The sequence below is a fragment of the Klebsiella sp. CN_Kp066 genome (assembly GCF_040065135.1).
Taxonomy (GTDB): Bacteria; Pseudomonadota; Gammaproteobacteria; order Enterobacterales; family Enterobacteriaceae; genus Klebsiella; species Klebsiella oxytoca.
Genome location: NZ_JBEAIU010000060.1, coordinates 1 through 88,496, shown reverse-complemented (window position 1 = coordinate 88,496; position 88,496 = coordinate 1). Strand labels below are relative to the sequence as shown.

At 53.9% G+C, this 88,496-nt stretch carries 90 protein-coding genes and 2 tRNA genes; 39 read left to right on the top strand and 53 right to left on the bottom strand.

The genetic code is table 11. The features are described 5' to 3' along the window. Positions 1–132: 132 nt before the first annotated feature. Both ABLV75_RS26725 and ABLV75_RS26720 read right to left on the bottom strand, forming a co-directional pair. Positions 133–1,173, bottom strand: coding sequence for a permease (locus ABLV75_RS26725; RefSeq protein WP_004106051.1), 1,041 nt, complete (start codon positions 1,171–1,173; stop codon positions 133–135). 69 nt (positions 1,174–1,242) lie between these two features. After that, the gene (locus tag ABLV75_RS26720) at positions 1,243–1,893 is read right to left on the bottom strand and encodes an NAD(P)H-binding protein (RefSeq protein ID WP_004106052.1); all 651 of its coding nucleotides are present in this window, start codon (positions 1,891–1,893) and stop codon (positions 1,243–1,245) included. A 128-nt stretch (positions 1,894–2,021) separates the two neighbouring features. On the opposite strand from ABLV75_RS26720, the gene ABLV75_RS26715 reads away from it, so the two are divergent. Continuing rightward, a complete protein-coding gene (locus ABLV75_RS26715; RefSeq protein WP_004106053.1) occupies positions 2,022–2,540 on the top strand; it encodes a type 1 glutamine amidotransferase domain-containing protein in 519 nt (172 codons plus the stop codon). Here the strand turns inward: ABLV75_RS26715 and ABLV75_RS26710 are convergent. Then, positions 2,520–2,963: a YhbP family protein gene (locus ABLV75_RS26710; protein ID WP_004106054.1), complete on the bottom strand. Its 444-nt coding sequence runs from the start codon at positions 2,961–2,963 to the stop codon at positions 2,520–2,522. The two genes, ABLV75_RS26715 and ABLV75_RS26710, sit on opposite strands and share 21 nt — an antisense overlap. A 55-nt stretch (positions 2,964–3,018) precedes the next feature. Here ABLV75_RS26710 and ABLV75_RS26705 point away from each other — a divergent pair, with 55 nt between their 5' ends. Continuing rightward, the gene (locus tag ABLV75_RS26705; RefSeq protein WP_004106055.1) at positions 3,019–3,303 is read left to right on the top strand and encodes a GIY-YIG nuclease family protein; all 285 of its coding nucleotides are present in this window, start codon (positions 3,019–3,021) and stop codon (positions 3,301–3,303) included. Here the strand turns inward: ABLV75_RS26705 and ABLV75_RS26700 are convergent. Further along, positions 3,290–3,793, bottom strand: coding sequence for an N-acetyltransferase (locus tag ABLV75_RS26700; protein ID WP_004106056.1), 504 nt, complete (start codon positions 3,791–3,793; stop codon positions 3,290–3,292). The genes ABLV75_RS26705 and ABLV75_RS26700 overlap by 14 nt on opposite strands. Further along, complete coding sequence (locus tag ABLV75_RS26695; protein ID WP_004106057.1) at positions 3,787–4,311, bottom strand: SCP2 domain-containing protein; 525 nt, start codon at positions 4,309–4,311, stop codon at positions 3,787–3,789. The genes ABLV75_RS26700 and ABLV75_RS26695 overlap by 7 nt, the downstream gene beginning before the upstream one ends. Before the next feature lie 221 nt (positions 4,312–4,532). On the opposite strand from ABLV75_RS26695, the gene ABLV75_RS26690 reads away from it, so the two are divergent. The 3 genes from ABLV75_RS26690 to ABLV75_RS26680 all read left to right on the top strand — a co-directional run bounded on the left by ABLV75_RS26690 (position 4,533) and on the right by ABLV75_RS26680 (position 7,566). After that, positions 4,533–5,528, top strand: a complete 996-nt coding sequence (locus tag ABLV75_RS26690) for a peptidase U32 family protein (protein ID WP_004106058.1) — start codon at positions 4,533–4,535, stop codon at positions 5,526–5,528. Positions 5,529–5,536: 8 nt separating this feature from the next. Beyond that, on the top strand, positions 5,537–6,415 hold the full coding sequence (locus tag ABLV75_RS26685) for a U32 family peptidase (RefSeq protein ID WP_004106060.1): 879 nt from the start codon (positions 5,537–5,539) through the stop codon (positions 6,413–6,415). Positions 6,416–6,558: 143 nt separating this feature from the next. Next, positions 6,559–7,566 (top strand): LLM class flavin-dependent oxidoreductase, encoded by a 1,008-nt coding sequence (locus ABLV75_RS26680; RefSeq protein WP_004106061.1) that lies wholly within the window; start codon positions 6,559–6,561, stop codon positions 7,564–7,566. A gap of 42 nt (positions 7,567–7,608) precedes the next feature. On the opposite strand, the gene ABLV75_RS26675 is transcribed toward ABLV75_RS26680, so the two are convergent. Beyond that, entirely contained in the window at positions 7,609–8,259 is a 651-nt protein-coding gene (locus tag ABLV75_RS26675) for a murein L,D-transpeptidase family protein (RefSeq protein WP_224226779.1), read from the bottom strand. A 279-nt stretch (positions 8,260–8,538) separates the two neighbouring features. Here ABLV75_RS26675 and ABLV75_RS26670 point away from each other — a divergent pair, with 279 nt between their 5' ends. The 13 genes from ABLV75_RS26670 (at position 8,539) to ABLV75_RS26610 (ending at position 19,584) form a co-directional block, all read left to right on the top strand. Continuing rightward, the gene (locus tag ABLV75_RS26670) at positions 8,539–9,093 is read left to right on the top strand and encodes a hypothetical protein (protein WP_004106065.1); all 555 of its coding nucleotides are present in this window, start codon (positions 8,539–8,541) and stop codon (positions 9,091–9,093) included. A gap of 455 nt (positions 9,094–9,548) precedes the next feature. Continuing rightward, positions 9,549–10,439, top strand: a complete 891-nt coding sequence (citG, locus tag ABLV75_RS26665; RefSeq protein WP_004106066.1) for a triphosphoribosyl-dephospho-CoA synthase CitG — start codon at positions 9,549–9,551, stop codon at positions 10,437–10,439. A 154-nt stretch (positions 10,440–10,593) separates the two neighbouring features. After that, entirely contained in the window at positions 10,594–11,802 is a 1,209-nt protein-coding gene (madB, locus tag ABLV75_RS26660) for a Na+-transporting malonate decarboxylase, carboxybiotin decarboxylase subunit (protein WP_004106070.1), read from the top strand. A gap of 12 nt (positions 11,803–11,814) precedes the next feature. Then, on the top strand, positions 11,815–13,482 hold the full coding sequence (mdcA, locus tag ABLV75_RS26655) for a malonate decarboxylase subunit alpha (RefSeq protein ID WP_004106073.1): 1,668 nt from the start codon (positions 11,815–11,817) through the stop codon (positions 13,480–13,482). Positions 13,483–13,493: 11 nt separating this feature from the next. Next, the gene (gene mdcC, locus ABLV75_RS26650) at positions 13,494–13,826 is read left to right on the top strand and encodes a malonate decarboxylase acyl carrier protein (RefSeq protein ID WP_004106075.1); all 333 of its coding nucleotides are present in this window, start codon (positions 13,494–13,496) and stop codon (positions 13,824–13,826) included. Then, positions 13,819–14,748, top strand: a complete 930-nt coding sequence (locus ABLV75_RS26645) for a biotin-independent malonate decarboxylase subunit beta (protein ID WP_004106077.1) — start codon at positions 13,819–13,821, stop codon at positions 14,746–14,748. The genes mdcC and ABLV75_RS26645 overlap by 8 nt, the downstream gene beginning before the upstream one ends. Then, the gene (gene mdcE / locus ABLV75_RS26640) at positions 14,745–15,629 is read left to right on the top strand and encodes a biotin-independent malonate decarboxylase subunit gamma (RefSeq protein ID WP_004106078.1); all 885 of its coding nucleotides are present in this window, start codon (positions 14,745–14,747) and stop codon (positions 15,627–15,629) included. Before ABLV75_RS26645 ends, mdcE begins: the two co-directional genes overlap by 4 nt. A gap of 18 nt (positions 15,630–15,647) precedes the next feature. Then, the gene (locus tag ABLV75_RS26635) at positions 15,648–16,751 is read left to right on the top strand and encodes a hypothetical protein (RefSeq protein ID WP_004106079.1); all 1,104 of its coding nucleotides are present in this window, start codon (positions 15,648–15,650) and stop codon (positions 16,749–16,751) included. Continuing rightward, entirely contained in the window at positions 16,748–17,434 is a 687-nt protein-coding gene (mdcG, locus tag ABLV75_RS26630) for a malonate decarboxylase holo-[acyl-carrier-protein] synthase (RefSeq protein ID WP_004106080.1), read from the top strand. Before ABLV75_RS26635 ends, mdcG begins: the two co-directional genes overlap by 4 nt. A 22-nt stretch (positions 17,435–17,456) precedes the next feature. Further along, positions 17,457–17,675 carry an acetyl-CoA carboxylase biotin carboxyl carrier protein subunit gene (locus tag ABLV75_RS26625; protein ID WP_004106081.1) on the top strand — a complete coding sequence of 73 codons (219 nt, stop codon included), beginning with the start codon at positions 17,457–17,459 and terminating at the stop codon, positions 17,673–17,675. A gap of 268 nt (positions 17,676–17,943) precedes the next feature. Beyond that, positions 17,944–18,339 (top strand): malonate transporter subunit MadL, encoded by a 396-nt coding sequence (madL, locus tag ABLV75_RS26620; RefSeq protein WP_004106082.1) that lies wholly within the window; start codon positions 17,944–17,946, stop codon positions 18,337–18,339. Beyond that, positions 18,339–19,109, top strand: a complete 771-nt coding sequence (gene madM / locus ABLV75_RS26615) for a malonate transporter subunit MadM (RefSeq protein ID WP_004106083.1) — start codon at positions 18,339–18,341, stop codon at positions 19,107–19,109. Before madL ends, madM begins: the two co-directional genes overlap by 1 nt. A 43-nt stretch (positions 19,110–19,152) precedes the next feature. After that, a complete protein-coding gene (locus ABLV75_RS26610; protein ID WP_004106084.1) occupies positions 19,153–19,584 on the top strand; it encodes a HutP family protein in 432 nt (143 codons plus the stop codon). Here the strand turns inward: ABLV75_RS26610 and ABLV75_RS26605 are convergent. The 13 genes from ABLV75_RS26605 to ABLV75_RS26545 form a co-directional block, all read right to left on the bottom strand. Next, positions 19,547–20,488: a LysR family transcriptional regulator gene (locus tag ABLV75_RS26605; protein WP_004106085.1), complete on the bottom strand. Its 942-nt coding sequence runs from the start codon at positions 20,486–20,488 to the stop codon at positions 19,547–19,549. The genes ABLV75_RS26610 and ABLV75_RS26605 overlap by 38 nt on opposite strands. 98 nt (positions 20,489–20,586) lie before the next feature. After that, positions 20,587–21,831 carry a tryptophan permease gene (gene mtr, locus ABLV75_RS26600; protein WP_348855219.1) on the bottom strand — a complete coding sequence of 415 codons (1,245 nt, stop codon included), beginning with the start codon at positions 21,829–21,831 and terminating at the stop codon, positions 20,587–20,589. A 144-nt stretch (positions 21,832–21,975) separates the two neighbouring features. Then, entirely contained in the window at positions 21,976–23,928 is a 1,953-nt protein-coding gene (locus ABLV75_RS26595) for a DEAD/DEAH family ATP-dependent RNA helicase (protein ID WP_004106087.1), read from the bottom strand. After that, positions 23,921–24,001, bottom strand: coding sequence for a protein YrbN (gene yrbN / locus ABLV75_RS26590; RefSeq protein ID WP_085903200.1), 81 nt, complete (start codon positions 23,999–24,001; stop codon positions 23,921–23,923). Before yrbN ends, ABLV75_RS26595 begins: the two co-directional genes overlap by 8 nt. A 100-nt stretch (positions 24,002–24,101) precedes the next feature. Next, the gene (gene nlpI / locus ABLV75_RS26585) at positions 24,102–24,986 is read right to left on the bottom strand and encodes a lipoprotein NlpI (RefSeq protein WP_004106088.1); all 885 of its coding nucleotides are present in this window, start codon (positions 24,984–24,986) and stop codon (positions 24,102–24,104) included. 107 nt (positions 24,987–25,093) lie between these two features. Then, a complete protein-coding gene (pnp, locus tag ABLV75_RS26580) occupies positions 25,094–27,232 on the bottom strand; it encodes a polyribonucleotide nucleotidyltransferase (RefSeq protein ID WP_004106089.1) in 2,139 nt (712 codons plus the stop codon). Positions 27,233–27,473: 241 nt separating this feature from the next. Further along, positions 27,474–27,743, bottom strand: a complete 270-nt coding sequence (rpsO, locus tag ABLV75_RS26575; protein ID WP_004106090.1) for a 30S ribosomal protein S15 — start codon at positions 27,741–27,743, stop codon at positions 27,474–27,476. Positions 27,744–27,890: 147 nt separating this feature from the next. Continuing rightward, positions 27,891–28,835 carry a tRNA pseudouridine(55) synthase TruB gene (gene truB, locus ABLV75_RS26570; protein ID WP_004106091.1) on the bottom strand — a complete coding sequence of 315 codons (945 nt, stop codon included), beginning with the start codon at positions 28,833–28,835 and terminating at the stop codon, positions 27,891–27,893. Beyond that, positions 28,835–29,236 carry a 30S ribosome-binding factor RbfA gene (gene rbfA / locus ABLV75_RS26565; protein ID WP_004106092.1) on the bottom strand — a complete coding sequence of 134 codons (402 nt, stop codon included), beginning with the start codon at positions 29,234–29,236 and terminating at the stop codon, positions 28,835–28,837. The genes truB and rbfA overlap by 1 nt, the downstream gene beginning before the upstream one ends. Positions 29,237–29,327: 91 nt before the next feature. Then, positions 29,328–32,018: a translation initiation factor IF-2 gene (gene infB / locus ABLV75_RS26560; protein ID WP_004106093.1), complete on the bottom strand. Its 2,691-nt coding sequence runs from the start codon at positions 32,016–32,018 to the stop codon at positions 29,328–29,330. Positions 32,019–32,042: 24 nt separating this feature from the next. Next, positions 32,043–33,530 (bottom strand): transcription termination factor NusA, encoded by a 1,488-nt coding sequence (gene nusA, locus ABLV75_RS26555; protein ID WP_004106094.1) that lies wholly within the window; start codon positions 33,528–33,530, stop codon positions 32,043–32,045. Positions 33,531–33,557: 27 nt separating this feature from the next. After that, entirely contained in the window at positions 33,558–34,010 is a 453-nt protein-coding gene (gene rimP, locus ABLV75_RS26550) for a ribosome maturation factor RimP (protein ID WP_004125659.1), read from the bottom strand. Positions 34,011–34,216: 206 nt separating this feature from the next. After that, a tRNA-Met gene (locus ABLV75_RS26545) sits at positions 34,217–34,293 on the bottom strand. 307 nt (positions 34,294–34,600) lie between these two features. On the opposite strand from ABLV75_RS26545, the gene argG reads away from it, so the two are divergent. After that, on the top strand, positions 34,601–35,944 hold the full coding sequence (gene argG / locus ABLV75_RS26540; RefSeq protein WP_004106101.1) for an argininosuccinate synthase: 1,344 nt from the start codon (positions 34,601–34,603) through the stop codon (positions 35,942–35,944). Positions 35,945–36,097: 153 nt separating this feature from the next. On the opposite strand, the gene ABLV75_RS26535 is transcribed toward argG, so the two are convergent. From ABLV75_RS26535 to rlmE, 6 genes are all read right to left on the bottom strand, one after another. Further along, positions 36,098–36,184 (bottom strand) — tRNA-Leu (locus ABLV75_RS26535). A gap of 14 nt (positions 36,185–36,198) precedes the next feature. After that, positions 36,199–36,528, bottom strand: coding sequence for a preprotein translocase subunit SecG (secG, locus tag ABLV75_RS26530; RefSeq protein ID WP_004106103.1), 330 nt, complete (start codon positions 36,526–36,528; stop codon positions 36,199–36,201). Positions 36,529–36,757: 229 nt separating this feature from the next. Then, the gene (glmM, locus tag ABLV75_RS26525; RefSeq protein WP_004106105.1) at positions 36,758–38,095 is read right to left on the bottom strand and encodes a phosphoglucosamine mutase; all 1,338 of its coding nucleotides are present in this window, start codon (positions 38,093–38,095) and stop codon (positions 36,758–36,760) included. Further along, the gene (gene folP / locus ABLV75_RS26520; RefSeq protein ID WP_004106106.1) at positions 38,088–38,936 is read right to left on the bottom strand and encodes a dihydropteroate synthase; all 849 of its coding nucleotides are present in this window, start codon (positions 38,934–38,936) and stop codon (positions 38,088–38,090) included. Before folP ends, glmM begins: the two co-directional genes overlap by 8 nt. 96 nt (positions 38,937–39,032) lie before the next feature. Continuing rightward, complete coding sequence (gene ftsH / locus ABLV75_RS26515; RefSeq protein ID WP_004854549.1) at positions 39,033–40,967, bottom strand: ATP-dependent zinc metalloprotease FtsH; 1,935 nt, start codon at positions 40,965–40,967, stop codon at positions 39,033–39,035. A gap of 99 nt (positions 40,968–41,066) precedes the next feature. Further along, a complete protein-coding gene (gene rlmE, locus ABLV75_RS26510; protein ID WP_004106110.1) occupies positions 41,067–41,696 on the bottom strand; it encodes a 23S rRNA (uridine(2552)-2'-O)-methyltransferase RlmE in 630 nt (209 codons plus the stop codon). A 124-nt stretch (positions 41,697–41,820) separates the two neighbouring features. Here rlmE and yhbY point away from each other — a divergent pair, with 124 nt between their 5' ends. Further along, positions 41,821–42,114, top strand: a complete 294-nt coding sequence (gene yhbY, locus ABLV75_RS26505) for a ribosome assembly RNA-binding protein YhbY (protein ID WP_004139797.1) — start codon at positions 41,821–41,823, stop codon at positions 42,112–42,114. Between the two features lie 152 nt (positions 42,115–42,266). Here yhbY and greA read toward each other — a convergent pair whose 3' ends face one another. Further along, positions 42,267–42,743, bottom strand: a complete 477-nt coding sequence (gene greA / locus ABLV75_RS26500; protein ID WP_004106115.1) for a transcription elongation factor GreA — start codon at positions 42,741–42,743, stop codon at positions 42,267–42,269. A 234-nt stretch (positions 42,744–42,977) separates the two neighbouring features. Between greA and dacB the strand changes: the two genes are divergently transcribed. Beyond that, the gene (gene dacB / locus ABLV75_RS26495) at positions 42,978–44,411 is read left to right on the top strand and encodes a serine-type D-Ala-D-Ala carboxypeptidase (protein ID WP_004106117.1); all 1,434 of its coding nucleotides are present in this window, start codon (positions 42,978–42,980) and stop codon (positions 44,409–44,411) included. A gap of 44 nt (positions 44,412–44,455) precedes the next feature. Here dacB and cgtA read toward each other — a convergent pair whose 3' ends face one another. The 4 genes from cgtA to rplU all read right to left on the bottom strand — a co-directional run bounded on the left by cgtA (position 44,456) and on the right by rplU (position 47,293). Then, complete coding sequence (cgtA, locus tag ABLV75_RS26490; RefSeq protein WP_004106119.1) at positions 44,456–45,628, bottom strand: Obg family GTPase CgtA; 1,173 nt, start codon at positions 45,626–45,628, stop codon at positions 44,456–44,458. Positions 45,629–45,643: 15 nt separating this feature from the next. Next, positions 45,644–46,609 carry a DMT family transporter gene (locus ABLV75_RS26485; protein ID WP_004106120.1) on the bottom strand — a complete coding sequence of 322 codons (966 nt, stop codon included), beginning with the start codon at positions 46,607–46,609 and terminating at the stop codon, positions 45,644–45,646. A gap of 95 nt (positions 46,610–46,704) precedes the next feature. Beyond that, positions 46,705–46,962: a 50S ribosomal protein L27 gene (rpmA, locus tag ABLV75_RS26480; protein ID WP_003861831.1), complete on the bottom strand. Its 258-nt coding sequence runs from the start codon at positions 46,960–46,962 to the stop codon at positions 46,705–46,707. Positions 46,963–46,981: 19 nt separating this feature from the next. Continuing rightward, positions 46,982–47,293: a 50S ribosomal protein L21 gene (gene rplU, locus ABLV75_RS26475; RefSeq protein ID WP_004106123.1), complete on the bottom strand. Its 312-nt coding sequence runs from the start codon at positions 47,291–47,293 to the stop codon at positions 46,982–46,984. Between the two features lie 260 nt (positions 47,294–47,553). Here rplU and ispB point away from each other — a divergent pair, with 260 nt between their 5' ends. After that, positions 47,554–48,525 (top strand): octaprenyl diphosphate synthase, encoded by a 972-nt coding sequence (ispB, locus tag ABLV75_RS26470; RefSeq protein ID WP_004106125.1) that lies wholly within the window; start codon positions 47,554–47,556, stop codon positions 48,523–48,525. Between the two features lie 196 nt (positions 48,526–48,721). Next, on the top strand, positions 48,722–48,994 hold the full coding sequence (gene sfsB / locus ABLV75_RS26465; RefSeq protein WP_004106127.1) for a DNA-binding transcriptional regulator SfsB: 273 nt from the start codon (positions 48,722–48,724) through the stop codon (positions 48,992–48,994). 56 nt (positions 48,995–49,050) lie between these two features. Here the strand turns inward: sfsB and murA are convergent, their stop codons facing one another. The 7 genes from murA to mlaF all read right to left on the bottom strand — a co-directional run bounded on the left by murA (position 49,051) and on the right by mlaF (position 53,857). Continuing rightward, entirely contained in the window at positions 49,051–50,310 is a 1,260-nt protein-coding gene (gene murA, locus ABLV75_RS26460) for a UDP-N-acetylglucosamine 1-carboxyvinyltransferase (protein ID WP_004106129.1), read from the bottom strand. A 54-nt stretch (positions 50,311–50,364) separates the two neighbouring features. Next, complete coding sequence (gene ibaG / locus ABLV75_RS26455; protein ID WP_004106141.1) at positions 50,365–50,619, bottom strand: BolA family iron metabolism protein IbaG; 255 nt, start codon at positions 50,617–50,619, stop codon at positions 50,365–50,367. A gap of 135 nt (positions 50,620–50,754) precedes the next feature. After that, the gene (gene mlaB / locus ABLV75_RS26450; RefSeq protein ID WP_004106144.1) at positions 50,755–51,045 is read right to left on the bottom strand and encodes a lipid asymmetry maintenance protein MlaB; all 291 of its coding nucleotides are present in this window, start codon (positions 51,043–51,045) and stop codon (positions 50,755–50,757) included. Beyond that, positions 51,045–51,680: a phospholipid-binding protein MlaC gene (mlaC, locus tag ABLV75_RS26445; protein ID WP_004106146.1), complete on the bottom strand. Its 636-nt coding sequence runs from the start codon at positions 51,678–51,680 to the stop codon at positions 51,045–51,047. Before mlaC ends, mlaB begins: the two co-directional genes overlap by 1 nt. Before the next feature lie 18 nt (positions 51,681–51,698). Beyond that, the gene (gene mlaD / locus ABLV75_RS26440) at positions 51,699–52,250 is read right to left on the bottom strand and encodes an outer membrane lipid asymmetry maintenance protein MlaD (protein WP_004106149.1); all 552 of its coding nucleotides are present in this window, start codon (positions 52,248–52,250) and stop codon (positions 51,699–51,701) included. 4 nt (positions 52,251–52,254) lie between these two features. Continuing rightward, positions 52,255–53,037: a lipid asymmetry maintenance ABC transporter permease subunit MlaE gene (mlaE, locus tag ABLV75_RS26435; protein ID WP_004106151.1), complete on the bottom strand. Its 783-nt coding sequence runs from the start codon at positions 53,035–53,037 to the stop codon at positions 52,255–52,257. 7 nt (positions 53,038–53,044) lie between these two features. Continuing rightward, complete coding sequence (gene mlaF / locus ABLV75_RS26430; RefSeq protein WP_004106152.1) at positions 53,045–53,857, bottom strand: phospholipid ABC transporter ATP-binding protein MlaF; 813 nt, start codon at positions 53,855–53,857, stop codon at positions 53,045–53,047. 209 nt (positions 53,858–54,066) lie between these two features. On the opposite strand from mlaF, the gene ABLV75_RS26425 reads away from it, so the two are divergent. From ABLV75_RS26425 to npr, 11 genes are all read left to right on the top strand, one after another. After that, entirely contained in the window at positions 54,067–55,044 is a 978-nt protein-coding gene (locus tag ABLV75_RS26425) for a calcium/sodium antiporter (RefSeq protein ID WP_004106154.1), read from the top strand. Then, positions 55,041–56,045: an arabinose-5-phosphate isomerase KdsD gene (kdsD, locus tag ABLV75_RS26420; protein WP_004106156.1), complete on the top strand. Its 1,005-nt coding sequence runs from the start codon at positions 55,041–55,043 to the stop codon at positions 56,043–56,045. Before ABLV75_RS26425 ends, kdsD begins: the two co-directional genes overlap by 4 nt. A gap of 14 nt (positions 56,046–56,059) precedes the next feature. Beyond that, positions 56,060–56,626, top strand: a complete 567-nt coding sequence (gene kdsC / locus ABLV75_RS26415) for a 3-deoxy-manno-octulosonate-8-phosphatase KdsC (protein WP_004106158.1) — start codon at positions 56,060–56,062, stop codon at positions 56,624–56,626. Then, a complete protein-coding gene (gene lptC, locus ABLV75_RS26410; RefSeq protein ID WP_004106160.1) occupies positions 56,623–57,198 on the top strand; it encodes an LPS export ABC transporter periplasmic protein LptC in 576 nt (191 codons plus the stop codon). Before kdsC ends, lptC begins: the two co-directional genes overlap by 4 nt. After that, the gene (lptA, locus tag ABLV75_RS26405) at positions 57,167–57,712 is read left to right on the top strand and encodes a lipopolysaccharide ABC transporter substrate-binding protein LptA (protein ID WP_004106163.1); all 546 of its coding nucleotides are present in this window, start codon (positions 57,167–57,169) and stop codon (positions 57,710–57,712) included. Before lptC ends, lptA begins: the two co-directional genes overlap by 32 nt. A gap of 6 nt (positions 57,713–57,718) precedes the next feature. Further along, on the top strand, positions 57,719–58,444 hold the full coding sequence (gene lptB, locus ABLV75_RS26400; RefSeq protein ID WP_004106165.1) for an LPS export ABC transporter ATP-binding protein: 726 nt from the start codon (positions 57,719–57,721) through the stop codon (positions 58,442–58,444). 47 nt (positions 58,445–58,491) lie between these two features. After that, the gene (gene rpoN / locus ABLV75_RS26395) at positions 58,492–59,925 is read left to right on the top strand and encodes an RNA polymerase factor sigma-54 (protein WP_004106166.1); all 1,434 of its coding nucleotides are present in this window, start codon (positions 58,492–58,494) and stop codon (positions 59,923–59,925) included. 22 nt (positions 59,926–59,947) lie between these two features. Further along, complete coding sequence (hpf, locus tag ABLV75_RS26390) at positions 59,948–60,235, top strand: ribosome hibernation promoting factor (RefSeq protein ID WP_004106167.1); 288 nt, start codon at positions 59,948–59,950, stop codon at positions 60,233–60,235. A 66-nt stretch (positions 60,236–60,301) separates the two neighbouring features. After that, positions 60,302–60,790 carry a PTS IIA-like nitrogen regulatory protein PtsN gene (gene ptsN, locus ABLV75_RS26385; protein ID WP_004106168.1) on the top strand — a complete coding sequence of 163 codons (489 nt, stop codon included), beginning with the start codon at positions 60,302–60,304 and terminating at the stop codon, positions 60,788–60,790. Between the two features lie 45 nt (positions 60,791–60,835). Further along, on the top strand, positions 60,836–61,690 hold the full coding sequence (gene rapZ / locus ABLV75_RS26380) for an RNase adapter RapZ (RefSeq protein ID WP_004106169.1): 855 nt from the start codon (positions 60,836–60,838) through the stop codon (positions 61,688–61,690). Next, positions 61,687–61,959 (top strand): PTS phosphocarrier protein NPr, encoded by a 273-nt coding sequence (gene npr / locus ABLV75_RS26375; protein ID WP_004106170.1) that lies wholly within the window; start codon positions 61,687–61,689, stop codon positions 61,957–61,959. The genes rapZ and npr overlap by 4 nt, the downstream gene beginning before the upstream one ends. 50 nt (positions 61,960–62,009) lie before the next feature. Here npr and mtgA read toward each other — a convergent pair whose 3' ends face one another. From mtgA to ABLV75_RS26350, 5 genes are all read right to left on the bottom strand, one after another. Continuing rightward, positions 62,010–62,738: a monofunctional biosynthetic peptidoglycan transglycosylase gene (gene mtgA / locus ABLV75_RS26370; RefSeq protein WP_004106171.1), complete on the bottom strand. Its 729-nt coding sequence runs from the start codon at positions 62,736–62,738 to the stop codon at positions 62,010–62,012. Next, the gene (gene elbB, locus ABLV75_RS26365) at positions 62,735–63,388 is read right to left on the bottom strand and encodes an isoprenoid biosynthesis glyoxalase ElbB (RefSeq protein WP_004106173.1); all 654 of its coding nucleotides are present in this window, start codon (positions 63,386–63,388) and stop codon (positions 62,735–62,737) included. The genes mtgA and elbB overlap by 4 nt, the downstream gene beginning before the upstream one ends. 234 nt (positions 63,389–63,622) lie before the next feature. Beyond that, positions 63,623–65,962, bottom strand: coding sequence for an aerobic respiration two-component sensor histidine kinase ArcB (gene arcB / locus ABLV75_RS26360; protein WP_004106175.1), 2,340 nt, complete (start codon positions 65,960–65,962; stop codon positions 63,623–63,625). Between the two features lie 149 nt (positions 65,963–66,111). Beyond that, positions 66,112–67,176: a mannonate dehydratase gene (gene uxuA / locus ABLV75_RS26355; protein WP_004106177.1), complete on the bottom strand. Its 1,065-nt coding sequence runs from the start codon at positions 67,174–67,176 to the stop codon at positions 66,112–66,114. Between the two features lie 158 nt (positions 67,177–67,334). Beyond that, positions 67,335–68,258, bottom strand: a complete 924-nt coding sequence (locus ABLV75_RS26350) for a TIGR01212 family radical SAM protein (protein WP_017145348.1) — start codon at positions 68,256–68,258, stop codon at positions 67,335–67,337. A 673-nt stretch (positions 68,259–68,931) separates the two neighbouring features. Here ABLV75_RS26350 and gltB point away from each other — a divergent pair. Next, positions 68,932–73,392, top strand: coding sequence for a glutamate synthase large subunit (gene gltB / locus ABLV75_RS26345; RefSeq protein WP_004106181.1), 4,461 nt, complete (start codon positions 68,932–68,934; stop codon positions 73,390–73,392). Between the two features lie 9 nt (positions 73,393–73,401). Beyond that, complete coding sequence (gene gltD / locus ABLV75_RS26340) at positions 73,402–74,820, top strand: glutamate synthase subunit GltD (protein WP_004106184.1); 1,419 nt, start codon at positions 73,402–73,404, stop codon at positions 74,818–74,820. Positions 74,821–74,862: 42 nt separating this feature from the next. Here the strand turns inward: gltD and ABLV75_RS26335 are convergent, their stop codons facing one another. The 10 genes from ABLV75_RS26335 to zapE form a co-directional block, all read right to left on the bottom strand. Then, positions 74,863–75,558: a DUF1120 domain-containing protein gene (locus ABLV75_RS26335; protein WP_004106186.1), complete on the bottom strand. Its 696-nt coding sequence runs from the start codon at positions 75,556–75,558 to the stop codon at positions 74,863–74,865. Then, positions 75,555–76,085, bottom strand: coding sequence for a hypothetical protein (locus ABLV75_RS26330; RefSeq protein WP_004106188.1), 531 nt, complete (start codon positions 76,083–76,085; stop codon positions 75,555–75,557). The genes ABLV75_RS26335 and ABLV75_RS26330 overlap by 4 nt, the downstream gene beginning before the upstream one ends. After that, complete coding sequence (locus ABLV75_RS26325) at positions 76,082–78,460, bottom strand: fimbrial biogenesis usher protein (protein ID WP_004106190.1); 2,379 nt, start codon at positions 78,458–78,460, stop codon at positions 76,082–76,084. The genes ABLV75_RS26330 and ABLV75_RS26325 overlap by 4 nt, the downstream gene beginning before the upstream one ends. Positions 78,461–78,481: 21 nt before the next feature. Beyond that, a complete protein-coding gene (locus ABLV75_RS26320) occupies positions 78,482–79,159 on the bottom strand; it encodes a fimbria/pilus chaperone family protein (protein ID WP_004106192.1) in 678 nt (225 codons plus the stop codon). A gap of 102 nt (positions 79,160–79,261) precedes the next feature. Continuing rightward, complete coding sequence (locus ABLV75_RS26315) at positions 79,262–79,978, bottom strand: DUF1120 domain-containing protein (protein WP_004106194.1); 717 nt, start codon at positions 79,976–79,978, stop codon at positions 79,262–79,264. 658 nt (positions 79,979–80,636) lie between these two features. Further along, the gene (sspB, locus tag ABLV75_RS26310; RefSeq protein ID WP_024274762.1) at positions 80,637–81,125 is read right to left on the bottom strand and encodes a ClpXP protease specificity-enhancing factor; all 489 of its coding nucleotides are present in this window, start codon (positions 81,123–81,125) and stop codon (positions 80,637–80,639) included. Between the two features lie 3 nt (positions 81,126–81,128). Next, positions 81,129–81,767 (bottom strand): stringent starvation protein SspA, encoded by a 639-nt coding sequence (gene sspA / locus ABLV75_RS26305; RefSeq protein WP_004106197.1) that lies wholly within the window; start codon positions 81,765–81,767, stop codon positions 81,129–81,131. A 311-nt stretch (positions 81,768–82,078) separates the two neighbouring features. Further along, a complete protein-coding gene (gene rpsI, locus ABLV75_RS26300; RefSeq protein ID WP_000829815.1) occupies positions 82,079–82,471 on the bottom strand; it encodes a 30S ribosomal protein S9 in 393 nt (130 codons plus the stop codon). 15 nt (positions 82,472–82,486) lie between these two features. Then, positions 82,487–82,915: a 50S ribosomal protein L13 gene (gene rplM / locus ABLV75_RS26295; protein WP_004106200.1), complete on the bottom strand. Its 429-nt coding sequence runs from the start codon at positions 82,913–82,915 to the stop codon at positions 82,487–82,489. 219 nt (positions 82,916–83,134) lie between these two features. Next, on the bottom strand, positions 83,135–84,268 hold the full coding sequence (gene zapE, locus ABLV75_RS26290; RefSeq protein WP_004106202.1) for a cell division protein ZapE: 1,134 nt from the start codon (positions 84,266–84,268) through the stop codon (positions 83,135–83,137). 190 nt (positions 84,269–84,458) lie between these two features. Between zapE and zapG the strand changes: the two genes are divergently transcribed. The 3 genes from zapG to degS all read left to right on the top strand — a co-directional run bounded on the left by zapG (position 84,459) and on the right by degS (position 87,545). Then, entirely contained in the window at positions 84,459–84,857 is a 399-nt protein-coding gene (gene zapG / locus ABLV75_RS26285; protein ID WP_004106204.1) for a Z-ring associated protein ZapG, read from the top strand. A gap of 172 nt (positions 84,858–85,029) precedes the next feature. Next, on the top strand, positions 85,030–86,397 hold the full coding sequence (gene degQ, locus ABLV75_RS26280; RefSeq protein WP_004106206.1) for a serine endoprotease DegQ: 1,368 nt from the start codon (positions 85,030–85,032) through the stop codon (positions 86,395–86,397). A gap of 86 nt (positions 86,398–86,483) precedes the next feature. Next, the gene (degS, locus tag ABLV75_RS26275) at positions 86,484–87,545 is read left to right on the top strand and encodes an outer membrane-stress sensor serine endopeptidase DegS (protein ID WP_026056039.1); all 1,062 of its coding nucleotides are present in this window, start codon (positions 86,484–86,486) and stop codon (positions 87,543–87,545) included. A 26-nt stretch (positions 87,546–87,571) separates the two neighbouring features. Here degS and ABLV75_RS26270 read toward each other — a convergent pair whose 3' ends face one another. Beyond that, the gene (locus ABLV75_RS26270) at positions 87,572–88,273 is read right to left on the bottom strand and encodes a hypothetical protein (RefSeq protein WP_004106210.1); all 702 of its coding nucleotides are present in this window, start codon (positions 88,271–88,273) and stop codon (positions 87,572–87,574) included. Positions 88,274–88,496: the final 223 nt, after the last annotated feature.

Here is an 88,496-nt window from a genome sequence, read left to right as displayed (position 1 = left end):
CCCCGTTACACAAAATGCAGAGATGGCTTGCATAACGGGAGGTGTCCATATACGGACAGGCGCACAGCGCCGCCTCCGGGAAGGTCATCAGCAAGCCCGGACAGGCGCGCAGCGCCGCCTCCGGGAAAGTCATCAGATTAAAGCCAGCCCGCCAACCACCGCGCCGCACAGCGCCACCAGCCCGCCGGTCAGCCACAGCGCCTTCGCCGGAAACGCTTTCCGCAGCATAATCAGTGACGGTACGCTGACAGCAGGCAGCGTAATCAGCAGCGCCAGCGCGGGCGCCACGCCCATACCTGCCAGCATCATCGTCTGCACTATCGGAATCTCCGCCGCTGTCGGAATAACAAACAGGCAGCCGGCAATCGCCATAGCAATCACCCAGAACAGCGTGTTATCCACCACCCCATCGGCATGAGGGAATAACCACACCCGCGCGGCTCCCAGCACCAGCACCGCCAGAATATAAACCGGGATAGTGTTCCAGAACAGCGTCCAGAGAGCGCGCAGCCAGCGGCTAAAGAAACCGTCCTGCACGGTTGCAACCGGCTGTTCAGGCACCGAAACCGGCTGCGTCGCCGCCTCTTTTACCCATTTCTGCACCAGCGTTGCGACCACCAGCACCGTCGCCAGACCAGCCAGCAGGCGCACCAGCGCAAACTGCCAGCCCAGCACAAAGCCCATAAACACCAGCGTCGCCGGATTGAGCAGCGGATTGCCCAGCCAGAACGCCAGCGCGCCGCCCATCGAGGCCTGCTGTTTACGCATTCCTGCCGCCACCGGCGCGGCGCAGCAGGTGCACATCATGCCCGGCAGAGAGAATACGGTTCCCAGCAGCGTACCGCGAAAACGCGCCTGCCCCAGCGTGCGCAGCAGCCAGTCACGCGGGATCAGCACCTGAATCAGCGAACCCAGCAGCACGCCCAGGACCGCCGCTTTCCATACGGCCAGGAAATAGACCAGGGCGTAATCCCAGGCCGCAGCGAAAGGGTTATCGTTACTGTTAGCAAGGATAGATTTGCCGATACTGTGCGTCTCTGCGGCGGTGAAGGCTTTGCCATAGTAGGGTTGCCATTTAACGAACCACAGACCAACGATAACGACGAGAAAAAAGAGCGCGGGCTTCCACCATTGAAACGGTGATGCCACCTGAGATGAAGACTGACCAGCCATAGCATTCCCCGGGGAGTGTCATGATAAATTGAGGACATGAATACTACGCCTCCGGGGAAATTTTGGAAATCAGTAATCCCCCGAGCGTGCCGCCCTTTCGCGCAGCTGCGACGAAGAGAGAATTTGTACGCCCTCCTGCGTGGGCGATAGCGCCTCCGCGAGTAGCGCGCTCGCCACGTCCCGCGCCTCTATTGACTTCAGATTTCCCGGCAGCAGATTGAAAATCGGCGCAAAGAGCGTTTCGCCGGCGCGTTTTTTTTCGCGCTCGCCTATCAGCATTGACGGGCGGGCAATGGTCAGGCGCGGCCACTGCTGCGCAATCAGCGCCTCTTCCATCTCACCCTTTACACGATTATAGAAAAAGGGCGAATGCGCATTGGCCCCCATCGCGCTGACGACCAGCATATGCTGCGCGCCCAGCTTTTTTCCCACCAGCGCGGTATCAATGACCAGCGTATAATCGGCATGCACAAACGCCTCTTTGCTACCCGCTTCCCGGCGGGTAGTCCCCAGACAGCAGAAAACGATATCTATCGGATCGACAACCTGCGCCAGGGCGTCCGTTAGCTGCGGATCGTGGGGGTTAAAGACGCCGGAGATATCGGCCAGCGGCCGACGCGTCGGGGCGGCAACGGACTTAACGCCCGGCGCGTTGAGTAGCATTCGAAGTAAGTGACCGCCAACTAACCCGGTTGCCCCCGTTATCAGTACCTGACTCATCGAAACTCCTTTGCAGATTTTTCTATGTTGCGATCCCAGCCTCATGTTCCAGACTTAATACTCTACGAGGTAATTATCCATCATCATCAGGGAAATGCCTCATTCCACACCAAAACACTGGAGGAAGAATGAGTAAGAAGATAGCCGTTTTAATTACCGACGACTTTGAAGACTCGGAGTTCACCTCACCCGCGGACGCCTATCGTCTGGCCGGTCATGAGGTCGTGACGATTGAAAAACAGGCGGGGAAGAAGGTAAAAGGGAAAAAAGGGGAAGCTGAAGTCGTTATCGATAAAGCCATTGATGACGTCACCCCTGCCGACTTCGACGCTCTGCTGCTACCGGGCGGTTATTCACCGGACGCGCTGCGCGGAGACGAACGCTTTGTCACCTTCACCCGCGATTTTGTGAACAGCGGCAAACCGGTATTCGCCATCTGTCACGGTCCGCAGCTGTTGATTAGCGCCGATGTGATTCGCGGGCGTAAGCTGACGGCCGTGAAGCCTATCATCGTCGACGTGAAAAACGCCGGTGGCGAATTCTACGATCAGGAAGTGGTGATCGACAACGAGCAGCTGGTGACCAGCAGAACCCCGGACGACCTGCCGGCGTTTAATCGAGAAGCTTTACGTCTGCTCGGTGCCTGATTCACGCAGCCAGTGCAGCTTTTTACCAAAGCCCAGCGTGTTATCGGTGAACTTAAGCTCATCGGGGAGAATCTCCCAGACGGGCGCCGATAGCATGCGGGCAACCGGAAAACGGCTGACGTAACGCTTACGCATCGCCGCCTCTTCCTCCCCGGACAGGCGGCGAATTTGGCCTTTAAACTGGACGCCGCGGATCAAGGCGACGGTCTTCGGCTGGCCGTTTACCGTTCCGGCCACCCTGGCGCCTTTCCCGGTCATCTGGCCGTGGCGCGTTTTTTCATCGCTAAGCAAATAAAAGGCGACCTTTTCCGGGTCATAAACGTAAAAGGCATTGGCGCACCACAGCTCGTCATCGCGGGCGACGCACCAGGTCACAACATGCTGCTTTCCCAGCCAACGGCTGATAGCGGCGAGCGTATCCATCTTTACTCTCCAGTATGTTATGGTGCTCACACCTTAACATAGCGACCTCTGTACCGTGTGCTGGTTTCTCTATCTGATTCGTACCGCCGATAATCGCCTTTATACCGGGATTACTACCGATGTCTCACGCCGCTTTTGCCAGCACCAGGAAGGCAAAGGCGCGAAAGCGCTGCGTGGTAAGGGAGAGCTTCAGCTGGCTTTCAGCCAGGAAGTTGGTGAACACTCACTAGCATTACGACTGGAGTATCGTATCAAGCAGCTAACGAAGCGCCAGAAAGAGCGCCTCGTTGCCGGAGACGGTTCGTTTGAGGCGCTGCTGGAAAGCCTCAGAAGCGGTTAAAGTGGTCGCTGTATTCGACCAGCCCGCTGACGCCATCAAGGGCGTTATCGGCCAGGCGGTGAACCTGGAAAGTTTCCGCGCTATCCGGCCAACGGCAGTGCAGATTAAAACGCGCTGCGGGTTCAAAGCCCAGACGACCATAAAGCGCCGGATCGCCAAGGGTGACAACAGCGGCATAGCCAAACTCGTTCAGTGAATCGAGCCCTTCATAGACCAGCTGACGACCGATGCCCTGACCGCGGTAGCTTTCATCGACCGCCAGCGGAGCCAGTCCAACCCACTGCAGCTCTTCGCCTTCAACGGCAACCGGGCTAAAGGCCGCATAGCCCACGACCTGACCTTCGTCATCCGTCGCCACCACGCCCAGCGTGATCAGGCCATCTTCACGTAGGCTGTGCACCAGCTGCGCTTCCGCATCGCTGCCGAAGGTACGACGTAATAGCGCGTCGATTCCCGGTGCATCAATCCCAATTTCTACTCGAATCAGCATGCCTCACCTACCGATGTCTGTTCAGGTTTCTGCGGGCCTTTCAGGCCTGCTTCAACAAAGTCCGCCAGCTGCAGCAGCATAATACGCAGCGCCCTGGGCATCTGCTCCAGCTCAATGGCATCCATCAGGTTTTTTACATAAAGACCCAGCTCGGTATCGCCTTCGATAACCAGGCGACGCTGGAAGAACAACGTATCCGGATCCTGCTTGCGCGCCGCAATCATCAGCAGGTCGCTGGCGTCGGCGCTAAAGCTGACGTCCGCTTCAGCCGCCGGGCTGACCACCAGACGGCCGTTAATCACCGAGGTATACCACAGCAGGCCGATATCACGCACATGAATACTTAACCAGCGCCCCTCGAGAAAATCCAGCTCCCCATCCGCCAGCGCCTGGCGAAACTGCCAGCTTAATACCTGTTCCAGCACCTGGCGCTTGAGGGCAAAAGGCGCCAGCTTAACCGGCACGCTTATTAACGACGGGCCAAAGTGAACCAGTTGGGAACGCAGTTTATCCAACACAAGCTTTACTCCATGAATGCAATAGTTCCTCTATTGTGCCATATCAAATAAACGACATAGCGGCGTAAATCAACAAAATCACGATGTCGGGCCGCTGGTATTGATCCCGCCAATACGCTTTTAACTGCCTCAAATCAAAAATTGTCACCAGAAGGTTAACTAAAATCCCAGCTCATTAACCATCCAGCGTCCCTGACGGGCCGCGTTTTTCAGGAAAAATTATGGAGCTGCTCTGCCCAGCCGGTAACCTTCCGGCGCTTAAGGCGGCCATCGAAAACGGCGCCGATGCCGTCTATATCGGGCTGAAAGATGACACCAACGCCCGCCACTTTGCCGGCCTTAATTTCACCGAAAAGAAACTGCAGGAAGCCGTCAGCTTTGTGCACCAGCATCGTCGTAAACTGCATATTGCCATCAATACCTTCGCGCATCCTGATGGCTATGCCCGCTGGCAGCGCGCGGTAGATATGGCGGCCCAGCTGGGCGCCGACGCGCTGATCCTCGCCGATATCGCAATGCTGGAGTATGCCGCCGAGCGCTACCCGCACATCGAGCGTCACGTTTCCGTTCAGGCCTCGGCCACTAACGAAGAAGCGGTAAAATTTTATCATCGCAACTTTGACGTCGCCCGCGTGGTGCTGCCGCGCGTACTGTCGATTCACCAGGTCAAACAGCTGGCCCGCGCCACGCCGGTGCCGCTGGAGGTCTTCGCCTTCGGCAGCCTGTGCATTATGGCGGAAGGCCGCTGCTATCTTTCCTCTTATCTGACCGGCGAATCACCGAATACCGTCGGCGCCTGTTCGCCGGCACGCTTCGTGCGCTGGCAACAAACGCCGCAGGGACTGGAATCACGCCTTAACGAAGTGCTGATCGACCGCTATCGAGATGGTGAAAATGCCGGCTATCCCACCCTCTGTAAAGGGCGGTATCTGGTCGACGGCGAGCGCTACCATGCACTGGAAGAGCCCACCAGCCTGAACACCCTGGAGCTGCTGCCGGAGCTGATGGCGGCAAACATTGCCTCGGTCAAAATCGAGGGCCGCCAGCGCAGTCCGGCGTACGTCACCCAGGTGGCGAAAGTCTGGCGTCAGGCGATCGATCGCTGCAAAGCCGATCCGCAAAACTTCGTGCCGCAGTCCGCGTGGATGGAGACCCTCGGTTCGATGTCCGAAGGGACGCAAACCACCCTTGGCGCCTATCACCGTAAATGGCAGTGAGAACAGCAATGAAATATTCATTAGGGCCGGTGCTTTATTACTGGCCAAAAGAGACGCTGGAAGATTTTTACCAGCAGGCAGCCAGCTGCAGCGCGGACACGATTTATCTCGGCGAAGCGGTATGCAGCAAACGCCGCGCCACCAAAGTCGGCGACTGGATCGAGATGGCGAAAGCGCTGGCGGGAAGCGGCAAACAGGTAGTGCTTTCCACCCTCGCGCTGGTACAGGCGTCCTCGGAACTGGGCGAACTGAAGCGCTATGTCGATAACGGCGAATTTCTGATTGAAGCCAGCGATCTCGGCGTCGTTAACCTGTGCGCGGAACGTAAACTGCCGTTCGTCGCTGGCCATGCGCTCAACTGCTACAACGCCGTCACCCTGCGTCTGCTGCTTAAGCAAGGTATGGTGCGCTGGTGTATGCCGGTCGAGCTTTCCCGCGACTGGCTGGCGAACTTGCTGACCCAGTGCGACGAACTGGGCATTCGCAACCAGTTTGAGGTAGAGGTGCTGAGCTACGGCCATCTGCCGCTGGCCTACTCCGCCCGTTGCTTTACCGCCCGTTCGGAAGACCGACCCAAAGACGAGTGCGAAACCTGCTGCATTAAATATCCTAACGGGCGCGACGTGCTCTCACAGGAGAACCAGCAGGTATTCGTCCTCAACGGCATTCAGACCATGAGCGGCTACGTCTATAACCTCGGGAATGAGCTGAGCACCATGCACGGGCTGGTGGATATGGTCCGCCTGTCGCCGCTGGGCATCGAGACCTTTGCGATGCTGGACGCCTTCCGGGCAAATGAGAACGGCGCAGCGCCGCTACCGCTGACGGCGAACAGCGACTGCAACGGCTACTGGCGGCGGCTGGCCGGACTGGAACTGCAGAGCTGATTAACCGCTCACTTTGTTAATGGCTATCGCTGCTTTTTAATGCACTATTAAAGATGCAGCTTTTCTGGCAGGCGTATCGCGGATGCGCCAGGCTGGAAGAAGACCTTCAATCTGATGACTATGCTGTAGCAAAGTGAGCCTTTATGACTGACAAATCTGTTTCATTCTCGGTGCTCGACCTGGCGCCAATCCCGCAAGGATCTTCCGCAAAGGAAGCTTTCTCCCACTCTTTAGATCTGGCGCAGCTGGCGGAAAAACGCGGTTATCATCGCTACTGGCTGGCCGAGCACCATAATATGGTCGGTATTGCCAGCGCCGCGACCTCGGTGCTGATTGGCTATCTTGCCGCCCATACCACCACTCTGCATCTGGGCTCCGGCGGCGTGATGCTACCGAACCATTCGCCGCTGGTGATTGCCGAGCAGTTCGGCACGCTCAATACGCTCTACCCCGGTCGTATCGATCTCGGCCTTGGGCGCGCGCCAGGTAGCGATCAGCCGACCATGCGCGCGCTGCGTCGCCATATGAGCGGCGATGTTGATAACTTCCCGCGCGATGTCGCGGAGCTGGTGGACTGGTTCGACGCCCGCGATCCTAATCCGCACGTACGGCCGGTTCCCGGCTATGGCGAGAAGATACCTGTCTGGCTGCTCGGCTCAAGCCTTTACAGCGCTCAGCTGGCGGCGCAGCTGGGGCTGCCGTTCGCCTTTGCCTCGCACTTCGCGCCGGATATGCTCTTCCAGGCCCTGCACCTCTACCGCACCCACTTCCAGCCGTCAGAACGGTTAGAGAAGCCGTATGCGATGGTATGCATTAACATTATTGCCGCCGATAGCGACAGAGATGCGGAATTTCTGTTTACGTCCATGCAGCAGGCGTTCGTCAAACTGCGCCGGGGCGAGACCGGACAACTGCCGCCGCCGGTGCAAAATATGCATCAGCTGTGGTCCGCTTCAGAGCAGTACGGCGTTCAGCAGGCGCTGAGCATGTCGCTGGTCGGCGATAAAGCGAAAATCCGCCACGGGCTGGCATCGATTCTACGGGAGACCCAGGCTGATGAGATCATGGTTAACGGCCAAATCTTCGATCATCAGGCGCGCCTGCATTCATTTGATTTGGCGATGCAGGTGAAAGAAGAGCTGATCGGGTAGCGCTGTTCATCAGGCGGCGAATCGACTTTTGCCGCCTGAATATCAGGGTGTGACAAGGGTATAGCGCCGATTGACAACCCTAATTTCAGGAAGCCGGTGGTATTTCTCAAAATAGTCGTACGCCGGTTTTAACGAACGCCAGAACGTATATTCCGGCCACATCGCAGCTCGTTGCATATTCTGCTCCGTCATGGAAAACGGAAAGATATAAAGCGGAATGGTTTCCTGCCCGCTGTTCAGCGCCTGCGCCACCAGATTATAGATCTCATCAATGCCGGCATCAGTCATCGCGAAACACCCCGCCGAAACGCAGCTCCCATGAACCATAATAAAGCTGCCGGTATAGCCGTTAGCCCGATCATAATCGTTGGGATAACCAATGTTAAAAGCCCGATGATAGCGGCTATTGGGATTCAGTAGCGCTTTAGTGGTAGCGTAAAACCCCTCCGGACTTTTACCATCCCCTTCGGCCTTTTTCGGCCCAAACCCGCCAGACCAGGCGCAGATGGTCCAGGTGTTATAGAGTTCATAGGGCTTCCCGCTCTTACTGAACCACAATTCCAGTTTATCTTCCGCCTTCAAAATGCGTATAAACAGGCGATCGCCGGGATAAATCATCTGTTTAACCGTTGAGGCTGAATTTGTCTTTTCCTGCGGCAGGAAGATTACCGAATCACTCCTCTCCGGCAACATGTTCCAGACAAAAACCACCGCAAAAATTGCCACAGCAATAATAAAAACAATACTCTTCATTTACCGTACATCCCTGTATGACGTTTAGCCCGCGTAATATATTACATTCAGATCTCTATACTTCAATCCGGCCTGAGAGCATTGAGACAAAATATTCATCACGGGAACCATTCCACCTAACCCATTGAAAAGTAATATACCTTAAGTTTTACTTCGCCACCTCTGACGTTTTCTGATATATAAAATAGCCTGCACGGATTAAACAACAGGAATTGAATTATGAGTGAACCTTCATCATTTTTTCTTCATGTACATATCACCGAAGAAAAGCTGGAGCAATTTTTTGTCTCCCCGGTGAAAAATATTACCGACTATAGCGACTGGCTGGCTTGGTTTAATGAAGAAAAAAGAGTATGCGGCGATCCGTGCAAAATGCTCCATCAGCTGAAAGGCTGCAACTCAGGTAACAGTCGGGATAATATCTACGCAGAACATATCCATTACGATAAAGAAAAGCAGCTCCTCACTATGGACTCTATCTTCTTATCCGAAAGTTTTAGCGTCTTCCTGCCGTTAATCGTCTGCCTGCGCGGCCTGGAGAGCTATATCACGCCAGCAACACCAAATAACTTCCTGATAATCTATCCGTACTGGTGGGGAGACACATCCCAGAGCCTGTCGCCAGAAACGGATATATATCTTGAGTTCGCTGATGGCAGTAGCCAGCTGCGGTCAAAAACCTCTGCGGAAAATATCGCCATTGCCAACGCCTTCTTTGACGAACATGGTGAAACGCTGGCAGAGGAGCTCTACGACAAACAGGGATTTATTTGAATTTGAGCCGGATAGCCAAGCGGTTCTGGTGAATGAACTTAGGTTATGCCCGGTGATGACTAACGCCTTACCCGGCCAACGTAAGCGGAGCGCCCTCGGGTAATGTTCCTGATGGTCGGCCCAGATACCTGTGCCAATGTCCCCTCTATCCAGGCTTCACCGATAATTATCGCTAACGTTTCACCTCCATTTAATTATCAAAAATACTAAATATGAATAACAAAGCAGATCGCGATAATATAATACGCCCCCCCAGGGAGCGTGATCTGTGTCGCTTTTTCTTTTCGCTCAAATGACAATTTGTGACCGTACACATGATTATCGCACCCTTTTCCACTTCTGGTTACGTTGAGCGTAATTACGTTACCCCAGACGTAATTGTTCTCTAAAAATAGCAATGTTACTTTCTCTCTTGTTTTATTTTTCGTAAATGAACGCGTGAAAAGAGAGTTGCCATGAGCCAACCAACCGCCAACGCAGAAAGAATCGGTGAGTGTCTGTTAAAAGCGCTATTAATGGAGGTCTGCGCCTGGCCAAAACCGGGGCTGGTCACGCCGAATTCTCAAGGCGCGCATCGCGATATGGATATCTGGCTTTTTATTACCAGCACTTCTGCAATAGCCCCTTGTTTTAGCGCTTGCGCCCAGGCTGGAGAATATCATCAAGGGGCACTGGCTGATTTATTTCCCCAAATACGTTCAATCGGTATTCAATACGAATCCAGACTGCTGCAAGCGACTCGCCAGGTGAATACTCAGCGCGGCATTCTCTTTGCAGGTGCGATTCTGGCCGCGGCTGCGGGCTGGCTAACAGGTCGCGGACAGAAGCTTTCCTGCGAATCATTAAGCCAGTGTGTCGCCGGAATTTGCCTCGATCTCTGCCGCAAGGATTATGCCGCCCTCGCCCAGCGTGCAGCACAAACCCATGGTGAAAAGCTCTATCTACAGTTCGGTATCACCGGCGTACGCGGCGAGGCTGAACAAGGCTTTCCACTGGTCTGTCATATTGGCATTCCCGCTCTGCGTCAGGCGCTTTCGCTAGGGTTTAGCTGGCGTGAAGCGCTCATCCATACGCTGCTTGCGCTGATGGCTCGCTGCGATGATACCACGGTGCTTTCACGCGCAGGCTACAGCGCACTGGACGAAATGAAACAGCGCGCCCAGCGGCTGGTACAGTTGGGAGGCATGAGTCATCCCGCCATAGAGCACGAGCTCACTGAATTTAATACATGGTGCCTGGAAAAATGGGTCAGCCCGGGAGGGTCAGCAGATTTATTAGCGTTGACCCTGGCGATGTATTTTCTGTGCTTTCAATCGCAAGAGGATCCTAACGAGGAAGAGATATGAGTATCTATTTATACACATTACTAACATATGGCATGACGATTTTTATTTCATTTGCTGTCGTCGGAATAATTGTTGGTGTTAATAGGGTAATGAATAAACTGAATATCACCGACGACTAACACGCTCTTTTTTTGCGTCATCAGGAATATATGTTATGGATATCTTTGTTAAGCTCTTTTCGGGCATTGGCACCTTTTTTATTGAAGATCCCAAAATAGCTATTGCACGAATATTATTAATCATTCTGGGCTTTATTCTGGCGTGGATGGGTTTTCGCCGCAAACTCGAACCGCTGATTATGGTGCCGATGGGTTTAGGCATGATTGCCGTCAACGCTGGAGTGCTTTTTCTCGCCGGCGGGCAAACCGGGACGTTAATTCTGGACCCGATGATCAGCGATCCTACCGAACTGGTCAATATCATGCAGATTAACTTTCTGCAGCCAGTGTATAACTTGACTTTCAGTAACGGTCTGATTGCCTGCATCGTTTTCTTCGGCATCGGCGCGATGAGCGACATCAGCTTTATTCTGCTCCGCCCCTGGGCCAGCATCATTGTTGCGCTATTCGCCGAAGCGGGCACCTTTGCCGCGCTGCTGCTGGGGATTGAAGTATTCGGTCTCCCCGCCAACGAAGCGGCTTCTATTGCGACTATCGGCGGCGCTGACGGTCCAATGGTGCTCTTCGCTTCCTTAATTCTGGCGCCAAATTTATTTGTCCCCATTGCCATCATCGCCTATCTGTATCTGAGCCTCACCTATGCGGGATATCCGTACCTGGTGCGCCTGCTGGTACCGAAAAAATATCGCGGTATGGAAGTGGATATCGAATACCCCACCGTATCGAAAAAAGCGAAGTTCATCTTCACGATCTGCGCCTGCCTGCTACTGTGCCTGCTGCTGCCGGTCGCCGCGCCGCTGATCCTCTCCTTCTTCCTTGGCATTGCCATTAAAGAAGCGGAGATCGAACCATTCCAGAAACTGCTTGAAACCACCCTGACTTATACCGCAACGCTGTTCCTCGGCCTCCTGCTCGGTACGCTGTGCGAAGCGCAAACCATCCTTGACCCGAAAGTCGGCATCATTCTGATTCTCGGCATTGGCGCGCTGGCGATTTCGGCGGTTGGCGCCCTGCTCGGCGGCTGGTTTATCTGGCTTATCTCGAAAGGACGCTACAACCCGGCAATCGGTATCGCGGGCGTTTCCTGCCTGCCTACTACCGCCAAAATCGCGCAGAAAGAAGTCAGCCATGAAAACCCTTACGCCGTCATCCTGCCTCTGGCAATGGGCGCGGGCGTCAGCGGCCTGATTGTTTCGGCCATCGCCACCGGGGTCTTTATCTCCACGCTATTCCTGCTGAAATAAGGGAGTAAAAACATGCTTAAAGAGCACAACTGGCATCAACTTAAGGATGATACCGCGCAGCGGCTGAGCCTTCTGGCTCCGTATTTTTGTGATGGAAAGATCGTTGATGCTAAGAATACCGTCGCCGTGCTGGAGGCGATTATCCGTAGCGCCGATCGGGTGAATATTGAAGGTAATAATCAGAAGCAGGCGGATTTTCTCGCAGAATGCCTGTGTAAAGTCGATCCCGAGAAGATTTCTGGCCTGCATATGGTGCAGTCGTCCGTACCGCTCAGCACGCACCTCGATCTGTTCGAAAAAGGGATCGCTGAAAAGCTCGATTTCGCCTACGCCGGACCGCAGGATGGTCGCCTCGCGCAGCTTATCCAGCAGGGCAAGATCAAGCTCGGGGCGATTCATACCTATCTTGAGTTGTTCAGCCGCTATTTTGTCGATCTTACGCCACGAGTATCGCTGATCACCGCGTTCGAAGCGGATAAAGACGGTAACCTCTACACCGGTTTTAATACTGAAGATACGCCGGTGATCGCCGAAGCCACCCACTTCCGCCAGGGGATCGTCATTGCCCAGGTGAACAAGATCGTCGATAGGGTGCCGCGAGTCGATATTCCCGGGGACTGGGTGAATGCGGTTATCGAAGCGCCGCGTCCTTTTTACGTTGAGCCACTCTTCACTCGCGATCCGGCATTGATCACCGATACCCACGTACTGATGGCGATGATGGCGCTGAAGGGCATATATGCCGAGTACGGCGTCGAACGAATTAACCACGGCATCGGCTTCTTTACCGCCGCCATCGAACTGCTGCTGCCGACCTACGGCGAGGAGCTGGGGCTGAAGGGCAAAGCCTGTACCCATATGGTGCTAAATCCGCACCCCACCCTCATCCCGGCGATCGAGAGCGGTTGGATCCAGTCCGTTCACTGCTTTGGTGGCGAACTGGGTATGGAAAAATATGTCGCTGAACGCCCCGACATTTTTTACATCGGCCAGGATGGCACCCTGCGTTCCAACCGCGCCTTCGCCCAGGCCGCTGGTCATTATGCCCTGGATATGTTTATCGGCGGTACGCTGCAAATCGATAAGTATGGTAACAGCAGTACCGCCACCGCCAGCCGCGTTTCCGGTTTTGGCGGCGCGCCAAATATGGGTTGTGATGCCAAAGGTCGCCGCCACATCACTCACTCCTGGCTCAAGTGTGGCGAAGAGTTCAACGCCACGCAGCAGCAGCTGATTGGCGATATGCCGCGCGGCAAGCGCCTGGTCGTACAGATGCAGGAGACCTTCCGTGAAAAGCGTCAGCCGGCCTTCGTTGACAAACTTGATGCCTGGAAACTGGCGGAAAAAGCCGGTCTCGCGCTACCGCCGGTGATGGTTTACGCCGATGACGTCACCCACGTGCTCACCGAAGAAGGAATCGCCCATCTGCACCGCTGCGAAGGACTGGAACAGCGAATGGCGGCAATTCGCGCCGTCGCGGGCTACACCGATATTGGTCTTGCCGCCGATCTGGCTCAGACCCAGGCGTTACGCAAAGCCGGTATCGTTCAAACGCCGGAGGATTTAGGCATCGACAGACGGCGTGCCAACCGTCAGATGCTGGCGGCGAAGAGTATTCGCGATTTGGTCGAGTGGTCCGGCGGACTATACAACCCACCGGCTCGGTTCCGTAACTGGTAAGGGGATAGCAAATGGCTTTACATCAAATATCACATCATTTCAGCGGCAAAAGCGACCGTCCGTCTCTGCCGCAAACCGTACACTGCGGCATCGTAGGTTCCGGAGATCTGGAAGTGTTGCTGGTACCCAAAGCACTGGCAGGCGGAATCGACATCAGCATTTGTACACCGGTCACCGGATTCGATGCTATCTGGGAAATCGTCCTCACCCGTTTTCTCGATAACGGTCCGCTGGGCGATATGCAGGTTAGCATCAACGATAACAACGCCACGCCCGCCGTGGTGGCGTTAAGACTTCAGCAAGCATTACAACAGGCCATGCAGGGAGAAAACCATCATGAATGATCAGCGTTTTCTGGAGGCCAGCGCCCGCACTCGCGCCGAAGGGTTGGTGGATGAAGGCACATTTACCGAGCTGATTGGCCCAGCGGCGAAACAGATTAGTCCGCATCTGCCGGTGCTGGGCGAAGCAGTAGAGTTTGACGATGGCGTTGTCACCGGAATCGGCTTGCTCGGTCAGCATCCGGCTATCGTTATCTCTCAGGAAGGCCGCTTCATCGGCGGTTCCGTCGGTGAAGTGGGCGGCGCGAAAATGGTCGGTGCGCTGATGCTGGCCGATGAGCTGGCGGCGCAAACCCGCGACCCGGCCCATCGTCCCATCGTGCTTATCTCGTTTGAAACCGGCGGCGTACGCCTGCATGAAGCTAATGCCGGTTTGCTCGCCCATGCCGAATGCATGGATATGCTGCAAACCCTGCGCGGCCGTGTACCGGTAGTGGCGCTGATCGGCAGCAAGATCGGCTGCTTCGGCGGTATGGGTTTTGTCGCTGCGGCGACAGACCTGATCGTCATGAGCGAATCAGGCAGACTCGGGCTGACTGGCCCGGAGGTTATAGAACAGGAAATGGGCCGCAACGAGTTCGACGCCTCTGATCGGGCGCTGGTGTTCCGCACCACCGGAGGCAAGCACAAATATATCGTTGGTGACTGCAACTACCTGATTGCCGATTCGCTGGAGGCTTTCCACCAGCAGGCTTCGCTGATTGCCGATCTGAGTTGGCCAGAGATTGAAGCAATGCGTCGGATCGGCAGCGAGGCGAAAGTCCGCACGCAGATGGCGCTGACGAGGAAAATCAACGAACTCGCTCCCGCCGATGCGCGCGATGTCTGGGCGGCTGCGGGGAATTCAGCGCCGCAATCGCTGGTTGATATGGATCTGGAAACCTTCCTGAGCAATGTCCAACGCCTGTCCATGGAGGAAGCATGATGGAAAATTTACTTGGCCAGGGGCGTGCCGCTATCGACCTGATTGTCGATGAGGGCAGCTTTGTCGAAAATGCCCTGTCGGGACTCAACCTGCCCTACGACGATTACGGCCCCGGCGCTGTAGTCGGCAGCGCGAGTATCAATGGCGAAATCTGCACAGTGATAGCTAACGACGCCATGACATTCAACCCCCGCTTTCCGGTAGTCTATGCCGGCGTTATCGGCCTGGAAGAGGGCTACAAAATGGCGCTGGCAGTCTATCGTACGCTGGCGATGGACCAGGACAAACCGGCAAGTAAAAAACGTCCGCTGGTGCTGATTGTCGATACCCCAGGGAATGGGCCGGGGAAGCTGGAAGAGATCATCGGCATGAATAAAGCTACCGGAGCTTATCAGTTGGCGCTGGCCGAAGCACGTCAGGCTGGGCACCCGATTATCGCCATGGTCATTGGTCGCGCGATTAGCGGCGCATTTCTCTGCCACGGACTACAGGCCGACCATATCCTCAGTCTGACCTCGGAGTTCGGCACCATGATCCACGTGATGCCGTTAAGCAGCATCGCGCGTATTACCCACCAGGACGTAGAGCGTCTCAGCGAGCTTTCCCGCAGCAACCCGGTGTTTGCGGCAGGGCCGGAGTTCTTCTGGCAGTTGGGCGGCGTTGAAGAGCTGATCAAAACGATTCCGGCAATGAAAGAGACTATCGTTCGTCACATTGATGAAGTTCGTCGGCAAAAAGAGGCCGAAGGTTTTCAGTCTACCGGTCCACAGGGCCGCGGAATTTCCGGCGAAGCGCGCGGTGGTAGAAAAATACGCGGCGTGATTCTGGCGCAAATGCGCGCTGAATTCCAGCAGGTGGCCGCGCGATATGAGCCGGGCTGAGCCGGGGAGGAAGGTAAGATGAACAATCCCATCGCCACGCTTGAATGGCTGCTCGAAGCCCAGCCGGGTATACCCTCGCTGGTGGAGATGCCTCGCCGTACGCTGGATGACAAAGGCATTGCCGGACCAACGGCGGCCCACGTCATTGAAGAGATCCATACGCCGTTTAACCTGGCGCTGGTGACCTTCACTACCGGCAGCAGCGCTTTTCAGAATATCGTCGGTGTGACGTATAACGAACTGCCGCTGCGGACCGCCGCCGGAAAGCGGGCCTTGGCGCTCTGCAGCGTAGGGACAGGCCAGCATATGCTGGTGACCTACGCGCCGCTGGTTAACGTGTTTACCCGTCAGGCGCTGGAGGAGAGCGGGCTTCGCTGGTCGTTTTTAACCCACTCCTGCCGGGACGCCTTACTGATCGCCCTGTGCCAACAACCGCCTGACGCGGTGGTGGGAGAGTCCTCTTTTTTACGCGCCGCTCTGGAGCAGGCGCTAAAGATGGGCCTGACGGCCCGGCTACCCAAGAAGCTAACGCTGATAACCGCGGGAACTCCGCTGGATGAAGAGTTAGTTCCGTTGGCGGCTTCGCTGGGCTATACGCTACACGACATTTACGGCTGTCAGGAGTTCGGCTGGCTGGCGCTTGATGGCGTTCCGCTACGTGAAGATATTTCGCTGGTTCCCGCGCAGCAAAATGGCGACTGGCGGGAGATTGTGGTGGGAGGCTTGCCGACCGGCGACAGTTTTCCCCTCTCCGGGGGCGGCCATCTTTGCAATCCGCAGGGGGAAATCCAGACCTGGAAGCGCCAGCGCACCACGCCGGAGTACGACATGGTTGTTATGGCAACCACAGCACGGCATAGGGAGATCGTAGAGCGCGTGGCGCGGACAATTTTGCGTATTAAGGGACGAATTTGCCATGTGTCAACGCAGTTGAAAACCGATGCGAACGCAACGCATATCCGGCTCTGGCCGAAGGCAATCCCCGGCGAATGCATCACCGGACGTCCGCCTGTGGATATTATCGGTCCGCAAGCAACGGCTCAGTTTGATGCTTTGCTGCAAGCCCAGAGAGATTTACAGCAGCACGCGAAAAACGATCCGGCATGGTGTAAAGCACGATGACCTCCCTGCAGCGACATACCTTGTGTTGGCTTGAACATTCGGCGCTGGAGGCCATAGCCGTGCAGCTGGATCATGCCTTTAGCGGCCTACCCAATGTCCTGCGTCAGGAGGCGCGGAAATATCTGCTGAGCGGTTTGCTGCCGGGTATTGTGCGCCGCGGCCAGCATGGAGCGGAGCGTATTCCGCTGGGATTCTGCTTTCCACTGCGTTGGCAGGAACAGCGATTACGCCTGGCCACGGAAATAGCGTTATCAGCAATCAAACGCTACTCAACGCCAGAGCAAACAGCATCGCTTCCCGTAACCGATCGAGCTCACACCCTAAGCGCATTTAGTGCATTACGTAAGGCATGGCGCTGGCCTGGTATCCAGCTCGGCGTATGGGGCTCGGTAGCGCTGGAAATTGTCACACCGTGGCGTTGGACGGATGCGCTTTCCGATTTGGATCTGCGCTTTCTACCCACCGCGCCTGGCGAGCTAAGCGAATGCTGGACCTGCTTGTGTCATATCGAAGAACAATTTGAATTATGTATTGATGGCGAGATTCAGTTATCAGATGGATACGCAATCAATATCAAAGAATGGTTCAGCGGAAGCTCAACTCTGCTGGCTAAAGGAGAGAGTGATGTTCAATTAAGATCGCGACAGCAGGTCTCGGCAGCAATTAGAACATATCTCTGTTAAAAATATCAAAAAGGAAATTATTATGTCTGAAGTGAAATCCAAAGTTCCGGGCGTTGTCGACGAAGTTAAAGCCGCCGAAGGAGATAAAATTGAAACAGGCCAGGTTGTGATTGTACTGGAAGCAATGAAAATGAAAATGCCTGTTGCATCTCCGGAGAGTGGGTTATTAAAAAGGCTAGCGGTCAATACGGGAGATCGCGTCAACCCTGGCATGGTATTATTTGAAATCATTGCAGAGTAGAGTGAGACACTACGCATTTAATTAAAAAAAACAATGCGACATTCTTTGTGTAATTATTTCTATGTTAATGTCATATCAGTAAGTGTTTTGCTTGCTGATATGATAAATCATAGTGCCTGAGAAAAATTGTGTTTTTATGAATGTCCGCAAATAAAAACGCGCTGTGCTAAAAGCCGTTGGTTTAACTTCTTGTCATTTTCCCAAACGCGGGTGCTATCGGCCGCTTTGTGTTATTCGCTTTTAGTATGGAAAGACTAAGAGAAACATCATGATTATTTACGGATTGATGTTAATGGGATTGTGTATGTTCGCCGGGCTCATCGTTGGCGATCTTCTTGGCATGCTGCTGGGGATTACGGCTAACATCGGCGGTATCGGCTTCGCGATGCTGTTTTTAGTCATCGTGTCGCAAAAATTGGTGGATAAAGGATTGCTCTCCAGGCCCGCCGAACAGGGGGTAGGGTTTTGGAATGCAATGTATATCCCGATTGTCGTCGCCATGTCCGCAAACCAGAATGTGATCGCTGCGCTCAAAGGCGGACCGGTAGCCCTTATTGCCGGTATTGGCGCCGTCTTCATCGGCTTCCTGCTGATTAAGCCATTAAGCAAAATCGGCAATCGCGGCGTCAGGGCAAACTCCGCCATCAGCGAGGAGTGCAAATAATGGAACAGCTCATAAAGATTTTAACTGGTAACTTTACCAGTAACGGTCTGATTACTGCCTTTGTAGTCGTAGGTATCGTGTGCTGGACCGCAAGCTGGCTTTCAACACATCTGCTCCGCGGTAAAATTCATAGCTCAGCCATTGCTATCGTCGCGGGATTGCTGCTGGCATGGGTTGGTGGAGAATTGACCGGTGGTAAAAAAGGTCTGGCAGACATCAGCATTTTCAGCGGTATCGCGCTGATGGGCGGAGGAATGTTTCGCGACTTCGCCATTATCTCCACCGCCTTTGGCGTAAAGCTTGAAGAACTGAAAAAAGCAGGCATGGCCGGCGCGCTGGCACTGATTATTTCGACAGTTCTCTCTTTTTATCTCGGCGCGCTGGTCGCATGGGCCTTTGGTTATACCGATGCAATCAGTATGGCAACCATTGGCGGCGGAGCCGTCACCTTCATCGTGGGTCCGGTTACCGGCGCAGCGCTTGGCGCGAGTTCCGATGTTATCGCTCTTAGCATCGCCGCTGGCGTAATTAAATCCATCGCAGTCATGATTTTGACACCGCTGGTAGCGAAAGCAGCAGGTCTTAATTCACCTGCCGCCGCCATTGTCTATGGCGGATTAATGGGTTCTACCAGCGGTGTGGCCGCCGGACTGGCGGCAACGGACCCCAAACTTGTTCCCTATGGCGCAATGACGGCAACGTTTTATACCGGGCTTGGGTGTCTGCTGGCTCCTTCCGCGCTCTATCTCTCTCTGGCCCCCTTCTTTTAATGACTGTCGCCTGCTGCAGCGACGGCAGGCTTAAGGGATTTTTATGTATTCATTCCAGCGAATGAAACCAGGACAAATTGCGCTACTGGCCTCACTCTGTGCCCTTGAAGATGAAGAGGATTTTCGCAGGAAACTGCAGGCTGATAAACCTGAGCATAAAGTGGGCTTTGCTTTTATGACGGGAACGGCGGATGAAATAAAAAATAAGCTCCAACGCTGCGTCATCGGCTGTGCTTTTAAACATCAGATTATTACGCGTCAGGAGCCTGCCATTTTTACGTTATGCCAGGCCAGCCATCAGGCGCTGACCCATGCTTTAGCTAACAATATTAATAGCGAACGGATCAAAATCAAGATAGCCTTAGTCAGTAATCCTGGATGGCTTGCCGTCTCTATCTACGGCGAAACTGTAGTCTATCAGCGATTGAGTCATGAGATTATGGGATTTTCTCTGTCTCGCTTTTCTCCAGCATAAGCTTCCTTGCGTACATACGACACTCGGCTAACAAAGACAAAAGGCCCGGGTGATTTTCCTGACTACGAGGGAAGACCAGCGAGATTTCTTGCTCCATTCGGTAAGGTTCCTGCAGTGGCAACAGGCGAATACCGTGACTAAACAGGCCGCTCATCCTCCCCGGTATTAGGGTGTAACCCATCCCAGCATTAACCATACTCATCAATGAAAAAATATCATGGACCCGCACCGTGATTTCTGGAATAAAACCGGCAATCTGGAATGCTTCCTGAAAGCCCCGCCAGGTGGCGAAACCTTCGCTCAGAGCAATAAATTTTTTATTCTGCAAATGCCGCAAATCCACGGGGGCAGATAAACTATCGGCTTCGCTTACCGGAACCGCGAGAAAGATAGAATCAGAGAATATCGTCCATGTCTCAAATAACTGGGTATTGTAATCGTCAGGTGTCGATATCAGGACCGCATCGATTTTTTCTTCATTAAGCGCTTCTAACAATTTCTTATTAGAATTCATGATAAATTCAATTGTCAATTCCGGACAGCGTTTTTTCAATCCCTGAACAATTTGCGGGGCTGTCTTCAGAACCAGTGAATAAAGTAACCCTAAACGTAACACTTGAGAATGATACCCCGAAGCTTTGCGGGTAAGATAAACGCAGCGTTCCATTGCATTAATGACTTCACGAGCCTCTTTCTGCATAACCCAGGCGCCAGGCAAAGGATAGAGATTACGGCCATTGTGCGTAAACAAAGTGCAGCGTAAATTGTCTTCCAGTGAATGAAGTGCACGATGAACGCTAACGGATGAAATGTTCATCAACTCCGCAGTTTTTGATATATTCATCGACTCCATATAGCTAAGGAAAATCTCGAGCTTACGTAGAGTAATATCGTTATTCAGCATATAAATATTCCCTTATTCAAGACAATATTTATAGTAAGAGAACTAAAGAAAATATTTTTTGAGCCAGATCGTTAAATCTGGCTCGGCAGAAAATTCAATTATTGATAGGTGGGTAATACGTTAAAGCTTGAGAGAAAGTGCACGATAACGCTACCCACCCCAAACAGCAGCACCAAAGCGATCATCGGCTTTCCACCCCAAACGCGAAACAATGGGCTGCCAAAACGTTTACGCGATGCACGAGCCAGCAGCGCCGGTACAATTGCCGCCCAGATCGTCGCGGCCAGACCTGCATAGCCGATCGCATAGAGGAATCCGTTCGGCCACAGCAAACCTCCCGCCATCGGCGGAGCGAAGGTCAGTACCGCAGTTTTAAAACGTCCCAGCGCGGAGTCATCGAAGCCGAACAGATCCGCCAGATAATCAAACAGGCCGAGCGTTACGCCAAGGAATGAACTGGCAACGGCAAAGTTCGAAAAGATGACTAACAGCAGATCCAGGCTCCGGCTGTTCAGCACTCCGCTGAGCGCCTGGACCAGGACATCTATATTGCCCCCCTTCTGCGCGATGCCGATAAATTCAGGGCGCGGGATATTACCCATCGTCACCAGCAGCCACACCACGTACAGACCCAGCGCCAGCAGCGTACCGTAAACCAGGCATTTCACGATTGTGCGCGGATCTTTGCCGTAGTACTTCATCAGGCTCGGCACGTTGCCATGATAGCCGAAAGATGCGAGACAGAACGGCAGCGTCATCAGCAGATAGGGCATATACGAGGCATTTTGTTCAGCCACGTTAAACAGCGTGGTCGGCTGGACGTGTCCCAACAGGCTGCCAAAGGTCAGAAAGAAGGTAATGACCTTAGCTCCCAGCACAATGGCCGTCATGCGGCTCACCGCTTTGGTGCTCAACCAGACGATAAACGCCACCAGTAGCGCAAAACCAAAACCAGCCGCCCTTGCCGGTACGTTCAGCGACATTTCACTAAACGTATGGTGCAGGATCGAGCCGCTGGCGGAGATATAGGCGTAAGTCAGAATATAAAGTACAAAGGCGATCGACACGCCGTTAACCAGATTCCAGCGATTACCGAGCAGATCTTTAGTAATGGTATCGAAGCTCGAACCAATCCGATAATTCAGGTTCGCTTCGAGGATCATCAACCCGGAATGCAGCATACAAAACCAGGTAAAAACCAGCGCCGCCAGAGACCAGAAGAACCATGCGCCGGACATTACAACCGGCAGCGAAAACATGCCCGCACCAATAATTGTCCCGCCGATAATCACTACGCCGCCAAATAAGGACGGTCGGGTTGCCGTAGTGGTAAGTGTCGCCATTTGCCGAAATCTCCAGTCGAAAATACTTTTCTTGTTATCAACGTGACGCACTGTACCAGTACACGAGTACAAAGGAAATAAAAAAAGCCCCAATCGTTAAGATCGGGGCTGTATCGTTTACTTTACGTTAGCGGAAAGCGCTAATTATGCATCGCCACCGAAACGACGACGACCTGCGGAGTCGTCACGACGCTGCGCTGAAGCATCATCGCGGCGCGGCGCGCGGCCACCTTCGCGACGTTCACCGCTGAAACGACGACCTTCACCACGGCCGCCTTCGCGACGCTCACCGCCGAAACCACGACCTTCACGACGTTCACCGCCGCCGAAGCTACGGCCGCCTTCACGACGCTCACCGCCGCCACGACGTTCGCCGCTGCGCTCAGGGCGCGGCTGAGCATCGCCCAGCAGCTGCATGTTCATCGGCTTGTTCAGGATGCGGGTACGCGTAAAGTGCTGCAGCACTTCGCCCGGCATACCTTTCGGCAGTTCGATGGTGGAGTGAGAACCGAACAGCTTGATGTTACCGATGTAACGGCTGCTGATATCGCCTTCGTTCGCGATGGCGCCAACGATATGACGAACTTCAACGCCGTCATCACGGCCCACTTCAATGCGGTACAGTTCCATATCGCCAACGTCACGACGCTCACGCTTCGGACGATCTTCGCCACCGCGATCGCCGCGCGGGCCACGATCGTTACGGTCGCCACGACGTTCGAAACGATCGTCACGGTCGCGGAACTCGCGCTTAGGACGCATAGGCGCATCCGGCGGCAGGATCAGCGGACGTTCGCCCTGCGCCATTTTCAGCAGCGCTGCGGCCAGCGTTTCCACGTCCAGCTCTTCGCCTTCGGCAGACGGCTGGATTTTCGCCAGCAGCGCGCGGTACTGATCCAGATCGCTGCTTTCCAGCTGCTGCTGAACTTTCGCGGCAAATTTTTCCAGGCGACGTTTGCCCAGCAGCTCTGCGTTCGGCAGTTCAACTTCCGGAATGGTCAGCTTCATCGTACGTTCGATATTGCGCAGCAGACGACGCTCGCGGTTCTCAACGAACAGCAGCGCGCGGCCAGCGCGACCCGCACGACCGGTACGGCCGATACGGTGAACGTAAGACTCGGAATCCATCGGGATATCGTAGTTAACCACCAGGCTAATACGCTCAACGTCCAGGCCACGAGCCGCAACGTCGGTTGCAATCAGGATATCCAGACGACCGTCTTTCAGACGCTCCAGAGTCTGCTCACGCAGGGACTGGTTCATGTCGCCGTTCAGCGCAGCGCTGCTATAGCCGCTACGCTCCAGCGCTTCGGCCACTTCCAGGGTCGCGTTTTTGGTACGAACGAAGATAATCGCCGCATCAAAATCTTCCGCTTCCAGGAAACGCACCAGCGCTTCGTTTTTACGCATACCGTAAGCAGTCCAGTAGCTCTGGCTGATGTCCGGGCGAGTCGTGACGCTGGACTGGATGCGCACTTCCTGCGGCTCTTTCATAAAGCGGCGGGTAATACGACGAATCGCTTCCGGCATGGTGGCAGAGAACAGAGCGGTCTGATGACCCTCCGGGATCTGCGCCATAATGGTTTCTACGTCTTCGATGAAGCCCATGCGCAGCATTTCGTCAGCTTCATCCAGTACCAGACCGCTCAGTTTAGAGAGATCCAGCGTACCGCGTTTCAGGTGGTCCAGCAGACGACCCGGGGTACCGACAACGATTTGCGGCCCCTGACGCAGTGCGCGCAGCTGCACGTCATAACGCTGGCCGCCGTACAGGGCAACCACGTTTACGCCGCGCATATGTTTAGAGAACTCCGTCATTGCTTCAGCAACCTGAACCGCCAGTTCGCGGGTCGGCGCCAGCACCAGAATCTGCGGTGCTCTCAGCTCAGGATCAATGTTGTTCAGCAGCGGTAAAGAGAACGCTGCGGTTTTACCGCTACCCGTCTGGGCCATACCCAGAACGTCGCGGCCGCCCAGCAGATGCGGAATGCACTCAGCCTGGATCGGAGATGGTTTTTCGTAACCCAGATCGTTAAGCGCTTCAAGGATGGGAGCCTTCAGGCCCAGATCTGCAAATGTGGTTTCGAATTCAGCCATGTAGTACGTGTGCCTCAAAATTAATGGCGGCCAGTCTACATAACTCATCGTGAAAATTTACGGTAATTTTCATTGAAAAGTGTGAACCGGCTCAAAGTAGGTGTATTAACGAACAACAACGCCCTCACCCGCTAAGGTGATGGCAATCAAAAAAGGGCTGATGTGTTCGTCAGCTATTGCTGGTCCGATTCTGCCAGGTCATCTTGCTCCTGGCCCAAGAGCGATAATTCCAACAATGCGTATCGGTGCTCAACGTAGTTATGAACGTTGTTTGCGACCGCCAGTTTGAACAGTGCCGTAGCGCTGTCCTTGTCCCCCAGACTTAGGTAGTACTTACCTAAATAGAAGTTGGTTTCACTGAGATGCTCAGCGAGCGAGGTGTTATCCGTTGCGTCTGCCTTCAGACGGTCCATTAGCTCTTTTTCGCTAATGTCGCCAAGGTAGAACCCGACAATGTTCCATCCCCATTGTTCTTTGTCCGACTTGTTTAAGCGCTGTCTCAGTGCTTCAAGCGCCCGTTTCTCATCGAGCTGACGCTCGGCGAGATAAAGCCACAGGCTTCGGAAAGGATCATTGGGATCGTCTTGATAAAACGCCAGCAGATCATCTTGCGCTAACTTAGCGCGACCGCCGTAATACAGAGCGATGCCGCGATTTAAGTGCGCGTAGTTGTAAGTTGGATCAAGCTCAAGTACAGAATCAAACGCTTCATAGGCAGCATCAAAATTGCCTGCCTGCGTTAAATAAATGCCTAAGTAATTGAATACTTCAGGCATATCCGGTCGGATTGCCAGCGCTTGTGAAAAATCATTTCGCGCTAATGCCCTCAGACCGAGACTATCATACAACACTCCGCGCTCATATAAAAGCTGTGCGCGTTCGTCATCGGTTAAAGCCCGACTGGCAAGAATTTGTTCCATGCGCGCCAGAATCACTTCCTGCTGCAAAGTCGGTTGCAATGGCACCGCGAGGACTGCGTCCTTACGCCAGGCAGAGTTGCTGCATCCTGCCAGCGTGAGAGCTGTCGCCACGAAACACCAGCGCAAAAAAGGCTTCATTTCCCACTCCCGAAGACAACGATTGGATGAACGTCCAGTTCCCCGGCTGCAAACAGGGCTTCCTGCCCGCAATGCGCCCTCCGCAATGCGGAGGGCAAACGGCAACCTTACTCGCCCTGCTGTTCGGCAGCCGGAGCTTCCGGCGCAGCCGCAGGCTGAGTTTGTTCAGTTGCTTCTTTGATGCTCAGACGGACACGGCCCTGACGGTCAACTTCCAGAACCTTAACCGGCACTTCCTGACCCATCTGCAGATAGTCGGTCACTTTCTCAACGCGCTTGTCGGCGATCTGAGAGATGTGAACCAGCCCCTCTTTACCGCCGCCAATGGCAACGAATGCGCCAAAGTCAACGATGCGGGTCACTTTACCGTTATAGATACGGCCAACTTCGATCTCAGCGGTGATCTCTTCGATACGACGAATCGCGTGCTGCGCTTTGTCGCCATCGGTTGCTGCGATTTTGACGGTACCGTCATCTTCGATTTCGATAGTGGTGCCGGTTTCTTCGGTAAGCGCGCGAATAACGGAGCCGCCTTTACCGATAACGTCTTTAATTTTGTCCGGGCTGATCTTGATCGTGTGAATACGCGGTGCGAACTCAGAGATATCGCCGCGCGGCGCGTTAATCGCCTGTTCCATCACGCCCAGGATGTGCAGACGCGCACCCTTAGCCTGGTTCAGAGCAACCTGCATGATCTCTTTGGTGATACCTTCAATTTTGATATCCATCTGCAGAGCAGAGATACCTTCACGGGAACCCGCAACTTTGAAGTCCATATCGCCCAGGTGATCTTCATCGCCCAGAATGTCAGACAGTACGACGAAGTTGTCGCCTTCTTTCACCAGACCCATTGCGATACCCGCAACGGCGGCTTTCACCGGCACACCTGCGTCCATCAGCGCCAGAGAAGCGCCACAAACGGAAGCCATGGAGGAGGAACCGTTCGATTCGGTGATTTCAGAAACCACGCGTACGGTGTACGGGAACTCTTCGATAGTCGGCATCACGGCCAGTACGCCGCGCTTAGCCAGACGACCGTGACCGATTTCACGACGCTTCGGAGAGCCGACCATTCCCGTTTCGCCTACGGAGTACGGAGGGAAGTTATAGTGGAATAGGAAGGAGTCGGTACGCTCGCCCATCAGCTCATCGATGTTCTGCGCGTCACGTGCGGTGCCCAGGGTCGCGGTAACCAGCGCCTGAGTTTCACCACGGGTAAACAGTGCTGAACCGTGGGTACGCGGCAGAACGCCGGTACGAACGTCCAGACCACGAATCATATCTTTTTCACGACCATCAATACGCGGCTCACCGGCCAGTACGCGGCTACGCACCACGTTTTTCTCGATTGCGTGCAGGATTTCGCCCAGTTCGTTAGCGTCCAGGGTTTCATCTTCCGCAACCAGGGTCGCGATAGTTTCGGATTTGATCACGTCAACCTGAGCATAACGCTCCTGTTTGTCGGTGATACGGTACGCATCGCTCAGGCGAGATTCAGCCAGCGCAGCGACACGCGCGTTCAGCGCGGCATCAACCACTTCCGGCTGCCAGTCCCAACGCGGTTTACCGGCTTCTTTCACCAGGTCGTTGATGTTCTGAATAACAACCTGCTGCTGGTCGTGACCAAACACGACCGCGCCCAGCATCTGGTCTTCGCTCAGCAGTTCAGCTTCGGATTCAACCATCAGTACTGCGGCTTCGGTACCCGCAACAACCAGATCCAGTTTGCTGGACTTCAGCTCTTCCTGGGTCGGGTTCAGCACGTACTGGTCATTAATATAACCCACGCGCGCGGCGCCAATTGGGCCGTTAAACGGAATACCGGACAGAGACAGCGCAGCGGAAGCGCCGATCATCGCGACGATATCCGGGTTAACCTGTGGGTTAACGGAAACGACGGTCGCAATAACCTGAACTTCGTTAACGAAGCCTTCCGGGAACAGCGGGCGAACCGGGCGGTCAATCAGACGCGCAATCAGGGTTTCGCCTTCGCTCGGACGGCCTTCACGACGGAAGAAACCACCCGGGATTTTACCAGCAGCGTAAGTACGCTCCTGATAGTTAACGGTCAGCGGGAAGAAATCCTGGCCTGGCTTCGCTTTTTTCTGGCCGACTACGGTAACGAATACCGCGGTGTCATCCATGCTAACCATAACGGCGGCAGTTGCCTGGCGCGCCATCATGCCGGTCTCCAGCGTTACGGTATGTTGGCCGTACTGGAATTTACGAACGATCGGATTAAGCAAAATTCTATCCTTTTATCTATAGATGATGTCAAATCCACGATAAGACATCGTATGACCCGATCTTCTGCATCCTCGCGACTAATGACAACCTTTACCCGCCCCTGCGAGTCAAGCCTCTCATTAGCCGCGCGAACCTCTGCATGAAGATCATTAATAGCAACAATACATGAGTTTTTAATGAATTGCTGCCGCCCGGTCGAAAAAAGGGGCCGTGAGGCCCCTTCTTCTGAAACTCGCAGAATTAGCGACGCAGACCCAGACGCTCGATCAGCGAAGAGTAACGTGCAACATCTTTACGTTTCAGGTAGTCGAGCAGTTTACGACGCTGAGATACCATGCGCAGCAGACCACGACGGCTGTGGTGATCTTTTTTGTGCTCTGCAAAGTGACCCTGCAGGTGGTTGATCTGTGCAGTCAGCAGTGCAACCTGAACTTCAGTAGAACCGCTGTCGTTTTCGCCACGACCGAACTCAGAAACGATTTTTGCTTTAGCTTCAACGCTTAGAGACATTTTCGAACTCCAAAATTAAAAGAAAGAAAGGGTGCCGATCTCTAATTCAGCAACCCCTGATATAACGCTCGCAAATGTTAAAACACTTTGGCGGACGTTAAGCGGCGATATTCTACTCGCAGCAGCCTTTTATCGCAAGGAAAGCGCTCAGGCAGGGTATTCAACCACCAGACGACGAGGCGCCACGCGGCCTTCATCATCGATTTCCCCCATGCCAAGAAACTTCTCGTCATCACCTTCGGTGACGCGAACCAGCCCCTGCAGCGGCGCACCCGATGTCCGCACCGGATTACCGTTTTTAAAGTAGATGGCGGAGGTTTCCGGAATATTCACCAGCGGGTAATCCGAAGCCGGGCTGTCCATCGGCATCAACAGCGGGTCCAACAGCTGGGCTGCGGGAATATCCTGCGCATTGGCTTGTTCAACCAGCGCCTGCAGCTGCTCCAGCGTCACCATCCGTTCGACGGGATATTTACTGACCGCCAGGCGACGCAGGAAAGTGACGTGCGCGCCGCATCCAAGCTTCTCGCCTAAATCATCAATAATCGTGCGAATGTAGGTGCCTTTGGAGCAATGAATTTCCAGCTCAAGCTCCGTCCCCTCATGGCGGATAAACAGCAGCTCGTAAACCGTAATCGGCCGGGATTCACGCGGTACTTCAATCCCCTGACGGGCATATTCGTACAGTTTTTTCCCCTGGTATTTCAGCGCCGAATACATCGACGGCACCTGCTGGGTTTCACCACGAAAGCCATCGAGCGCGGCTGCCAGCTGCTCAGGACTAAAAGTCAGCGGACGTTCTTCCACCACCTGGCCGTCGGCATCAGAGGTATCGGTGCGCTGGCCAAGTTTAGCAATCACGCGGTAGCGCTTGTCAGAATCAAGCAGATACTGGGAAAACTTTGTCGCTTCCCCGAGGCAAATCGGCAACATGCCGGTCGCCAGCGGATCCAGCGCTCCCGTATGCCCTGCCCGGTTAGCATTATAAAGTCGTTTAACTTTCTGCAGCACGTCGTTGCTGGATGCGCCTTGCGGTTTATCCAGCAACAGTACGCCGTGCACGTCGCGACCGCGACGACGAGGACGACTCATTAGTCCTCCTTACTGTCGTCCGGGTTCACACGACGCTCATCGTCATGTTTCACCACGCTGGTCACCAGGTTCGACATGCGCATTCCTTCGACTAATGAATTGTCGTAGAAGAAGGTCAGTTCCGGCACGATACGCAGGCGCATTGCTTTGCCCAGCAGCGAGCGAATAAAACCAGACGCTTCCTGCAAAGCCTTGATGCCCGCTTTCACGGCGGCTTCGTCTTTGTCGTTCAGGAAGGTCACAAACACTTTGGCATAGGCCAGGTCGCGGGACATCTCGACGCCTGAAACCGTGGTCATCATGCCCAGACGCGGGTCTTTAATTTCGCGCTGCAGGATGATTGCGATCTCTTTTTGCATCTCCTGAGCCACGCGCTGCGGGCGACCAAATTCTTTCGCCATAATAAATTCTCCAGACAAATAAGGGGGCCACGCGGCCCCCTTTAATTTTGTATAACCGGGTGGCGCTGCGCTTCCCCGGCCTACTAAACGATTAATCGATGGTACGTTGAATCTCGATGATTTCGAACACTTCGATCATATCGCCAACGCGAACGTCGTTGTAGTTCTTAACGCCGATACCACACTCCATGCCGTTACGAACTTCGTTAACGTCATCTTTGAAGCGGCGCAGGGATTCCAGCTCGCCTTCATAGATAACCACGTTGTCGCGCAGTACGCGGATTGGGTTATGACGCTTAATCGTACCTTCAGTAACCATACAGCCTGCGATGGCGCCGAATTTCGGCGATTTGAACACATCACGGACTTCGGCCAGACCAATGATCTGCTGTTTCAGTTCCGGAGACAGCATGCCGCTCATCGCTGCTTTCACTTCGTCGATCAGATGATAGATGACGGAGTAGTAGCGCAGATCCAGGCTTTCCGCGTCGATAACTTTACGTGCGGATGCATCAGCACGAACGTTAAAGCCAACCAGAATCGCGTTGGAGGCAGCGGCCAGGGTTGCGTCGGTTTCGGTGATACCACCTACGCCGGAACCGATAATCTTCACTTTCACTTCGTCAGTAGACAGTTTCAGCAAGGAGTCGGAGATCGCTTCCACAGAACCCTGCACGTCCGCTTTGAGGACGATGTTCACTTCGTGAACTTCGCCTTCGGTCATGTTGGCGAACATGTTCTCAAGTTTAGATTTCTGCTGACGAGCCAGCTTAACTTCACGGAATTTACCCTGACGATACAGCGCAACTTCACGTGCTTTCTTCTCGTCACGAACGACGGTCACTTCGTCACCGGCAGCCGGTACGCCTGACAGGCCGAGGATTTCCACCGGAATGGATGGACCCGCTTCCAGCACTTCCTGACCCAGTTCGTTACGCATCGCACGAACGCGACCATATTCGAAACCGCACAGGACGATGTCACCCTTGTGCAGCGTACCTTCGCGTACCAGAACGGTAGCAACCGGACCACGACCTTTATCCAGGAAGGATTCGATAACCGCGCCGCTCGCCATACCTTTACGAACCGCTTTCAGCTCCAGAACTTCAGCCTGCAGCAGGATTGCGTCCAGCAGTTCGTCGATGCCGGTACCCGCTTTAGCAGACACGTGGACGAACTGGCTTTCACCGCCCCACTCTTCCGGCAGAATGCCGTACTGGGACAGTTCGTTTTTAACGCGATCCGGATCCGCTTCCGGCTTATCGATTTTGTTCACCGCAACCACGACCGGCACACCCGCCGCTTTCGCGTGCTGAATAGCTTCGATGGTCTGCGGCATCACGCCGTCGTCTGCCGCCACAACCAGAACCACGATATCCGTCGCCTGAGCACCACGAGCACGCATAGAGGTGAACGCGGCGTGGCCCGGGGTATCCAGGAAGGTGATCATACCGTTGTCGGTTTCGACGTGGTAAGCACCGATATGCTGGGTAATGCCGCCCGCTTCGCCAGAGGCCACTTTCGTTGAACGAATGTAGTCCAGCAGAGAGGTTTTACCGTGGTCAACGTGACCCATGATAGTCACAACCGGTGCGCGCGGTTCCGCCGCAGCGCCGGTGTCACGGTCGCTCATTACCGCTTCTTCCAGCTCGTTTTCACGACGCAGGATAACTTTGTGGCCCATCTCTTCGGCAACCAGCTGTGCGGTTTCCTGGTCGATGACCTGGTTAATCGTCGCCATAGCGCCCAGCTTCATCATCGCTTTGATGACCTGAGAACCTTTAACGGCCATCTTGTTGGCCAGATCGCCAACGGTGATGGTTTCACCGATGATAACATCACGGTTAACCGCCTGAGCCGGCTTCTGGAAGCCTTGCTGCAGAGCCGAACCCTTACGATGTTTACCACCTTTACCGCCGCGAACGGCCGCACGGGCTTCTTCACGATCGGCTTTCGATTCAGCGTGTTTGTTGCCTTTCTTAGCCGGACGCGCTGCTTTCGCATTACGTCCACGGCCGCGACCGCCTTCAACTTCACGATCGTTATCGTCTTCAGCCTGACGCGCATGCTGAGAAGTTGTTACGTGATAGTCAGTGGTCTCTTCAGGCGTTTCTGGCGCTTCAGTCCAGTTCTTTTCGTTTTCTTGAGCCATACGGCGTGCTTCTTCCGCTACACGGCGCGCTTCTTCTTCAAGTTTGCGGCGTGCTTCTTCTTCCGATTTGCGCTTCAGCTCCGCAGCTTCGTTTTCGCGGCGTTGCTTTTCAGCCTGGGCGGTTTTGGTCATATCGTCGGTTTGTTGATTGCTCACTTTGTCTTTTTCCGCGGCTTCACGTTTCGCTTTATCGGCGAGTTCACGTTTCGCTTGTTCTGCGGCCTCACGTTCAGCTTTTAATTGCGCCTCGCGTTTGGCAGCTTCTTCTGCCTCACGACGGGCTTGCTCTTCCGCTTCACGCTGCGCCTGCTCTTCCGCGGCAAGGCGTTCGGCCTCTTGCGGATCGCGTTTCACAAAGGTGCGTTTCTTGCGGACTTCGATTTGTACCGACTTACTCTTTCCACCGGTACCCGGAATATTTAACGTGCTGCGCGTTTTGCGCTGCAGCGTCAGCTTGTCGGGCGCTGAGCCGTGTTCACGGTTCAGGTGCGTCAACAAGGTTTGCTTCTCTTGCGCGGTCACAGAATCATCAGCCGATTTGCGGATCCCTGCATCAGCAAATTGCTGTATCAGGCGATCCACAGAGGTCTGAATCTCTGAGGCCAGCGCTTTAATGGTCACATCTGTCATGCTGTTCCTTCCTGCTACAGTTTATTACGCTTCGTCGCCGAACCAACAAATATTACGAGCGGCCATGATAAGTTCTCCGGCTTTCTCGTCGGTCAAGCCTTCGATATCAGCCAGATCATCAATGCCCTGCTCGGCGAGATCTTCCAGCGTACAAACACCACGGGCGGCCAGGGTGAATGCCAGGGTGCGATCCATACCTTCCAGATTCAACAGATCGTCGGCAGGTTTGCTGTCTCCCAGGCTCTCTTCTTTGGCCAGCGCCAGCGTGGTCAGCGCGTTTTTCGCCCGCTCACGAAGTGCTTCAACGGTCGGTTCATCCAGACCGTCAATTTCCAGCAGTTCTTTCATTGGCACATAGGCCAGCTCTTCCAGAGTGGCGAAACCTTCTTCAACCAGCAGCGTGGCGAAATCTTCATCAATATCAAGATATTTAGTGAAGGTATCAATCGCTGCATGGGCTTCAGCCTGATGCTTAGCCTGGAGGTCATCAACGGTCATGACGTTCAGTTCCCAGCCGCTCAGCTGAGACGCCAGACGGACGTTCTGACCGTTACGGCCAATGGCCTGCGCCAGGTTGCCCGCTTCGACTGCGATATCCATGGTGTGCTTGTCTTCATCTACCACGATAGAGGCGACGTCAGCCGGAGCCATGGCGTTAATGACAAATTGCGCCGGGTTATCGTCCCACAGCACGATATCAATACGCTCGCCGCCCAGTTCAGTCGAGACTGCCTGAACGCGCGCGCCGCGCATACCGACGCAGGCACCCACCGGATCGATGCGCTTATCGTTGGTTTTAACCGCGATTTTAGCACGAGAGCCAGGATCGCGAGCCGCCGCTTTAATTTCGAGAACTTCTTCACCAATTTCCGGAACTTCAATGCGGAACAGTTCAATCAGCATTTCCGGCTTGGAACGCGTCACGAACAGCTGCGCGCCACGCGCTTCCGGACGGACTGCGTACAGTACGCCGCGGATACGGTCACCCGGACGGAAGTTTTCACGCGGCAGCATGTCTTCACGCAGGATCACGGCTTCAGCGTTGTTGCCCAGATCCAGCGTAATGTTGTCGCGATTCACTTTCTTCACTACGCCCGTGATAATTTCACCTTCGTGCTCACGGAACTGATCAACGACCATTGCGCGTTCGGCTTCACGTACTTTTTGTACGATAACCTGCTTCGCAGTCTGCGTAGTGATACGGTCAAAGGTGACAGATTCAATCTGGTCTTCGACGTAATCGCCAGGATTCATGCTTTCATCTTCGAAACGCGCAGCTTCCAGCGTGATTTCGCGCGTCGGCTGGGTGACTTCTTCCACAACCAGCCAGCGACGGAATGTGTCGAAATCACCGCTTTTACGATCGATTTCTACGCGAACGTCGATCTCTTGTTCATATTTTTTCTTAGTAGCCGTTGCTAACGCACTTTCCAACGCTTCGAAAATTTTCTCACGCGGCAGCGCCTTTTCGTTGGAAACGGCTTCAACAACAGCCAAAATTTCTTTGTTCATCGGGGCCTTTCACCTCAATCCAGACTGTTAAAAGTGGGGAACCAGGTTCGCCTTCTGGATGTTACTCAGCGCGAACACTTCATCTTTGCCTTCGACGGTTACCGTGATCATCTCACCGTCTACCGCTTTGATAAGGCCCTGCCATTTGCGTCGGTTCTGTACCGCCATGCGCAAAACCAGCGAAACTTCTTCGCCGATGAAACGCTCATAGTGTTCGGCGGTAAACATAGGACGATCGAGACCAGGGGAAGAAACTTCCAGGTTATAAGCGACTGTAATCGGGTCTTCTACGTCCATAACAGCACTGACCTGGTGACTCACATCAGCACAATCATCAACATTGATGCCATCTTCACTATCAATATAGATGCGCAGTGTGGATGTGCGACCGCGAATAAATTCGATGCCGACCAGCTCAAAGCCAAGCGCTTCAACTGGCGCTGTGAGCATCTCTGTTAATTTTTGCTCTAATGTGGACAAACCCACCCCCAAGACATAAAAAAAGGGCGTATAGCCCAGTTATTCTGAAGTCAGATAACAAAAAACCCCGATAAATCGGGGCTTTAGATAACTGAACCCTGAGATCGCAACTGCGATCTGGAACACTTTCCAGAAGAATTCTTTCAAATTCGTCTACGAAGGACCCGGTCCTCACAGTATATTTGAAAAAGTACTTAATGGGAAAGTGGTTGCGGGGGCCGGATTTGAACCGACGACCTTCGGGTTATGAGCCCGACGAGCTACCAGGCTGCTCCACCCCGCGCCTGAAACGTGGCATATTTTACTCGTTTTGAGCAAAAGACGCAAATACTGCTGGGATTTGGTACCGAGAGACGGGACATAAAATCGTAGTGAATTGTATTGATACTTCATATATTTTGTCAACATGAATTTCACATAGCGGGTTTCGGTTCGTGCTGGTATTTCAGGGTTTTTTGGTAAAAAGCGGTTTCGCCTCTTCCTGTCACCAGCAAAAGATGATTAAATGAAAACTCACAATTAATGCATAAAAATGCAATAAAGATTGTTGAGTCAAACTCACCACAGTCTCTCTAGCAGGGTTTTATTTTATGACGACGATTCTCAAGCATCTCCCGGTAGGACAACGTATTGGTATTGCTTTTTCTGGTGGGCTGGATACCAGCGCCGCGCTGCTGTGGATGCGTAAAAAGGGAGCAGTCCCTTATGCATATACCGCTAACCTGGGACAGCCAGACGAAGACGATTACGAAGCCATTCCTCGTCGTGCCAAAGAGTATGGTGCTGAAGGAGCTCGTCTGATCGACTGCCGTAAGCAGCTGGTTGCGGAAGGTATTGCTGCAATCCAGTGCGGCGCGTTTCATAACACCACCGGCGGGTTGACCTACTTTAATACCACTCCGCTGGGCCGCGCAGTGACCGGTACTATGCTGGTTGCCGCGATGAAAGAAGACGGCGTTAACATCTGGGGCGACGGCAGTACCTATAAAGGCAACGATATCGAACGTTTCTATCGTTACGGCCTGCTGACCAACGCAGAGCTGAAAATTTACAAACCGTGGCTGGATAGCGACTTTATCGACGAGTTAGGCGGCCGCCAGGAAATGTCAGAATTTATGATTTCCTGCGGGTTTGACTATAAAATGTCCGTTGAAAAAGCCTACTCAACCGACTCCAATATGCTGGGAGCTACGCACGAGGCTAAAGATCTTGAGTTCCTGAACTCCAGCGTCAAGATTGTGAACCCGATTATGGGCGTGAAGTTCTGGGATGAAAGCGTCAAAATTCCTGCGGAAGAAGTCACCGTCCGCTTTGAACAAGGCCACCCGGTTGCGCTGAATGGACAGACCTTTAGCGATGACGTTGAGCTGATGCTGGAAGCTAATCGCATCGGCGGCCGCCATGGACTCGGCATGAGCGATCAGATCGAAAACCGTATCATCGAAGCGAAGAGCCGCGGCATTTATGAAGCCCCCGGGATGGCGCTGCTGCATATTGCCTATGAGCGTCTGCTGACCGGTATTCATAATGAAGATACCATCGAACAATATCACGCACACGGTCGTCAGCTGGGTCGTCTGCTGTATCAGGGGCGCTGGTTCGACTCACAGGCTCTGATGCTGCGCGACGGCCTGCAGCGCTGGGTGGCCAGCCAAATCACCGGCGAAGTGACCCTTGAACTGCGTCGCGGCAACGACTATTCCATCCTGAATACCGTGTCAGATAATCTGACCTATAAAGCAGAACGCCTGACCATGGAAAAAGGCGACTCAATGTTCTCCGCTGAGGACCGTATCGGCCAGCTGACAATGCGCAATCTGGATATCACCGATACCCGCGATAAGCTGTTTGGCTACGCTCAGTCCGGACTGCTGACCGCCTCTTCCGCCACCGGCTTGCCGCAGGTGGAAAACCTGGAAAATAAAGCTAAGTAACATCCCTGAGAAAACAGTAAAGGCCGCGCAAGCGGCCTTTTTTATGCTGTGAAATCCCGCCCCCAACTGAAGAGGAATATCAGCCGCTTATGCGACTGCGCACTTTTCTCTGGACGAAAAAAAGACGCTTTTCAGCGTCTTTTTTCAGGAAATTGGTACCGAGGATGGGACTCGAACCCACAAGCCCGTTAGGGCACTACCACCTCAAGGTAGCGTGTCTACCAATTCCACCACCTCGGTACGGATACTACTTATCAGTGCGGGATGTCGCTGCTCGGCTGTGCCGGAGCTGTCGGCTGAGTTTGCTCGGTTTTCGGAGCGCTCAGGTTATCCCACTCACTTCCTTTGTTGGTCTTGTTGCTGTTGATATTGCCCAGCGCCAGACTGATGATGAAGAACAGCGCAGCCAGGATACCAGTCATGCGAGTCATGAAGTTACCAGAACCGCTGGATCCAAACAGAGTGCCGGAAGCGCCTGCTCCGAAGGAGGCTCCCATATCAGCGCCTTTACCTTGCTGCAGCATAATCAGACCAACAAGGCCAATTGCCACAATAAGGAAAACAACTAAAAGAGCTTCGTACATAATCAACCTGTTCCTTGCGGATTCGCCGCATACCAAGTGCTTCGACCAATAAAGCGGTACGTATTAACGTTTCCCACTGAAGCGGGTGTGAATACTAACCAAAGCGAATGACCTTCGCAAGGGCAATTTCAACGCATTGTATCAAGTGCGGAAAAAAACAGCAAAAAGCGATTTTTTGTCGATTAAAAAGGCGGCAAGCGTCGCCTTTTTAATTACTTAGCCAGACAAATTACACGCTTTTTACGGCATCAGCGATACGATGGGCGAACTCGTGCACCTTTTCTTCATGCTCGCCTTCCACCATAACGCGAATCAGCGGCTCGGTGCCTGATTTACGCAGCAGTACGCGGCCACGATTGCCCAGCTCGGCCTCCACTTCTGCCGTGACCGCTTTTACATGTTCATGTTCCAGCGGGTTACCGCTACCTTCGGTAAAGCGGACATTAACCAGCAGCTGCGGGAACATTTTCATTCCGCTACACAGATCGTGCAGGCTCATATGGTTACGCACCATCGCCGCCACCACCTGCAGGCTGGCGACAATCCCATCCCCCGTGGTGGTTTTGTCCAGCAGGATCACATGGCCGGAGTTTTCGGCACCGATGCGCCAGCCTTTCTCCTGCAGTTTTTCCAGCACATAACGGTCACCTACCTTCGCGCGAACGAAAGGAATACCCAGCTGTTTGAGCGCCAGTTCAAGCCCCATGTTGCTCATGAGCGTCCCGACGGCGCCGCCACGCAGTTGCCCCTGGCGCAGACCCTCGCGAGCTATGATGTAGAGGATCTGATCACCGTCGACTTTATTGCCTTCATGGTCCACCATTATGACCCGATCGCCATCGCCATCGTAGGCAATACCCAGGTCGGCTTTTTCCTCCAGCACGCGCGCCTGCAGAGCACGAACATCCGTCGCTCCGACTTCTTCATTGATGTTGAGTCCATCAGGCTCACAGCCCATGGCGATCACCTGAGCGCCCAGCTCGCGGAAAACACTCGGGGCGATATGGTAAGTCGCGCCGTGAGCGCAATCGACCACCACTTTCAAGGAGTTGAGGCTCAGCTCGTTCGGAAAGGTGCCTTTGCAAAACTCGATATAGCGACCAGCCGCGTCGACGATACGGCTGGCTTTGCCCAGCTCGGCGGAATCAACGCAGGTCAGCTCTTTCTCCATTTCGGCTTCAATGGCTTCTTCAACTTCATCCGGGAGCTTAGTCCCTTCGATAGAGAAGAATTTAATACCGTTATCATAGAACGGATTATGCGAAGCGGAGATCACAATTCCGGCCTCCGCGCGGAAGGTTCGCGTCAGATAGGCAATTGCCGGCGTTGGCATTGGGCCGGTGAAAGAAGCGGATAACCCTGCGGCAGCCAGGCCAGCCTCCAGAGCGGACTCCAGCATATAGCCTGAAATACGGGTATCTTTACCGATAATAATCTTGCGCGAACCGTGGCGCGCCAGCACCTTTCCAGCCGCCCAGCCCAGCTTTAAGACAAATTCTGGCGTTATTGGCGCATCGCCTACGCGGCCACGGATACCATCAGTACCAAAATATTTGCGGTTACTCATAACGTTTATTTTCCTTAGCGGCCAGGGTAGCTTCCACCACACGCAGCGCTTCTACCGTTTCTTTGACATCATGGACGCGAATAATCTGCGCGCCCTGCATTGCAGCAATGACTGCGCAAGCCAGGCTGCCATTCAGGCGTTCTTTCGGCCCGACATTAAGCAACTGGCCTACCATCGACTTACGCGACATACCGACCAGTAGCGGAAGACCGAAATGATGGAACTCGCTGAGTCGGGCAAGCAGTTCATAATTATGGGAAAGATTTTTACCGAAACCGAATCCCGGGTCGAGCAGCAATTTATCTTTTGCGATACCGGCCCGCTCGCAGCGCACAATATGTTCGACAAAAAAGCGTTCAACGTCAGCAAAGACATCCGCGTATTTAGGGGCATCCTGCATGGTCTTGGGCTGGCCCTGCATATGCATCAGGCACACCGGCAAGCCGGTTTCCGCCGCAGCCTCCAGCGCTCCCGGTTCGGTTAACGAACGGATATCATTGATGATATGCGCCCCCACGCGCGCTGATTCACGAATCACCTCCGGTTTAGAGGTATCAACGGAGATCCACACTTCGAAGCGCTGGGCAATGGCTTCTACCGTCGGAATGACTCGAGCAAGCTCTTCCTCAACGCTGACATCTGCGGCCCCCGGGCGCGTCGATTCCCCACCGATATCAATAATAGTCGCTCCGGCATTAATCATCAGATTGGCATGTTTAACGGCTTCTACCAGCGTATTGTGAGTCCCGCCGTCAGAGAACGAATCCGGGGTGACGTTAAGAATTCCCATTACATGGGGGTGGGAGAGATCGAGGGTTGAACCCTGGGCTTCAAGTTTCATCGCTATGTCCCTGAGTCAGAGAAAGATTGAAAAAGAAAAACCCCGGAGCAAACGCCCTGGGGTTTTAAAAGTACAACAGCATCAATGACGGCTAACTTATTTGTCGCCCAGCTGTTCTGACATGGTATTACCCGGGTTTGGCGTACGCGGTTCATCAACCGGACGCGGCGCACGAGGCGTGCCGTTATTGTCAGAATTGTTGGACGAACCCGGTTCTTCCCAGCCAGCTGGCGGGCGAACATCGCGGCGAGCCATCAGGTCATCAATCTGCGGAGCATCGATGGTCTCATATTTCATGAGCGCATCTTTCATCGCGTGCAGGATGTCCATGTTATCGTTCAGAAGCTGGCGTGCACGATTGTAGTTACGCTCAATCAGTGACTTCACTTCCTGGTCGATGATACGAGCCGTTTCATCGGACATATGTTTCGCTTTCGCGACGCTGCGGCCAAGGAAAACTTCGCCTTCTTCTTCGGCATACAGCAGCGGGCCGAGTTTGTCAGAGAAGCCCCACTGGGTCACCATGTTACGCGCCAGGTTAGTCGCGACTTTAATGTCGTTAGACGCACCGGTAGAAACATGCTCTACGCCGTAGATAATTTCTTCAGCCAGACGACCGCCGTACAGGGTCGAAATCTGACTTTCCAGCTTCTGACGGCTGGCGCTGATAGCGTCGCCTTCAGGCAGGAAGAAGGTAACACCGAGCGCACGACCGCGCGGAATAATTGTCACTTTGTGCACCGGATCGTGTTCCGGCACCAGGCGACCGATAATCGCATGACCCGCTTCGTGGTACGCGGTGGACTCTTTCTGCGCTTCCGTCATCACCATGGAGCGACGTTCCGCACCCATCATGATTTTGTCTTTCGCTTTCTCGAACTCAACCATCGAGACCACGCGCTTGTTGCCACGAGCGGCAAACAGCGCAGCTTCGTTTACCAGGTTCGCGAGGTCAGCACCGGAGAAGCCTGGCGTACCGCGGGCGATAATTGCCGCATCGATATCCGGCGCCAGCGGTACGCGACGCATATGCACTTTCAGGATCTGTTCACGACCGCGAACATCCGGCAGACCAACAACAACCTGACGGTCAAAGCGGCCCGGACGCAGCAGCGCAGGGTCAAGAACGTCCGGACGGTTGGTCGCCGCGATAACGATGATACCTTCGTTACCCTCAAAACCATCCATCTCAACCAGCATCTGGTTCAGCGTCTGCTCACGTTCATCGTGACCGCCGCCTAAGCCCGCGCCACGCTGGCGGCCTACGGCGTCGATTTCATCGATAAAGATGATGCACGGTGCCGCTTTCTTGGCCTGTTCGAACATGTCGCGCACGCGAGATGCGCCAACGCCCACGAACATTTCAACGAAGTCAGAACCTGAAATTGTAAAGAATGGAACCTTCGCTTCGCCTGCAATGGCCTTGGCCAGCAGGGTTTTACCGGTACCCGGAGGGCCGACCATCAGGACGCCTTTCGGGATCTTGCCGCCCAGCTTCTGGAAACGGCTCGGTTCACGCAGGTATTCAACCAGTTCACCGACTTCTTCTTTCGCTTCGTCACAACCGGCGACGTCGGCAAAAGTGGTTTTGATCTGGTCTTCCGTCAGCATGCGCGCCTTGCTCTTACCGAACGACATGGCGCCTTTGCCACCGCCGCCCTGCATCTGACGCATGAAGAAGATCCAGACGCCGATAAGAAGCAGCATCGGGAACCAGGAAATGAAGATAGAAGCCAGCAGGCTTGGCTCTTCCGGCGGTTCGCCAACCACTTTGACGTTTTTCGTCAACAGGTTATCAAGCAGCTTCGGATCGTTAACCGGAATGTAAGTCGTGTAACGGTTACTATCTTTCTTGGTAACGTTGATCTCACGTCCGTTGATACGCGCTTCGCGAACCTGGTCCTGATTGACCTCTTGCAGGAAGGTTGAATAATCTACCTTTCGGCCATTCGACTCGCTGGGCCCAAAGCTCTGGAAAACTGACATCAGCACAACGGCAATGACCAGCCAGAGTATTAGGTTTTTCGCCATGTCACTCAAGGGATTAACCTCTTATTACAACTGTGTTAAAAACAGCGTCAGGATACTCTATATCCCGCGTCTTTCAAACTTTCGTTTGAAATCTGCCGGCTATGGTTTACGCCCGGTCGCTACAATATACACTTCACGCGAACGGGCGCGAGAAGAGTCCGGCTTACGAACTTTGACCTTCGTAAACAGGGAGCGAATCTCTCTTAGATACTCATCGAAGCCTTCGCCCTGGAACACCTTCACTACAAAACTACCACCTGGCGCTAATACATCTCGAGCCATTCCAAGCGCCAGCTCCACCAGATACATGGCCCGGGGAATATCCACCGCCGGTGTTCCACACATATTTGGCGCCATATCGGACATGACAACTTGTACTTTACTGTCACCTACACGCTCAAGTAACGCTTTCAGGACTAATTCATCACGAAAGTCGCCCTGAAGGAAGTCCACACCAACGATTGGATCCATAGGTAAAAGATCGCAAGCAATGATGCGGCCGCTGTTACCGATCTGCGTAACCGCGTATTGCGACCAGCCACCGGGTGCAGCGCCGAGGTCAACTATCGTCATCCCCGGTTTAAAAATCTTGTCACTTTGCTGTATTTCATCAAGTTTAAACCAGGCACGGGAACGTAACCCCTTTTTCTGTGCCTGCTGAACATATTTATCGCTAAAGTGTTCCTGAAGCCAACGACTTGAGCTGGCAGAACGCTTTTTACCTGTCATTTAACATTCCCATTTCGGGTTCATCGTACTTCGCGACGTAAAAATCGACGCGGTAGTTTGGCGATATATGGGAGATGGCGGTAGAATGAACCGTTTTCAATCCCAACGTAAGCAAAAAAATACGATGAATCTGAGTACTAAACAAAAACAGCACCTGAAAGGTCTGGCACATCCGCTCAAGCCGGTAGTTATGCTTGGCAACAATGGTTTGACCGAAGGGGTACTGGCCGAGATTGAACAAGCGTTAGAGCACCATGAACTTATCAAGGTGAAGATCGCCTCGGAAGATCGCGAAACTAAAACCTTGATCGTGGAAGCTATCGTGCGCGAAACCGGCGCCTGTAATGTACAGGTCATCGGTAAAACGCTGGTTCTGTACCGCCCGACTAAAGAGCGTAAAATCTCGCTGCCACGCTAAGAATATCCTGGTTATCGACACAACTTTGTGTAAATCGAGGGTTTTCTGCGGGTAGACGAGCAAAATGCCATGCTCCGGACGTTGATAAAAGGCCGCTACGCGGCCTTTTTCCTTTCTTTACAATCCATCAACATCGTAGCGTTAAATTCGGATTAAAGGTACTCAACCTTGATAATTTCGAATTCAACTTCGCCGCCCGGTGTACGGATGACGACAACATCATCCTGTTCTTTACCGATTAAACCACGCGCAATCGGTGAGTTTACAGAGATCAGATTTTGCTTAAAATCGGCCTCGTCATCGCCGACGATACGATAAGTTTGCTCTTCATCGGTATCAAGATTCAGAACGCTGACTGTGGAACCAAAAATCACTCGGCCATTGTTAGGCATTTTGGTGATATCGATGACCTGCGCGTTAGACAGCTTCGCCTCGATATCCTTGATGCGTCCTTCACAGAAACCCTGCTGTTCGCGGGCAGCGTGATACTCAGCATTTTCTTTCAGATCGCCGTGCTCGCGCGCCTCAGCGATAGCCGCGATGATTTCAGGACGACGTACGGACTTCAGGAAATCCAGTTCTTCGCGCAGTTTTTCAGCGCCACGTAAGGTCATCGGAATAGCTTGCATTTGTTATACCTCTTTATCGATCCTTCATGGAGCAGACGCCGCTGCTCCGCAGCCGGTCAAGTCTTGAGCATGGCCGGAGCAAAAGAAAACCGACCCGGAAAGCGATCCCCAGGCCAGCAGCAATTTTCAATTTGATACGTATTTTAACCCGAAGTTCATTATGGGTCATCGTTTACTTTACAGGGCGTTGCACCGTAGTATGACGGACTGGTTTCAGGTTGTTAGCGCGAGATTATGCGATTTCCCAGATTTATCATCGGATTGACTGCCGGTATAGCGATTAGCGCTCATGCGGCGAATATTGACGAGTACATCAATCAGCTTCCTGCGGGCGCAAACCTTGCCTTTATGGCGCAGAAGGTAGGCTCCCCGACGCCGGAGATAGACTACCATAGCCAGCAGATGGCGCTACCCGCCAGCACCCAAAAAGTGATCACCGCGCTGGCCGCGCTGCTGCAGCTGGGTCCGGATTTCCGCTTCACCACGACGCTGGAAACGAAAGGCAGCCTCAGCGGTGGCATCCTGAAAGGAGACCTGATTGCGCGCTTTGGCGGCGACCCTACCCTCAAGCGCCAGGATATTCGTAATATGGTTGCCACGCTGAAGAAAGCAGGCGTCCAGCGAATTGAAGGCAATGTTCTGATCGATACCTCCATTTTCGCCAGTCATGATAAAGCGCCAGGCTGGCCATGGAACGATATGACGCAGTGCTTTAGCGCACCTCCGGCGGCGGCGATTGTCGATCGAAACTGTTTCTCCATCTCGCTTTATAGCGCGCAAAAGCCGGGCGATTTGGCGTTTATCCGCGTGGCGTCTTACTACCCGGTGACCATGTTCAGCCAGGTGCGCACCCTCGCTCGCGGCTCTTCTGAAGCACAGTACTGTGAGCTGGACGTGGTTCCCGGCGATCTCAACCGTTACACCCTGACCGGCTGTCTACCGCAGCGCAGCGAGCCGCTGCCGCTGGCTTTTGCCATTCAGGATGGCGCCAGCTATGCCGGCGCGATTCTGAAAGCGGAGCTGACCGACGCCGATATCACCTGGAGCGGTACGCTGCTGCGTCAGACCCTGGCAAACGAGCCGGGTACCGTACTGGCGAGTACGCAATCTGCGCCGCTGCACGATTTGCTGCGTATAATGCTGAAAAAATCGGACAACATGATCGCCGATACGGTGTTTCGCACCATTGGCCATGCTCGCTTCGGCGTGCCGGGAACCTGGCGAGCCGGATCCGATGCCGTACGGCAGATCCTGCGTCAGCAGGCCGGTGTCGATCTCGGGAATACAATCATTGCCGATGGCTCAGGCCTGTCGCGCCATAACCTGATCGCGCCAGCGACGATGATGCAGGTGCTACAGTACATCGCCCAGCATGATAACGCGCTCAACTTTATCTCGATGCTGCCCCTGGCTGGCCACGATGGCTCTCTGCAATACCGCGCGGGTCTGCATCAGGCAGGCGTTGACGGCAAAGTTTCGGCGAAAACGGGCTCACTGCAGGGGGTGTATAACCTGGCTGGATTCATTACCACGGCCAGCGGGCAGAAGATGGCGTTCGTGCAGTATTTATCAGGCTACGCCGTGCCTCCGGCCGACCAGCGTAACCGACGTATTCCGCTGGTGCGCTTCGAAAGCCGCTTGTATAAAGACCTGTATCAGAATAATTAAGCAAAAGGGCCGCATCTTCTGCGGCCCTTTTAGTTTACCCGGAATTAACGTTTATAGATGAATTCGACACCTTCTTCGTCGTCTTCGTCCCAATCGTCATCCCAGTCTTCATCATCTTCCACTTCAGCTTCTTCAAGCTGCTGACGGTGGTAGTCATCCCACATAAACTCGACTTTTTCTGCGGGCTTCGCTTCTTCCGCATGCACTATCGGGTTTTCGATGATAAAGGTCATGACATCCCAGCACAGGTCTTTTACGCCCTGCTGGCTGGCGGCGGAAATCAGATAGAACTTATCTTCCCAGCCCAGCGCTTGCGCGATGGCTTTCGCTTTCTCTTCAGCCTCAGCTTTATCCATCAGGTCAATCTTGTTAAAGACCAGCCAGCGCGGCTTAGAAGCCAGTTTCTCACTGTATTTTTCCAGCTCGCCGATGATGATCCGCGCGTTCTCAACCGGATCGGAACCGTCAATCGGCTCGATATCGATGAGATGCAGCAGTACGCGGCAGCGCTCCAGGTGCTTCAGGAAGCGAATGCCGAGGCCTGCACCTTCAGCTGCGCCTTCAATCAGCCCTGGGATGTCGGCCACCACGAAGCTCTTCTCGTTGTCCATACGCACCACGCCGAGGCTCGGTACCAGCGTAGTGAACGGGTAGTCAGCAACTTTAGGCTTCGCCGCGGAAACGGCGCGAATGAAGGTCGATTTACCCGCATTAGGCATCCCCAGCATTCCGACATCCGCCAGCAGCATCAGCTCCAGCTGCAGATCGCGCTTATCGCCCGGCGTCCCCATCGTCTTTTGGCGCGGAGTACGGTTAACGGACGATTTGAAACGGGTGTTGCCGAGACCGTGCCAGCCGCCTTTGGCGACCATCAGGCGCTGACCATGTTTGGTCATATCACCCATCGTCTCGCCGGTGCCCTGGTCAATCACGCGGGTCCCTACCGGCACTTTCACCGTCACGTCTTTACCGCGTTTGCCGGTACAATCGCGGCTCTGGCCGTTCTGCCCGCGTTCGGCGCGGAAAGACTTCTCAAAACGGTAGTCGATCAGGGTATTCAGGTTTTCGTCCGCCTCGAGCCAGACATCACCGCCGTCGCCGCCGTCGCCGCCGTCGGGGCCGCCTTTCGGGATATATTTTTCGCGGCGGAAGCTAACGCAACCATTGCCGCCATCACCTGCTACGACCAGGATCGTTGCTTCATCAACAAACTTCATTTTACTCTCCGTAAATCATTCGCCTGAGCGGGGGAGCGGCACAACCGCTTCTCGCTTACGCCACCGTCCCCAAAGACGGTGGCCGACGGCGGAATACATCGCGCCCGCAACCACGACAAACGCACCGAGATAACCCATCAGGTTCAACAGCGGTCTGGCGAAAACGTCGGGCCAGGCCAGTGATAATAAATCTGAAAATAGCAGCGTAAATAACGGCGTTAAGGTAATCAACGCGCTCACCTGCGCCGCCTGCCAGCGCGCCATGGCTTCCGCCAGCGCACCGTAGCCCACCAGGGTATTGAGCCCGCAAAAAACCAGACAGGCCAGCTGCCAGTCGCTTAATGCCAGCACCTGTGAAGGCGTTGCTAATGGCAATAGCGATATCGTACATAAAGTGTACAGCAAAAAAAGGATTTGCTGCGATGCCAGACGGCGTAATAACACCTTTTGCGCGACGCCGTAGCTCACCCACACCGTCGCGGCGCCTACGCCGAAAATTACCCCCCATGTGTAGTCCGTCAGGCGGGTAAAAATCTCAATCAGGCTGGTGTTAAAAAACATCACCAGACCGCTCACCAGCATTAGCGCTCCCGCAACCTGGGTGCCGCGCATTTTCTCTTTAAGGATAAAAACGCTGGCCACCATCATGCCGACCGGGGACAGCTGGCCAATCACCTGAGAAGCGGTGGGGCTGAGATATTGCAAGGAAGAGCTAAACAGAATGAAGTTACCGAACAAACCACCCGTCGCAATGACCAGCAGTATCAACCAGCGCGGCTTGCGAAAAATACGCAGCGGAGGCAGTTTTCTTTTCATGGCCAGAATGGCGCCGAGACCAATACTTGCCATCAAAAAGCGGTAAAACACCACCGTCGGCGGTTCCATCACTTCAAGAACCTGCTTCATTGCGATCGGCAAAGCGCCCCAACACATCGCCGTGGTGAGCGCTAAAATAATGCCGATGCCGGCCTGCTGCTTCATGCCCGTTTTCCCTGCAGAAAATTTTCCGGGTTTTCAATGTAAAAAGCCCCGCAACACGTTGCGGGGCTTTAATCCGTTACCGGACCACGAAAAACTTACTCAGCAACGATGCTGATGTATTTACGGTTGTTCGGGCCTTTAACTTCGAATTTCACTTTACCGTCTGCTTTAGCAAACAGAGTGTGGTCACGACCGCAACCTACGTTAGTGCCAGCGTGGAATTTGGTACCACGTTGACGAACGATGATGCTACCCGCCAGAACGGATTCGCCACCGAAACGCTTAACGCCCAGGCGTTTAGCTTCTGAATCGCGACCGTTACGAGTTGAGCCGCCAGCCTTTTTATGTGCCATTTAAATCTCTCCTCAGGTCTTAGGCGCTGATGCCAGTAATTTTCACATCAGTGAACCACTGACGATGGCCCTGCTGCTTACGGTAGTGTTTACGACGACGAAACTTAACGATTTTAACTTTCTCGCCACGACCGTGTGCAACAACTTCAGCTTTAATTACGCCGCCCTCAACGAAAGGAACGCCGATTTTAATTTCTTCACCGTTTGCGATCATCAGCACTTCAGCGAACTCAACAGCTTCGCCAGTTGCGATGTCCAGCTTTTCCAGGCGAATGGTTTGACCTTCGCTTACTCGGTGTTGTTTACCACCACTTTGGAAAACCGCGTACATATAGAACTCCGCTTCCGCGCACCTCTTCGTATGATTCAGAGTGCGCTATAAATATTCACAATAGGGCGCGAATATTACGCAAAACGCGAGCCTTTGACAAGAGCGATCAGCGATCAACGCAGAAAAAAAACACAACTTTCACTCCAGCGTTTATCTACGGCAATTTTTCAGTACAATCACATCTTCTTTTAATTCTGTCTTAATCCTTCTGTGATCCTATTCGGATACGCGATAACAGGACATTTGGCCCGGCTTTTGCGATGAATTTAGAAAAAATCAATGAGTTAACCGCGCAGGATATGGCGGGCGTCAATGCGACAATTCTTGAGCAACTCGACTCTGATGTTCAGCTTATCAATCAGTTAGGCTATTACATTGTTAGCGGAGGCGGTAAACGCATTCGTCCGATGATCGCCGTACTGGCCGCGCGTGCCGTTGGATATCAGGGCAACGCTCATGTCGCCATTGCCGCGCTGATCGAATTTATCCACACCGCCACCCTGCTGCATGATGATGTCGTCGATGAGTCTGATATGCGCCGCGGAAAAGCCACAGCAAACGCCGCTTTTGGTAATGCCGCTAGCGTGCTGGTTGGTGATTTCATCTACACCCGCGCCTTTCAGATGATGACCAGCCTTGGCTCGCTGAGAGTTCTGGAAGTGATGTCGGAAGCCGTTAACGTTATCGCTGAAGGCGAAGTGCTGCAGTTGATGAACGTCAACGATCCGGACATTACCGAAGAAAACTACATGCGGGTTATTTACAGCAAGACTGCCCGTCTGTTTGAAGCCGCAGCCCAGTGCTCCGGTATTCTGGCCGACTGTACCGCGGAACAAGAAAAAGCGTTACAGGATTACGGACGCTATCTGGGGACCGCTTTCCAGCTGATCGATGATTTGCTGGACTACAGTTCAGACGGCGAGCGACTCGGTAAAAACGTCGGTGACGATCTGAATGAAGGCAAACCTACCCTTCCGCTGCTGCACGCGATGCGGCACGGCAACGCCGAACAATCCGCCATGATCCGCGGAGCGATTGAACAGGGTAACGGTCGTCATCTTCTTGAAGCCGTGCTGGAAACCATGGCCACCTGTGGTTCGCTTGAATGGACCCAAAAACGCGCGGAGGAAGAAGCTGATAAAGCTATTGCCGCGCTTCAGGTCCTTCCCGATTCTCCATGGCGGGAAGCGCTAATTGGCCTCGCCCACATCGCTGTACAGCGCGATCATTAATTCCCGCCCTCCTTTCCCGCGTCAATCGCGGGAAAGTTCCAATAAACTCCTGTAAACTCAAAAGCTGCTTTATTTCTTGATATATTCCTAATATCCCATCCATTAAAAGAACTTGTTAGAACATTACTGGAACTCAAGGTATAGTCATTTTGTCGCCCATTAAGGACGAACGGAATGTTTAATACCAGGAGAATTTATGGATAAGTTCATCGACTGGCATCCGGCGGATATTATTGCCGGATTACGCAAAAAAGGGACGTCGCTGGCAGCTGAATCGCGGCGTAATGGTTTAAGTTCTTCAACGCTTGCCAACGCGTTGACTCGTCCCTGGCCCAAAGGCGAGCTGATTATTGCGAATGCGCTGGAAACCGATCCGTGGGTGATATGGCCATCGCGCTATCACGATCCCCATACCCATCAGTTTATCGACAGAACGCAGATGATGCGTCAGAGGAAGAATAACAAGTAAAGCGAGGTTGCAGAGAACAGCCCCCGGACCAACGTCAGAGGGCTGCTGCTACAGGCTTATTCGCCTTTGACGCGTTCGATATTCGCGCCCAGCGCCTGCAGTTTGTCTTCGATACGCTCGTAGCCGCGGTCAATGTGGTAAATACGATCGACAATCGTCGTACCTTCCGCGATACAGCCCGCCAGTACCAGGCTGGCTGACGCGCGCAGATCCGTCGCCATTACCTGAGCGCCAGAAAGCTGCTGCACGCCGTGGCAAATCGCCGTGTTGCTTTCGATTTCCGCATGCGCACCCATACGGATCAGTTCCGGAATATGCATAAAACGGTTTTCGAAGATCGTCTCGGTGATCACCCCTGTTCCCTCAGCAACCAGATTCAGTAATGTGAACTGGGCCTGCATGTCGGTCGGGAAGCCCGGGTGTGGGGCAGTACGCACGTTGACAGCCTTCGGCCGGTTGCCATGCATGTCGAGGCTAATCCAGTCCTCGCCCGTTTCGATATCCGCGCCGGCATCACGTAGCTTCGCCAGAACCGCATCCAGGGTATCGGGCTGAGCATTGCGGCACAAAATCTTACCGCCAGAAATCGCCGCTGCCACCAGGAACGTCCCGGTTTCAATACGATCCGGCAGAACGCGGTACACGCCGCCACCGAGGCGCGCTACGCCTTCGATGGTGATACGATCGGTACCCTGACCTTTGATTTTCGCGCCCAGCGTATTAAGGAAGTTTGCGGTATCAACGATTTCCGGCTCACGCGCGGCGTTTTCGATAACGGTCGTGCCTTCCGCCAGCGTCGCTGCGCTCATGATGGTCACGGTTGCGCCAACGCTGACCTTGTCCATCACGATATGCGCGCCTTTCAGACGGCCGTTGACCGACGCCTTAACATACCCTTCTTCCAGTTTGATTTCCGCGCCCAGCTGCTCAAGGCCGGTAATGTGTAAATCAACGGGGCGCGCGCCGATAGCGCAGCCGCCAGGCAGAGATACCTGACCCTGGCCAAAGCGGGCCACCAGCGGCCCCAGCGCCCAAATAGACGCGCGCATAGTTTTAACGAGATCATACGGAGCACAGAAAACGTCGACCGGGCCGGCATCAATCCAGACGGAGCCGTTGCGCTTAACGTTCGCGCCCAGCTGGCTCAGCAGTTTCATGGTGGTATCGATGTCTTTCAGCTTCGGTACGTTTTGGATCTCAATCGGCTCTTCGGCTAATAGCGCGGAAAAGAGGATTGGCAGGGCGGCGTTTTTCGCGCCGGAAATGGTGACCTCGCCCTGAAGGCGAGTTGGCCCCTGAACACGGAATTTATCCATTGATTCTGTTCTCTGTTAAGAATTCACATACGCTGCGGGGAACATCCCCACAGCTTATAAGCCATTAAGTTTGCGGTCTCGCGCCCACTCCTGCGGAGTAAACGCTTTAATCGACAGAGCATGGATGCGATTATCGGCAATATATTCCATCAGCGGGGCGTAGATAGCCTGTTGCTTCTTGACCCGGCTCATGCCGTCGAACATCTCACCCACAGCAATAACCTGAAAGTGGCTGCCATCGCCAGAGACGTGGACTTCCTGAAGGGAGAGTGCGTTCATCAGCACGGTCTGAATTTCATGATTTTCCATGGGCTACATTTATCTGATAGTGAAAACAGCCCAACATCTTAGAGGAAAGTGGCGCTGTCTTAAACAAGCAAAAAGCCCCATCGAAAAGTTTGATGGGGCTTTCAGAATAGCTTCAGCAGTAAGGCACTGAAAAATTTATGGGATCATATCAGCAGGAAGGTTATATAACCTGACCAGGGTTTGCAGATTTTCACTCTTACCGATCAATTTCGCTTCCCGACCCTGCCGACGAATCAGCGCGATAAAATGCACCAATAGCGCCAGTCCGGCGGTATCCACGCGGGTCACTGCGCTCAGGTCAATTGCCGACACGCCATCCGTCGCCTGAGCGCGTGCATCCCACAGCGGGACCAGGAGATCCTGATCCAGCTCTCCGCGCAGCGCCAGCGTCTCACCATCGCGAGCCCAGCTCAGCTGCCCGGTCATTATTTTTTCTGTTCCAGGGTAATCGGCTGCGCGGAGCTTGCCTTCAGCTGCGCCGTCAGACCATCAACGCCTTTGGTGCGCAGCAGGTCGCTCCACTCATTTTGTTTAGTGGTGATCATGCTCACCCCTTCCGCAATCATGTCGTACGCCTGCCAGTTGCCGGTCTGGGTATTTTTACGCCACTGGAAATCCAGACGCACCGGCGGACGGCCATTCGGGTCAAGGATCGTGACGCGGATAGGGATAATAGTCGCATCGCCCAGAGGCTGCTCCGGCGCTATCTGGTAGGTCTGACCGTGGTACATCGCCAGCGCCTGGCCGTAGGCCTGCTTCAGATATTCACGGAAGGCGGCAAAATAGGCTTCACGCTGCGCCGGGGTCGCTTCTTTGTAATAACGCCCCAGCACCAGCGCACCGGCGTATTTTACCTGAACGTACGGCAGCAATTCCTGATCGACGATTTCGCGCAGGTAGTTCGGATTAGCCTGAATCTTCGGCTGCTCGTTTTTCAGGCGGTCGAAGGTTTTCTGCGCCGCTTCGTTCATCAGCTTATACGGATTGGACTGGTCCGCGGCGGTAGCCGCAGTCAATGGGGCAATCACCAGCATGGCGACCATTAGTAAGCGTTTAAACATGTCTTCTCTCTCCTGAAATTAATGCGTCGTGCCGGCAGGCGGCGTAGCGTCAGTATGACTCTCTCCAGCAGCCTGTTCATCGCCAGAATTCTTATTGTCACTACCTTTACTGTTGTAGAGGAACTGGCCTATCAAATCTTCCAGCACCATGGCGGATTTGGTGTCCTGAATGGTGCCGCCATCTTTAAGGATAGCCGTTCCCAGCTCAGGGTCTTCAAACCCGATGTTCATCGCCAGGTACTGTTCGCCCAGCAGACCGGAAGTTCTGATCGCCAGCGAGCTGGTATCGGGGATATGGTTATAACGCTCATCAATATCGAGAGCCACGCGAGGCAGGTAGGTTTTAGGATCGAGGGTGATATCCGCCACGCGTCCTACGACCACGCCGCCAATTCGCACCGGTGAGCGCGCTTTCAGACCGCCGATATTGTCAAAAGTGGCATAGAGCCGGTAGGTCGGTTCAGTACGTATAGAGGTCACGTTTGCCGCCTTCAGGCAGACAAACAGCGCCGCCAGCAGCGCAACCAGTAAGAATACCCCAACCCAGATTTCATTTTTTCTCGTTTGCATGAACTCAATTCCCAAACATCAGCGCAGTCAGCACAAAATCCAGCCCCAGAACCGCCAGCGACGCATGTACTACCGTACGCGTCGTCGCCCGGCTAATCCCGGCGGAAGTGGGGATAGCGTCATAACCGTTAAATAACGCGATCCATGTTACCGTAATGGCGAAAACCAGACTCTTAATCAGGCAGTTGACCAGATCCATCCGCCAGTCGACGGCATTTTGCATCGCCGTCCAGAAGAAGCCGGCATCAATGCCCTTCCAGTTAACCCCAACCAGCGAACCGCCCCATACGCCGACCGCCACAAAAATAATGGTTAGCAACGGCAGTGAAATCACCCCGGCCCAGAAACGCGGTGAAATCACGCGGCGAAGCGGGTCGACCGCCATCATCTCCATGCTGGAGAGCTGTTCAGTGGCGCGCATCAGGCCAATTTCGGCCGTCAATGCCGAACCGGCACGTCCGGCAAACAACAGCGCGGCAACAACCGGCCCCAGTTCACGCAGCAGCGACAGCGCCACCAGCATGCCGAGGCTGGTTTCAGCGCTATAGGTGGTTAACACCAGATAGCCCTGCAGACCCAGCACCATACCGATGAACAGCCCCGATACAATAATGATCAGCATCGACAGCACGCCAACGTTATACAGCTGGCGTACCAGCAGCGGCGCATGCTTGCGAAACTCAGGCTTGCCCACAACTGCGTTGAAGAGCATCAATCCAGCACGCCCGAACGTCGCGATAGTTTTAATACCGCGATGCCCGAGCGCGGCTAGCGCATTTAACAACATGAGTCGCTTAACTCCCTTTGCCCAATAAATCATGATGATAATCACCCGCCGGATAGCGGAACGGCACCGGGCCGTCAGCGATACCATCAATGAACTGACGAACGCGAGGATCGGCATTTTCACGCAGCGACTGCGCGCTCCCATGCGCCACGACTTTTTTGTCCGCCACAATATACGCAAAGTCCGCAATGCTGAGCACTTCCGGCACATCATGCGAAACTACGATACAGGTGACACCCAGGGTGCTGTTGAGTTCAGAAATCAATTTCACCAGTACCCCCATCGTAATGGGGTCCTGTCCGACAAAGGGCTCATCGAACATGATGAGATCAGGTTCCAGCGCAATCGCCCTCGCCAGCGCAGCACGGCGCGCCATCCCCCCCGAAAGTTCGGAAGGCATCAGCTTAGCGGCTCCGCGAAGGCCGACGGCTTCCAGCTTCATCATTACCGTGCTGTGCAGCAGCGCTTCCGGCAGACGAGTATGCTCGCGCAGCGGATAGGCGACGTTATCAAACACGTTCATGTCGGTGAACAGCGCGCCGGATTGAAACAGCATGCTCATACGCTTGCGCACGGTGTACAGGCGCGAGCGCGACATCTGCGGTACGTTTTCACCATCAAACAGGATCTCGCCCTTGTCCGGCGGGATCTGGCCGCCGATCAGGCGTAACAGGGTGGTTTTGCCGATCCCTGATGGCCCCATAATCGCGGTGATCTTTCCACGGGGTACCGATAGCGAGATATCATCGAAGATCACGCGATCGCCCCGCGAGAAGCGAATACCGCGCACTTCGACTAGATTCGCCAAACTCTGGCTCATAAAATCATCCTTACTAGACACCCTTCGGGCTAAGCATGGCGCTTTCTTTCACCACAAACCCAACATTTTTACAGAATCTTACCTGCCCAGGTTAGCGAAAGCTGGCATTTGTTTTACTTTTGGCACACATAAAGTCAAAATTAAGAATTCGTTACGCTGCCTACGGACGGCCAGCGAGGCGACGATTATACCTGAATAAAGGACTTTAGATGCTCTTAGCGACGGCTCTGTTAATTATTGGTTTATTGCTGGTTGTCTACAGCGCCGATCGTCTGGTCTACGCCGCTTCAATACTCTGCCGTATGCTGGGGATCCCTCCCCTGATTATTGGCATGACGGTGGTAAGCATCGGAACCAGCTTACCGGAAACGATCGTTTCCGCCGCCGCTTCTCTGCATGGGCAAACCGATTTGGCGATCGGAACGGCTCTCGGATCGAATATCACCAACATCCTGCTGATCCTCGGCCTCACGGCTCTGTTTCAACCTTTTACCGTGCATTCTGATATCCTGCGCCGCGAATTGCCGTTAATGTTGCTGGTCAGTTTACTGGCGGGATTCGTGCTGTACGACGGGCAGCTCACGCGGATAGACGGCCTTTTTTTGCTGGCGCTGGCCATATTATGGCTGCTGTTTACCATTAAAATCGCCCGCCTGGCAGAGCGTCAGGGGAACGACAGCCTGACCCGCGAACAGCTGGCGGAGCTGCCGCGGGAGGGTTCGCTTCCCGTCGCGCTGCTCTGGTTGGGCGTCGCGATGATAGTGATGCCGATGGCCACGCGAATGGTCGTTGATAACGCCACGGTTCTGGCGAACTTTTTTGCCATCAGCGAACTGACCGTCGGCTTAACGGTCGTCGCGATAGGCACCAGCCTGCCCGAGCTGGCTACCGCCATTGCCGGTGCGCGCAAAGGCGAGAACGATATCGCCATCGGCAATATCATTGGCGCTAATATTCTGAATATTGTACTGGTCCTCGGGCTCCCCGCGCTGATTGCGCCGGGTACCTTTGCCGCCGAGGCCTTTACCCGCGACTATGGCGTTATGCTGCTGGTCAGCCTGATCTTCGCTGCGCTGTGCTGGCGCCGTAAGCAGCAGCCAGGTCGCCTTGCCGGCGCCCTGCTGGTTGGCGGTTTTATGCTTTGGTTAGCGATGCTGTACTGGACAGCGCCGCTCTTCGTTGAATGATTCGGGATAACATTATGTCGCAAACAGATTTGCCAGCGGATTTTGACTTTCAACGGGCAGGCCGTGAGGTTCTGGAAATTGAACGTGAAGGTCTGGCCCAGCTCGATCAATATATTAATGAAGATTTTACCCGTGCCTGTGAGACCATCTTCCGCTGTAACGGTAAAGTTGTGGTGATGGGGATGGGCAAATCCGGCCATATCGGGCGAAAAATGGCGGCGACGTTTGCCAGCACCGGTACTTCATCTTTCTTCGTTCACCCCGGAGAGGCCGCGCACGGCGATTTGGGTATGGTCACCCCCTGCGATGTGGTGATTGCGCTGTCCAACTCCGGCGAATCAAACGAAATTCTCGCCCTGATCCCGGTGCTTAAGCGCCAGCAGGTGTCGCTGATTTGTATCACCAGCCGACCGGACAGCAGCATGGCGCGCGCGGCGGATATTCATCTGTGCGTAAAGGTGCCCAAAGAGGCTTGCCCGTTAGGGCTGGCTCCGACATCCAGCACCACCGCCGCGCTGGTCATGGGCGATGCGCTTGCCGTAGCGCTGCTGGAAGCCCGCGGTTTTACCGCAGAGGATTTTGCGCTATCGCATCCCGGCGGCGCGCTGGGTCGTAAGCTACTGCTGCGGGTCAATGATATCATGCACACCGGTGATGAAATTCCGCACGTGAGCCTGAAGGCTACGCTGCGCGACGCGCTGCTGGAAATCACGCGCAAAAATTTAGGCATGACTGCCATTTGCGATGATGAGATGAATATCATCGGCATCTTCACCGATGGCGATCTGCGCCGCGTATTTGATACCGGTATTGATGTGCGTAACGCCAGCATTGCCGAGGTGATGACGCGAGGCGGTATCCGTATCCGTCCCGGCACTCTGGCCGTTGATGCGCTCAACCTGATGCAGTCCCGTCATATCACCTGCGTGCTGGTTGCCGATGGCGACCGCCTGGTAGGTGTGATACATATGCACGATCTCCTGCGCGCGGGCGTAGTGTAAGTAAGGAAAAAATAATGAATAATGCTGATGCCCTGATCGCGACCTGCTATGGGCCGGTGAGCCAGGACTTTATTGACCGGGCGGCAAAAATCCGTTTACTCATACTTGATGTGGACGGCGTTCTATCCGACGGCGTTATCTACATGGGCAATAACGGTGAAGAGCTGAAAGCGTTTAACGTGCGCGATGGCTACGGCATCCGCTGCGCCCTGACTTCAGATATTGAAGTGGCGATAATTACCGGGCGAAAAGCTAAACTGGTGGAAGATCGCTGCCAAACGCTGGGCATCAGGCATCTGTACCAGGGACAGTCCGATAAGCTGCTGGCGTTCCATGAACTATTGAATAAGCTGGCCGTTGATGCTGATGAAGTCGCCTACATTGGCGACGATCTGATTGACTGGCCGGTGATGGCTAAAGTGGGTTTAAGTGTAGCGGTAGCCGATGCGCATCCGTTGCTGCTCCCGCGCGCGGATTACGTCACGCGTATTAACGGCGGTCGCGGAGCGGTACGGGAAGTATGCGATTTGCTACTATTGGCGCAGGGCAAGCTGGATGAGGCCAAAGGGCAATCTATATGAGTAAAACCAGACGTTGGGTTATCATTTTACTGTCGCTGGTCGCGCTGATTCTGATCGGCCTGAACCTGGCGAGTACGGACGATACGACCCAGCAAGCGATCAATCCTGATGACCCAACGTATACCAGCGAACATACCGATACCGTCGTGTATAGTCCCGAGGGGGCGCTTAACTACCGGCTCATCGCTGAACACGTGGAGTACTTCTCCGCGCAGCAGCTGTCGTGGTTTGCCAAACCGGTGATGACCACCTTTGATACGAATAAAGCACCAACCTGGTCTATCAAAGCGGATAAAGCTAAGTTGACCAATGATCGCATGCTGTATCTTTACGGGCACGTTGAAGTCGATGCGCTGTCGGCTGACTCTCAACTGCGCAAAATTACGACGGATAACGCCCAGATAAACCTGGTGACGCAGGATGTTACCTCCGATGACATGGTGACGTTGTACGGAACAACATTTAATTCCAGCGGCCTGAAAATGCGCGGGAACCTGCGCAGCAAAAATGCCGAGCTGATTGAAAAGGTTAGAACCTCATATGAAATTCAGAACAAACAAACTCAGCCTTAAGATTGCGCTCGCCAGCGCCTTACTGGCGGCCAGCCTGTCGGCTCAGGCAAAGACGGGTGATACCGATCAGCCGATTCACATTGAATCCGATCAGCAGTCGCTGGATATGCAGGGCAACGTCGTGACCTTTACGGGGAATGTTGTCGTCACTCAGGGAACCATCAAAATCAATGCCGACAAAGTCGTTGTGACCCGTCCTGGCGGCGAAAAAGGTAAAGAGGTTATCGATGGCTACGGTAACCCTGCCACCTTCTACCAGATGCAGGACAACGGCAAGCCGGTGAAAGGCCGCGCGTCGAAAATGCATTATGAACTGCAAAATGACTTTGTCGTCCTGACCGGCAATGCGCATCTGGAGCAGGTCGATAGCAATATCCAGGGTGACAAAATCACTTACCTGGTGAAAGAACAAAAAATGCAGGCTTTCAGCAATAAAGGCGGGCGCGTGACCACGGTTCTGGTTCCTTCGCAGCTGCAGGACAAAAGTGGCGATCAGTCAAAGAAAGGTAAGTAATTCGTTATGGCAACATTAACTGCAAAGAACCTTGCTAAAGCCTATAAAGGCCGCCGCGTCGTGGAAGATGTCAGTCTGACCGTGAACTCGGGCGAAATTGTAGGCCTGCTCGGCCCAAACGGCGCCGGTAAAACGACCACCTTCTATATGGTCGTTGGCATCGTACCGCGCGACGCAGGGAACATTATCATCGATGACGAAGATATTAGCCTGCTGCCGCTGCACGCGCGCGCGCGTCGCGGAATCGGCTATCTCCCTCAGGAAGCCTCTATTTTTCGCCGCCTGAGCGTATACGATAACCTGATGGCGGTATTGCAGATTCGCGACGACCTGAGCACCGAACAGCGTGAAGATCGCGCGAAAGAGCTCATGGAAGAGTTTCACATTGAGCACCTGCGCGACAGTCTCGGTCAGGCGCTCTCCGGTGGTGAACGCCGCCGCGTTGAAATCGCCCGCGCGCTGGCCGCTAATCCGAAATTCATCCTGCTTGATGAACCCTTCGCCGGCGTTGACCCCATTTCCGTTATCGACATTAAACGTATTATTGAACACCTGCGCGACAGCGGCCTCGGCGTGTTGATTACCGACCATAACGTCAGGGAAACGCTGGCCGTTTGCGAACGCGCTTATATCGTCAGCCAGGGCCACCTGATTGCTCACGGTACGCCACAGCAAATCCTTGAAGACGAGCAGGTTAAGCGCGTGTATCTTGGGGAAGACTTCAGACTCTGATAGGGTAGAGGTTCCAGACGTTTTAGCCGGAGATATTGGCCCTGAATATGAAGCAAGGTTTGCAATTAAGGCTAAGCCAACAGCTTGCCATGACGCCACAACTGCAGCAGGCGATTCGTTTACTGCAGTTGTCTACGTTAGAACTCCAGCAAGAACTCCAGCAGGCGCTGGACAGCAACCCGTTGCTGGAGCAAACCGATCTTCACGATGAGGTAGAAACCAAAGAGGCCGAGGATCGCGAATCTCTGGATACCGTCGATGCCCTTGAGCAGAAAGAGATGCCCGACGAGCTGCCGCTTGATGCCAGCTGGGATGAGATCTATACCGCGGGAACGCCCTCAGGCAACGGCGTCGATTATCAGGATGATGAACTGCCCGTCTATCAGGGCGAGACCACGCAAAGCCTGCAGGATTACCTGATGTGGCAGGTTGAACTCACGCCATTTACCGATACCGATCGCGCCATTGCGACCTCAATCGTCGATGCCGTTGATGACACAGGGTACCTGACTATTCCTGTCGAAGAGATCGTTGAAAGTATTGGCGATGATGAAATCGGACTTGAAGAAGTTGAAGCGGTGCTCAAGCGCATCCAGCGTTTCGACCCCGTCGGCGTGGCGGCAAAAGACTTGCGCGATTGCCTGCTGGTTCAGCTTTCACAGTTTGCCAAAGAGACGCCTTGGATTGATGAAGCTCGCCTGATCATCAGCGATCATCTCGATCTGCTGGCCAACCATGACTTCCGTACTCTGATGCGCGTTACCCGCCTGAAAGAAGAGGTGTTAAAGGAAGCGGTGAATCTGATCCAATCGCTGGATCCGCGCCCGGGCCAGTCGATTCAAACTGGCGAGCCGGAATATGTCATCCCTGACGTGCTGGTGCGTAAGGTTCACGATCGTTGGGTTGTCGAACTCAATTCAGATAGCCTTCCCCGCCTGAAGATCAATCAGCACTATGCGGCAATGGGCAACAGCGCGCGGAATGATGCTGACGGCCAGTTTATCCGCAGCAATCTCCAGGAAGCCCGCTGGCTTATCAAGAGCCTGGAGAGCCGCAACGACACCCTGCTGCGCGTCAGCCGCTGCATCGTCGAACAGCAGCAGGCCTTTTTTGAACAAGGTGAAGAGTTTATGAAGCCGATGGTGCTGGCGGATATCGCTCAGGCCGTCGAAATGCATGAATCCACTATTTCACGCGTTACCACGCAAAAATACCTGCACAGTCCACGCGGTATTTTTGAGCTGAAGTATTTCTTCTCAAGCCATGTGAACACCGAAGGCGGCGGCGAAGCATCGTCGACGGCCATTCGCGCGCTGGTGAAGAAATTAATCGCCGCGGAAAACCCCGCGAAACCATTGAGTGACAGTAAGCTCACCACCATGCTGTCCGATCAGGGTATTATGGTGGCGCGGCGAACCGTTGCTAAGTACCGAGAGTCTTTATCCATCCCGCCGTCGAATCAGCGCAAGCAGCTGGTTTGACCCAACCGATAAGGAAGACACTATGCAGCTCAACATTACAGGACACAACGTCGAAATAACTCCCGCCATGCGCGATTTCGTGACGGCGAAGTTCAGCAAACTGGAGCAGTTTTTCGACAGGATCAATCAGGTCTATATTGTGTTAAAAGTGGAGAAGGTGACGCAAATTGCGGACGCCAATCTGCATGTCAACGGTGGCGAAATCCATGCCAGTGCGGAAGGGCAGGATATGTATGCTGCTATCGATGGCCTTATCGATAAGCTGGCAAGACAGTTAACAAAACATAAAGATAAACTGAAACAACACTAATTGTCCGGGCAATAGCCTACGCCAACCGCCTGCAGGCGGTTGGCCAGGGTGAGCTCAGGTGAAATTATGATAAATAACGATTCGGCTCTACAACTGAGCAATGTCCTTAACCAGGAATGTACCCGTAGCCAGGTTCACTGCCAGAGCAAAAAGCGCGCGCTGGAAATCATCAGCGAGCTGGCGGCAAAGCAGTTAGGCTTAGCGCCCCAGGTGGTGTTCGAGGCGATTCTCACCCGTGAGAAAATGGGCAGTACCGGGATTGGTAACGGCATTGCGATCCCCCACGGTAAACTCGAAGAGGATACGCTGCGCGCCGTGGGCGTTTTTGTTCAACTGGAAACCCCGATTGCCTTTGATGCTATCGACAATCAACCTGTCGATCTGCTGTTTGCCCTTCTCGTCCCGGCCGATCAAACTAAAACGCATCTGCATACGCTCTCGCTGGTGGCAAAGCGCCTGGCAGATAAAACTATTTGCCGCCGTCTGCGCGCTGCACAAAGTGATGAAGAGCTCTATGAAATCATCACTGAAGCGGGAAGCAACAATGAGGCATAACGGAAGTCGCACCTTACTCTTTTTCGTACTGAGGAGAAACGGTACATGGTACTGATGATCGTCAGCGGCCGTTCAGGGTCGGGGAAATCCGTCGCCCTGCGAGCGCTGGAAGATATGGGTTTTTACTGCGTCGATAACCTGCCGGTTGTGCTGTTGCCAGAGCTGGCGCGTTCGCTCGCCGACAGAAACATCTCGGCGGCCGTCAGTATTGACGTGCGAAACATGCCCGAATCGCCGGAAATCTTCGAGCAGGCGATGAAAAATCTGCCCGCAGAGTTTTCACCTCAGCTGCTGTTCCTTGATGCCGATCGTAACACCCTGATTCGCCGCTATAGCGACACCCGTCGTTTACATCCTCTATCAAGCAAAAACCTGTCGCTGGAAAGCGCCATTGATGAAGAGAGCGATCTGCTGGAACCTCTGCGCTCCCGCGCCGACCTGATCGTCGATACTTCTGAAATGTCGGTGCATGAGCTGGCAGAAATGTTGCGCACGCGTTTGCTGGGCAAACGCGAACGCGAACTGACGATGGTATTTGAATCCTTTGGCTTTAAGCACGGCATCCCTATCGATGCCGACTACGTTTTTGACGTGCGCTTTCTGCCGAACCCGCACTGGGATCCGAAGCTGCGCCCGATGACCGGCCTTGATAAACCCGTGGCCGCTTTCCTCGACCGGCACACGGAAGTGCATAATTTCATTTACCAGACCCGCAGCTATCTTGAGCTATGGTTACCTATGCTGGAGACCAATAACCGCAGCTATCTGACGGTAGCTATTGGTTGTACCGGTGGTAAACACCGTTCGGTTTATATCGCCGAACAGCTGGCTGACTACTTCCGCTCGCGCGGTAAGAACGTGCAGTCCCGTCATCGGACGCTGGAAAAACGCAAATCATGACCGTTAAGCAAACCGTTGAAATCACCAATAAGCTGGGCATGCACGCTCGCCCGGCGATGAAGCTGTTTGAATTAATGCAGAACTATGATGCTGAAGTCCTGCTGCGCAATGATGAAGGTACTGAAGCTGAAGCGAATAGCGTGATTGCCTTGCTGATGCTCGACTCGGCTAAAGGCCGTCAGATTGAGATTGAAGCCAACGGTCCGCAGGAGGTTGAAGCGCTAGCCGCCGTTATCGCGCTATTCAACGCCGGGTTTGATGAAGACTAGAGGTATTCCCCGGCTGCAGCGGTGCTTACCGGGGAGATCTGATAGCAAGTTTATTGATGTAGCTTATTCGCCCGCATAAAACCTTCCCCACCTAACTGCCTCATCTGGCGCAGGATCCACGCCTGACGGCGGTGAACATAACCCGACGGCGCATCGGCGCGAAAGCGAATGGGATTGGGCAAAACCGCAGCTAAAAGCGCGGCTTCTGCAGCCGTCAGTCTACTGGCAGGTTTGTGAAAATAGCGCTGCGATGCGGCTTCTACGCCAAACGTTCCGTCGCCAAACTCAGCAATATTGAGATAAACGGTGAGGATCCGTTTTTTGCTCCAGACCGTCTCGATGCCGACGGTCAGCCCCGCCTCCAGCCCTTTTCTCAGCCAGCTGCGGCCATCCCACAGGAACAGGTTTTTTGCCGTTTGCTGCGACAGCGTTGACGCTCCGCGGATCCGGCTGTCATTGCGCTCGTTATGCGCCAGCGCCTTCTCAATGGCCGAAACATCAAACCCCCAGTGCTCCGGGAATTTCTGATCTTCTGCAGCAATAACGGCAAGCCCCATCCACGGCGAGATTTCATCCATCCCCACCCAATCGGAATGGGCGACATAATGAAAATTCCCGGAAAGCCAGGCGCTGACCTGGCGCTCCAGCATCACTGCCGAAAAAGGGACGGGCACGATACTAAACAGCGCAATTCCGCCGCCCCAAAGCACCACGCAAGCCAACAGCAGCCTCAGAACAAAACGCTTCATCATCCGCAGCGGCGAAAAGCGGAGGGTCATGCGGCCAGCACCAGGACGCGAGCGACCAGTTTTTCAATTCCGTTCGCCGCCTCCGCGATGTTCTGCGCCAGCATGTACGCCGGAGTCGTCACCACTTTGTTATCTTCATCAACTACAATATCATCCACCGGGCAAGGCACGTGCTCAGCACCCATTTCCTCTACCGCATCGGCGGTATCGAGATCGGTACCGATGGTCACGCGTAGCGGAATAGCGAAAATTTTCGGCAACAGCGCCGGAGCGATGCAGATAAAGCCCAGCGGCTTACCGGCCTGATGCATCGCCAGAGCCAACGCTTTAAGATCGCTATCCACTTCACATTCGCTCCCCTGCGAGGCAAAGCTACTGAGATTCTTTGCCGCGCCAAAACCGCCGGGCACAATCAGCGCGTCCAGCTCATCCGCTCGGGCATTGGCCAAAGGCTGAATCTCTCCGCGCGCGATACGCGCCGCTTCCACCAGCACATTACGGCTTTCCGCCTGCGCTTCGCCGGTCAGATGATTGATAACATCGGTTTGTACTTTATCCGGCGCATAGCAAACGGCCTGAGCCCCGCTGCGGGCAATTGCCAGCAGGGTAATGACAGCTTCATGGATTTCACTTCCGTCATAAACGCCGCATCCGCTCAGCACGACACCAATTTTCTTCATCACATCAGCCCCTTAGTACAAGTTTATGAAAGCAGTCAAAAATTTTGATTTACTCGCTATGCTTCACATATTTTACTGTTTCACGTAACAAAATATTTAAGGTTTGCTATCTTAATGAGCGAGTAAGCCAAATCCTCAGGTTGCGCCGTGTAAAAAAATCACTTAAATGATTCTGGCGCAATGTCCAGTTCCCTGGTGTTGGCGCAGTATTCGCGCACCCCGGTTTATCCGGGGTCATTTTTTATCTGCCGCCGCGACCCACGCTTTCAGTACCGCGACATCGCTTTGCCATTCGGATTTCATCTCTTCAACCCATTCGCCAACGTTATCCGCCCATGCGGGTAAATCCGGCGTCTGGATCTGCTGACCTAACTGTTGAATATGGCGTAAACCGATCGAGCCCGCAGCCCCTTTAATCTTGTGCCCCTCTTCAACAATTCCTTTCTGGTCGCGAGCGGTTAAATTAGACTCCAGAACCGCCATATAGCCCGGCATCATTCTTTCAAAGACGGCCAGGCCGTCATAAATAAGCTTCGGCCCTACCAGTTCGATGTACTGCTCAAGCATCGGAATATCCAGTACGGAAGCCGATTTACTGCTATCTACAGATGGCATCTCATTCTCCTCTTCTTCCGGCGCATCCCAGAATTTTTTGATAATCGCGGTTAATGCCGGAACCGATAACGGCTTACTCAGGACATCATCCATTCCCGCTTCCAGATACTCATTCTTGTTCTTCAGTACGTTAGCGGTAAGCGCAACCAACGGCGGAAGCTCGTCGGCGGCAAAGCGCTGTTTAAGCTGACGAGAGATATCAAGGCCGGTCATATCCGGCAGTTGGATATCAAGCAGCACCAGATCGTATTCGCCGGGGACGAACATCTCCAGCGCAGCCTTACCGGTCATCGCCACATCGACGCTATTGCCAAGCTTCTCAAGTACCGATCGCGCAACGATCACGTTTAGCTCAATATCTTCCACCAGCAGCACGTTCAGCGCAGGTAATGGCATTTCATCTTCCGCCAGCGTATCTTCAACCTCTTCCGCAACGGCCGGAGCATGTACGGTGAGGGTAAATGTCGCGCCTTTACCCGGCAGGCTGGAAACGCAGATATCCCCCCCCATATTTCGCGCCAGGCGACGTGATACGGCAAGACCGATACCGGTGCCCGTCGCAGGCTTGCCGCCCTGGCTATCTTTAACCTGGTAGTACATGGCGAAAATCTTATCCTGCTCCGCTTCAGGGATGCCGATACCTGAATCTTCCACTTCGAAGTGCAGTATATTCCCCTCGTCATAGCGCACGCGGACGTTCACATTCCCGCCTTGCGGAGTAAATTTCACCGCATTACTAATAAGATTCCACAAGATTTGGCGTAAACGCGTTCCGTCGGTGATCACTTTATGCGGCAGCGGAAGCGTGGGTTCCAGCACAAAATGCAGGCCTTTCTGCTGCGCCTGCAGGCCGGAGAGGTTTTCCAGGTCCGCAAGGAAACCGGTAAAATCAACCGGCTGGTTGTCCAGCTGAATTTTACGCCGCTCCATCTTATCCATCTCAATAATATCATTGAAGATATTACCAAGGGTTACCGCTGAGACATGGATGGTTTTCAGGTATCTTTCCTGTTCGCCGGTCAAATCGGTATCCAGCAGAATTCGGCTAAGCCCTACAATGCCGTTAAGCGGCGTACGCAGCTCGTGGCTGATCGTTGAGATAAAGGTGGTCTTATCTCGGCTGGCTCGCTCCAGAGCGTCCTGATAGCGCTTACGCTCCGTGATATCGCGGCCAAAACCCATCAGGCCGCGCCGCTTACCTACGCGGTCGTAATAAGGAACCTTACGGATTTCAAAGCAGGCCTTACGCCCGTCCGGATAATCCAGCCACTGTTCGTAGGTTAGTGAGACGTTATGGCGGAAGACTTTCTCATCCGTTTCCAGCACTTTTTCCGCCACTTCTTCGGTATAAACATCCTGCGGCTTCAGATGGATAAGCTGCTTTTCACTTTTGCCTGTCAAAAGCTCCATCGCACGGTTACAACCGGAAAACTCTTTATCTTCATTACGATAGAAAACCAGATCCGGAGAAGCATCAAGGAAGGAGCGCAGAAAAGAGGATTGTTGCTCAAGCTGAATTTGCGCCTCTTCACGCTCTTTCATCTCAATTTTGAGCTGCTCAAGCGTCGTTTCACGTTCCGCTTCCGCCTTTTCACGTTCGCCGATTTCCTGATTAAGCTGGGCGATATTGTCCTTGAGCTGCACATTCAGCTTGAGATCGCGCTCGCGCATCTCCTCCAGTTTCTCTACCAGCCGCGAGAGGCGCTGCCGGGACTCTTCCAGTTGCTCAACCACCACCGAAAGGAAATAGACCGCCCATGGGGTAATCAGCAGGCCGAAGAAGATGGAGCGGATCACATCAATACTTTCCACCTGGCCATGCAGCACCATCGTAACGGCCATCTGCACAACTATCGCCAGCACCACCAGCGCAAAGGCCAGCAGCATTGAAAAGCGCACCAGACCCAGCTTCATCATCAGGTCAACATAATACTGCGCCAGCATACGGATTTGCTTCATAAGGGATTCCTTCGCGACAACTTCGCACAATAATACTCAATTCTGAGCAAGACGCTGTAAGTTGTGCAAAAAATGCGGGAAGGATTGCAGTTACGCGGCTGACGCTGAACTGGCGTCAGCCGGAAATAGAGAAGAGAACAAAACGAGCGTTAGCGTTTACTGAGCGCTTCCCACAGCCCCTTCAGGTAGGTCACGCCCAGCGCACGGTCGTATAATCCATAACCTGGCCGCCCTGTTTCACCCCAGATAAAACGTCCATGATCCGGGCGTATATAGCCACTAAAACCATTGTCATAGAGCGCCTGCATCACTTTATACATGTCCAAAGAGCCGAATTCTGACGGATGAGCGCATTCATAAAAGTCTTTATCTTTAATAAGATTAATATTACGCACATGGGCAAAATGGATACGCTTGCGCCGTGTAAACTCGGCCAGAATCGAGTAGACGTCATTGGCAGGATCTTCCGCGATTGAACCGGTGCAGAGCGTGATGCCATTGGCCTCAGAATCTACCGCCCGGCAGATCCAATCCAGATCGTCGCGATTTTTCACGATACGCGGCAAGCCAAAAATAGAGTACGGCGGATCGTCCGGATGAATAGCCATTTTCACGCCGACCTCTTCGCAGACGGGGATAACCGCCTTCAGAAAATAGACCAGATTCTCCCGCAGCGTCTTGTCATCAACATCTTTGTACTGCGCAAACAGCTCCTGAACTTTGGCCAGACGCTCAGGTTCCCAGCCCGGCAGCGCAAAACCATTTGAGTTATCCAGAACCTCTTTCACCACCTCTTCCAGGCTCTTATCAATGTCTTTTTTTTCAAAAGCCATCGTCCGGGAGCCATCCGGCAGAACATAGTTCATATCGGTCTTCATCCAGTCAAAAACCGGCATGAAGTTATAGCAAATCACTTTTACGCCAAACCGGGCAAGATTACGGATAGTCTGTTGATAGTTGGCAATATAGCGATCGCGGGAAGGCAGCCCTATTTTAATATCGTCATGAATATTGACGCTTTCGATAACTTCCATTTTTAGCCCGGCATCATGAACCTGATTTACCAGGCGCTGGATTTTTTCCAGCGGCCATACCTCACCAACCGCGACATCATAGAGCGCCCCCACCACGCCTTCAACGCCGGGAACCTGGCGGATATATTCCAGAGAGACCTTGTCTTCCTCCGGCCCAAACCAACGCATTGTCATTTGCATACGAAATCACCTGATTCAATATTATTAACGGTAATAGCCTACTACCATACAAGATAAAATAACCAGATTTATATTAACGACAGTGACGTTGGTCACACCACTTTTTTTCAGAGGATAAAGCAAAATAAATGCGCCGTAGCGATGACGTTATCCGCCTGCTATGGAGAGATCCAGCGACGACCGAGAGCAGACCCCTGAACGCCGTGTTCATTGAGGTATTTATCCAGTTCAACCATCCCGGTCCAGCGGTTCTCACACCACAGCGGCGCCAGCAGCGTTGGGCGGCGCGCGCTGGCGGAGATACGGTGAAAAATCACTTCCGGAGGGGTGTGACGGATCATCTCTCCTGCGGTAACCGTATAGTCGTCCAGCGCAATACCGTTTAACCTTCCTGCCTGCCAGGCCCTGGCCATAATGCTCCCCTTCACAATATGAAGTGGATGCAGCTTAATGCCGTCTACGCCGGTCTCCACTACTTGCTCTAAGGTCTCCAGGCATTCACCCTGTCCCTCGCCCGGCAGGCCCACGATAAGGTGGCTACACACTTTAAGGTCGCGCTCGCGTGCCAGGCGGGTGGTTCGCTGATAGCAGGCAAAATCGTGGCCGCGGTTAATTCGGTGCAGCGTTTTATCATGCGCGGTTTGTAAACCCAGCTCGAGCCATACTTCGTAGCCCTGCTCCCGATACTCACTCAGCAGGTCCAATACGGCTCCGGGGACGCAGTCCGGGCGGGTGCCCACGCACAGCCCGACGATGCTGGCCTGGCTGATTGCCTGCTGATACATGGATCGCAGTACCTGAACTTCGGCAAACGTACTGGTATAGGCCTGGAAATAGGCCAAATAGCGCTTAGCCCGGTTTACCCGCTGCGCCTGATGGGCTAGCTGCTCAGCAATCGAACGGTGCTGCTGCTCTTCATCGGCAAAAGAAGCGACATTACAAAAGGTACAGCCGCCACGACCAATGGTGCCATCGCGATTTGGACAGCTAAACCCACCGTGCAGCGTCAGTTTGTGAACCTTTTCTCCATATCGGCGCGCAAGATCCCCACCAAACATGTTGACTAATTTTTGTAACTGCATAATCTGATAGACCGGCCTTAAGAAAGGGGCCAAGCCTGCCATTTTTAGCTACCGACGGCGATGACCTGGATCAATCGTCAACGCGGCCGCTCACCTCATTGCATAAACAATCAAAATAACTGCAATTTAATTCATGCTCAGGGTAATGAGTTTTCCTTATACATAGCCGCTGATTGGCAATTATCTTTACCCTGGCACAAAACAGTATTAGCAACCAAAAAATAAATAAAAAGCAGTTTAAAAAACTGTGATAAAAAAACAATTCAGCACAGACAGATAATGTCGTGCCGTCGATACAGTGAGACAGATCACACTCGTTTCTGTCTCCTGGCGCGTTTCAGTAGTATTTAAAACGCATTTATTCTCTTAAAAATCATTTAATTAGCTGTTGCATAGCACATTTTTGTATAAATAAGATTGCCATTTGACGTATGTGTGGATTCCCGATAAGTTGGGAATCCGCTGGAAGCTTTCTGGATGAGCGCTCTGCTCATCATATTTATGCAGTAATTGAGATTCCCTCTTAACAGCAAGTCCTCAAACTTGTGTACCGATGCGAAAAGGATTTAAAGAGGGCGAATGCGAGGTGTAAACCCCGTCGCCATGCTCTTTCTGTGCCCGTGCGCAATCGGTATCGGAGGGTGTCCCGTAGAGCCTGGGGAGGTTCACTGATATGTTGTACGATAAATCCCTTGAGAGGGATAACTGTGGTTTCGGCCTGATCGCCCACATAGAAGGCGAACCTAGCCACAAGGTAGTGCGAACCGCTATACACGCACTGGCCCGAATGCAGCACCGCGGCGCGATTCTTGCCGATGGAAAAACCGGCGACGGTTGTGGCTTGCTGCTACAAAAACCCGATCGTTTCTTCCGAATTGTTGCGGAAGAGCGCGGCTGGCGTTTAGCCAAAAATTACGCCGTTGGGATGCTGTTCCTTAATAAGGATCCTGAACTGGCAAACGCGGCGCGCCGCATCGTCGAAGAAGAACTTCAGCGCGAAACGCTGTCTATCGTCGGCTGGCGCGATGTGCCAACCAATGAAGGCGTACTAGGTGAAATCGCCCTCTCCTCGCTGCCACGTATAGAACAAATCTTTGTTAACGCCCCGGCTGGCTGGCGCCCGCGCGACATGGAGCGCCGCTTATTCATCGCGCGCCGTCGTATCGAAAAGCGTCTGCAGGAAGATAAAGATTTTTACGTTTGCAGCCTGTCGAACCTGGTCAACATTTATAAAGGTCTGTGTATGCCGGCGGATTTGCCGCGCTTCTACCTGGACCTCGCGGATCTGCGCCTGGAGTCAGCCATCTGTCTGTTCCACCAGCGCTTTTCCACCAATACCGTGCCGCGCTGGCCGCTGGCTCAGCCGTTCCGTTACCTGGCACACAACGGTGAAATCAACACCATTACCGGTAACCGCCAGTGGGCCCGCGCCCGTACCTATAAGTTCCAGACGCCGCTAATCCCTGACCTCCACGACGCCGCGCCGTTCGTTAACGAAACCGGCTCTGACTCCAGCTCTATGGATAACATGCTGGAGCTGCTGCTGGCGGGCGGGATGGACATCATTCGCGCAATGCGCCTGCTGGTTCCGCCAGCCTGGCAAAATAACCCGGATATGGATCCCGAGCTGCGCTCGTTCTTTGACTTTAACTCCATGCATATGGAACCGTGGGACGGCCCGGCGGGCATCGTGATGTCCGATGGTCGCTTCGCCGCCTGTAACCTCGACCGTAATGGCCTGCGTCCGGCACGCTATGTGATCACCAAAGATAAGCTCATCACCTGCGCATCCGAGGTGGGTATCTGGGATTATCAGCCGGATGAAGTCGTTGAAAAAGGCCGCGTCGGTCCAGGCGAACTGATGGTTATCGATACCCGCGAGGGGCGTATTCTGCACTCCGCGGAAACCGACAACGATCTGAAAAGCCGTCACCCGTATAAAGAGTGGATGGCGAAAAACGTCCGTCGTCTGGTGCCGTTCGAAGAACTGCCGGACGAAGAGGTCGGTAGCCGCCAGCTGGACGATGATACCCTCGCCAGCTATCAGAAACAGTTCAACTACAGTGCCGAAGAGCTGGATTCCGTCCTGCGCGTACTGGGTGAAAATGGCCAGGAAGCGGTCGGCTCGATGGGCGATGATACCCCATTTGCCGTGCTCTCCAGCCAGCCGCGTATCATTTACGATTACTTCCGCCAGCAGTTCGCGCAGGTCACTAACCCGCCGATCGATCCGCTGCGCGAAGCGCACGTTATGTCGCTGGCCACCAGCATCGGCCGTGAAATGAACGTCTTCTGTGAAGCGGAAGGCCAGGCGCATCGCCTGAGCTTCAAATCGCCGATTCTGCTGTACTCGGATTTTAAACAGCTGACCACCATGGAAGAGGAGCACTATCGCGCCGACGTCCTGGATATCACTTTTGATGCTGCCGAAACCACGCTGGCTGAAACCGTGAAGGCGCTGTGCGATAAAGCCGAACAGATGGTGCGTAACGGTACCGTTCTGCTGGTGCTCTCAGACCGTAACATCGCTAAAAATCGTCTGCCGGTACCGGCACCGATGGCGGTAGGCGCGATCCAGACCCGCCTGGTCGATAAGAGCCTGCGCTGCGATGCCAACATTATTGTCGAAACCGCCAGCGCCCGCGATCCGCACCACTTTGCCGTGCTGCTCGGCTTCGGCGCGACGGCTATCTATCCGTACCTCGCCTATGAAACCCTGGCGAAGCTGGTCGATAATAAAGCCATCGACAAAGAGTACCGCGCGGTGATGCTGAACTATCGTAACGGCATCAACAAAGGTCTGTATAAGATCATGTCGAAGATGGGGATTTCGACCATTGCATCCTATCGCTGCTCGAAGCTGTTTGAAGCGGTCGGCCTGCATCGCGAAGTCTCCGATCTGTGCTTCCAGGGCGTTGTCAGCCGTATCGGCGGCGCGGGCTTCGATGATTTCCAGCAGGATCTGCTGAATCTGTCGAAACGTGCCTGGCTGGCGCGTAAACCGCTGGATCAGGGCGGTCTGCTGAAATACGTTCACGGTGGCGAATATCACGCCTACAACCCGGACGTGGTGCGCACCCTGCAGCAAGCGGTACAAAGCGGTGAGTACAGCGATTATCAGCAGTACGCGAAGCTGGTTAACGAGCGCCCGGCGGCAACGCTGCGCGACCTGCTTTCCGTCACCCCCGACGGAACCACCGTGAACCTGGACGACGTTGAACCGGCGAGCGAACTGTTCAAACGCTTCGATACCGCGGCGATGTCTATCGGCGCGCTGAGCCCGGAAGCGCACGAAGCGCTGGCGGAAGCCATGAACAGCCTCGGCGGCAACTCCAACTCCGGCGAAGGCGGCGAAGACCCGGCGCGCTACGGCACCAATAAAGTGTCGCGCATTAAGCAGGTCGCCTCCGGCCGCTTCGGCGTGACTCCGGCTTATCTGGTCAACGCCGACGTTATCCAGATTAAAGTCGCCCAGGGCGCTAAGCCTGGCGAAGGCGGCCAGTTACCCGGCGATAAAGTGACTCCGTATATCGCCAAACTGCGCTATTCAGTACCTGGCGTAACGTTAATTTCTCCGCCGCCGCACCACGATATCTACTCGATCGAGGATCTGGCACAGCTGATTTTCGACCTGAAACAGGTCAACCCGAAAGCGATGATCTCCGTGAAGCTGGTCTCTGAACCGGGCGTCGGGACTATTGCCACCGGTGTAGCAAAAGCTTACGCGGATTTAATCACCATTGCCGGCTACGACGGCGGCACCGGCGCCAGCCCGCTATCGTCAGTGAAGTACGCGGGATGTCCGTGGGAGCTTGGACTGGTTGAAACCCAGCAGGCGCTGGTTGCCAACGGGCTGCGCCATAAAATTCGTCTGCAGGTCGACGGTGGGCTGAAAACCGGCCTCGATATCATCAAAGCGGCTATCCTCGGCGCTGAGAGCTTCGGCTTCGGGACCGGACCAATGGTGGCGCTGGGCTGTAAATATCTGCGTATTTGTCACCTGAACAACTGCGCAACCGGCGTAGCAACCCAGGATGACAAACTGCGTAAGAACCACTACCACGGTCTGCCGTTTAAAGTGACCAATTACTTTGAATTCATCGCCCGCGAAACGCGCGAGCTGATGGCACAGCTGGGCGTGAAGCGTCTGGTGGATCTGATTGGCCGTACCGATCTGCTGAAAGAGCTGGACGGTTTTACCGCCAAGCAGCAGAAGCTGGATCTGAGCAAGCTGCTGGAAACCGCGGAGCCGCATCCGGGCAAAGCGCTGTACTGCACGGAGAACAACCCGCCGTTCGATAATGGCGTCCTGAATGCGCAGCTGCTGCAGCAGGCAAAACCCTTTGTTGACGGCAAGCAGAGCAAAACGTTCTGGTTCGATATCCGCAATACTGACCGTTCCGTAGGAGCCTCGCTGTCCGGCTACATCGCCCAGACCCACGGTGACCAGGGCCTGGCAGCAGATCCTATTACCGCCCACTTCAGCGGTACCGCAGGTCAGAGCTTCGGCGTGTGGAATGCCGGCGGCGTTGAGCTGCATCTGACCGGCGACGCGAACGACTACGTGGGTAAAGGGATGGCCGGCGGCCTGATCGCCATTCGTCCTCCGGTAGGCTCGGCCTTCCGTAGCCATGAAGCCAGCATTATCGGCAACACCTGTCTGTACGGCGCGACCGGCGGTCGTCTGTATGCTGCGGGTCGTGCGGGCGAGCGTTTCGCAGTGCGTAACTCCGGGGCTATCACCGTCGTCGAAGGTATCGGCGACAACGGCTGTGAATATATGACCGGCGGCATCGTCTGCGTGCTGGGCAAAACCGGCGTCAACTTCGGCGCAGGCATGACCGGTGGCTTTGGTTACGTACTGGATGAAGACGGCGACTTCCGTAAACGCGTGAACTCTGAACTGGTAGAAGTGCTGGACGTTGACTCTCTGGCCATCCATGAAGAGCACCTGCGCGGTTTAATTACCGAGCATGTGCAGCTTACCGGTTCACAGCGCGGTGAAGAGATTCTGGCCAACTGGCCGGCCTTCTCGGCGAAGTTTGCGCTGGTCAAACCGAAGTCCAGCGATGTTAAAGCACTGTTGGGTCACCGTAGTCGTTCCGCAGCTGAGCTGCGGGTGCAGGCGCAGTAAGGGGTTAAGATGAGTCAGAATGTCTATCAATTTATCGACTTACAGCGAGTTGATCCGCCTAAAAAAGCGCTGAAGATCCGTAAAATTGAATTTGTGGAAATTTACGAGCCGTTTTCAGAAGGCCAGGCTAAAGCACAGGCAGATCGCTGCCTGTCCTGCGGCAACCCGTACTGCGAATGGAAATGCCCGGTGCATAACTACATCCCGAACTGGCTGAAGCTGGCTAATGAAGGACGTATTTTCGAAGCGGCTGAGCTGTCGCATCAGACCAATACCCTACCGGAAGTCTGCGGACGGGTTTGCCCGCAGGACCGCCTGTGCGAAGGTTCCTGCACCCTGAACGATGAGTTCGGCGCGGTAACCATCGGTAACATTGAGCGCTATATCAACGATAAAGCGTTCGAAATGGGCTGGCGTCCTGACCTTAGCGGCGTGAAACAAACCGGCAAAACCGTCGCCATTATCGGCGCGGGTCCGGCAGGTCTGGCGTGCGCCGACGTATTGACCCGTAACGGCGTGAAGGCGGTAGTCTTCGATCGCCATCCGGAGATCGGCGGCCTCCTGACCTTTGGTATTCCAGCCTTTAAGCTGGAAAAAGAGGTGATGACCCGTCGTCGCGAGATCTTTACCGGTATGGGCATTGAGTTCAAACTCAATACCGAGGTGGGTCGCGATGTACAGCTCGACGATCTGCTGAAAGGGTACGATGCGGTATTCCTCGGCGTTGGTACCTATCAGTCAATGCGCGGCGGTCTGGAAAACGAAGACGCCAGCGGCGTCTTTGATGCGCTGCCCTTCCTGATCGCCAATACCAAGCAGATCATGGGCTTTGGTGAAACGGCGGACGAGCCGTACGTCAGCATGGAAGGCAAACGCGTCGTGGTTCTTGGCGGCGGCGACACCGCAATGGACTGCGTGCGTACCTCGATTCGCCAGAACGCGACTCACGTCATCTGCGCCTATCGCCGTGATGAAGAGAACATGCCGGGCTCGAAACGCGAAGTGAAAAACGCGCGGGAAGAAGGCGTGGAATTCCAGTTCAACGTTCAGCCGCTGGGCATTGAAGTGAATGCCAACGGTAAAGTCTGCGGCGTGAAGATGGCGCGTACGGAGATGGGCCAGCCGGATGCGAAAGGCCGCCGCCGCGCGGAAATCGTTGCCGGCTCAGAACATGTGGTGCCAGCAGATGCCGTAGTCATGGCGTTTGGTTTCCGTCCGCACAGCATGGAATGGCTGGCGAAGCACAGCGTTGAGCTCGATTCTCAGGGCCGCGTGATTGCGCCGGAAGGCAGCGACAATGCTTTCCAGACCAGCAACCCGAAAATCTTCGCCGGCGGCGATATCGTTCGCGGCTCTGACCTGGTGGTCACCGCGATTGCCGAAGGCCGTAAGGCGGCTGACGGCATCCTGAACTACCTGGAAGTGTAACGAAAAAAGCTTGCGGGCCCCGGAGCCCGCAAGCTTATTCATTCAGAGATAGACAATACTGATTACCGCCTCGCCGTCCAACGTCACCTTTTGCCCGCTCCTGAGATTACTTCCCACCGATGCGCTTATCTGCAGAGGCACCGTTGCCGCCGTGATTGGCTGCGGCACCGAAGAGCCTTTTTTAACAAAGGTATAGAAATAGTCCTGTCCCGTTGGGAGCGGTAAAAGCGAGGAAACTTCCCACGGTCCCTCCTTGCTGGCCGATCCGGCGATATCAACGGCAACTTTTTTATCATCAACCGCGATGGTATTGGCGGAATCGATTTGCATCGCATAGCTGCCAATAGGTTTATTTTCCATCGTCATACCCAGACCAAAAAGCCGTGATTTGTCGCTTATGTATCCGCCGCCATTGACCTGAAAAAGCACTCCCTCATGGCCGTGTGTATCTTTTCCCGTGATAGCGGAACTGGATCGCGCATCTCTTGCCGTAATAGCGATCCCGGTGGAGGATTCGCAGGTAACCGTTAAGGTAATATCCCGCACGCCTAGCTGGGTAAATGCGGACGTTGATAGCGACCCGACATGCCGTTCACCGAAATCTACGATGCCGTTATGGCTCAGCGTTGGCGTGCACGCCGCCGCTTCTGCGGTCACGGTAAAATCAATACTAAGGTTGTCGCCGGCGTGAAGGATCGGACTGAGTAAAAGCGCGAATAAAACAAAGGCGTACCTCATGGAGTTACCACCCTGATCTGCAGATTCCCACGATACGTTACGCGATCCGTAATCGCCTGGCTCTCCATCATTGAAGCCACGTTCAGAACCACAGAGAGCTGACTGGCTTCAATCTCTTCTCCCTGTACAAAGGCGATCCCTTGATTGAGCACAATGCGGGATCGCTTTGCTGCTTCAGCGGTAATCGGCGCCCCGGCGCTCCGTACAGGGACCAGCATCACGTCGCGATCGTCAGCCACCGCTTGCCCGGCGGTAATATTCATTTCCCCACGATTGCCAAGTGCGAACCTGCCGTTTTGCGCATAGGCGCTACCGAAGAAAAGCCGAATACGTTGTGGCTTATCACAATGTACATGCAGGACGAACTGCTTTTCCGGCAGTACCACAGGCTTATCTCCCGCCTGCTGACGTTCTGCCGGGCGAACGGGCAGATAGTCAACCGAACGCTGCGTGCTATTTAATTCGCATTCGGCCAGAAGGGCGCCGGAAAATGCCAGCAGGCTAAGGCCCAGCCATAGACGAATCATTGACATACCCCGCTGGCATTTTCATAGAACGCATCTGCGTCTGGCGCTTCAGGCAGCGTTAGCGAGATGCGGCAACTTCCCTTTTCCAGTTTCGCCACCAATGTTTGTCTCCCTGTGAGGTTGTTCAAAAAAAGCACGCCGTCATCGACGGAAGTCGTTAAGTAATTGCCCGCTGAATCCGTTACGGCAACCCCCTTCGGCAGCGGATCACCGTTCCCCATCGTGACATCCAGCAGCACCCGGCGCTCCGTGATGGTAGAAAAGCGGATTTTGCCTACGGCCCCTCGGCCTTGCTTGAGCATTCTGAGCCCATTGCCAATATCCATGTTCTTTGGCAAAGTCGCGGTGTTGATTTCAACGGCTGCCTCTCGCCAGGCCGAAACGGAAGGAATGACTGCCTGACCGCTGAAGTCAGTCCACACCGGCCCCTGCGATGTCTCGATGCGCACTCCGGAAACCGGCTTATCCAGGCTGGCAATGGCAAAGGTGTCGCGAATCGCCCACGGTGTAAAAGTCACACCATGGCGGTGGGCGGCCATTCCCCCGCGCAGCGTTCCGGAATAGCTATGGCTCTGCGAACCGTTGGTACTCGCATTCATGCTTAGCTGCGTGTAATGCAGATTCTGATTTATCCCGCCGCTGAAGCTGTTCCGACTCTCGGTCTGGTCACGTTCGGCGCCGAGGGTATAAGTGGTGTCATCGCTGATAGTGCCCGTTACCGAAGTACCGTATCTCTTCCGCCCTTTTTCACTGCGCGCGTAAGCGTTGACCGAATGCTGCTGGAAGGGAATATTCAGGTTCAGGTAAAAAATATTATCATTGCTTTGTTCGATACTCCCGCCGCTGAGCTGGCGCTGCCAGCTTGCCGATACGGAAAATGCGCTAAAACTCTTTCCCCAGTTAAGCGTCGCGTAGCGAGAATTATTTTGGCTATCGAACCCTGTTACATCATAGAAGCTGGCGCTCATCGTACCTATAACAGGGTGTCCCCAGCTCGCACCCAATGAGTACTCCATTTTATTGGTGGCGCTAAAACTCTTATCAATGGCCTGAGAAAACTCACGATACTTTTCAGAATATTTGCTCAACGAAGCATTCAGCCCAAAACCGGACTGTGTTGCACAGGAGGTCGATAGAGTGTACTTCTGGCCCTGCTGCGCATTATCGCGATCGAACGCCTGGTTAATCTGAAGAGAAAGCGAAATTTCCTGCGGCAGTACTGAGTCAACGCGTATTCCTAAGGCCTGGTAGCTCTGGGCAACGATCGCGCCGCTAGTTAAATTATGCCTGGCGTTCAGCTTCCAGCCGCCAGCCAGGCTGGCTACCCAGGGCTGCTGGCTATATGCATCGCTCACCCGGCCTAATGAAAATTGATATCCGCCCGCAGGCCCCAGCCCGGAGCGATACAATGAGGCGGGAACCACCTGGCTATGCTGGCTGCCATCGGTCTCAATAACGGTGACCGTCAGATCGCTGGTGACGTTGCGCAGGGGAATATCCGTTAAGGTAAAGGGGCCGGCAGGCACTAAAGTGGAATACACCATGATCCCTTGCTGGCGGATCTCAACCCGCGCCTGCGGGGTACTGGCGATCCCGGTTACCAGCACGCCGCTCCCGGCATCGTTAAGGGCGCTCTCCGGCATCAAGGAGATACCGTATAGCTCGGTGCCGTCGAGCAAAGGGTTATTCATGCCTATTTCACCCGCCTTGACGGTGCTTTTTATCTGCGTAAAGGTGCGCTGTAGGTAGGTCTGCGAATTTTCGCTGGTAAACTGATTATTCGCACGGCTTAATAGCTGATGGCTACGCAGCAGCCAGGTATTCACGTTTAGACCGCCGTCCAGCATCAGCTGCGAATACTCGGAATGACCGCCGCTATAATCGTTGCGCGAAGCGAAAAAGGTATAATTCAGCACCCCAGCCGTACCGCTCGTGTCGTATCCGCTGAGGTCGGTACTTTGGTGGACTAACTGCTCCTGCGGTAATATCAGATCGATTCGCCCTTTTCCGGGCGACGCTTTCAGGATCGTTTCAGGATGGGCCTGTAAATAGTCATAGCAGCCCTCGCTATCGACCACGGATTGGCGAATACCGGCCTGTTGCATAAACGCTTTATCGAAACACAGCTGGCCGTCATCATCAAAGTGGGCGACGATATTTCCCTTATCCTTACCGTTAACGCCCAGCATAACCGAGCTCGCCCCCGGCAGGAATTTGGCTTCTGAGGAGAAATAATGCGCAATTTGCGGATCGATGCCCAAAGACGTTAAGGTTTCACTATCAAATTCTATCGCGCTCTTTTTGGCCTCTTCAGCTACCGCCAGTTGAGCGCTTCCCAACCCGATAAGACAGGCCAACAGCTTTTTCCTGAGCATTCCGTTCATCCTTGAACATGGTCACTGCAACGAGGTGATGTAGCGATCTCCTTTATATCCATAGCGGCTTGCCGGGAAAAACTCGACTTTCGTATCCGCTCCCGCTTTAGCAGGTAATTTTACGCTGACGCTGGTGTGCGGCAGGAGATACGTTTTCGCTAACTCGCCGGGAGAACCTGAAGGCAAAGTATTAAACATGGATGTCATCCTGACGACATAGTCGCTCGGATTACTGATTTCCAGCTGGCCCCCCTTTTTGCGCCAGACCAGATGTTTCCACGGCGCGGGCTCCTCCGCCAGGCCAGCCGGATGGATAATGACCGGTAAATCCTGACGAATAGTGACCGTTGTTTTCAGTTTTCCCTTTTCCTTCGGCGGTATTCCTTCAAAGGTGACCCGTTTAAACTCTTCCTGTTGTAGCGGTTTAGACGTTTGCAATATAAAGCGGATCTTTTGCGTGTCCCCTTGCTCTACGCGTACTACCGGCTGCGTGACAATTAAGCGGATAGATTTATCGCTATCGTCTAAATCAACCACTTTGGTATAAAGCAGAGATGGATGCGAATCGGAATTGGTGAGGTTCATCGACACCTCACCTTTTTGCTCATCAACGAGTAAAACCGACGTCTCAGGCACCATGCCGCTGGCATTGGCCCGGGTCGTCAATATCAATATCGACAACAGCAGCGTTTTTTTCATATTAGTGGTGTGTATTAAAATGAGATAGAGCTTATTAACAGGCCCAATAAATTTTATAAAAATATTTATTGGGCCGAATTTCAGAAGGACAGCATATAAATATTAGAGATAAACAAGACTCAGCGTGGCATTACCATCCAGCTCAATTTGCGTTCCGGCACCCAGTACACCATTGTTCTGAACGGCGGAAACGATATCCAGCGGCATCACTAAATCTTTAAACAGCATTGGGGTGGTTTTGCCGGTTTCAGCAACGGTAACGATACGGGTAGCGTCGGAGTAATATAAAGCACCGCTATTTGCATTCTCCCACGAGCTATTTGCCCCGCCTCTATTTTTCACGATCATATCCACTGCCGCGCCATCAGCAGTTAATCCATCCTTCATTGCCGTAACGGAATAAGCACCGATCTTCATGTCATTAACGGTACCGAGGCCAAACGCCGCAGATTCCGTTGTCATATTTTGCCCCGGGATATAGTCAGCAATATACGCCGAGCTTGAAATCTCAACTTTAGAACTGGCACGGTTATCCTTCGCCACGATGCCCACGCTGGTCGCCGCATCGCAGCTAACCGTTAATGTAATGGATTTTTTGCCCAACTGAACCAGGGTGCTACCGCTGACCGGCTTTTCGAGAACCGAGTTGTTCATAGAGCCGTAATCAACAACACCACTGTTGCTCAGCTCCGGGGTGCACGCAGCCGGAACAAAGGTTCCTTTAACGGTGAGAGTAGTATCCGTAGCAGCATTAACGCCCGCAGCAGAAACAATAGCAGCGCAAACGCATAGCGCAGAAAGCGACTTTTTAGAGAACATATCAATTTTCCTTAATGTATCGTACGACCGATATCAATAAAAATATCGGCACATCCTTTATCCAATTAAATCATTGCCACTAATCATCCCCTCAATAATTATTGAGAAAAGAATTAGTCACTGGAAGTAATGATGAAAGAGACTCCTCTCACCGCCGGCTAATCTACTTAATTGAACGACTAATCTCAAGAAAAATAATCGCAAATTTTAAAAAGTAAAAACCTTCAACAATTACAAGAAGATAGTAAATGAATTGCAGGTAAGTTAAATAAAACACGGGTCAGTTAATTAATCTGCTCTTTATAAATAAACGGCATCAATAGTAAAATAAGAACACATATTCATCATAGAAACACCTTAATTAAAGTTACAACAAATAAACCCAGAAAAATATGAATTCACACTCCCATTTCATCTAATATACCCTATCTCCTGTGCTGGATGACCATAGGGCACAGCAAAATAATCTGTGCAGACCCAGCCCACAGCAGAAACACACTTTGTCCTGACGGAGAAGTGGCTCGACGCCAGCAGTAAAGTTATAAAATGAAAAAAAGCGAAGCATAGCTATGGCATGCTTCGCTTGGAATAGGGGATGCTGTCTGATTCACATATGAATTCATATATGAATCAGGCCCCGCAGGGCCTGTTATTGATATCACTTCACAACGCGTAGCGCCGGACGTCCGCCACGGGGCGGCGGCGTATCATCCGGATCGTCGTCGTGATTATCTGGCTTATCGCCATCGATCACCGACATGACCGTTTCGCTGTCAGGCAGCTCTTCTTCATCGTTCAGGCTGGTGACATCTTCATCGTAAGCGGCTTCTGGTTCGAACATGGTCCCCGCACCGTTCTCACGCGCGTAAACCGCCAGTACGGCAGCCATCGGCACGGAGACATTGCGCGGCACGCCGCCGAAACGCGCGTTAAAACGCACTTCGTCGTTCGCCAGCTCCAGGTTACCGACAGCACGCGGAGCAATATTGAGAACAATTTGCCCATCACGCGCATACTCCATCGGCACAAGTACGCCCGGCAGAGTCACGTCAACGACCAGATGCGGAGTCAGCTGGTTATCCAGCAGCCACTCATAGAACGCCCGCAGCAGGTACGGGCGACGAGGCGTCAGCTGTGATACATCCATCATTTAGCCCCGACCGAGGCGCATTTCACGCTCGGCTTCAGTTAAAGAAGCGAGGAAGGAGTCGCGCTCAAATACGCGAGTCATATAGCCTTTAAGCTCTTTCGCGCCAGCACCAACCAGCTCGACGCCAAGAACCGGCAGGCGCCACAGCAGCGGAGCCAGGTAGCAGTCCACCAGGCTAAACTCATCGCTCAGGAAGTAGGGCTTCTGGGTGAAGACCGGCGCAATGGCCTGCAACTCTTCACGCAGCTGCTTACGTGCAGTATCGGCCTGCGAAGCGGTACCGGTCTGAATAGTATTCATCAGAGAATACCAGTCTTTTTCGATACGCTGCATGTAAAGACGGCTTTCCCCACGGGCCACCGGATAAACCGGCATCAGCGGCGGATGCGGGAAACGCTCATCCAGGTATTCCATAATGATGCGAGATTCCCACAGAGTGAGCTCACGATCCACAAGCGTCGGCACGCTTTGATTCGGGTTGAGGTCAATCAGATCCTGAGGCGGGTTATCCTTCTCCACGTGCTCTATCTCAAAACTAACACCTTTTTCGGCCAGCACGATGCGGACCTGATGGCTATAGATGTCAGTAGGACCAGAAAACAGCGTCATTACCGAACGTTTGTTGGCAGCGACAGCCATGAAAACCTCCAGGTATATTCAGAATTTTGTACTGCTGCCGACCACGGATGGCCAGCCAGATGTAAAAACCCCATTTGCGTGATATCACTTTTGCTTATCATCCAAACAAAAAATGAACAATCACCTGCATTTGGGCAGAAAATTGGATGATAGTTTACCAGATTTTGAAGACGTTGTGGTGAGGGTATTCTGGAAATGCTGAAAAAGTGGTAATAATGGGGCGTTTGTAGAGTGAAAATGGCAAATTTATCCATAAAAAAACCCGCCGAAGCGGGTTTTTTCGCAAATTGTTCTGCATAAGCAGAGGACAATTAACGTTTGGAGAACTGCGGACGACGACGTGCTTTACGCAGGCCGACTTTCTTACGTTCAACCTGACGAGCATCACGAGTAACGAAACCAGCTTTACGCAGTTCGCCACGCAGGGACTCATCGTACTCCATCAGAGCGCGGGTGATACCGTGACGGATCGCACCAGCCTGACCAGAGATACCACCACCTTTAACGGTGATGTACAGATCTAATTTCTCAACCATGTCGACCAGTTCCAGCGGCTGACGAACTACCATGCGGGCAGTTTCACGACCGAAGTACTGTTCCAGAGAACGCTGGTTGATAACGATTTTACCGTTGCCCGGTTTGATGAAAACGCGAGCTGCGGAACTTTTGCGGCGACCGGTGCCGTAGTATTGATTTTCAGCCATTGCCTATAATCCCGATTAGATGTCAAGAACTTGCGGTTGCTGTGCCGCGTGGTTGTGCTCGTTACCCGCGTAAACTTTCAGCTTACGGTACATAGCACGACCCAGCGGGCCTTTTGGCAGCATGCCTTTAACCGCGATTTCAATCACACGCTCAGGACGGCGGGCAATCATCTCTTCAAAGGTCGCTTCTTTGATACCACCGATGTGGCCGGTGTGGTGATAGTACATTTTGTCTTCGCGCTTGTTGCCGGTTACAGCAACTTTTTCTGCGTTCAGAACGATGATGTAGTCACCGGTATCAACGTGCGGAGTGTATTCCGCTTTGTGCTTACCGCGCAGGCGCAGAGCCAGTTCGGAAGCCAGACGGCCCAGAGTTTTACCGGTCGCGTCAACAACATACCAGTCGCGTTTTACGGTTTCTGGTTTAGCTGTAAAAGTTTTCATTAAAAGCTTACCCAAATAAATAAGTTACACGTTGGTGAACACCCAAACGTTTAGTCAGTTGAGGTTCACACGACATTGTCCAGCAAACCTACCCCTTCGAATAGCCTATGCCGGCACATAGAAAGTTTTGGGAAAAAAACCTTCTCGTAACGTGGGGTCGCAAGATTATAGAGAAGTCGGGGTCAAAGATCGACCCCTTTATGTGATTTGTACCCGGTTTTACCCCGCCAGGTGTTCTCGCTTCAGATACTCCTCGCTCTGCATCTCCTGCAGGCGCGATAAACAGCGCTGGAACTCGAATTTTAATCTCTCGCCCTGATAGATCTCATACAGCGGAACCGCCGCACTGACCACCAGTTTGACGTGGCGTTCGTAGAATTCATCGACGAGGGCGATAAAGCGCCGCGCCTCGCTCTCCATCAGCCCGGTCATCACCGGCACATCAAAGAGCATGACGGTATGAAACAGACGCGAAAGCGCAATATAGTCGTGCTGGCTACGCGCATCCACGCACAGCGTCGCAAAGGAAGCCGCCAGCGTCTGGTTCTCAACGCCTAACGTCGGCAGCGGGCGGTGGTTTATCTCCAGCGTTGGCATCTGCTCGCGCTTTGCGCCCGCCAGCGCCAGCCACAGTTTGTCCATCTGCTGCCGGGTCTCAGCGTTCAGCGGCGACAGCCACAGGTGCGCCTGGGTCAGCGTGCGCAGACGATAATCGATGCCGGCGTCGACATTCATCACATCGCAGTGCTGCTTAATCGCGTCGATCGCAGGAAGGAAGCGGGCGCGCTGCAGACCGTTACGGTACAGTTCGTCAGGAGGAATATTCGACGTCGCCACCAGGGTTATCCCGCGGGCAAACAGCGCTTTCATCAGACCGCCCAGCAGCATCGCATCGGTAATGTCAGAGACAAAAAACTCATCAAAGCAGAGCACATCGGTTTCAGCTTTAAAACGGTCCGCAACGATTTCCAGCGGATCGCTGTGCCCCTGCAGCGTGGTTAACTCTTCATGTACCCGCAGCATAAAGCGATGAAAATGCAGACGTTGTTTACGTTCTCCCGGCAGACTTTGAAAGAACAGATCCATCAGCCAGGTTTTTCCTCTGCCGACTCCCCCCCACATATAGAGACCGCGAACTGCGGCCGTTTCGACAGCGGGTTCACGCTTGCCCAGCAGCTTGCCGAATTTCGCCCGCAGACCGCCGCCGGTTTGCGGCGCTACCGAAGGTTTATTCTGCAATTCTTGATAAATCGTATCGAGGCGGCTGACCGCTTCTCGCTGAACGTCGTCAGGTTGATGGCTTCCCTCTTTGAGAGCGGAAAGGTAACGTGATGTTGGGGACAGGCTTTGCATGATCTAATTGTTATTCCTTGAAAACCGTAATGCCGTAGCTCACGATTGACGAAAAAAAGGCTGCTCTACACTACGTGATGATACGCCAGGATTCCACTTCTGTGGAATTAGCGGTTATAGTGGCACTATCGGGCGCAGGCGGAGAGCCTCATAGCCACCCTACGGAACCACAAAACAACGGGAGATGTTCATGACCTGGGAATACGCGCTAATTGGGCTAGTTGTCGGCATCATTATCGGTGCCGTCGCGATGCGTTTTGGCAATCGTAAATTACGCCAACAGCAGGCGCTGCAGTTTGAACTGGAAAAGAATAAAGCAGAGCTGGAGGAGTACCGCGAAGAGCTGGTGAGCCATTTTGCCCAGAGCGCCGAGCTTCTGGATAACATGGCGCATGATTACCGCCAGCTGTATCAGCATATGGCGAAAAGCTCCAGCAACCTCCTGCCGGACACCATGGCGGACGCTAATCCGTTCCGCAATCGTCTGGAAGAGTCCGAAGCGGGCAACGATCAGGCTCCGGTCCAGATGCCGCGCGACTATTCTGAAGGCGCATCCGGTCTGCTGCGCGGCGGCGTAAAGCGCGATTGATTCGGCAACGCCAGTAAAAATATTTTCCGGGCGCACCCTCTGCGCCCGTTTCAACCTCTCATCCCAGCTACAATTTAACTATTGCCCACGTTGTTACCGGGTCGAAAATTCAATAACATCGGGCCATTCGGGACGTTTCCCATACACCTCAGGTTACGAGAGCCAGCAACTAATGAATAAACCAACTTTGCTGTTGAGTGCGTTAGCGTTAAGCATTGGGTTGTCGTTGTCAGCCTTACCTCCGGCAGCAGCGTCTTTACCGACACAAGTTCCGGGCCAGGGCGCGCTGCCAAGCCTCGCGCCAATGCTGGAAAAAGTGTTGCCGGCGGTGGTGAGCGTACAGGTTGAGGGTACCGCGTCACCCGCGCAGGATATGCCGGAAGAGTTGAAGAAATATTTTGGCGACAACGCGCCGCAAGAGCAGGCGCAGCCTTTTGAAGGACTGGGTTCCGGGGTCATCATTGATGCCGCAAAAGGCTACGTGCTGACCAATAATCACGTCATTAATCAGGCCCAGAAGATCAGCGTCCAGCTCAACGACGGGCGTGAGTTCGATGCCAAACTGGTCGGCAGCGACGAGCAGAGCGATATTGCACTGCTGCAGATCCTCAAGCCCAGTAATTTGACGCAAATCGCTATCGCCGACTCGGACAAGCTGCGGGTTGGCGACTTCGCCGTCGCCGTCGGTAACCCGTTTGGCCTGGGTCAGACCGCCACATCCGGGATTGTTTCCGCCCTTGGCCGCAGCGGCCTGAACCTTGAGGGGCTGGAAAACTTTATCCAGACCGATGCTTCGATTAACCGCGGCAACTCCGGCGGCGCGCTGCTGAACCTCAACGGCGAGCTGATTGGCATCAACACCGCCATTCTGGCCCCGGGCGGCGGCAGCGTCGGCATTGGTTTCGCCATTCCCAGCAATATGGCAAAAATCCTCTCTCAGCAGCTTATCCAGTTTGGCGAAATCAAACGCGGCCTGTTGGGTATTAAAGGAATGGAAATGAGCGCGGATATCGCCAAAGCGATGAATCTTGACGTCCAGCGCGGCGCATTCGTTAGCGAAGTCCTGCCAAACTCGGGGTCGGCTAAAGCGGGCGTTAAATCTGGCGACGTTATCGTCAGCCTGAACGGCAAACCGCTCAACAGCTTCGCCGAACTGCGTTCACGCATCGCCACGACCGAGCCGGGAACTAAGGTGAAATTAGGACTATTGCGCGAAGGGAAACCCGTTGAAGTGGAGGTCACGCTGGACAAGAGCACCTCGTCTTCCGCCAGCGCAGAGCTTATCGCTCCTGCGCTACAGGGCGCATCGTTAAGCGACGGTCAGATGAAGGATGGGACCAAAGGCGTCATCATTGATAACGTCGATAAAGGCAGCCCTGCCGCGCAGGCCGGCCTGCATAAGGACGATATCATTATTGGCCTCAATCGCGAACGCGTGCGCTCGATTGCCGAACTGCGAAAAGTACTCGAAAGCAAACCGACGGTCATTGCACTGAACGTCGTTCGCGGCAGCGAAAGCATCTATCTACTGCTGCGCTAACTCGCCTTCCGGACATCGCGTGCAGTGCGATGTCCGGACAAGTCGTGTTATGCTTCGCCTGTCTATCCATCAACGATATCTGCATCATGCCTGGAAAGCTTTTACGTTCGATACTTATCGGTTTGATCGTCGGCGGTTTGCTGCTGGCCGTCATGCCTTCCCTGCGCCAGTGGCAGCTTTCGCCGACCACGCAATACGATAGCGCGGATGAATCCCCCGCCAGCTATAATTCCGCCGTCCGTCGCGCGGCCCCTGCGGTCGTCAATGTCTATAACCGCGCCCTTAACAGCACCAGTCATAATCAGTTAACGCTCGGCTCCGGCGTGATCATGGACCAGCGCGGCTATATTCTGACCAACAAGCACGTCATCAACGATGCCGATCAGATTATTGTTGCCCTGCAGGATGGCCGGGTCTTTGAAGCGCTGCTGGTCGGCTCAGATACCCTCACCGATCTGGCGGTATTAAAAATCAACGCCAGCGGCGGTCTGCCGGTTATTCCGATTAACCCGAAACGCGTGCCGCATATCGGTGACGTCGTGCTGGCGATTGGCAACCCTTACAACCTCGGGCAAACCATTACCCAGGGCATTATCAGCGCCACCGGGCGTATCGGTCTGAACCCCACCGGGCGCCAGAACTTCCTGCAGACCGATGCGTCAATCAACCACGGTAACTCCGGCGGTGCGCTGGTGAACTCGCTGGGCGAGCTTATGGGTATCAATACCCTGTCATTTGATAAAAGCAACGATGGCGAAACGCCGGAGGGCATCGGCTTTGCGATTCCTTTCCAGCTGGCGACCAAGATTATGGATAAGCTGATCCGCGATGGCCGCGTGATTCGTGGCTACATTGGGATCAGCGGCCGCGAAATTGCGCCGCTGCACGCGCAGAGCGGCGGCGGTATCGATCAATTGCAGGGGATTGTAGTCAATGATGTGGCGCCGGAAGGCCCGGCAGCCCAGGCAGGGATCCGCGCCAATGACGTGATTATTTCGGTTAACGATAAACCCGCCGTTTCCGCCCTGGAAACCATGGATCAGGTCGCAGAGATCCGTCCGGGCTCGGAAATTCCGGTGGTGATTATGCGTGACGATAAAAAAATTACGCTGCATATCGCCGTACAGGAATATCCTGCGACTAACTAACAGGCTCCCCAAACGGGGAGCGCTATTTAATCAGCAAAAATCGGCCCGGCCGGGAATTTCGCCAGAAACCCGGTGACGGCCAGCAGCGACCACAGCCCCGGCCAGGCAAACTGCCGCTCCCGCAGCTCGTCATCGAGCGTCATCAGCGCAAATTCGCCGTTATCACCCAGTACGCCGCCCTGCCAGAGCAACCGTTGAGCCTGCTGCCGCGCCCAGGGTGATTCGCTCTTCCAGGCCAGCAGATGCAGCAGCGACTGCTGCAGGCAGACGCCATGAGGATGATTGTCCCGCAGCAGTCGCCGGTAAACCGGCAGCGATATGCTGCGCACGGTATAAAATCCGCTGCGGGTTTCAGCATCGGCATCCGCCGCGCCGGCACAATACTGGCCGGCCAGGTCGCACAGACGATTGTGCGTCAGCGTCTTTCCCAGTGCATCCAGATGACCCGCTGCGGCACACAGCAGCCCACTTCTTTGCATCCACGGCGTGGAGTCCCGAAATACCGTATCAGGTAGCGCCGGTTCTGTTTCAGCTGCTTTATTTTGCGTACCCGCCTCATAGCAATGGACAAAAAAATCATGGCCTCCGCGGGCAACTGATGGGTGCGCTAACAGGTTAAGCGCGGGCTGCAGTTGTTCAACTTCATCTACTGATGCCAGCGTGTAATCGATAATGACATCTTTTGTCGATGCCCTGCTTTCGGGGCGTAATGTTATGGTTTCATTCATCAAAGCCTCCTTATAGGAAATCTCCCGGTGGCGCTGCGCTGACCGGGCTACGGGTCCGTGCAGTCTGGTAGCCCGGACAAGGCGCGTTAAGCGCCGCCTCCGGGAGAATCCCCGGGTTGCGGCTGACGCCTTACCCCGGGCTACGGGTTTACAGCCGTCTGCGATACAGTAGCCCGGATAAGCCGTTTACGGCGCAATCCGGGGAAAGGTAACGATTCACATC

Bases quoted from the DNA above. Each gene is read 5' to 3' on its own strand.
- ABLV75_RS26725 (WP_004106051.1), bottom strand. From the start codon at position 1,173: ATGGCTGGTCAGTCTTCATCTCAGGTGGCATCACCGTTTCAATGGTGG.
- ABLV75_RS26720 (WP_004106052.1), bottom strand. From the start codon at position 1,893: ATGAGTCAGGTACTGATAACGGGGGCAACCGGGTTAGTTGGCGGTCAC.
- ABLV75_RS26715 (WP_004106053.1), top strand. From the start codon at position 2,022: ATGAGTAAGAAGATAGCCGTTTTAATTACCGACGACTTTGAAGACTCG.
- ABLV75_RS26710 (WP_004106054.1), bottom strand. From the start codon at position 2,963: ATGGATACGCTCGCCGCTATCAGCCGTTGGCTGGGAAAGCAGCATGTT.
- ABLV75_RS26700 (WP_004106056.1), bottom strand. From the start codon at position 3,793: ATGCTGATTCGAGTAGAAATTGGGATTGATGCACCGGGAATCGACGCG.
- ABLV75_RS26690 (WP_004106058.1), top strand. From the start codon at position 4,533: ATGGAGCTGCTCTGCCCAGCCGGTAACCTTCCGGCGCTTAAGGCGGCC.
- ABLV75_RS26685 (WP_004106060.1), top strand. From the start codon at position 5,537: ATGAAATATTCATTAGGGCCGGTGCTTTATTACTGGCCAAAAGAGACG.
- ABLV75_RS26680 (WP_004106061.1), top strand. From the start codon at position 6,559: ATGACTGACAAATCTGTTTCATTCTCGGTGCTCGACCTGGCGCCAATC.
- ABLV75_RS26675 (WP_224226779.1), bottom strand. From the start codon at position 8,259: ATGTTGCCGGAGAGGAGTGATTCGGTAATCTTCCTGCCGCAGGAAAAG.
- ABLV75_RS26670 (WP_004106065.1), top strand. From the start codon at position 8,539: ATGAGTGAACCTTCATCATTTTTTCTTCATGTACATATCACCGAAGAA.
- citG (WP_004106066.1), top strand. From the start codon at position 9,549: ATGAGCCAACCAACCGCCAACGCAGAAAGAATCGGTGAGTGTCTGTTA.
- madB (WP_004106070.1), top strand. From the start codon at position 10,594: ATGGATATCTTTGTTAAGCTCTTTTCGGGCATTGGCACCTTTTTTATT.
- mdcA (WP_004106073.1), top strand. From the start codon at position 11,815: ATGCTTAAAGAGCACAACTGGCATCAACTTAAGGATGATACCGCGCAG.
- mdcC (WP_004106075.1), top strand. From the start codon at position 13,494: ATGGCTTTACATCAAATATCACATCATTTCAGCGGCAAAAGCGACCGT.
- ABLV75_RS26645 (WP_004106077.1), top strand. From the start codon at position 13,819: ATGAATGATCAGCGTTTTCTGGAGGCCAGCGCCCGCACTCGCGCCGAA.
- mdcE (WP_004106078.1), top strand. From the start codon at position 14,745: ATGATGGAAAATTTACTTGGCCAGGGGCGTGCCGCTATCGACCTGATT.
- ABLV75_RS26635 (WP_004106079.1), top strand. From the start codon at position 15,648: ATGAACAATCCCATCGCCACGCTTGAATGGCTGCTCGAAGCCCAGCCG.
- mdcG (WP_004106080.1), top strand. From the start codon at position 16,748: ATGACCTCCCTGCAGCGACATACCTTGTGTTGGCTTGAACATTCGGCG.
- ABLV75_RS26625 (WP_004106081.1), top strand. From the start codon at position 17,457: ATGTCTGAAGTGAAATCCAAAGTTCCGGGCGTTGTCGACGAAGTTAAA.
- madL (WP_004106082.1), top strand. From the start codon at position 17,944: ATGATTATTTACGGATTGATGTTAATGGGATTGTGTATGTTCGCCGGG.
- madM (WP_004106083.1), top strand. From the start codon at position 18,339: ATGGAACAGCTCATAAAGATTTTAACTGGTAACTTTACCAGTAACGGT.
- ABLV75_RS26610 (WP_004106084.1), top strand. From the start codon at position 19,153: ATGTATTCATTCCAGCGAATGAAACCAGGACAAATTGCGCTACTGGCC.
- ABLV75_RS26605 (WP_004106085.1), bottom strand. From the start codon at position 20,488: ATGCTGAATAACGATATTACTCTACGTAAGCTCGAGATTTTCCTTAGC.
- mtr (WP_348855219.1), bottom strand. From the start codon at position 21,831: ATGGCGACACTTACCACTACGGCAACCCGACCGTCCTTATTTGGCGGC.
- ABLV75_RS26595 (WP_004106087.1), bottom strand. From the start codon at position 23,928: ATGGCTGAATTCGAAACCACATTTGCAGATCTGGGCCTGAAGGCTCCC.
- yrbN (WP_085903200.1), bottom strand. From the start codon at position 24,001: ATGAAAATTACCGTAAATTTTCACGATGAGTTATGTAGACTGGCCGCC.
- nlpI (WP_004106088.1), bottom strand. From the start codon at position 24,986: ATGAAGCCTTTTTTGCGCTGGTGTTTCGTGGCGACAGCTCTCACGCTG.
- rpsO (WP_004106090.1), bottom strand. From the start codon at position 27,743: ATGTCTCTAAGCGTTGAAGCTAAAGCAAAAATCGTTTCTGAGTTCGGT.
- truB (WP_004106091.1), bottom strand. From the start codon at position 28,835: ATGAGTCGTCCTCGTCGTCGCGGTCGCGACGTGCACGGCGTACTGTTG.
- rbfA (WP_004106092.1), bottom strand. From the start codon at position 29,236: ATGGCGAAAGAATTTGGTCGCCCGCAGCGCGTGGCTCAGGAGATGCAA.
- infB (WP_004106093.1), bottom strand. From the start codon at position 32,018: ATGACAGATGTGACCATTAAAGCGCTGGCCTCAGAGATTCAGACCTCT.
- nusA (WP_004106094.1), bottom strand. From the start codon at position 33,530: ATGAACAAAGAAATTTTGGCTGTTGTTGAAGCCGTTTCCAACGAAAAG.
- argG (WP_004106101.1), top strand. From the start codon at position 34,601: ATGACGACGATTCTCAAGCATCTCCCGGTAGGACAACGTATTGGTATT.
- secG (WP_004106103.1), bottom strand. From the start codon at position 36,528: ATGTACGAAGCTCTTTTAGTTGTTTTCCTTATTGTGGCAATTGGCCTT.
- glmM (WP_004106105.1), bottom strand. From the start codon at position 38,095: ATGAGTAACCGCAAATATTTTGGTACTGATGGTATCCGTGGCCGCGTA.
- folP (WP_004106106.1), bottom strand. From the start codon at position 38,936: ATGAAACTTGAAGCCCAGGGTTCAACCCTCGATCTCTCCCACCCCCAT.
- ftsH (WP_004854549.1), bottom strand. From the start codon at position 40,967: ATGGCGAAAAACCTAATACTCTGGCTGGTCATTGCCGTTGTGCTGATG.
- rlmE (WP_004106110.1), bottom strand. From the start codon at position 41,696: ATGACAGGTAAAAAGCGTTCTGCCAGCTCAAGTCGTTGGCTTCAGGAA.
- yhbY (WP_004139797.1), top strand. From the start codon at position 41,821: ATGAATCTGAGTACTAAACAAAAACAGCACCTGAAAGGTCTGGCACAT.
- greA (WP_004106115.1), bottom strand. From the start codon at position 42,743: ATGCAAGCTATTCCGATGACCTTACGTGGCGCTGAAAAACTGCGCGAA.
- dacB (WP_004106117.1), top strand. From the start codon at position 42,978: ATGCGATTTCCCAGATTTATCATCGGATTGACTGCCGGTATAGCGATT.
- cgtA (WP_004106119.1), bottom strand. From the start codon at position 45,628: ATGAAGTTTGTTGATGAAGCAACGATCCTGGTCGTAGCAGGTGATGGC.
- ABLV75_RS26485 (WP_004106120.1), bottom strand. From the start codon at position 46,609: ATGAAGCAGCAGGCCGGCATCGGCATTATTTTAGCGCTCACCACGGCG.
- rpmA (WP_003861831.1), bottom strand. From the start codon at position 46,962: ATGGCACATAAAAAGGCTGGCGGCTCAACTCGTAACGGTCGCGATTCA.
- rplU (WP_004106123.1), bottom strand. From the start codon at position 47,293: ATGTACGCGGTTTTCCAAAGTGGTGGTAAACAACACCGAGTAAGCGAA.
- ispB (WP_004106125.1), top strand. From the start codon at position 47,554: ATGAATTTAGAAAAAATCAATGAGTTAACCGCGCAGGATATGGCGGGC.
- sfsB (WP_004106127.1), top strand. From the start codon at position 48,722: ATGGATAAGTTCATCGACTGGCATCCGGCGGATATTATTGCCGGATTA.
- murA (WP_004106129.1), bottom strand. From the start codon at position 50,310: ATGGATAAATTCCGTGTTCAGGGGCCAACTCGCCTTCAGGGCGAGGTC.
- ibaG (WP_004106141.1), bottom strand. From the start codon at position 50,619: ATGGAAAATCATGAAATTCAGACCGTGCTGATGAACGCACTCTCCCTT.
- mlaB (WP_004106144.1), bottom strand. From the start codon at position 51,045: ATGACCGGGCAGCTGAGCTGGGCTCGCGATGGTGAGACGCTGGCGCTG.
- mlaC (WP_004106146.1), bottom strand. From the start codon at position 51,680: ATGTTTAAACGCTTACTAATGGTCGCCATGCTGGTGATTGCCCCATTG.
- mlaD (WP_004106149.1), bottom strand. From the start codon at position 52,250: ATGCAAACGAGAAAAAATGAAATCTGGGTTGGGGTATTCTTACTGGTT.
- mlaE (WP_004106151.1), bottom strand. From the start codon at position 53,037: ATGTTGTTAAATGCGCTAGCCGCGCTCGGGCATCGCGGTATTAAAACT.
- mlaF (WP_004106152.1), bottom strand. From the start codon at position 53,857: ATGAGCCAGAGTTTGGCGAATCTAGTCGAAGTGCGCGGTATTCGCTTC.
- ABLV75_RS26425 (WP_004106154.1), top strand. From the start codon at position 54,067: ATGCTCTTAGCGACGGCTCTGTTAATTATTGGTTTATTGCTGGTTGTC.
- kdsD (WP_004106156.1), top strand. From the start codon at position 55,041: ATGATTCGGGATAACATTATGTCGCAAACAGATTTGCCAGCGGATTTT.
- kdsC (WP_004106158.1), top strand. From the start codon at position 56,060: ATGAATAATGCTGATGCCCTGATCGCGACCTGCTATGGGCCGGTGAGC.
- lptC (WP_004106160.1), top strand. From the start codon at position 56,623: ATGAGTAAAACCAGACGTTGGGTTATCATTTTACTGTCGCTGGTCGCG.
- lptA (WP_004106163.1), top strand. From the start codon at position 57,167: ATGAAATTCAGAACAAACAAACTCAGCCTTAAGATTGCGCTCGCCAGC.
- lptB (WP_004106165.1), top strand. From the start codon at position 57,719: ATGGCAACATTAACTGCAAAGAACCTTGCTAAAGCCTATAAAGGCCGC.
- rpoN (WP_004106166.1), top strand. From the start codon at position 58,492: ATGAAGCAAGGTTTGCAATTAAGGCTAAGCCAACAGCTTGCCATGACG.
- hpf (WP_004106167.1), top strand. From the start codon at position 59,948: ATGCAGCTCAACATTACAGGACACAACGTCGAAATAACTCCCGCCATG.
- ptsN (WP_004106168.1), top strand. From the start codon at position 60,302: ATGATAAATAACGATTCGGCTCTACAACTGAGCAATGTCCTTAACCAG.
- rapZ (WP_004106169.1), top strand. From the start codon at position 60,836: ATGGTACTGATGATCGTCAGCGGCCGTTCAGGGTCGGGGAAATCCGTC.
- npr (WP_004106170.1), top strand. From the start codon at position 61,687: ATGACCGTTAAGCAAACCGTTGAAATCACCAATAAGCTGGGCATGCAC.
- mtgA (WP_004106171.1), bottom strand. From the start codon at position 62,738: ATGACCCTCCGCTTTTCGCCGCTGCGGATGATGAAGCGTTTTGTTCTG.
- elbB (WP_004106173.1), bottom strand. From the start codon at position 63,388: ATGAAGAAAATTGGTGTCGTGCTGAGCGGATGCGGCGTTTATGACGGA.
- arcB (WP_004106175.1), bottom strand. From the start codon at position 65,962: ATGAAGCAAATCCGTATGCTGGCGCAGTATTATGTTGACCTGATGATG.
- uxuA (WP_004106177.1), bottom strand. From the start codon at position 67,176: ATGCAAATGACAATGCGTTGGTTTGGGCCGGAGGAAGACAAGGTCTCT.
- ABLV75_RS26350 (WP_017145348.1), bottom strand. From the start codon at position 68,258: ATGCAGTTACAAAAATTAGTCAACATGTTTGGTGGGGATCTTGCGCGC.
- gltB (WP_004106181.1), top strand. From the start codon at position 68,932: ATGTTGTACGATAAATCCCTTGAGAGGGATAACTGTGGTTTCGGCCTG.
- gltD (WP_004106184.1), top strand. From the start codon at position 73,402: ATGAGTCAGAATGTCTATCAATTTATCGACTTACAGCGAGTTGATCCG.
- ABLV75_RS26335 (WP_004106186.1), bottom strand. From the start codon at position 75,558: ATGAGGTACGCCTTTGTTTTATTCGCGCTTTTACTCAGTCCGATCCTT.
- ABLV75_RS26330 (WP_004106188.1), bottom strand. From the start codon at position 76,085: ATGATTCGTCTATGGCTGGGCCTTAGCCTGCTGGCATTTTCCGGCGCC.
- ABLV75_RS26325 (WP_004106190.1), bottom strand. From the start codon at position 78,460: ATGCTCAGGAAAAAGCTGTTGGCCTGTCTTATCGGGTTGGGAAGCGCT.
- ABLV75_RS26320 (WP_004106192.1), bottom strand. From the start codon at position 79,159: ATGAAAAAAACGCTGCTGTTGTCGATATTGATATTGACGACCCGGGCC.
- ABLV75_RS26315 (WP_004106194.1), bottom strand. From the start codon at position 79,978: ATGTTCTCTAAAAAGTCGCTTTCTGCGCTATGCGTTTGCGCTGCTATT.
- sspB (WP_024274762.1), bottom strand. From the start codon at position 81,125: ATGGATGTATCACAGCTGACGCCTCGTCGCCCGTACCTGCTGCGGGCG.
- sspA (WP_004106197.1), bottom strand. From the start codon at position 81,767: ATGGCTGTCGCTGCCAACAAACGTTCGGTAATGACGCTGTTTTCTGGT.
- rpsI (WP_000829815.1), bottom strand. From the start codon at position 82,471: ATGGCTGAAAATCAATACTACGGCACCGGTCGCCGCAAAAGTTCCGCA.
- rplM (WP_004106200.1), bottom strand. From the start codon at position 82,915: ATGAAAACTTTTACAGCTAAACCAGAAACCGTAAAACGCGACTGGTAT.
- zapE (WP_004106202.1), bottom strand. From the start codon at position 84,268: ATGCAAAGCCTGTCCCCAACATCACGTTACCTTTCCGCTCTCAAAGAG.
- zapG (WP_004106204.1), top strand. From the start codon at position 84,459: ATGACCTGGGAATACGCGCTAATTGGGCTAGTTGTCGGCATCATTATC.
- degQ (WP_004106206.1), top strand. From the start codon at position 85,030: ATGAATAAACCAACTTTGCTGTTGAGTGCGTTAGCGTTAAGCATTGGG.
- degS (WP_026056039.1), top strand. From the start codon at position 86,484: ATGCCTGGAAAGCTTTTACGTTCGATACTTATCGGTTTGATCGTCGGC.
- ABLV75_RS26270 (WP_004106210.1), bottom strand. From the start codon at position 88,273: ATGAATGAAACCATAACATTACGCCCCGAAAGCAGGGCATCGACAAAA.